The organism is Photobacterium angustum (assembly GCF_003026365.1).
GTDB classification, from domain to species: Bacteria; Pseudomonadota; Gammaproteobacteria; order Enterobacterales; family Vibrionaceae; genus Photobacterium; species Photobacterium angustum.
Map to the genome: position 1 here is coordinate 1 of NZ_PYOM01000018.1, position 108,684 is coordinate 108,684.

Below are 108,684 nucleotides of genomic sequence, written 5' to 3' on the forward strand. Positions count from 1 at the left end.
AAGTTATAATGATCACCAACTTTATCAATCATAAAAATACAATTGCACTTTTTCTCCGCAAGTATAGCTTTTATCTTTTCGGGAATAATGAAATCTTTAGGTTTTATTATTCTATGAGTAAAACCATTGTTCGTAATATCAATCGCACTATAGTCATTATTTACGTAATCCCGATAGTCATTAGGTAACTTACGAAATAGATTAAATCCAGAATATGCAAGCAGAACAATAGATAAAACGAGAAGCCCTCGCTTTATAACTAAAAATAATTTTCTCAAAGGTAATTTTTTAGCTTGATTTCCAACATTTTTTTCAATAGGTAAAACAATTGAAGTCTCATCTTCATGCTCTAGTTTCTCTTCTGAAATACTTGTTTTTTCAAGATCAAGCCGATAGCCAACACGAGGAACAGTTGCAATGATTTCATCATTAGGAAAATAAGTAGAAAGAGACTGGCGAATTTTCGCGATAGATTTTGTTAAAGAAGAATCTGTAACAACGGTATGCTCCCAAGCAAAGGTTTTTAATTCTTCTTTTGAGACAATGTCGTTTTGTCGTTCAAGTAACAGCGTCAATAAGCGTGACTCTGTATATGTCAAAAGTTGTTGTTGACAACTATCTGATAATAAACCTTTTTTAGAATCAAAATTGACATGATTTATTTGATAATTCGTTGACATGAAACCCATTATTCAAAATTTACCTAACCACAAATTTACAATTATTACGTAAGTTATAGAAAGATATCACATTACAATTCTATTAACCTTAACAGCTCAAGTATTAGCTCAAGAAAGAACCAGTTATTAAATAATATAACAAAAAAGCCCATAGCTATTCCTAACTATGGGCTAAATGAAGATGAATCGTTTAAATTTTAATTCGCTTCTGCAAGGGTAGCTTCCGCTTCTTTCATTGCAGTCGTTGGTTGACCTTCTGCACCATGCATCCAGTCAACTAACTTACCTGAGAACACGATAAGAATAAGACCTGATAGCGTTGCAGCAATTGCGATACCACCAAAGATAGATAGCGCACCGGCATCGCCAATATGTGAACCAATAATACCCGCCGCATAGTTCGCTAATGCGTTAAACGAGAACCACACACCCATTAGTAGTGAACATAATCGTAATGGTGCAAGTTTCGTTACCATCGATAAGCCAATTGGTGATAGACATAGTTCACCCAGTGTATGGAAGAAATACGCACCTACAAGCCATAGCATTGATGTTTTTACTGTTAAATCACCACCTTGTTCTAACGCTGCTCCCACCATGAATAGGAAGCCAATTGCTAGGAAGAACAATGCAGCCGCAAATTTAATTGGTGAGCTTGGCTCCTTCGAACCCATTTTTACCCATAATGAAGCGATAACAGGCGCTAAAGTAATAATGAAGAACGGGTTAAGTGATTGGAACCACTCTGTTGGTACAGTAAAGCTGCCAATAATACGATCTGTATACTGTTGGGTGTAAATGTTCATCAATCCACCAGCTTGTTCAAAGCCAGCCCAAAAGACAATAACGAACAGACCCATAACCATGATAACTTTTAAGCGATCACGTTCAACTTTTGTTAATGGCTCTTTTTTACCTGATTTGTTTTTTGCTGCATCACGTTTAGCCGCAGCTTCAATACCAATATTACCCAAGTAACGACGTGCAAATAACATTTGAAGCGTTAAACCAATACAGATACCGATACCTGCAGTTGCAAAGCCTGCTTTATAGCCCCAGATTGTTACAGCGGTACCTGCAATAATACCAGCAAGTAGCGAACCTAAATTGATACCCATATAGAAAATGGTAAATGCACCATCACGACGGTTATCACCTTCCTCATAAAGATCACCAACCATAGTTGAGATATTGGCTTTAAATAAACCATTACCGATGATCATCAAGGTCAGACCAGCATAGAAAACATGCAATGCAGAATCACCAACAACCGAGTTAGGAAGTGCAAGTACAAATTGTGCTGCAGCCATTGCCACACCACCTATCATGACGCAACGGCGTTGTCCTAAAAAGTTATCGGCAATCCAACCACCGATTAAAGGAGTAAGGTAAACAAGTCCGGTATAAGTTGCGTAAAGACTTAGCGCATCTTTTGCTGTCCAGCCAAAACCACCGTCCATTGTTTTTGAAGTTAAATAAAGGACAAGAATGGCGCGCATGCCATAAAAGCAAAATCGCTCCCATAGTTCAGTACCAAACAATAAGAACAACCCCTTAGGGTGTCCTAGTAATGTGCTAGAGTCTCTTCTCATAATTATTCCTTTTAATCAGATTTTTATTCAAAATATGAATACAGGAAATGTTATAAGGGATAATTATGCGTAACTCAAATTAAGCATAAAATCTCGTTGAGGCTTTTTTATGACAAGTAATTGATATTAAAACAAAACAAAAAAACAATAAAATATAGTGAAAAATAATGTTGCAAATACGAGGCAGTTGTAAAAACTAGCTATTACTAATTAACCAGTGTTTTACACTAAATCCTGACACACCTGACAAGTTTAATATTGTTTGTTTTATTTATTTGAACTTAAACACAAGATAAATGTTTGTTTGTCGTGATTTTACAAAACAAAACATAAAAACAAACAACTAATTAACATCAATACAAAGGTATAGTCTAGGCACTTAAACATAGAATTTTATCCCAGAGCACATTATTCACATTGTTGAATAAAATGAGGTATTAGTTCAAATAAGTCCCCCACTAACCCATAATCGGCATAAGAAAAGATACTCGCATCAGGATCGCTATTAATAGCAACAATCACTTTTGCATCTTTTATCCCGGCAATATGTTGAATTGCCCCCGAGATCCCAATGGCAATATAAAGGTCTGGAGCAATAATTTTCCCTGTTTGTCCTATTTGATAATCATTAGGTACAAATCCAGCATCCACTGCAGCGCGAGAAGCGCCAACCGCGCCATGTAATGTATCTGCTAATTGCTCAATCAATAAAAACCCATCTTTGCTTGCAACACCTCGCCCACCTGCGACCACAACACGTGCAGTAGTAAGATCTGGTCGCTCCTGGTTACTTCTTTGCATACTGACAAACTGGGTATGGGTTAATGGGTGACTTATCTTTAGCATTTTTTGCTCGGCGTGTTGCTCCGATATGCCACAAGGCTCGAAACTAGCACCACGAATCGTCGCTAACATTACAGCTTCACAAGACTTAACCTCAACCGTTGCGTTACCAGCATAAATCGGACGAACAACAGAATCTAAGCCAGTAAATTCCATCACATCGGATAATTGCTCTATACACAACATCGCAGATACTCGCGGTAATAGATCTTTACCTGATGTGCTACTGCTCATAAAAATATGACTATAGTTCGATGCAAGATCCTTAATAACCTTGGAGACGTTTTCTGCCAAACCATGCTGATAACAAACATCATCCACCAATAACACCTTATCAATATCGGTTAACTCTGCTGCCTGCTGTGCAACACACCCACATTGAAAGCCAACCACAAGAATATGAATACTTAAATCGCTGCTAAAACGCCGTAATGAAGCAGCCGCTGTAACAGCCTTAAGTGTTGCTAACGAGATATTCTGATGTTCATGCTCTGCGATAATCAAAACGTTTACTGTCTTCATTAGATCACCTTTACTTCGTGACTTAACTTATCAATAAGTGCATCGACATTGTCGACTATAACCCCTGCTGTCCGTGGTTTTGGCGCGTTATAGCGAAGTATTGTTTGAGGCGTTGTCTTTATCAGATTTTCAAGCGATGGGTACTTCAAACTATTTTTGTTAATAAAGTCTTGCAACGAAATAGTCGTTAATGGTTTAGCTTTCGCTTTCATAATATTTGGAAGTGATGCAAATCTGGGTGTATTAAGTCGTAAATCGCAGCTAATCACACATGGAACTTTAACCGCCAACGTTTCAAGACCACCATCGACTTCACGGGTCACAATAAGCTCATTTAATATCGAAGGGTTGTAATAGTTAATTTCTGAAGCATAAGTTGCTTGTGGGTAGTCTAATATTCCTGCCAGCATTTGAGGTGTTTGATTGTTATCGCCATCAATAGACTGTTTCCCCATTAACACCACATCAGTCTTGTTCTCTATCGCTAATACAGATAACAGCATGGCTATTTTAAGCGGGGTGATCTTTGTTACATTGTCACTTTCAGTTTGCTTTGTATTGATATGAATAGCGTTATCAGCACCTAGTGCTAATGCCGTCCTTAATGATTCATTGCAACTATCATCCCCAATACAAACAACAACGACCTCAGACGCTATTCCTTGTTCTTTAAATTGTACGGCTTGTTCAAGTGCTATTGCACAAAAAGGATTAATGGTTTTCTTCACATTATGATCGTCAATACCACTATTATCATCCTTAACACGGATCGCTACATAAGGATCAACCACACGCTTTATCGCCACTAATATACGGATTGTAGATTCTGCCATATCGCATACCTCTAATAAGAAGTCGTTGATTTAACGGCTAATACTGGAATGTCTTTGTTTCTTTGAGCCTAGTTGAATTTACGTTTACGTCAACTGGACTATAGTTAAATGAGGCAATAAAGGAGTCATCTATGGCAGAGGAAGAATGTGCTCAAGACAGTATCTCTTTTGATGTTTTAATCGTCGGCGCAGGACCTGCCGGGCTTGCTAGTGCTATCCAGCTTGCTCAATTAGCTAAAGAGCATCAACGCCCATTCTCTATCGCTGTAATAGAAAAAAGTGCCGAAATCGGCGGACACATTTTATCTGGCGCCTTGTTTGATCCCCACGCACTCAACGAATTATTACCAAACTGGCAAGATACTGATTGCCCAGTCCGGACCAAAGTAAAACATGATGATTTTTATTGGTTAACCAACTCACAATCAGCATTTTCGATCCCGCCTTTATTACGTCCAAAAGTGTTTGAAAATCACGACCATTACATTGTTAGCTTAAGTGAGTTATGCCGTTGGCTAACAAAACAAGCCGAACTATTGGGTGTCGAAATCTACCCAGGCTTTTGCGCTGACAAAATACAGTTTGAACACCAAAGGAGTGACAGCGTAACAAGCGATAATGCCGATTTACCCATTTATATGAGCACCGTAAAGGGGATTACAACCAAAGAAATGGGATTAGATAAACAAGGTAACAAGAAAACAAACTATCAACCCTCTATGCATATTAACGCGCGGTACACTATCTTTGCCGAAGGTAGTCGAGGGCATTTAGGAAAAGCACTAATAAAACAACTTAAGCTCGATAAGCACAAACAACCGCAACATTACGCATTAGGGATAAAAGAAATTTGGCAGGTTCCCAAGCAACAGCATCAACAAGGCAGAGTGATCCATAGTTTGGGGTGGCCACTAAGCGAATCAAGCTCAACGGGTGGCGCTTTTATGTACCACCTTGATGATAACCATATCGCAGTAGGGCTTATTACCGACTTAAACTACCGTAACCCCTACCTTAGCCCGTTTGATGAATTTCAACGGCTAAAACATCACCCTCTATTTGCGCAAGTTCTTCAAAACGGAAAACGAATTGAATACGGTGCAAGAGCCATTACCAAAGGTGGTTTAGCCTCCCTACCCAAACAGTCATTTCAAGGCGGCGTATTAATAGGCTGTGATGCTGGTACCCTGAATATGAACAAATTAAAAGGCTGCCACACCGCGATGAAATCTGGCATGTTAGCGGCAAGCGCGGTATACAGTGAATTAATTCGAGATCATACTCATACCGAGCCTTGCTATAACGCTCTTTTTGAAAGCAGTTGGTTGTATGAGGAGCTTTACCAAGCGAGAAATACGACCGCAAATATACATAAATTCGGCCAACTGACTGGCGCTATTGCAACCTATTTAGAGCAAAGCCTATTTAGTGGTTATGCAAAATGGCAGCTTAATAACAACGCGCCAGATCATGCTTGCTTACTGCCTATATCAAAAGCAAACAAGATAAGTTATCCAAAACCAGACAACCAATTAAGCTTTGATAAAACATCTTCACTCTATCTTGCTTCTATTAGTCACCCTGACGATCAACCTTGCCATCTTCTATTACAAGATGCTCAAATCCCAATAAGCCAACACCTAAAAGCGTTTGATGAACCTAGCCAACGTTACTGCCCTGCTGGCGTATATGAAGTAATCACAGAGAATAACCAAGCTAAATTTCAAATTAATGCAGGGAACTGTTTACAGTGCAAAGCCTGCGATATAAAAGATCCTTCTCAAAACATTTCTTGGACGCCACCAGAAAGCGGATCTGGGCCTAATTATAGAAAAATGTAATAAGTCTAAACTTTTTTTGAATTAAAACTCGCAAACACAACAAAACGCTTCTAACATCAAGCTGACACTAAAAAACACATAATATGTTGTTTTTTATCATATATATCTATTTACTCATCATATACCACCCAAATATATGCACAGAATGCATTTAAAAAATGAAAAGCATTCATTTTACTCATGACCCTGTAAATCATAGTATTTATCTCAAGCCAAGAAGCAGTGAAGACAGCGAAATTACGACTGTTGAATAATTAAAAATACGCTTCAAAAGCAGTGAATTAAAATCAGCCGATCGTGCTCAACACACATCAGATTTTACGTTTATGGTGAGTCAGTCTCATCATAACGCATTCGCATATATCACCTATTGAGGTAAACATTATGACAATCCCTACTACAGAAATGTTAGAAGCGTGGAAAGGTTTTAACGCGGGCAACTGGCAGCAAGAAGTTAACACTCGTGACTTCATCCAGACTAACTACACGCCTTATGAAGGGGATGAGTCTTTCCTAGCTGATGTTACAGAAACAACAACATCACTATGGAATACCGTTCTAGAAGGTATTAAAGAAGAAAGCCGCACTCACGCGCCGGTTGATTTCGATACTGATTTACCATCAACAATTACTTCTCACGATGCAGGCTACATCAACAAAGATCTAGAAAAAATTGTAGGTCTACAAACTGATAAACCACTTAAGCGTTCAATCATTGCTAACGGTGGTATTCGCATGGTGAAAAACTCATGTGAAGTATACGGTCGCAAACTTGATGAAAGTGTAGAGAAGATCTTCACTGATTACCGTAAAACACACAACAAAGCAAGTTTCGACCTATACACCAAAGAAATCCTAGCATGTCGTAAATCTGGCATCATCACAGGTCTTCCAGATGCTTACGGTCGTGGTCGTATTATTGGTGACTACCGTCGTCTAGCGCTATACGGTATTGATTTCCTTAAAGCTGACAAGCAAGAACAATACAAGTCAACTCAATCATTCCTAGAGCAAGGTCAAGATCTAGAAAAAACACTTCGCCTTCGTGAAGAGTTAGCAGATCAGGTTCAAGCACTAGAAGACATCCGTCAAATGGGCTTGAAATACGGCATCGATATGTCTGCACCTGCACGCACAGCACAAGAAGCGATTCAGTTCACTTACTTCGGCTACCTAGCAGCAGTTAAATCTCAAAACGGCGCAGCAATGTCACTAGGTCGTACATCAACATTCCTTGATGTATTTATCGAGCGTGATATTCAAAACGGCTTGATCAACGAGCAAGAAGCGCAAGAGATGATCGACCACTTCATCATGAAGTTACGTATGGTTCGTTTCTTACGTACACCTGAGTACGATTCACTGTTCTCTGGCGACCCAATCTGGGCAACAGAAGCAATGGCTGGTATGGGTGTAGACGGTCGTACTTTAGTAACAAAGAGCACATTCCGTTACCTACATACACTGCACACAATGGGTCCTGCACCAGAGCCAAACATGACTATTCTTTGGTCTGAGCAACTCCCTATTGCCTTTAAAAAGTACGCAGCGAAAGTATCGATTGAAACATCATCTGTTCAATACGAAAACGACGACCTAATGCGTCCTGACTTCAACAACGATGATTACGCAATCGCATGTTGTGTAAGTCCACAGGTTGTTGGTAAGCACATGCAGTTCTTTGGTGCGCGCGCTAACCTTGCAAAAGGTCTGCTATACACCATTAACGGTGGTATTGATGAAAAATCTAAAGCACAAGTTGGCCCACAAGTAGCCAAAATCGAAGACGAAGTATTAGACTTTGATTCACTAATGCCACGCTTTGATTCAATGTTAGATTGGTTAGCAACACAATACGTGACAGCATTGAACATCATCCACTACTCTCACGACCGTTACAGCTACGAAGCATCTCTAATGGCATTAATGGATCGCGATGTACGCCGTACTATGGCATGTGGTATTGCTGGTCTTTCTGTTGTTGCTGATTCACTATCTGCAATTAAATTTGCGAAAGTAACACCAGTTCGTGACGAAGATGGCGTAGCAATCGATTTTAACATCGAAGGTGACTACCCTAAATTCGGTAACAACGATCCACGTGTTGATGATATCGCTTGCGACCTTGTTGAGCGCTTCATGAAGAAAATTCAGAAGATGCACATGTACCGTGAAGCAATTCCAACACAATCAATCTTAACCATCACATCAAACGTTGTGTACGGTAAGAAGACAGGTAACACACCTTGTGGTCGTCGTGCTGGTATGCCATTTGGCCCAGGTGCAAACCCAATGCACGGTCGTGATGAAAACGGTGCGGTTGCATCACTAACATCTGTATCTAAACTCCCATTTGCTTACGCGAAAGACGGTATCTCATACACCTTCTCTATCGTGCCAAATGCATTAGGTAAAGATGAAGAAACACAGAAACAAAACCTTGCAGCGCTAATGGATGGTTACTTCCACCACGAAGCAGCAGGCGCAACAGATGGTATCGAAGGTGGTCAACACCTAAACGTGAACGTATTAAACCGTGACATGTTACTTGATGCTGTTGAACACCCAGAGAAATACCCACAGCTAACAATTCGTGTTTCTGGTTACGCAGTGCGTTTCAACTCACTGACTCGTGAGCAGCAACAAGACGTGATTAGCCGTACTTTTACTAATAAGATTTAATAATTTGCTACTACGTTGGTAATATCCGACTACCTACCTAGGTATTACCATTTTGCCGCCATAGTTTAACCCAGCTATGGCGGCTTTTTTATTCATTATTAAAGAGCATTTTGATGAGCAAAGATAACTTGATAATACCCATATAATTTATGGCTATTTATTTTCGGCATTTTATCGCTTACTCCCTCTCCATAAATAACAGAATAAGGACAATAATCATCAAGATAAGGACATTTAACGCTGGTAGTAGTTAGCTCTAACAGAATAATCGTATTAAATTTTTTATTGTTATAAACACTAGATATAAAGCCTTGCAGCCCTAATGGATGGTTACTTCCACCATAAGGCAGCAGGCGCAACAGATGGCATCGAAGGTGATCAACACCTAAACGTGAATGTATTAAACCGTGACATGTTACTTGATGCTGTTGAGAACCCAGAGAAATACCCACAGCTAACAATTCGTGTTTCTGGTTACGCAGTGCGTTTCAACTCACTGACTCGTGAACAGCAACAAGACGTGATTAGCCGTACCTTTACTGATAAGATTTAATAATTTGCTACTACATTGGTAATATCCGACTACCTACCTAGGTATTACCATTTTGTCGCCATAGTTTAACCCAGCTATGGCGGCTTTTTTTTATTCATTATTTACAGAAGATTTATAATCGCAAAACCTACTCTTTCAGCTACTAAATTAACAAAGGTTTTATGCTTACTATGTAAATAAATGCATTACAAATGAGGTTGTGAACTCACTCGATAAACTGTATTTATTGCTCTAATTTAAGTCTCCAGTTTCGTATAAAGAGCTATCGATGACTAAAAAGATCAAGAAATAACATGTTAAATGCAATCATTCAGCTCATTACTTCTGTTCCTAAATTAATACTTATCGCACTTTCTTTCGCGATTCTTTCAGGCTGTGCGTCGAAGGAACTTCTACTAGCTCAACCATCTTTGGTTGAACAGCAAACTTCAAAATTATTACCACAACGCCCAAATAAAACAGACTTATATTTTGTAGGTTTTGCGGCAGACTCTAGTCAGAACGTATTTAGTAAAGAAGTTAAATATGCACAACAGTTATTTGATAACAAATTTGATACCAAAGGACGCTCTGTTACATTGATTAATCACTCATCAACTATCAATGAAGCTCCGATGGCTACACTATCGAATCTTGATAATGTATTAAAAAATATTGGTAACACTATCGACAAAAATGAAGATATTGTTTTTCTTTTTCTGACTGGACATGGTTCTTTTGAAAAAGGCTTACACTCTAAACTTTGGCCGCATCACAAAGAGTTAATAAAACCCAAAGATCTTAAAAAATCCCTCGTTGAGTCAAAAATAAAGTGGAAAGTTGTCGTGGTTTCATCGTGTTTCTCAGGACAATTCGCTAATGAAATTGCAGATTTACATACTTTAGTTATTACAGCGAGTAATCCAAACCAACCATCATTTGGTTGTACAAACACCTCTGAATTTACTTATTTTGGTGAAGCTTTCTTTAAAGAACAGCTTGCACAAAATGCTTCATTTATAATGGCCTTCATCGCGGCAAAAGCCAGAATCACAGTTAAAGAAAATAAAATGGGATTCGAGAATTCACAACCAATGATGATTACGTCAAAACCTATTATCGATAAGTTAAAAGAAATATCTCAATAATATTATTATTTCAGACTATGTCGTTCTATGAAGTAACAAACGACAAAGCGGAGCCTTAGCTCCGCTTTTTATTAATACATCCGTTATGAATTATATTTTCATTTTCTCAACAACGGCTCAATTACGATTCAAGTTTTAACTTAAATCGACATTTTTCGTACCAAAGAACCATGTTGCTACAAAACCTACAATATAAGCGATCAGCAAACCAATGGTGAATATCGCCATGCCAGCAAAGATACCAGAACTTGAGGTCATTAAAGGTAAAGCAACAATACCAGATGGACCAAATACTGTGTTTAAACCAATTGGTAATCCCAGATACGATACTAACCCAATAAAGAAACCACCAGCAGAGCCCCCCACACATGCAGTAACAAAAGGTTTAACACGCGGTAATGTCACACCATAGATAAGCGGCTCGCCGATACCTAATAATCCCGGAATGATCGCCCCTTTTACCTGCACGCGTAACAAAGATTCTTTTTTCGCTTTAGCATATAAAGCCAACGCTGCCCCCACTTGCCCCGCCCCTGCCATGGCTAAAATTGGGAAAAGTGAGTTAAAGCCTTGAGCGTCCATCAGTGCAAAGTAAACCGGAACAAAGCCTTGGTGGATACCAAACATCACTGAGATTAAGAATAAACCCGCTAAGATCGCACTGCCGAATGGATTACCATTTAAGTTGATAAATAACCATGACATACCTTTAAACAGCTCACCACCAATTGGCATGATAATTACAAAGGTAACAGCACCCATGATCAATAAGGTGATCATAGAAGTTAAAATCATATCTAAGTTATCTGGTATAAATTGGCGGACTTTTTTCTCAACCCAAGCACCAATAATCGCTGCAATCAGTACCCCAATAATATTGCCTCGTGGATCGATACCATTGCCGAAAAAGTCGTTCATTCCAGAGAAAATGCCAGACGTTGCATCTGGGTTATAACCGAGTACAAACAGTGATGCTAAAATCGCACCGTTTACCCCTGAACCACCAAACGCTTGCTGCGCATTGTAACCAATAAGGATACTTAGGAAGCTAAATAAACCTTTACTGAAAACTTTCATATACGCAATTAAATCAAGTAAATGAGCATTAGGCGAAGCCTGCCCTATAACAAAAAGTTGTTCCAGCAAGGTCGCTATACCTAGTAGTAAACCTGCGGCAATGAAACCGGGAATTAAAGGCGTAAATATAGTTGCAAACTTGCTCAAAAAGCGTTGTGCTGCACTTGTTTGTTTTTTCTTTAATTGCTGTTTATGTGCAGAAGCCACATCTTTTAGGTCTGAATGTGTTTTTGGAGAAGTTTTCTCCTCATCTTGCTCGTTCTCAAGCATACTATTCATCATTTCAGCTGCGGTCTGTGCCTTGCCCGGCCCTAACACAATCTGAAATTGATCGTCACTTTCAACTAACCCCATCACCCCTGCAATGCGCTTAATTGAATCTCGATCCGCTAAACTGTCATCTTTTAAAGTAAGACGCAATCGCGTCATGCAATTACCGCATTTTATAACGTTTCCGTTGCCGCCTATTGCAGTGAGTATCTCTTGCATCATTGAAGCAGTTATTTTGGCCATCTTATGATCCTCGATATAACCGATTATTTTATTATTCTTGCTCTAAAAGTGCATGACGAATAAAGCCATGATGCTTACCGAGTTTTGCAGTCGCTAACTCAGCATCAATATCAAGTAAAATCATAAGGATTGCGGTTTTACAATGGTTATTACACTGGGCAAGTGCCTCCGCTGCTTGTGATTCACTGCACCCTGTCGCTTCAACTACAATATTATGTTGACGTTGAATGAGCTTGGCATTGGTCGCTTCAACATCGACCATCAAATTACCAAATACTTTCCCAGTTCGGATCATTGCCCCTGTGGTTAACATATTTAGTACTAATTTCTGTGCAGTACCGGCCTTCATTCTTGAAGAACCGGTTACCACTTCAGGGCCAACAACGGGTGTTAATGAAATATCTGCGATCTGCGTCATTGGACTATTCGCATTGCAACTTAATGTAGCAACGGTTGCACCGATACTTTTTGCGTAATTCATTGCACCTAAGACATACGGCGTACGTCCGCTTGCAGCAATACCAACAAGCACATCTTTTTCATTAAAACCAATCTGTTGTAAGTCACTAGCTCCTAATTCAACATTATCTTCTGCATTTTCAACAGCCTTTAAAATCGCTGTATGGCCACCAGCAATTAAACCAACCACCAAGTCCGGATTAGAACCGTATGTAGGAGGACATTCACTGGCATCCAAAATACCTAATCGCCCTGATGTACCAGCACCGGTATAAATCAAACGTCCGCCAGATTGGAAAGCATTAGCGATAAGATCAACAACCTTGGCAATTTCAGGAATAATTGCTTCTACTGCAAGTGCCACTTTCTTGTCTTCTTGATTGATAACTTTCAACATCTCAACCGTTGATAGCATATCGATGTTTTCACTATCTTTATTTCGGCTTTCTGTCACTAAGGTTGTTAGATCAATTTTCATTATCTGCTCTCTTCACTCGGAGGTTTTGTTGAGAGGCATCATAACGAATAAAAAATTCATTTAAGTGATAGTTATCACAACTAAAATTATTCATTTTGTGCCAAAATTAGAGAATAAATACGAGTCACAACTCATTTGAAAATTTTAAACAGCATGAAAATAACTCATTTATTCAGACAGTTAACTCCACTCAGCTTTAATGAATAATGTTTAAGTCTCGTTGAATAATTAATTCAAGAAAAATAGGAAAATATGAGTATTTTAGAGCGAATGCAAAACCAAAGAAGTAGCTTATCGAGTAATGGAGTGAAGATATTAGACTTTATTCTTGAAGACCCAGCTTCGTTAAGTGCCTATGTCAGCCAAGATATAGCGGTAAAGGTAGGAGTTTCACAATCTGGTGTGATCAAATTTGCTCAACGACTTGGCTTTAAAGGGTTTACAGCTTTAAAACTTGCTATTATTGAAGATCTTGCTCAACAAAATGCCATACTTGAGCCCAAAAGACCTATTCATAACAAGATCCATAGCGATGATTCTTCAATAACGATTGCACAAAAGTTAATACAAGAGAAAACACACGCTATGATTGCGACAACCAACGCTATCAATTTTTCAGAATTTGAAACTATCGTAAAACGGCTAAATCAAGCACATCGCATTCAAATTGTAGGCATTGGGGGTTCAGCATTAACCGCCAAAGATCTCACCTTTAAGCTGTTAAAATTAGGTATTACTGCACTCACTGAACAAGATACACATGTGCAAATCGCAACAGCGAATACATTAACGAAAGACGACATACTCATCGCTATTTCATTTTCAGGAAAACGGCGCGAGATAATAATGGCAGCACAATCAGCTTATGACAAAGGCGCGACAGTCATTGCGTTAACAAATATAAAAAAGAGCCCTTTACGGCAATTAGCCCACTATACGATTGACACTATTGCCGATGAAAAACAATTTCGAAGCTCTTCAATTTCTTCGCGAACCGCACAGAACGTTATCACTGATCTACTTTTTATGGCCTTATTACAGCTTAAAAGCGATGATGCTAAATTACTTTTAAGTGATATATCATCAGTCATTGATAGAATTTAACTTAATAATTATCAATACAATATTCTGCAAATATATTTTTATGTCAGGCCGTGCCATCAACAGTGAATTTATAACGTTGAAAGGTAAACACAAACCTCACGCTCTTTTCCTTGCATGTGGCTTATCTGATTACCTTTATAGGTGACGCCAAGTTTGTTGATAACCGATCTTGAACGCGCGTTATCGGCTAAATGGGTTACTTGTAATTGTGTTAAACCACGATGCTCTTTCATGTACGAAATTAATAAGCTTGAAGCTTCAGTCGCATAACCATTTCCCCAAAAAGGAACACCCAGCCAATACCCTAGCAAACCTACGCCATTTTCTATTTTCGGAAAACTTACCGTACCAATGACTTCCATTGTTTGTTTTAAAACGATGGCATAAACAATACCTGTACCGCTTAAGAACATGTTGCTATGCCGCTGAATCCAATTGTGTGCATCAGATACACTGTATGGATAAGGTATATTTGCTGTCATGTCAGAAATTCTTTGATCACTTAGCAAGTTAGCTACTTGTTCAGCATCTGTTAGCGTAAATGGTCTCAAAATTAAGCGTTGGCTTTCTATCGTTTGCTGCATCACATTAGGCTCCCTATTCATAATGATGAAATATATGACTTTAGTTTAAATAATATTCAGCTTTCCCTTGACCTCAACTTAACTTGAGGATTCAAACTCGCTTTAACAAATGAATCTAATGAGGCATTCCCTCATGCTCCCCAGCAAGAACAAGTTTAGAGGTACAATATGAATAGAGAAATGCTATCAGCTTATTTGGCAAAAATAGGTTTTAAAGGAAACACCCCCCCTGATTTAACGACTCTTTTTGCTCTGCATCAAAGCCAACATAGAAGTATCCCTTTTGAAAATCTTGATATCGTCAATGGTTATACGATCGAACTTGAAGAAGATAAAATCTTTAATAAGCTCGTTTATTCTAATCGAGGCGGATATTGCTTTGAATTAAATAGCTTAATGAATCGCGTACTTAAGACGCTTCAATTTAATGTAGAGAAAAAGTTGGGTAGAGTCCACTTATCTGAAAATCCATCCGGTCGCGGGCATTTAGTCAATCTTGTTACTTTCAATACTCAACAATGGCTCGTTGATACTGGTTTTGGTTCAAATACCCCAAGAGCGCCACTACCAATTACGTTTGACCAAGAACTAAAAGTAGAGGAACAAACCTTTCGTTTTATCGAAGATGCGTTCTTTGGAATTATGTTGCAATGTAAAGATAAAGAGCAATGGATAAACCAATATAGCTTAGACATGAGTTATGTCTGTGATGGCGACATTGAGTATGCCAATCACTATGCATCTACTCATAATAACTCACGATTTACAACTCATCTTGTTGCCGTGGCAAGAACAGAGCATGGTAATAATATTCTTTTAAATAACCGTTTGAAGTTAGCTCACGCCGATACCGTAACAGAAACTTTTATCAATGATGTCTCGTCTTTTCATCAAATATTAAAACAGCACTTTGGTATCGATAATCCAGTGCAATTAGAAAAATTCGAACAATACTTAGTCAATGATAATTAAAGAAAGATTAAAAGCGTAACAAGCAACACATTAACGCTTCGATTAAATAAAATATTGCTATAAATGTTAGATATAAAAAGCCCAGCAATACTTGCTGGGCTTAGGGGTGAATTATTATTTAGAAACGAAGTTATGAGCAATAGCGGATAAACATATCTTGTTGCAAACTAATAGCTGTACATCGCTTTTCTAAGACGAATAGCTTTTGGCGTTACCTCAATCAGTTCATCACTATTAATCCACGTTAGCGCTTGCTCTAAACTGAAATTCATAATGGCTTTCATGGCATAATTTTTATCTGCCACTGTTCTCCACATCCGAACTAGGTTCTTACCTTGGCGGCAGTTCACCCATAAATCGGTGTCATTAGATGCAGCCCCAATAATTTGCCCTTGATAAACCTGATCACCATGGTTAATCATCAATCTTCCTCGCTCTTGCAACGAAGATAAAGAGTAAATTAAAGCTTTACCAATGCCGTTTGAGACCAATACACCTTCACGTCTGCAACCGATATCTCCCACGATTTTTTTACCGTAGCCAACATCTTCCTTATGAATACTTGCTGAACCTTCAGTCAAACTTAATAAAGTATGTCTAATACCTAACAATCCACGTTTAGGGCCTAAGAATAATAATCGCTGATGACTATTATCCAATGGCTGACTATGTTCGAATTGTGCTTTACGGTAAGCCATTTCTTCAATAACCTTGCCCATAAATTCATTGGCGCAATCAACGTAACATTTCTCGTAAGGCTCTTGCGTCTTACCAGCATCAGATTTCATCAAGATCGTCGGGCGAGATACAGAAAACTCATACCCTTCTCGACGCATACTCTCAATTAATACCCCAAGGTGTAATTCGCCGCGACCTGAAACTTCATAAACTCCTGCCTCTTCTGCCTCAGTAACATGCAGAGAAACATTGTGTGAAGCTTCAAGATATAAGCGTTCTGCTAATTCACGAGATTGTAATACCTTACCTTCTTGACCTGAAAAAGGAGAATCATTCACGCAAAATTTCACAGAAACAGTCGGCGTATCAATTTCTAGTGCTTCAAGCTCAACATTATTGCCACGTGAAGTAACAATATCCGAAATCGCAATATCAGATATCCCTGTTAAGGCAATAATATCGCCTGCCACACCATAATCAACGGCGACACGACTTAGTCCTTGTTGATGATAGACTTCTTTGATCTGACAGAAACGTGCATCTTCACCAGGCGCATTAACTGCTACTTTTTGGCCTCGATGAAAGGCTCCTGAGATAACACGCCCTATCCCAATCAAACCAAGATATTCTGAGTAATCAAGTTGATGAATTTGAATAACTGGTTCTTGTTCAACGGTTAACGTTGGTGAAGCGACGTTTTCAACTAACATATCTAACAATGGCGCCATGCCACTATCAGTATCAGCCTCACCAAAGGCGTCATAGGCAAATGCTTCTTTCGCTGAACATGATACAGCTGGAAAGTCTAACTGCTCGCAATCAGCACCTAACGTTACAAACAAATCATAAAGTTGATCAATTGCCTTTTCTGGCTGTGCCTCTGGACGATCGACTTTATTCACTGCAACCAATAGTTTCAAACCTTTATTTATAGCTTTTTGGGCAACGAATCGCGTTTGTGGCATCGGTCCTTCAACTGCGTCAACAATAACAAGTACCGCATTTGCCATATCTATAACACGTTCAACTTCGCCACCGAAATCAGCATGTCCAGGCGTATCGATAATATTTATTCTTACCCCTTTCCAGTCGATTGCCGTGACTTTAGATAAAATAGTGATGCCTCTTTCTTGTTCTTGAGCATTACAGTCCATCACTAATCGTTGTGTGCTTTCTCTACGTGTTAATGCATCAGCTTGTCTTAATAGTTGATCTACAAGTGACGTTTTGCCGTGATCAACATGAGCAACAATCGCAATATTACGAATGTCTTTAGTATTTAACATTTTGTTATCCCCATATCGATGTGATGGCAACATCTTACATGGGTTCAATAAGAACCTAATAACGACATTTAGACTATAAGTATCAATTTAAGGACATTTGTTGAATTTATCATTTTGGAAGGTCAATGGGTTATATATTTTATTTTTAAGCAACAGAGGCTTTACAACGACAACAAAATTAATTTCCTCCTCGACATTTCAACAAAGCTTCACTCACCTTTGGTTTAAGTTTTGATTTTCAACGCTATTCATCATTCCAACTACACATCTTAAAACTGTTGACACCTACAATTTCAAAGGTGTATTTTAAATACATCTTTATTGATCTAGATTAAGGTAATATTAAAATGAATAAGAAAACGGTATTTATTACAGGTTCAAATTCAGGTATGGGCTTATCTGCAGCAAAACTTTTTGCTACCAAAGGATTTAAAGTTTACGGAGGAGTTCGTAATGCTGAAACTGGAGAGGCATTAAAAAATGACTTTAATGCTGATGACCTAGCTATTACGCCGATTATCTGTGATGTTACAAATACTAATAGCGTGAATTCGGCGATTGAATTTGTTGTTAAAGATAGCGGTAAAATTGACATTCTTGTGAATAATGCGGGTTATGGTCTCGTTTCTAGTGTTGAAGAAGGGACGGATGAAGAGCTCCTACTCCAATACAATGTAAACGTATTTGGTGTATTCAGAACTTGTCGCGCAGTAATTCCATTCATGCGCGAAGCAGAAAGCGGTATGATCATTAACGTTGGCTCATTCTTAGGTAAGATGGGACTTCCACTGTTAACTCATTACAACTCAAGCAAGTATGCGGTTGAAGGCATTACTGATTCGTTACGCTATGAACTAAGTCCATTTGGTATTAAGGTTCATACTATCGCGCCAGGCCTATTCAAAACTGGGTTTGTAAAAAATGGGCTTAAAGCGAACACTAAAACAACAAGTGAAGATACGCCTTATGCCGCTCAAGCGAACACCCTTCTCCCTCAAGTTGTAGATATGATAAACAATGGACCTTCACCTGATTTAGTTGCCGATGCCATACTGTCAGTGGTCGAAGGTAAAATTACAGATGCACGAGTTCCTGTTGGAGAAGATTCTGTGTACTTTAGTGATACATTGAATAAGCAAACCCAAGAACAATTTGAAACCACAGTTAAAAACGCACTTTCACTATGACGAATTCAACACAGTAGCCTATTTATTTCCAAGTCGTTCTACTTCTTTATTCAGATCGGCTTGGATTGATTTTATTAAAGAATCAATGAATTAAATTGAAATAACAATTGAATTACGAGAACTGAAAAATAAACAGTGAATACTTATAAAGTCCGAATTATCAATCATCAACTATAAAAAAGCGGAGCCTAAGCTCCGCTTTGTCATTGCGTTAATTTTCGTTTAAGCAGGATTTACTTCTGCATTTACTGGCTCTTCAATAGCACCTTCGGTTTTAGCAACAATGGTATTTACTGCCGTATCTCCAACTACATTAGATGACGTACAAAACATATCGTTAATACGGTCAACAGCTGCAACAATAGCTAAACCTTCTGCAGGTAGTCCTAATTGGTTAAGCAATACACCTACCATCACGATACCACCACCCGGTACACCACCAGCGCCCACAGACAGTAGCAAGATAGTTAAACCTAATGTCACAATGTCTGAAGAGTTAATAGGTTGGCCAAATGCATTCGCCACAAAAATGGTTGCTAGTGCAATATAAATAGAGACACCTGACATGTTCATGGTTGCACCTAGAGGTACACCAAAACCTGCAACAGATTTAGAAACGTTTAACTTTTCCGTTAAGGTTCGCATGGTAACTGGGATGGTTGCGTTTGAACTTGCTGTTGATAGCGAGAATAAAACCTGCTCACGTGTTGCACGCAAAAATGTCTTAGGTGATGTGCCCGTCGCAAAGCTTACTGCCATTGGATAGAAAATGAAGATCCAGAACACCAACATGCTAACAACTAACGCTACGTAACCTGCAACAGATAACAGCGTATGTGAATCCAGTGTTGCCCCTAATTGGATCATTAGCGCGAATACACCGTATGGCGCAAGACTCATCACTAAGCCAACCAGCTTCATCATGATTTCGTTAGCCACTTTAAAGGTACGAATAGCTGGACCACCACGCGAATCTAATGCTTGAATAGCAAGCCCCGTCAAAATTGCCATAAAGATAATTTGTAACATATCGCCATTAGCAAAGGCTTGAACTGGATTGCTTGGTACGATATTCACAACTAAATCAAAGAGATTAGGCGTTTCTGTTGATGTAAGTTTAACGGATTCAGACACGCTTCCTGCTAAATTCGCGCCTTTACCCGGTTGGAAAATCATACCTACAGCTAACGCTGCACTGATCGCAATAATGGTATTAATAATGTAAAGCGCAAAAGTTTTACCACCAAGACGACCAAACGCTTTTACGTCTTTTAGCTCCACGATACCGCAGACAATAGATACAAAAACTAAAGGTACAACAAGCAATTTGATTAGGGATACAAACATCCCCCCAGCACCTTCTGCTGCCCCTAATAAGTAAGTATCAAAGAATGCGATATCATTAAAAATATATTGGATTGCTGTGCCGATTATTAGACCTGCAAAAAGACCGACAAAGATCTTTGTTGAGAGCGATTTATCCATTGCTCATCTCCGATTGTTATGTTGTGTTTTTATAATTTAATAGTGACTAATAACACTATTTTGCTATCTAGCCAGTGCATAATACACAACAACATAACAATTCAAAGTATTTGTTTACAAAAGTGCAACATCGATCATTTAGAGTAAATAACCAAAATCACATTCATTTTTCGCATAACACATTGAGATATAATGTATAAAACACCTGTTTTACCTCCAAGGAAGCATAATATCTTGCGAACAACAAAAATTATCGCTGGCTATTTTTTATACATATTTTAATGCATATGTTATGTGAAATATCTTGGTGGGAATTAATTTCGTATTATGTAGCCATTAAAAAAGGCCACCTAAGTGACCTTTGAATTATTTTTAGTTACCTAATAACTCAACGTTTACGCAGTAAAGCTGTACCAAATAGCAGAAAAAGAGCTATAAAATTAAGACTGCCACCACCGCCACTATTATTATTATCGTTATTGTCATCATCATATGGAATTAAGTCTTCAGTTTTTTTATCATATGGAATTAAGTCGTCAAATTTATTAACAACTTTAATTTTTAATGAATTACCAGCATTACCCAATTCAATGGCCCCACTTTTTCCATCATTAATACTAAAGCTTAATTGACAAACATCAAATGGTTTTATTAATCGATTACAGTCCGATTTAGAGTCTAAGGTAATATTATTACTTGAAGACAAATCGTCGCTATCAAATAAATTAACATCATTTACCGTTAAATTCTGAACCGTAATATTATATTCTTTTCCAATATCATTTACTTCAACAACAGTTGGAGCATTCCAACCATTAATCTGTTGAGTTATCAGTTCAATCGCATCTTTACTGAATGTTTGATAAATAGCGCGTTTATTCGTTTCGCTCTCCGTTTCTCTATCGGAGAAAATTGCTGTATGAGTAACACCATACGTGACATCATTGCCACCTTTATTCACAATTAACGGGCCACCAGAGTCACCATGGTTAGCATTGCTATAACCTTCATCTTTGTTTACATAATTATACTTTACACTATCAGAGCATACGTATTGATCTTTTTGGTCAAAACTAAAACTATAGCTATTTGGCACAGGAAATTGATTATATGTTAAACCCTTACATCCAGCATCCATAAGCACATATGTTTGTAATAAATGCTCAGAATTCCTGGTTGATTCTCCACAGTCACCATTAATGCATAACGTATTACCGAATCCAATAACCTTAGATGGAATCGATTTTACCTCTTGCTGTGGCTCACCAAGATAAATGGCTTTTGTTAGTTGAATATCATTTTTTAAATACTTACTTAAATCAAGAATAATTAAATCATGGAAATCAGTCCAGTCTGACGTTTCCCAATCACTATTGATTCCAGAAATTCTAACAACATCTTTAAAAACTGTTGGTACGTCATATTTCTGCTTTTCCATACCAATAACAATATCAGCTTCAATTAATTTTTCTTTAACAGGATTATTCCAAAGTGTAGGTCTTTGATGACCTGGCTCTTTCGCTTCCCACCAAGTAAAATCATCACCATGATCGGTGAAACAATGCTTTGCAGATATAAAATAATGCCCCGCAATAACAACGCCACCACAACTTATATCCCTAGCTGGTTCATTTGCATCCCAAGCAGCATTAAGATATACAGCCCCAAAATATGGAAACTCATTTTCTAAAGTGTCACTACCACCATTAATTTTTAAATCTGCATTTGCTGATGCAGATAGCATTAAAGGTAAAACGGCTAGAGCAGAAGTAACTAAAGTTTTATTCATTAAAGTGTTAACCTTATTTCAGATAAACCTTGTGACAATCAATACAAGTACTAACGCATTCACTATTAACATTTTAATAAATACAGACTTAACTAATCATAACACTGTACAATTAGACGCATGTTACAGATTTATGCTGATATCCGACAACAAGATAAGGACAAAAAATTGCAATATAAGGACTTTAAACTCGCTACTTCACTTGTTATATAAAGTAATATGTGAACGGTTACACAATTCGTTCTGTATTTAAAACAATAAAAACTTATTTTCTTTTAAAAAGCCTAATCATGATAATTAGGCTTTAGAAATAGCAGCTATAATACTTTCTTTATACTTTATTGAATAACGAAGTATCATGTGGATTTTTAATTCGCCATTTATTATATAAGTGGCTACAGTAGGCAAATACAGCAATGATACTTAATGGCCCTAATATAAGTTGAATTAAGGAGCCACTGAAATTTTCATCCCAATTTTCAGGTCCAGGTACTAACGCAGCAATTGTAGCAGCAATAAATATAAGCACCATAGGTAATACAGATAATATCGGCAAAACTTTACCTTTACCTAAAAAGTAAAAGTCGCGCTTAAAGTCTTTATTCTCAGAGTTTAATCGAAGTTTTATATAGCCAACCATCAAGAACATAACTGGTATAGTTGCAGCACCACCATCTAAGTTTTTCACAGCGATAAGAAGCGAGTTCATTCCTGAGCTAAATTGCCCAAACATAAACACAACGATAATAACACTAACTAAAATACCTTGCATACGTAGTGCGTTTACAGGTGTTCCCTCTTTGTTTACTTCAGACAGCTTACTTCCAAATATCCCTTTGGGTGCATCAACAAAAAGCATCTTAACAGGGGCAGAAGTCCATAACATTAATGAACCACATAAGGTCGTTAATAATAAAAACAGTGCTATGACATTTGTCCACCATGAAGGAAAATCAAGTTGTTGGAATACAACATAAATTGTAGACATCAGTCCCAACTTAGAAGCTTGGTCTGCAGGAAGAATCATGTTTAGTAACAGCGCAGAGAAGATCATAATACCAGAGAAAATCATAACGTTGAGTGTTAAACCGATTCTGAAAGAACGTTCACCACCTTTAATGTTACGCTTATACGCAGCAAGGGCTTCTAAGCCACCGATTGATTGTAGTGCCCATGACATCGAAGCAATTTTTGACCAAGAAAGATCAATACCTGTCATATATTCAGGAATAACAGGCATACCATTGAAAGAGATATTGCCATGAGATAATTTTAGTATTGCAGCAACAACAAAGATGACCGTTAAACCAAAGCCTGCATAACCAGCAAATGATAATAAGCGTGATAGCCATTTCGGCCCTTTCATTGAAACCCAAGTTGCTAACCAGAACAATAAAATAGAAGTAAAGCTTATAATTGGTTTAAACCATAATTGATTTGTTAAATGGGTTACAAACTCGACATTACTACTAAATGTATAAAGTGTATAAGTTATGATATTTGGCAGTAAATCGACAAAATAAAAGATATTTACATAAAAATAGAAAAATCCTGCAATAAAGCCATATTTACGCCCGAATATTAGATTAAGCCAAGTTTGATAACCACTCTCAGAATCTTTGAGTTTTTCAAGAGAGGAAAATTCAATAATCATAAAAGTATACGGGATCGCATATAATAAAGATGCAAAAGCATACAGTAGCCATGAATTATGCCCCCAGTCGGTATATTGACTCACAACACCTTTAAGAACAAATCCACCACCAGCGATAGAAAAGAAGAGAAAAGTGATAAGTGACATTTTATAACGCGTATCAGCTTGTTCAGACACAATTAATGTGTCGGCTTGTTCAGACATTATTATTGCCTTCTTGTTATTGGTTTATATATTGCCGATGCAAAGTACACCGGCAACGTTGGTTAAAGTTATTTATTTTTATTGGTATTTATCGGTCGAACAATAAATGAGTAATTGAGCTTTTGAATCGGTAGTTGGTACTTTAGTGGCGGTAAAGACCCCCATGAGTTCTGCCCTCCAGTCCCCATTTGTGCCAAATCAATATTCAGCGTCGTAATATTACTAGGTTGAACATCTACCCCATGCTTTTGAGATATTGGCGTTAAGCCTGAAGCACTTTTACTCGATGTATCAGCAATAAAGTCCAGCTCAGTTGATTTAAATGGCCATGCGCTGGTATTTAACAAAGTATCATGAGCCTCGACTTCAATACCTTGCCCATCTATATTCGTTAATTTCATCCAACGAACATCCGTTTTATTACCGGATTCTTGTGGTCGAGGATAAGCGTGAAATTGATCCCATGTGGTTCCCCCATATATTCCGATTTTCGCACCTTTTCGGTCAGAATATGTTTCACCAGGTCCTCTCCCATACCATTGCATAAAATTAAACATTTGAGGCATTTCAATTTGAGCACCAAAACGGAGCATGATGGGTAATGTCAGATCTGTTGGTTCAAAATTAATATCAACCTTAAACTCACCAGATGAAGTAATATGATAGGTTATTGAGATATAACTGTGAACTGCTGGCAGTTCGTATTTCGCTTGAACAATAATGCTGTGCTCATCAACGAAATAAGATTCTATCGAACTAAGTATTTTTGAACGTCCAGCGTCTTTCCATACAGCACTACTTTCATGAAGGTTAGCTCCTAAATCATTATCAGTAACACCACGCCAAAAGTTTGGAGTAAAGCCAGAAATAAATAATTTTGTACCTCTATAACTATAATTTGTTATATCACCAGTTTTACAATCAAATACTAATGAGAAGTCACTTCCGAGTATTTGAATATCTTGTGCTGTTTTATCAAGTGTTAATTTTTGCTCATTCGTAATAGTACGTAATGTATTAATAAGTGAGGATGATAGATTAAATTGTTCCCAGCCGAGTTCATGACCAGCTTCAAGAAGACCTGTAGCATCTTTTAGACGTGCACTAATTGTTATAATATGTTCAGCATCATCACAATAATGTATAGTTTTTAGTGGTACATTAACATTCTGATGTGAATTCGCTTTTATTGCGATTGAATCTAGCGAACCACAATCTATTGATACACCATTGCTCAATACTTCATAAAAAAGCTGAATATGATCAAGATCGATAAAGTCATATCTATTTTCAACTCTAAACGATCCCTCTGTTAGATCATCAGCGATAAAACGTATAGGAGAGTAAACCTTCTTGACTTCTTCCATGTGTGGATGAGGTTCTCTATTTGGCGAGACAAGGCCATCATTCATGAAGTTACCATCAGTCGGCATTGTTGGGTGGTAATCCTTACCATACCCCCAAAACTTTTGTCCGCGATCATTTGTTAACTCTAAAGCATGATCCATCCATTCCCAGATAAAACCACCTTGTAAGTTAGTGTTTTTGTCTATGATTTCCCAATAATCTCCAAGAATTCCAAGAGAGTTACCCATTGCATGAGCATACTCAATCATAATCATTGGTCTTGTGTCCCCTTTATGGGCAAATTCTTCAAGACGTTCAAGAGTTGGATACATCGGGCAAACAATATCAGTATAGGAAGCTTCACCTGCTGGCTCATATTGTATAGGTCGGCTACAGTCTTTTTCTTTTATCCATTGATACAAGGTTTCAAATACGCAGCCAGTGCCAGCTTCATTTCCCATCGACCAAATAATAATAGAGGGATGATTTTTATCGCGTTCGACCATTGCTTTAACACGATCTAAATGTGCTGGGATCCAGGACTCTGTATCACCGATTTGAGTTTCAAGTTTTAAAGCAAGTGGATGAGATTCAATATTAGCTTCATCGATTACATAAAGCCCATATTCATCACATAGTTGATACCATCGAGAATGACATGGAAAGTGGCTGGTGCGTACGGCATTAATATTATGCTGCTTCATTAATTTAATATCTTGGATCATGTATTCTTCAGTGGGCACATGACCTAATGTAGGGTGTAATTCATGACGATTTACACCTTTTATTTTTATTGCGACTCCATTGACAAGTAACATACCATCGACAATCTCAACGCGGCGAAAACCCACTTTATGACTGCAAGTTTCTAAAACTTCCCCATCTGAATTCGATAATGTCAGTAACAATGTATATAAATTTGGTGTTTCAGAAGTCCACAGACGCGGATTATCCAGTGTACCTTGAAAATTTATAGAGCTACGGTCATCAACATATAACGCTGTATTTGCTACAAAAACTGAACTAAAGCCCGTTGAATCATCAAGTAATTCTGTTGAGATTAAATATTTTTCTTCTTTACCGGAGTTAGTTATTGTCAAATCAACATCAAATGATGCACTTTGCCAATCATCACTTAATTCGTTACTAAATTGGGCATCATATATTCTGGCTTTTGCTGTTGAATAAATAAATACATCACGTTCAAAGCCTGACATATCAAGCATATCTTGCTTTTCTAAATAACTTGCATTAGACCAGCGATAGACTTCAACAGCTATAATATTTTTACCGCTTAAAACATGCTTAGTAATATTGAACTCAGCAGGATTTTTTGCATTTTGTGTATAACCTACACGCTCACCATTGACCCAAATGAATGCTGCCGTTCTCACACCACCAATATGTAAAAATATCTCACGGTTATCCCACGCTTCATTTAAAACAAACTCTCTGCGATAGGAACCAACAGGGTTATAATCACGTGGTACTTCAGGCCAAGAAGTATCGAAAGGGAAACGTTCATCTACATAAATAGCATTATCCCATCCTTGAGCTTCCCAGTTACCTGGTACCTTGATTGTAGCCCAATGATTACAATCAAAATCAATGCGATAGAAATCTTTAGGCCGTGATGACGGATTATATGAACAATTAAAATGCCATAATCCATTTAATGATAAAAAATTTTCAGCCTTTTCCGGCTTATTAATAATTGCTTCTGTACGACTCACAAATGGAAATAAATAAGGACGCGGCAACTCTTTATTTATTCCATTTATCGTATGATTTTCAAGAACCGCAGGTACATGGTCCTTTTCGCTATAAAGGTTATTTATGTAACTATCCTTTGCTGTTTCAAAATTCATCAAACATCCCCAGAAAAAGTAAATAACTAATTTACTAAAATTTTACTTCGGTCTGAGTGGAAATTAGCAGTGTTTACCTGTTTTTTATGTGACTTAAGTAGAATATATAGCTAGAAGCTAATTATCGCCACGCTAAGGTTTGAAATTAGAAACAAGAAAAAAGTAAAATTAAGTAAAACATTTACTCCTGTATGTACTGTAAATACAGGAGTGTCAGCTTTTATTTAAAAAAATTAACACTCAGTAATTTCATTTTCTGTATCTATGTTTTTAAAAATATGAAGTGAGAAAATTACTTAATAACTATTAACCTGCCTTGTGTAGCCATAACTTAGTTTTGTGATATTGTTCACTAGTAATTAATCTATTAACAAAACAAATACGATGAAAAGTAAAAACAAAAATACGCTTGGCGCTATTTTGATAATATTTGCGACATTATCATTAACGTTAAAAGACAGCGCGGATAAGTATCTGGTACAACATGATTACCACCCTATTCAAATGGTTTTCTTTCGCTTTGCTATTCCATTTCTATTTATGCTGATTTTGATGCCTAAACAAACAAAAACAGCAATTTTAGCTACTAATAGTAAATTACTGTTACGTTCATTTTTATTTTTAATGTGTGCTGTTACATCAGTGATTGCTTTAAATTACATACCACTTGAGATATACATTATCATTGTTCAGATGGGCAGCATTGCTTATATGTTAGGTGGAGCAATATTTTTTAATGAAAAACTTACAGCCATTAAAATTATTGCAACCATACTTGGGTTTATCGGTGTTGTCATAGTAATAAATCCAACAGACATTAATGGCTTACATTGGATGTATTTATTACCCCTACTAATTGCAGTGACTAATTCAGGTTATAATTTAATAACTAAAACCATTGATTCAAAAATTTCACTAGTGTCAATTTTAATAAACTCATTTTTTATATTAGGACTCGTATCAACATTGGCACTAATTATAGACCCAGATATCTGGAAGACACCGTCCTTAGCAGCATTACCTTATTTTCTCACCATCCCTATAGTAACTATCATTTCACAGTTATGTTTAATCAAAGCCATGAACGTGGCCGAAGCCTCTCATGTCGCTCCATTTTTCTACTTTCAAATCTTATTTTCATGCATTTTTGGTTACTGGTTGTTTAATGAAATCCCAACGGTTTATACCATAATCGGTGGGATATTTATTGTTATCGCGGGCTTGCTTATTACCTATTCAAGCTACAGACCTTTTTCAAGTAAACATAAAGCATCATTTACAAAAAAATAAACACTTGCACTTAATTGGTTCAATCACTCACCATTTAAGTGCATAAACTTCATTGTTCATCTATAAACCACACTAACCTGCTGATTTATAATAAGAGAAAAGTTGGTATGAGAATTGTTACAATTCCAACGTATCATAAAATAAAGGTGTGATTATGTATATTGAACATAAACATTTTAAACTTCCTAACAATGCATCTGAGGTTGATGTTTTCATAAGTCCAACAGGCGATATCGAAGTTATGATAGAAGGGAATCAACAAGTACTGAAAGGTGATTTTCATAATCTTTCATTCAAGAAAATGAATGCAGGAATTGACTTGATATACAAGACACGTTCAAAGAAAAGCTCTTGGGATATTATCCTGACACCACAGGATGCAGAAATGGTAACTAAAATGATGAATGAAGCCGATGAAAATTATGAAATTATTATGCGAGATTTATAGTAATGTCAGGGGTTAGAAGCCTAACCCCTTTGATAAATAAAACTAATAATTATAAACATAAAAACAACCTAATTTATCATCAATATTATTTGAACAACATTAAACCTATGTGTTAATTAAAAATATTATGTAGTTACTTTCAAAATCAATATATAGTTAACAATACAATTAAGAATATTAAAACAAATATCAACACTTCGTCCGCCCATAAAAAATCATTATTAACTTTTTTTAGCCTGACAATATTGTGAAAATTTAAATATTAAACATTGTGATATTGTCATTACATGTATTTTATTGATGTTAATTGTGATTATATATAAATGATATTTTATGTATTACATCACGCCATGTTATGTGTCGAGGTCGAATTGTCGATAAATGCCATATCACTAAGAAATTAAATAGGTATATTTCCGACCTAAATTTACTCACTGTTATCTATCCACCTTTCAAGTCTCGCCTTTATGATAGCAGCTTCTTTTGCTTTTTCTTTCGCAAGGTCGGTTCGTTCTCGATAGGCTTTACCTGCAAAAAAGCCTGCAACTAAGAAACATAAAATCAACAAGATTAATAAGCTAATTTTCGCTTTATTTATATTTAACATGCTATATTTCTTCTTTTCAATCTAACTTGTTGCTACAAAATATAAGTGTAACTTTATAATAATAGTTAGAAATCCCCAAGATAACCGCTCTAATTACTCATCTACCTATTGCTGTAATAGCTATTTTCTTTGCATAAAAATTTGATCTACGTTGTAATATTTGTATGATATATGCCTAATTATTATTAAAAGACATAATCCAATGACTACTACACTAACTTCCCCATTAAAACGTATCCGTCGTATGCGTCGCAGTGCAAATATGCGTGATCTTGTTCGTGAACACGAATTCAAATTAGCCGATCTGATCCACCCTATCTTTATTGAAGAAACATTAACTGAAGAAGTACCGATCAGTACTATGCCGGGGATCTCACGTATTCCTGAAACTATGTTGGCAGATGAAGTGAAGGTACTTTATAAGTTGGGTGTGCGATATGTTATGCCTTTTGGTATTTCACACACGAAAGATGAGATTGGTAGCGACACATGGAATGATGATGGCTTACTGGCACGTATGGTGAGAACCATTAAAGTAGCATGCCCAGATATGATGGTGATCCCTGATATTTGTTTCTGTGAATACACAACGCATGGTCACTGTGGTGTTTACCATGACGAACATGTTTTAAACGATGAAACATTAGAACTATTAGTTAAACAAAGTGTAACGGCAGCACGTGCTGGTGCAGATATGCTTGCGCCATCAGCCATGATGGATGGACAAGTTAAAGCTATTCGTGAAGGGTTAGATGCCGCAGGTTTTGAACATGTAGCCATTCTTGCTCACGCGGTTAAGTTCGCCTCATCATTTTATGGCCCATTCCGTACAGCGGTTGATTGTGACTTAACAGGTGATCGCAAAGAATACCAAATGGATTGTGCTAATGGTCGTCAAGCGTTACAAGAAGCATTACTTGACGAGGAAGAAGGTGCAGATATTTTAATGGTGAAACCTGGAACACCTTACCTTGATGTTGTTGCGAATCTTCGTTACGAAACTCACCTTCCTCTTGCTGTTTACCAAGTCGGTGGAGAGTACGCTGGGATCAAATTTGCCGCGTTAGCAGGTGCTCTTGATGAAAAACGTGTGGTATACGAAACATTAACCGGCTTTAAACGCGCTGGCGCTGATTTAATTGTCAGCTACTATACCAAGCAAGTGGCTGAGTGGATGGCGCAAGAAAACGCGTAAAAGAACCACCTCTTAATTCCGTCTTAAACCTCGTGCTATCTGCCAATAGGTTTAAGACGATATTCAAATAACTATTTAATAGCGTAAAGGTAATTATAAGGCGACACCGAGTGAAGTTAATGCACTTTCACATTGTATGACATCTTTAAATTGTATTGCTGATAACCCTACTAATTTCGCCCCTTGCACGTTATGAATCATGTCATCAATAAATACCGATTCAGCAGCATTGAGATCATATTTAGACAGTAGTGCATGGTAAATCTCTGGCTCGGGTTTTAATAATCCCACCTTAGCTGAAACTATTTCGCCATCAAAATGTTGCCAAAAATCATAAGTCAATTGTAGATGGGTGACGATTTCATTCACATTATCCGTCAGGGCATAGACTTTATAACCTGCCATTTTAGCTCGTTTCAGTAAGTTTACTGAATCAAATAGTAAGATTTGGCTTTGCTTAATGTAATAGAAAAGGCGATCTGTTTCTAATTCACTTAACCCGTGCAGTTCTTGATATTGTAACTTTGTTTCTTGCTCAGTGAGTAAACCTCTATTTAAATCCATCCATGTTTTACTGCCAAATAAATGTTGAGCCAAGGGCTCTGGCGTTACATTGTCACCAAACGTCAGACGTACTATTTCTACAGGCGACCAACGAACAAACACATTACCTACATCAAATATAATATTCTTAATGTTGCTGATTTCCATCACCTTCCTCTTAGATATGCGCGTAATTGAGTTTATCTCTATTCTTTAATTGTTTTTTTTATCAATAGGTTTATAACACTACGCCATTAAATTAGAACTCAAACTGAACACTGCGTTCAAAAAAACACACAAGAAGTAGACAAAAAAAGGAGTAACTGATTGGACAGTTACTCCTTTTATCTTAAAAATTAACTCAAAGTTTTAGCTCATCGTAGCCTTAATACTATTGGCTATCGATTCCGCTTTAGGACCTAAAATTACCTGTGCGCTTTTCTTACCAATACGTACCACACCTTTTGAGCCAAGGGCTTTAAGTGCTTCCTCATCAAATAAACTACAGTCATTCACACCTAAACGAAGTCGTGTAATACAAGCATCAACAGAGATAATATTACTTTCGCCACCCAACGCTTCAATATAAGCCACAGGATTAAGCCCTACTTCTTGTGATACTTTACTTTCTTCATCATCAACCGCAGGAGTAGGCAGCTTAAATATCTTGATAGCAAAGTAGAAAATCACAAAATAAAGTACAAAATAAACACCAATTAATGGCACCAGTAACCATGGCTTAGTTGCAAGTCCCCAGTTAAGAACAAAATCAATCAATCCAGCTGAGAATCCAAAACCATGTAAGATACCCAGTGAGTTACAAATTACCATCGATACACCAGACAACAGTGCATGAATTCCGTATAAAACTGGCGCGATAAATAGGAAGCTAAATTCAATCGGCTCTGTAATACCGGTTAAAAATGCTGTAAAAGCAAGTGATAACAGCATACCACCGACTAACTTACGTTTGTTTTTTGGAGATGCTAGCGTTAAGGCTAGAGCCGCTCCCGGTAAACCGCCCATCATTACTGGATATGCCCACGCCATATAAACACCAGCTGTTGGGTCGCCAGCAAAGAAACGATTTAAATCACCACGGGTTGTGATATCAGCAATCTTAGTAATAATCGAACCATCAATATTTGGCACCATTTGCCCTATTGATAAATGTGAAACAATACTTGGGTTTAAACAAATCTGATGCAGTGATGAACCGAGTTCATACGACACTTTTGTACATTCGCCAAGACTGAACCAGAACACAGAATGTAGGAAGTAATGTAGACCTAGAGGTATTAATGCACGATTTAATACACCATAGATAAACTCACCAATATAACCACTATGAGCAATCCACCCGCTGAAATTATCAATGCCTTGCTGCACATATACCCATACCTCACCGCATACGACAGCCATAATTAAACAGCATAATCCAGCAACAATCGGGGTTAATCGCTTCCCTGAAAAAAACGCCAAGAAATCAGGCATTTTAGCTTGATAGGAGTAATTATAAGCATGCCCTGAAATAATACCGGCAATAATGCCAGCAAAGAATCCTAGTTTTACGTCAGGATTAATAGCCGTTGTCGCTTGTGTCAAAATAAAATAACCCACAACCCCAGCTAATGCTGCTGCACCTGAGCCGTCTTTTGATAAACCTACCGAAATACCTAAAGCGAATATTAAGGGAAGATTATCAAAAATACTGCTACCAGCTTTGGCAATAAAAGAGATATCTAACAAATCGGGTTGTCCAAAGCGCAGCAATAACGCTGCTATCGGTAATGTCGCGATAGGTAGCATCAATGCTTTACCTAATCGCTGAAAATAAGCGAAATTAACCATATATGTATGCCTTTTATAGAGGATAGATAAGGCAGGTGAAATATAAGGGGGAATTTATATTTCACCTTAAAGTATACGGACAACATTCATTGTTTATCCCTACCCTTGCCTTTAGCCATACAATAATCTTTTCACCAATAAAGCTTTGATACTTTTTTATCAGATAGTAATACTTTTTTATCACAACCGTATTTTTAGCGATAATTTCGATACTATATTACTACTAAATAATACTTTTCTATCAGGTCTTATTTTTTTAGATAAATAATCTTAGGAGTTCGGAGTTTGAAAGCGACATTAGAAAAGGTACCACAACGTATAGGCTGTTCATGGCGATTTAAAAAAATCATAGAGCCAGTAAAAGAATTTAGTTGGCATTATCATCAAAAAGAATTTGAGTTACTGATACACCGTAACTTTCGCTCTCGCTGTCATATTGGTCATTACCAAGGTGATTTCGAACAAGCTTCAATGATCTTAATTGCACCTAATGTGCCGCATGGCATCGAGTCAATTAGTACACCTGATAATAAGGATTATGAAACTATTGTCGTGTGGTTTAAGCAAGACTGGATCGCGAATATGATGTTCAGTTGTCAAGAGTTAAGGAAGGTCGACTCGCTGCTAAAGCGCGCAGAGAAAGGCTTACTTTTTAGCCCAGAGACTACACAAAAGGTGATCACTATCGTCGAGACTATCGATGAAAAACATTTTGATCCAATTAACTTGTTAGCTAACTTAATTCATATTTTTGAAGTGCTTTGCCAAGATAAATCCAGTCAAACGTTACTCTCTCATAATGTCGAAAGCAAAAATCACGACCATTGTAATAAAGAGAAAATTGAACGCCTGTGTGCATTTATCGACCAACATTACGCTGAACCTTTAACGTTAGAAGATGTGGCTAATTTTATCTGTACTAGTGAAAGCACTATTCATCGCTTATTTGAACAACATTTTAATGAAACGTTTATCCAATATCTAAAGAAACTTCGCTTAAACCATGCATCTGAATTATTGGTATCAAGCAGTGAACCGATTTCTCATGTCGCAGAGCAAGTCGGTTATCGAAATCAGGCAAATTTTAACCGCCAGTTTAAACAATATAAAAATATGACTCCACGTGAATATCGGCGTACTTATAAACTTGATGCTAAGGTCTAAAAGGTTTGTTTTAAATTTCTGGTTAGAGATGATTAGGCATTAATAAATAAACAAACTTTTTATTGTTGGAAAGACAATGATTCAATCGCATCATCTATTGCTCTAAACTGAATTTTGGTCAAACACATTTCTGCTTTTGAAAATTCATGTGCTTGAATCAAAGCTGTAACGGCCTCTAATGATAGAAGCTCACCTTTCATTTGAAAGCAAAACGCAATAGTTTTGGAAAGAGTAAACGTAAACTGTTGACCATTGCTATCGACGATAACATCTGCATCACTCCAAATAAGTGATTGGCACTCATCCATTAAGTCACTTTCTGAGCTTAGGTAGATGAGTTCATCATCCCCTTCTAATTTTAAGAAACACGGCCAACTAATCATAATTATTACCTCTTAAGCAAGTCTATGTTTGTCGCTATTTATAAAAAGAGAACCACAATACAAACACGGTTTACTGTCCGATAAATGGCTAAAGTCAGCGTTATACCATGTCACAAAACATGAATCGTGCTGCTTTTAAATCTGCGTTTCTAGCAGAATTAAAAATACTTTCATGATATTGGTCACGATTTAGAATATATAAGGTATAATATTCAGAACTCAATACCCTACTCGCTGAAAACACTGCGATTTGGTGTATTGCGAGCGTAAATACGAAGGTAATGAAAACACATGAATTTAAACCAAGAGCTTCAAAATCTTAATAACCGTATGGACAAGTGCCAGCGTAAACTTGCTGCTGCTATTCAACGAGATGACAAAGTTATCATCAAACAGTTTAAAGATGAGCTTACCAAGCTAAATAAAAAAGCTCAAAACGTTAAACACCGTAAATCATCTGAAGTGAGTAGCAAAAGTAAAGATGTTAAGTCTCTTGCTTTTAACCGTGTACTAACTAAAGCTGAACAAGCAGATATGGGTAAACTGAAGAAAACAGTTAAAGGCCTAGTTGTTGTTCACCCTATGACGGCTTTAGGCCGTAGCATGGGGTTAAAAGAAGTTACAGGTTACGCACCTAAAGCATTTTAATAGACTTTAAGTGTCAAAGAAAAAGGCGAACATTCATTGTTTGCCTTTTTGCTTTCTAAACGATAAGTTATTAAGTAAAAATCAACTTAGCTAATTATCTTAAACCAATGCTATACGAAAGAAGCATTAAGACGCCTTTGCTGTTAATTCTGCTGATAAATGCTGATCAAAACCATAGCTGACTAAACGCTCAAACGCATCCCATACTTCATTTGGTATTGGTTGTGGTGTAGAGAATCCAAACTCTGGGTAAAAACGGATACGCTGTAAATCACCAACCATCACGTTAATCAAATCACCAAAACTGATTGTATCATTTGCATAATCATCAAAACGAATTGCTGGAGATGTCACGATAGCTTGCATGTTAGGCCATTGTTGTTCAAACGTCGCCAGTGTACGTCGCTCCATAAAAGGCTTTTGGACGAGAATAAAACTTCTCGGTGTCAGCCCTTTTTGCTGCAATAAACGACGGGTAAAAACCACATTCTCACCTGTATTGGTTGACTCAGGCTCAATTAAAATCGCCTCTTTTGGCACGCCCATATCTAGCGCTATTTTTGCGAAATGTTCGGCTTCTGAAGTGTTAAATAAGCCTTCAGTTAGTTCGCCGACTCCACCAGAGAAAATGATATAAGATGCGACTCCCTTCTTATAAAGCTCTACCGCTCGCTCAGCGACACGTTCATCGTTACTTCCTAGCACAAAGATACAATCACTCTTTACTATCTCGTGATTCAACTGGTGATAATCCCAGATTATGGTTGCTAGTTCATAAATTCGTTTAGGCATAAATCGTCCTTATTAGCAGCAAGATGAATGAATAATGTCTGATAATTAACGCTGTTGATACAACCCTACATTGTTTTTCAATAAGGGATAAGTGGCATAATGCGTCTTAGTTATGATTGCATAATGACAAAGATAAGAAACTCACTTAATACTGATAAAACTGTTTCAATATTGATAATAACAATAAGTCAAAGTATGTATGTTTACTCACAAAAACGCTAAGCTGCTACCGCCTTATTATATAAAACACCGGCTAATAAAAACTGAATCAAATCATAAAATAAGCAAAAAAAAGGTGACATAGACTCGTCTACGTCACCTAGTATGTTTGGTCTTAACATTATAACTTACGGTATGACACGCTTAACTCACTGCTAATCCACTTCGGGGTTATGTCGTAAATTATTCGTATACAACCAACGTTAAGCGAAACATTTATTAATTAAAATTAGCGCTTCCACCATTCAGGAATGATTGTTACGTTCGCATTCGCCGCACTCAACCAAGCCTGTTCACCTTCGATTGTTAGCTGTAATTGCATGGTACGTTCTACCACACTTTCTAGCTGTTTTAACTCTTCATCGCAAATATAGACCACAGAAACATTATCTAATGCATTGATTTTACTTTTATTTGCTTGCCACCAAATAGAAGCTGCATTATCACCATAAGCAAAGATAATCACCTTCTCTGATTTATGTGACGCCTTACGAATACGTTTCTCATCAGGCAAGCCAAGCTCAACCCATAATTCAATATCGTCAATTAAACTTTTCGTCCATAAATCAGGCTCTTCTGTACTACTTACACCTTTCGTAAACTGTAAGTTTGGATCCGCATTTAAGCCCCAAGCAACGACGCGTAACATGAAACGTTGTAAAGTTTCTGATGGATGACAGGCAATAGTATGTTGCTGATCTAAATAGACATGTCGATCCATGTCTGCCACGTTCATTTGTACTTTGTAAATAGTGGCATTAGTAGCCATATGGTAAACCTTATTATTGTGCTGTTGCATGTTATACGCCCTCCGTTGAGGTTATGTCTTACATAATTAGTGCCATTTCTGGCGCGTATAACTGTAAATTTTTTGCCTTTTGGCTAACTGTTTTAAAAACAATTAGTTACCAATATGCTTTACAACGGATGAGAATTGTATGTTACTGCGGCTTAATTTTTCGGAAATAACAGATAAAGATCAGTGTTCATTTTAATTAACCGTTCTTTGCGTGCTTTGGTCAGTGTTTTTTTAATTTTATATTCAAACACCATAGCATCACGCTTATTAACTACTTTTTGCGACCAAGCCAATGTGAGTGGTCCTTTTCCCTTAAGGTACTTTGCACCTTTGTTACTGTATTGATGCTCTGCAAACCGACGTTCTATATCGGTCGTTACGCCGCAATATAACGTATTAGAGGAAGTTCTGATTAAATAGACATACCAAGGTGTTACGTCTTTTGTCGTTTCTTTACTCATCCAATACTCATCTCATTAAAACAAAAACAGGCTCAGCAATGCTGAACCTGTTCGCGTGGGTATTCAATCATGGATGGTTTAACAGCGCAATAAAACAATGCTTAACGTATCCATTTAACCAGATCTATTCAGTTAATGAAGTAATGATTGCCTGTAACTCAGCAACTTTTTGTTTTAATTCTTCTACATCATTTTCAAGTTGGCTAATACGTTCATTATTGCCTGAACCACTTGTTACAGCTTGTACTGCACTTTCATATGCTGAAAGATCAATCTGACCACTTAGCAAATGCATGTAACGACAATCGCGTTTACCTGGCTCTCGAGGTAGTTTTACAACATATGGGCCTTTCTCATCACTTGATAGTTTAGTTAACACAGCTTCAGCTTCACGTACTTCAGTAAATTCACATAACCGATTGGTACGAGTACGAACTTCACCGGCTGTTTGAGGCCCTCGAAGTAATAACACAATCATTACTCCGAGTTCTTGTTTTGTAAATTGTAAACTACCAAACTCGGTATTACAGAAACGATGTTGAAATTTTGATACTCGACTACCAAAACTGCTGACATCGGCAACCATACGTTTTGCTTTTAATTCTTCAACAGTGTCAAGTACCGTTGCTTCGTCAAGTGACATAACAGGTTCACGGCTACTTTTTTGATTACATGCAGTGGTTAAAGCATTAAGTGTCAATGGGTATTGATCTGGCGTTGTGATTTCTTTTTCAAGCATACAACCAATTACGCGAGCTTGATTTTGCGTTAAATTCATTTCCATGCCCATCTTTCACCCTTTATAAAACTAACTCATTAAAATTAGATAATATCGATATATTAACGACTACATTGAAGCTTTATTTTTGTTCTTAACAAGAGATTATCACGTTACATGCCAACAGCAAGCTGTAAAAGTACAGTTTGTCTGCTTTTCAAACAACAATAACTTACTATATTAACTCACAATATTAGTTTTCATTTTGATCAACGGGTTGATTAAGGTAATCCGCAGCAATATATTGATTACGCCCTTTTGCTTTCGCTTGATAAAGTAACTTATCAACTTCTTGATATAAGTTCTCAATACTTTCTAAACCAGTGGGTATCCAAGAAATAGCACCTTGGCTCACGGTTAATATTTTCGCTGTATCAGAATATTCATGTTTAATTGCTAAAGAGGTAATCGCTTCTTTTAAGCGTTCACACTCTTTTACCGCTTGTTGACTATTACAATTACTTAGAAGGATAACGAACTCTTCACCACCATATCGTGCACAAATTTCCCCCGCTCGGCTGAATTTGCCTTTTAACTGATATGCCAACAGCTTTAAAGTATTATCTCCTTCAATATGACCATAATGATCATTGAAAGGTTTAAAGTGATCGACATCAAGCATAATAATCGTTAACGGCAAACCATTTCGGCCATGTAAGGATACTAACTCACTCAATTTTTGATCGAGATAACGACGATTGGCTAAGGTGGTAAGCCCATCTTCATTGACTTGCTGTGACAATAACTCATTCGCTTGCTGTAGCTGAATTGAAGTTTGTTTTAATTGTCGCCTCATGACCGATATACGTTGCATAGCTTTAATTTTAGCCGATAACACCATGCTATTAACAGGCTTGGTCAGATAATCATCGCCTCCTTTATCAATCGCTTCTGCGATGAGTTCAGGCTCTGAATGCGCACTCAGAAATATAATTGGTACCCACTCAGGAAAACACGCACGTATTTTCTGGGCAAGTTCGGTGCCTTGCATATCTGGCATACAAATATCTAAAAGCACCAAATCAGGATCAAAGCTAGCATAACTGTTAAGTGCATCCTGTCCTGATGAAAAAGCTTTAACCACATGGCCTAGATTTTTCAATCTTAGTTCAAGATACAGTCGTTCAGATAAGACATCCTCAACTAATAAAATGTGCATCGGCTCCATCTAGATACCTTAATAGTATTTTTAGTCTAAATTATTAAGCATTTTACATGCCTAATATAATATTGGCTTACAATGGATCAATAGTTAATTTAAAAACAAGCTTATTTAGCATGATGAGACCATAGTCACATCAAGATGAAACATCGATTTATTACTGTTTTTGACATGATATATTGACATTTGACGTTAGGAATATAGGATTCACCTCCTTAAACTTATGCTGTAGGAATAAAACCATGTCTGAGATGAACAAAAACGATGAGCAAATCGTTGAAGAAGTAACGTTTACGCTAGAAGACTGTTCACCAGAACTTCGTCAAGTTGTAAAATTTGAGAAAGTACCAACAGAACTTATTGATATGCTAGTTAATGTCTACAAAGTTTCTGAGCCAAGTACACGCGAAGCATGGAATTCACTACCTGCAAGTGCTCAAAATGTATTAGATAACTTTGAGCAATTTCATGCTCTAGTTGCACTAAGCCAAAGCTACTCAGGTGTTGATTTCCTAAGTGAAATGCAAGATACGAAGTTCCCTGAAGACATGAGTGCTGAAGAACAAGCAGACTACAAAGCATCTGCGCTTGATAAAGTTCTTCATAGCTGTGTGAAAGATATGTGTAAACAACTTAAGAAAGCACGTCAAAATCCACCAATGAAACGTGAATTCAATATGATCTTTCAAAAATAGTTATTAAATATATAACTGTAGAACATAAGGAGTAGCATTTGCTGCTCCTTTTTTTGTTGGAAAAATGAAGTGCGAATGTAACCAACATAACAAAAGAAATAACCATAACATCTAATTTATAAAATGATATTCAAGGGCTCAATATGTATTCTTGACTGCTTGTATTATTTTCATCTTTACTAATCCTACTCTACGGTTAAAATCCTTGCATAATTAACAAGTTGCAACAATTTAAAGCGGTTAACACAAACTTAATGCAGTAGTTTTACATAACTTTTTATAGCACTTCGTGATATTATACAAAATTGAATGATTTCAATAGCTAGAGGTTCATGGATGCCAAATACTGAGCAGATAAGATTCCAGACAAATGTGTGTTATGTAGAAAGCCAGGGTATTCTCAAAACACCAGAATCTACGCTCAAGTTAAATTTATCTGAGCAATACATTTTATCGTATCTCATAGATAATTATGGTAAACCCGTAACAAAAGATGAGCTATTAAATGTAGGTTGGCCCGATCGCATTGTAACTGAAGCTTCTTTATTTCAAGTCATTCGCGCTCTACGCGTGAAACTGAATGAAGAAAAAAAAGGTGATATTATTGAAACATTGCCACGTGTTGGTTATCAAATTCGAGAATTCACTCGAGAGACGGTTGATTTATCGGAATCTCAGCGTTTATCCCCATTAAAGAAACTCGGAAAAAAAACAGTCGTTCTTTCTGCAATTAGTTTAGCTGTGATGGTGAGTGGCATCGCTTGGATGAAATATCCTTATTCTGGCTCACCAAAAAACTATTTAATTGATAAAGATCGAGTTGGTAGCAATGATTTTACTTATATAACGTCAAATGCTGAAGATCTCGCTGATCTTCGAGGTAAAGTAAAAGAGATCATTAATCAACAAACAGATAAGTACGGTACAATTACGACTAAAAATCAACGAGTCTATCTTTATAAGACAGAGAGTTTTTATTCTGCGGCATGGTGCACTGTAGACAGCAATAAAGTTTGTAAAAAGAATAGTGATTTTAGCTATAAAATAATACCTGATGAATGGTCTACATTTGCTGATATTGTCGTTAACAATAAAAAGATCTATCACGGTACACCAATTATTCAAACTGAGAATACGCAAGAACCAACGTCTATTGCCTACACGTCGTATATTGATAAATCAGGTATACAATCAAAGGTTACGCACCTATTTCTTACTCCGACAAATAAAAACGGCATCTTTAATTATTCAATGATGTCTTTTATTCAAGAGAAAGAGAGCGGCATGTTTCACCCACTCTCTATCAGTGCTGCCAAAGCAATACTGTATGATCAAAGTTCTCAGTTTTTGAAAACGGTGAAAATTGAACCTGAAATGTTTCACTGGTCTTATCAACCAAGTGTAAATTTTGATGAAAAGAAATCACTAGCATTAAAGCATAGTAATTTAGTTGAACAAGGGTTTCAAAATAATAAGCCTTTTTTCAGTTACTTAGTGTATGAGCAACCTCATCTAGTACTAATGCTTGATAACACAACAGGGTTTGTCTGGAATAGCACCAGTGAAGAAGATCCTTATGCGATTTTTTCATACCCTTCATCGAGCTCGACAAATAAATAATTAAATGCGCAGTATTCTGCGCATTTTTTATTATGAAGGTTTTACAATTAAGGTTATTCCTTCTACATCAACAACCACAACCTTCTGCCCTTCAGCTAAATCAACATCTGTTTTAACACTCCATGTGGTATCACCAAGTTGCAATCGACCATTTCCAGCATTCATTGCTTTTTCGACTGTAATAATTTGCCCAACCATTTGAGCTCCACGTTGATTTAATTTTGAAACAGAAGCATCCGTCTTATCTTTTTTATGCTGGTATCTCCACCATAGCCATGTGGTAAATAGCGCAAATACTGCAAAACATACCCACTGTAAGGGCCATGATACAGGTAACATTATAAATAAGACGCCGACTAGAACAGCTGAAATACCAAGCCATAATAAATACCCAGCAGTGCCAAGTAATTCAAGTAGCAATAACACTAAACCTAATGCTATCCAATGCCAGAAATTCATTTGTTCTAGTAAATCGATCATGCATTTCCACCTTTATCTGTTTTGTTACTCCATAACTCGGCAATACCAGCAACAGAACCCATCAAGCCCGCGGTTTCTAATGGCATCATAATGACTTTACCATTCTCAGACTGCCCGATCGCTTTTAGTGCTTCAGTATAGCCTTGTGCGACAAAGTAATTAACTGCCTTAATATCACCGTTCGCTATTGCATCTGATACCATTTTCGTTGCTTTAGCTTCGGCCTCGGCTTCACGCTCTCTTGCCTCAGCTTGTAGAATCACTGACTGTTTTTCACCTTCAGCTTTTAAAATTTCTGATTGCTTTTGTCCTTCAGCACGAAGAATTTCAGCTTGGCGAACACCTTCAGCTTCTAAAATTTCAGCACGTTTGTTTCGTTCAGCTTTCATCTGCGCGTTCATTGCAGCGGTTAAATCTGTAGGCGGTTGTACGTCTTTTATTTCAATACGTGTGATCTTAATACCCCACGGATTAGTTGCTTGATCGACAATTGTGAGTAGACGGCTATTAATGGTATCTCGTTGCGATAACATTTCATCAAGCTCCATGGAGCCCAACACCGTACGCATATTCGTTAACGTCAGATTACGAATAGCGAGTTCAAGATCTGATACTTCATACGCCGCTTTTGCCGCATCGAACACTTGAATAAAACAAACCGCATCAATTGTTACTGAAGCATTATCACGAGAAATAACTTCTTGAGCAGGAATATCTAACACTCGCTCCATCATATTCACTTTATTACCGACTTTATCAATAAAAGGAATAATCAAGTTTAGACCTGGGCGAAGTGTTTTGGTATAGCGCCCAAAACGTTCTACTGTCCATTCAGATCCCTGAGTAACAGTTTTAACACTTGATGCAATAATGACTATCGCAACAAAAATAAATATAGCAATGGTAATTAACGAATCGTATGGCATAGCTTCTCTCCCTAATTAGCGTTGAAACATTGTACCATCGGGGTAAGTAAATATGCATCAACACACAAAAAATGAGACATGGTTAAAAGAGAAAAGTAAATCGTAATAGACTAGAAAAACTAAACGCCAAATGAATAAACATTTGGCGTTTAATTTTGTATTTATTCTGTATTGATGATTGCTACTTATTTAACATTTACGCATAGTTACATCTTCAAATTCACCATCAATCACAGTATGTGCTGATTGTTGACGGTAATCCGTGTCAACTTTTCGATCTCGTCCAGCAAAACCTTCACTAAAAGTACGCTCTTCAAATTGAACACCTTCCGATGCTAATTTGCGTTTAATAAATGGTTTTGCAATTAATGCTACGACGCCCATCAAAAGAGCCATTATCGCAGCAAATGAAATAGTAAATAATCCAATAACTACAGCAACAAAACCAGTAAGTAAATTTTTCATGGCTAAGCCTCTCTCTATAATATTTAGATAGAACAATAGCTAACTCGTTTGTTACTATTTTCTTTCTAAACTGATCTGCACTCTCACGTAGCAGTTATTTTTAGCTTACAACTAAATTAACTGACTGAAGATGAACCGAGGATGAACATATAACCTATTGTTCACAATCTACATCTTCTCTAACGAAAACTGAAACTTACAAAAGAACGTTAGTGATAATACAAACTATAAAGAGCATATTTCTATTGAAGGTGGGAGGTAGGACTTTGGAATACCTACAACAATGAGTCAGCTCCGATCTCATTGAACCCTAATCCCGCCATGTCGGCGATGTCCTAACTTAACGTCACCGCAAGTTAGGTCGGCACAACCCGTGATAAGCCAGATTATAGTCGCTGAATACTATTATTCTCTGCACTCCCCGCTTCAAGCCGTCGCTTAAAGCTATAAAACTATAGCACTTTAAATTTTATAAAAGCAATAACAAACAGCGAGTATGTATCATTTTTATACAGCTTCAACTGATACTTCACACTGTATGCGGCTAATTTTATGATCTGCCAATAAAAAATATGCATTTTGTGGCAAATCTTGTTCAAAGGTTTCACTGTAACTCATGGCGGCATACACTCCTCTAAACACTGCACCTGTCAGTCCATGCGAAACAACAATGAGATGATCTGGAATTAAGTCATCATGCAAAAAATCTTTAATTCGATATACAACTGATTCATATGATTCACTATTTGGCGCAGATAGATACCAATCACGATGACTCAATAGCTTCGGATTATTCTGGACTAAATCAGGTATAAAACATTTTTCCCAGTCACCTAAATTAAACTCTTTTAAGCGCTCATCAGTCGTTATTAAATTGCTATCTATTCCTAACTCTTTACAGACTATGTTAGCTGTTTCAATTGCTCTACCAAGTGGACTGCAATAAACAGCCCAATGCTTTTTATTACCAATTTTTCGATTGATAGATGCACCAATCATGGATGCTTGTTCTTTTCCTAATTCCGTCAAGCCTGAGTTACAATGTCCTTGTAAGCGTTGTTGAGCGTTAAACGTTGTTTGACCATGGCGTAATAGATAAATGCTTTTTGACATTGTATTCCCCTTGCGATTAGAGGAAATTACACCACTTATTACCTTACGACAAGTTGAATACCCCTTTAATACTTATAAAGTATAACCTTGAGTAATAAATACAAAGAGAGTGGCTTAGTTTACAAACACAAGAATGATTTGAAAGTCTTACTTATCTAAATGAAAGCTACCGTTTGTATAGGTCAAGAGAATTACCCTTAAGGAGATATCACAACAACAATTTATTAATCTTAAGGCCACTTATATGTTATGTATCACTCAAAGTGTAAAATTCATTGAATGTGGTAAATATCTTCGATTGTAAAGGTGAATTGAACTAAGCATAGTCCTAATAAGAGATAGTAATTTCTGTGCAGGTCGGAATCTAATAGAAGATATGTAGTGTTAAGATATGTAGATCCAGGCTTCCCAGTAGAGAACCTAAAGTTTGATAGCGAGTATAGTTACCTTTACATGGCTCCTTTTAGTAAATACTTAGACTATCGTATCAAAGCCTATAAACGTACTGATGAGCAATGGAAAAAAATTTATGAACAAGGTCGATTATCAATGTTCCCATACATTAAGAATCTTAAAACAGGCGATATTGACTACTTTAATAAAAAGTTAACAACAATACAAAAAGACGCCAATTATTTAATGAATAGTTTGATGGCTCAATAACACGTTATTTATTGAGCCACTACCAAGTAAATATATTAAATTAAATGGTATTAATCTAATTATCGGTAATTCAATTAATCATTCTATTCCCTACCATATCGTTCAGACTTTCTAACTTACTTTGTTCACATTCGAGCTAGCTTCCACGACTACCTCAGAAATGCCTCGAAATTGGTTTCACCAAAAAGTCTACAATCACAGTCGACTAGTTTTTGACCTAATAGAACTAATACTACAAACAAAAAATCTATGAACGTACTGTCTGGGTATTTGGAGATGACCCTGTGCCATCGTAAGATCGTTGATCATTTTGCCTGTTCTCCATGATGTCGTCAGATAATCAGATATCAATGCGTCCACGATCACGAAGAATTTAGTTATATTTTGCATAATTAGTTTACACCGATAGGTATGCTTTTTGATGTAATAGCGTCTGGATTCGTTGTATTTGTAAGGCATGAGTATTGAGCTAGATACGAAGATAGATGGCAAGGGTAAAGGAAGACACGCTCAAATCAAAATTGACGATTTAATGAGCGCGTCAACAAAACCATGCTTGCCTTAAAAATAAGGCCTGTATTAAGAAACTTTCTATACAAGCGGGTATTGCTGAATCTCCGTTAAGACGATGGGTTCGAGATGACACACTTAAACAAATACAGCAACAAAAGGAAAATGACGAAAGTCAGTTGCAAGGGGCACTGAGCCGAACCCAAGATGTAAAAGAGGCCTTGTTAAAGACGATTTCTATCTATGCGCGTGAATTTGGGGAAGATTGCGAGTGATGGGAGTCTGATTGAGAGGCTAATTTTTTCGAATGTCATCATAGAATTAGGCGAGCAAGTCCTCAAAAAAGCCCAAGCAGCCTCGGGTTATTGAAAAATTGCTAATATAGAACTAATGTATATAATGCTTCGCTCTTTTCTTTCAAGGTACTCAGTGACTTATTATTTTTCAGGTTAACAATGAATAAAGGTTTAGTTTTTACCGCTTTATTTTTCATGATCTGCCTTGTAGGTTGTGGCGACTCTGGTGACAATTCCACACCAGATAAAAAAACCACCCCAGATATTCCGCCGATTGTGGAGCATCAACTCGATGAGATTTATATCACTGCCAAAAAAACGACTTTTGCCCAACAACAGTTGTCTCTAAACAAAGGACTCTCATTGTCTTTTCAAGCTGAAGGACATTATTCAGATGGACATCTAGCAGATATTACCCAAAATGTTATTTGGCAGAGCTCTGAAGCTGATGTGGCTTATTTTGGTTTAGATAACACAATCACAGCTGTACGTGAAGGTGAAACTCTCGTCACTGCTCGTTGGCAAGGCATTCAAAGTGAGCCTTTACCGCTGATGATCACCTATGCCAGTATCCAACAGCTGTCGATAGAGTTGGCGATGGAGACTATGCAACTTGGCAGCACGCAGCAAGCCCATGTCATTGCTACCCTAAGTGATCAACAACATGAAAGCATTGACAAAGATATTGATTGGCAAACATCCACCCCTGAATTAATCGATATAAGCGAACAAGGTGTCATTTCAGCGCTTGATAGTGGCGTCGCAGAGATCAGTGCCTTATTTGCAGGCTTTGAGGTCACACAAAAAATAATCATACTTGCACCTAAAATCACTCAATTACAGCTAGTTGCATTTGATAGCACTATGAGTAAAGGCACCAGTCAGCAAGTTAAAGTTAATAGCATTTATGACAATCAAAGTATTCTTGATATCACGAACGATATCAACTGGCAAGTGGCTGATCCAAACATCATCAGCATTCAAAAAAACAATCAGTGGGTTGCCAAGCAATCAGGTACAACAGAGATTGTTGGTGAATTTGCTGGCTTTCAAACAGATCCTCTAACCATCAAGGTGAAAGAAGCAGCAATCACTCAACTTCATTTAAGTAGTCCACAGCAAACACTGACCATAGGTCAAAGTATCCCATTAACGCTGAAGGCACAGTTTTCAGATGGCAACATTCATTCTTTAACACAAGGGATCACTTGGTCTAGTTTAGGACATGTTATTATCAGTGAGAACGGCAAGCTCACCGCACAAAGTTCTGGTGAAACCAGCATATGGGCCACCGTCAATGGCGTAAAAAGCAACCCTGTGGTCATTAAAGTTGCGGCAGCGAAGTTATCCCATATTGAAATCATGGCAAAGACTAACCAGATGCTAGTTGGTGAAACAACCTCATTAAAAGCCATGGCTTACTATGATGATGGACAATCTCAAGATATCAGCGGTGAAACCGATTTTGTGATTTTAGATAATCACAGTCGTATGAAACATCATATTATATTAGAAGCCATTCAGCCTGGGAAAACGCGCATTAAAGCGACTTATAAAGGTAAAACAAGTGAAATCATAGACATTGATATTGCTGCGGTGCAAGCCACAAGTTTAGATATTGAAGCGCAACAAGCCTATGCCAACATCCCTAAAGGGACAAATACACGTTTTAAAGTTGTTGCAGCATTTAATGATGGCACAAACCGTTATCTGACACATAAAGTCACTTGGCATTTATCTCATCCTGAAATATTGACGATGACAGGTCAAGGCAGTTTTCAAGCTAATGCAGTAGGTCACACCGACATTTGGGCCAGCTATGGTGAAATAAACACAAAACCTTTGACCGTTAAAGTCACAGACGCTGCAGTAGATAGCTTTTACATTGATAAAGCACCAATTACTATTGCAGCTGGTCATCACAAGGCCATAAAAGCTTTTGCAAAATTCTCTGATGATAATTTGGTTGATGTGTCACAACAAGTCACATGGACTAGTCGCCAACCTGAGATTGGTGATTTTGATACAGGTAACCATTTACTCGCTAAACAAGCAGGCCAAGTGACAATTGATGCAAGGTTTCGATCGCAACATGTTGCGAGTAAAACCCTGAATATCAGCCAAGCTACGATTAATAAAGTACAGTTAGCTGTTACGCAAGCTCAATATTATGTTGGAGATCACTTTGTACCACAATTGCAGGTGAAAGATAGCCTTGGTAATGATGTTCATATCGAAAACTCGCAAGTAAAATGGTATTTTGATCATAAAATCGTACAGATGTTTGAACCGGGTCACTTACAAGCGATGAAAGCTGGCCAATTTGAACTCTTTGCAGTAGTAGCAGGACAGCAAAGCAATCGCTTGATCATCGCCATTGAAGACAATGAGTTACAAACACTAATCATTCAATCGCCAAGCACATTTATCATTAAAGGTGCCAAGATGCAACTGCAAGCCATTGGCGAGTATAGCAATGGCCAAAAAATTGATTTAACCTCTAAAGTCACATGGAGTTCTAATGATCAATCAAGAATCAGTGTCTCAGACACAGGTATGATCAAGGGACATCATGACAGTGCGCCAACCAGAATTAATGCAACATTCAATACACAACAAAGTCATATTAACATATGGTCAAAGAAATTAGCGCAATGCCCACAAGGACAACTTCAAGAAAATCAAGCGGCTTCTTGCATTCATACAAGCCACGATGATGATGGTAATCTCTTTAGCGCTTCACCGTCGTTATCTTTGATCAAAGCTCTAGGTTATACAAAAGAGCAGCCTGTGAACGTGATGACACCATGGACTTATGCTGATGTGATGACAGAGCATGGCATTGACTTCCCGGTATTTCATGTGATTGATGAAAACCACTCCCGTCCTCGCGCTAAATATTGGTGTGTCTTATTAAATCACTTTGCGATTGCAGGAAAAAACACTTGGCATGTGCCGGATGACTTGCAGTTGATTAACTTTGCCAATACACAACAGCAGTTTAGTCAATATTGGCCTTTAACTTATGAATACTTTGCTAAAACTCCACTAACAAAGCATTTAATTCACCTGCGCCAACTGACGAACAATAATAATCCTCAGGCACAAGATTTAGGCTTGATGACCTGTATCGCAGATTAGAGCGATGAAATAAGGCGGCCAAGACCGCCTTTTTCAATCAATTAATGGTATTTTTCACTCATAGCCCGCCTCCCAAAATTTCAGTATTCACTGGGATTCTTGTTTTTATTAATTGCTCTATATTCGTCATCATCCAAACTGCCGTTTGTTCGCTTCACTCTTGTTATAAAAGAGTCAAGCACTCATCACGATTAAATATGGATTTTGAGGCTTTAATTAAGAGAATCTGTCTTTCGTATTCGACTGGAGACAGCCCTCAATTTGTACCATGGTTTCTTCTTGGATTGAAGAAGCCTTCAACGAGCATGATCTTATCATCGATGTCATTCACTGTAAGGTTTAAGCCTACTCCGAGGCGCAGCCCCATCGAATAGAGAGTAAGAAAGAAAACTTGATAACGAAGTTGGTAGGTGTCGCTGATTAATTGTGCGATCTCGGATTATTCTGGACTAAATCAGGAATAAAACATTTTTCCCAGTCACCTAAATTAAACTCTTTTAAGCGCTCGTCAGTCGTTATTAAATTGCTATCTATTCCTAACTCTTCGCAAACTATTTTGGCTGTTTCAATCGCTCTTCCGAGTGGACTGCAATAAACAGCCCAATGTTTTTTTATTACCAATTTTTCGATTGATAGATGCACCAATCATGGATGCTTGTTCTTTTCCTAATTCCGTCAAGCCTGAGTTACAATGTCCTTGTAAGCGTTGTTGAGCGTTAAACGTTGTTTGACCATGACGTAATAGATAAATGCTTTTTGACATTGTATTCCCCTTGCGATGATAAGAAATTACACCACTTATTACCTGACGACAAGTTGAATACATTTTTTATACTTAAGAAGTATAAAATATAACCTAACAGATACAGCGAGAGTGGCTTGGCTTGCAGACATGAGAACGAATTAAAAGTCTAACTGAATTAAATTAAAAGTATCGTCTATGTATATCAAGACAACTCGTCCTTGAGAGGGTGTCACAAAACAAATTTTTAAATTTTAAGACTACTTAAATATATGTAGAAGAAGATAGGAAATAGAGGGAGAATAGTAAGCAAACCTTCTCCCTTGCATATGGCATAGCTTCATCTAGCGGCTCATCCAGATATCACTGAAACGCTGTGTTGATATATGAAAAAACAAATCATCTTTTTGCTTATAAACATTAACAAATGTTTTTTCTATGTCTACGAATTCTGTATTTCTAAATTGAGATACAACAAAGGTTAAATCATTATTAGTTTTAGGTGTATAAGCCCAGTAATTCAAATTATCTTCATTTCGCTTACAGTGCTTTTCCATTTCAATCTTTTTGCCATTAATGACCATAGACACAGTACCATTAAGACCTTGAATATTACATTGACTTAAAAAACGCTCAAAGCCATTGTTGTTATATTTCGCTTTGTATAGTTTAAAGAATAACTTTTTATCACCGATTTCTGGTGGCGTGATCAATGCAGATAAAACATAATGTCCGTCAATACTTGATGAGTTCCAATCCTCTGCTTTCACATTTAATGAACACATCATCATTAATAAAGATGCGATACATACCAGCTTACTCATATTATTCCTTTAACATCAATAACAGCCACAATATAAAGAAGAACGTCCTTTTGAATCAGTTTAACAGCAATGTTATGCGTCATCAAAAGAATCATTGAAGCCATTAAAGCTAAACATGAAATTTTTATACATACTTTATGTATTTTATTACCAATCTATAAGGTAATTAATATTATAAATAGACATTGAATTGTAAAAAATTGAGAGTTATATCACCTTAACCTCTATTCAATATTACTATTACATACTTAAACTTGCCCCTTATCGCAAAACAATCAATTTAAATTTCATTTAATTTATGAGAGATTAACCGCACAAAATAACAACTAAGTAATCAAATTACTTACTTAATTGTGAATTCTTTTAAGGTTTCTCAATAGCATAACTTCATGTTTAGACTAGAAATATATTGAAAAACATAATACTAAATTCTCTAAAGCAATATTTATGGTTAATACTATTAATTTTTAAAGGAAGGGGTTAGCTATTCAACAAAACCATTAAATCACTACTCGATGTTATATCTTTACAATATCCTAGTAACTGCAGCGTCAGTCAGTAAGCTGTACGTTTCGTGTTTTCATACTTTTATTTAAATAAAAATAATGTACGTATCTAATATTATAAATACGTACGTTACTTAATATAACTTAATGATAGCGTTTATATATACAGCTTATTCCAGCAATAAATAAACCAATGCCAATATAATATATTGATGACTAACCTTGAGATTCGACTAACTAAAACCCTAATTTATTTAAATCTAAATACTGCTCTACTGCATCAGCAATCATGTTAATTCCATCTTCTTTAGTTTTTTGAAAATCAAAAGTTCGGATATCTGTTAAACCAGCCCAAGCTAAGATTTCATTACAAGCTGAATGCTGTTCAAAGATCCCATGTAAATACGTACCAAAAACTTGGTTACCTACACCTAAAATACCATCCTCTCCATCGGTGAGTTTAATAGGTGCATCTTGCTCTGTTTCAACAGCCGTAACCCCCGCATGGATCTCATAGCCTGTGACAGCGACGGTATTATTCGCGGTTAATGTTAAGGAGCCAGAAACTTGCTTAAGTTGCTTATGCTGCTTAATTTCAGTCGTTATAGGTAAATAACCAAGCCCTTGTGTATTTCCACTTTCCCCTTCAATGCCATAAGGATCTGAAATTAACTCACCAAGCATTTGATAACCGCCACATATTCCCATCAATTTGCCACCGAAACGCAAATGACGTTGTATCTGTTTATCCCAATTTTGAGATCGTAGATAATCTAGATCGCTGCGTACACTTTTAGAGCCCGGTAAGATAATTAAATCCGCTGGCGGTATCGTTTGTCCTTTACCAATAAATTGAAGGTTGACCTGTGGGTGCATGCGCAACGGATCAAAGTCAGTATGATTACTAATACGTGGAAACACAGGAACAACAACCGTAATAGAATTATCTTCTGCATCTATTTGTTGAACGTCAATGGCATCTTCAGCCTCTAACATTAGTCCATGCAGATAAGGCAACACACCAATAACTGGTTTACCTGTTTTTTGCTCAAGCCAATCGAGCCCTGATTCTAATAATTTAATATCTCCTCTAAATCTATTTATAACAAAGCCTTTCACTCGCACTTGTTCAGATTCAGATAACAGGGCTAATGTGCCATATAGATGTGCAAATACCCCTCCTCTATCGATATCAGCAACAATAATCACGGGAACATCCGCTTCTTCAGCAAAGCCCATGTTGGCAACATCATTTTCACGCAGATTTATTTCAGCAGGACTACCAGCACCTTCTATGATCACCGCATCATATTCTCCCGTCAGACGCTGGAAAGATTCTAATATAGGCTTCATAACAACTTTCTTGTAGCTGTTATAGCCTATAGCATCCATATCTTCCAACGCCTTGCCCTGAACGATAACTTGGGCTCCAATATCCGTATTGGGTTTTAATAACACTGGATTCATATGAACGGTGGGCTCGATACCACAAGCGAAAGCTTGTACGGCTTGTGCTCGACCAATTTCGCCGCCATCTTTCGTTACAGCACTATTAAGCGCCATATTTTGTGATTTAAATGGCGCAACACGAACTCCCTTACGTGCAAGTACACGGCATATACCAGCAACAAGTACACTTTTTCCTGCATCTGACGTTGTACCTTGAACCATTAATGTTCGTGTTGTTTTCGTTATTTTATCCATGTTTGATTTTATTCAATCCTGTTAAAGATATTGTAATTAATCACAAAATGGCGGCCATTGTAACTGAGGCCAATCTTGTTGGTCATCATGATAGACAGTAATACGCATTCTGGCGGCATAAGGTAAATGGATGCGATGAAGGTAAGTGGTGTTACGAGGCATTTCAAGTAATAGACGTAACAGCTGTCGCATTACGCCAGAATGAGTAACTAATAGGATTTTTTGCCCTTTATGCTGTGTTAGCAAGGCTTGCCAAGCTCGCTTTATCCGAATATCAAACTGCTCTAGCGTTTCGCCATTATGCGGTGCTGTTCCGTCTTCACAGACGTGCCATGGATCGTGCCAATAATGATCAATATCATCACCAAGTTGTTCAACTAACTGCTGACGCGTTAACCCATCCCAATCTCCAAAATCCATTTCTCGCCAACTATCGCTATGCAAAGCATTAATCGTAAATTTTTGTGCTATAAAGTCGGCAAATGAAGAGCAACGTTGCAATGATGAACTAATAACACAATCAAGTTCATTTAGATTTTCGATAGCCATCTTCATTTGCTCAAAACCTTGTTCAGTTAGAACAAAGTCAGTGTGACCTCGTAAGCAATTATCACCTTCAGGTAAACCATGCCGTAAAATATCTATTTGGGTTATCTTTGCCATTAGAACCTCGTTCGATTATGTAACGCTTAGTGTCGGGCCTTTTAATACTTGTGGTATACCAGCAGTTACAAATATTACCCTTGCAGATTGTTTCGCAATCGCTTGATGCAGCCAACCACTCTCATCGACAAATTGGCGAGAAACCTCACCTAGCGGCACTATTCCTTGCCCTACTTCATTACTCACTAAAATAATATGCCCTTCTGCTTCACTAATAGCATGTAAAAAGTCTGCTTTTGCCTGTTGCCATGAATGTTTACCAATAGGTTGAAATAAACAGTTATTTAACCATAACGTTAAACAATCAATCAGTAAGCATGTCTGATTGTTACTATGTTCACGAATAATATTTGCCAAATTATAAGACTCTTCAATCAGCATCCACTGAGAAGGACGTTGCTGTTTATGACTTAGAATGCGTTCAGCCATTTCATTATCACAAGCGGTTGCTGTTGCTACATATTTAACAATCAAGCCAGATTGTTCTGCGAGTTGTTCAGCTAAACGGCTTTTACCAGAACGTGCACCACCAAGGATCAGTTCTGTACCCACCAAAGGCTTTACATGCATGGCAAACCTATTAATTATTTAAAATACAGAATGTTAACTTATTAATACTATTCTGTATTGTGACATTTCACAGTTATGAGCATGAATAGAAAATATTTGCTATCACCACATTTTAAATGGCAGCAATAGAAGCCCAAAATGTCTTAATTTTAAGATTACATAACAATAAAAATCATATTTCATTATGACTAAATTTGATTTTTATTATTAAGGACTAATAATTAGATTATGAATTAAACAACCGTTCAGGGAGGAATTATGATTTCTCAACAAGTAAGACTTATTGATGTGTTGAGACTTCCAACGGTTTTACTTTCTTTAGATTCAAAATCTCTCTACCAAATTATTACTGAAGCTCGATATCTATCCTTGCTTGGACAATTAAAAAAGACCTGTGAACGTAATGAGATTTGGCAAGATCTTCCTCTTTTCTTCCAACAACAGTTAATTTCAGGCTTTCATAGTTATGAAAAACAAAAACAATCATTAGAATTTGAACATCAGGAGTTAACCAAACAGCTTCACGGTATATTACCGTCATGGCGCTATATTAGAGGTAGCGCATTACAACTTTCTGAAGTCGAGGCATTTTCAGGGAGGGTTAAAAACAATATTGAGATATTAATTTCCAAGTCATTTGTTGATGCGGTTTTACAACAGTTGTTAAATAATGGATGGCGTTATAAACATATAACCGACTATGAGGAAACTTTCTATTGTCGATGGTCTCAGCAAACTACTCCGTTAGTTCATAAAGAAAGACGAACTGAGCTAGCTATTCATTATCATCTATTACCTAAAACGCTAATCCATAAATTAAAAGAAGCACCTTTACTTCACCATCATACATCTCCAAGTGTTGCTCACCCTGCCACGCTTTTATCTCCTGATGCAATGGTACTTCATCAGGCTATCATGCTATTTAATCAAGTTGATTTTCATCATGGCTTACGTGATATATATGACTTAAATTTACAATTTCAGCATTATGGCCAACAGCGATTATTCTGGCATAACTTAATTCAACTGCACCAACAAATAGGAAAAGATACTAGCCTTTATCTTGCACTATCGTTATGTCATGAATTATTCGATTTACTGATTCCTAGCAACATGCAGCAATTTTTAAATCAATCACAATACCAGCGCGCAATTTTCTGGCTTTATAAAGAAAGGTTTACTGAAGTTATCAATAATGCTTTTCCTAAACACCAAAACTCTAATTACCGTTTTGCTGTGAAATCATTACGCTTTCGGGGCCGTTTAAAGCGAATGCCAATTTATGTTATTGTGCCGCACATTATTAAACGAAGCGTACTTAATTTGATGCCCCATGAGGAAGATGAAGAAATTATTTACTAATATTTTTCCCTTTCATCAATAACAAACCTCTTAAACACTTTCAACTAATAAGTAGTTTAGGTGGTTCAAGAGGTTTAGAGCAAAGATCTACTTTAGAACTTTAAGTATTTCTTCATTGAACCAACGCTTTTTTCGCCAAGCCCAGTTACCTTTTCTAAATCTTTACTCGTTTTAAATTTGCCATTCTTTTTACGATAGTCAACAATCGCTTTCGCTTTTGCTTCACCAATGCCAGGAAGTGATGCAGCAAGCTCTGAGGCAGAAGCGGTATTTACATTAACGGCTTTAAGCTGTTTTTTCACTGCTGTTTTTGACTTTGTCGTGGTCGCTTTTTTACTACCTGTTACTGATTTTTTAGCGGTATCTTTTTTACTATCAAGCTTTGATGATGTTGCCTTAAGATCTTTTTTAGTATCTGTTACTTTAGATGAAGATGCCTTTTTGGCTTTATCTGCTTCTTTCTTCGCAGACTTCTTCACCTTGGTAATACAATCCATTTTTTTCTACTTATCTGCCTTATATTTGGTTTCACATTTCTTTATAAGCTTAGTGGTATCGGTTGTGGCAGCCTGAGATGTAAATGGCAAAATAAACGCAAGTGTTAACAATAATTTTTTAAACATAAGAAAAATCCTTTATAAATAATCCTGTGTAAATTAAAGACGATTGATGCAAAAAAATAAAATAAAACATCATAAAGCGTTTAAATCAGCGTTTTTTATCCACCTTTACGGCTTTAACCATCAATAAAACCCCTCACTCCCTTTTACTTTTAGATTTATCTATATGTTTTTTATAACAATTTATATATACAGTAAAGAAACATAGCATGTTGTTTAATTTCTGTTCAATGTAGTGTTGGGTTATGCGATCTTGTTATAATTATTACAATTATTCATTACTAAGTGGTTACCTTTAGCTATAAGATAACTATCTTGTGGTCAGGTGAGTTAATAAATAACACCATGCTATGATTCACGCTTCTTGCGTATAAAGGACTTTTGATGACAGACAACATGCTTTTTTACAAAACCTACCCACACCCAAGCAGTAATGAATGGGTAGTGTTTGTGCATGGTGCCGGTGGCAGTTCAGCAATTTGGTACAAACAGATTAAAGCGTATAAACAACACTTTAATTTGTTACTTCTCGACCTTCGTGGTCATGGTAAATCCAACAACATGTTCAAAGACATGATCGCTAATCCCTATACATTTAAAAGTGTGACGAAAGATATTGTTCATGTACTTAATCACTTAAAGATTCAATCAGCACACTTTGTTGGGATATCTCTGGGCACAATCATTATTCGCAACTTAGCTGAAATAGCGCCAGACAGAGTTAAAACGATGATTTTGGGTGGTGCGGTAACACGTTTAAATACCCGTTCTCAAATTTTAGTGAAACTAGGTAATATGTGTAAGCACATTATTCCTTACATGTGGTTATATCGTTTATTTGCCTATGTCGTTATGCCGCAAAAAAGTCAACGCGAGTCTCGACATTTATTCGTCCGAGAAGCCAAAAAATTGTGTCAAAAAGAATTTAAGCGGTGGTTTAAACTGGCAACAGAAGTAAACCCCATCATGAAGTATTTTAAAGAAAAAGAACTGTCGATACCGACATTGTATTTGATGGGTGCAAATGACTATATGTTTATCAAGCCAGTAAAAGAAATGGTTCAACGACATAAGTTTAGTTTTTTGACTGAATTAAAAGATTGCGGACACGTTTGCAACGTTGAACGACCGGATGATTTTAATCAGCATTCGATCGATTTTATTAAACAGCATAAAACCACTTATACGGCTTAACATTTTTATTATAAAAAGGCATAACGCTGCTTAATGATCTTTTCTAGATCTTCAATTGCACGTTATGCCATTTTTCTGTTTATTTATTAATTAGCGTGCAATATGCTTCGCTAAGAAAGCTTCAAGTTGCTTAGTTACAAATTCAGGTTGTTCTAAGTTACTAATATGGCCAGCCTCTGGGATCAATACATATTCGCTATCTTTGATCTCATCATGCATCAACTGCGCTTCTAGTGGTGGACGTGGATTATCTTCCATACCTGATAAAATCAATGTGGGTGCTTTAAGTTGCGCTATATCGTCAAACGTATCTCGACGGCCAAACACCATCTTACCCACTTGTGCAATTGCTACTGCTTTATCACCTTTTAGAGAGGCTAAATGTTGTCTAAAGCCATCAACAAGCTCTGGCGTATATTGCTCGGCTTGACGACGGAAAAATAAAGGAACAACGCTATCAATAATGGCGTCTGGAATAGCTTGCTGCTCAATAATTGTATTTAGCATTGAAAAGTATTTAGCGTGTAAGACCTCAGGCTCGTAGCCTAAAAAAGTATCCATCAATACTAATGCTGTCACACGTTGAGGTACTTTTATGGCAAGCTCTGCTCCCCACATGCCTCCCACTGATAAACCAATAAGCGAAAAGTTATCTATATTAAGGTGGTCAAGCAGTGCAATAACATCATCAGCGTAATCACGCAGCGTACGTGTTTTTTCAGGTGCAACATCAGCCTGACCATGTGCCCATAACTCAGGTACAATACAACGATAATGCTGACTCAATGCCTCTATTTGTGGTTGCCACATTTTGCTGTCCCACAAATAACTATGACCCAACACGAGTACAGGGCCTGTACCTTGATCTAAATACGTTAATTTACGATCTTCAATTACATAACTTTGCATGCATATCCTTGTCATCATTTATACGTGATTCACACGCTATCTTACTGCATCTGTTTCAAATTGATATTTTTTATCGATCAAGGCAAGCCCCTTTCGATAAAAAATCCATGCGCTGATCCCTGCTGCAATATTACCTAACATTGCTCCAGTAAATAGACCTGGAAGACCAGCAAGTTGCGATCCTATCCATAAAATCGGTAGGAAACAGATAAACAAACGCCAAGCTGAAATAAATAATGCGCGCATCGGCATTGCTAGCGCATTACAAATCGATACCATGATCATACAAACACCCAATGCGCCTAGGCTAATAGGAACACGTGTTAGGTGCATTAGAAGCACTTGCTGTACTTTTACATCAGATGATAATAATGAACTTAATGGTGACGACAGTAAGAAAATGATCATTGCTATAATAAATTGCCATGCAAGAACAAAACAAACGGCAATGTTTATCAAGGTTTTGATCCCTTGAATATCTCGTTTACCTAACCGCTTTCCTACCATCTGTGGCATCGACATAGTCAAAGCCAGTACAACGACGATAGAGAAAAATTCAATTCGCGAACCCAATGCCCAAGCTCCGACAGTAGCGGCACCAAAACCTGCGACTAATTTCGTAGCTAACATAGAAGAAACAGGAGGCAATAATTGACTCATCATAGCCGGAGCCATGATATGTCCCAGTTCTTTAATCGACTGAATGATATTTAAGCCTACCCAATGAAAGCTTAACCACTTTTTTTTCATCACTAATGGAAAAACCACCAGCATACCAATAATAAACGCAGTGATCGTTGCCCAAGCAGCACCATTGATTCCCAGTCCAAATTTAAAGATGAACAACGGATCTAAAACAATATTCAATAGGCTTGTTACCATCATCATGGTACCTGGTAACAAAGTATTACCATTGGCTCGACATAAGCTATAGGCAAAATACAACATGGATCCACACCATGCACTCATTAGCCAAACAGGCCAATAAGTATCGATGATGGGAAGTACCTTTTCTGGCGCATCAAGCAAGTGCATGATCACATCTCGAAGTAACCAAATAACACCGCAAAGTAACGCAATACCGATACCGCCAACAAGCACGACTAAACCGCCGAGTTGTTGCGCTCTTACTTCCTCATTGGCACCTAACACTCTTGAAATCAATGCAGTGGTCGCAATACCTAAACCAACTTGAAGACCAATAACAACCATTTGCATTGGTAGTGTAAAGCCTTGAGCAGCCAATGGAAGTACACCAAGCTGAGCGATAAAGGCACTATCTACAAGTTGAAAACTCATCAGCGATAACACACCGAATAACATCGGCCATGTCATTTTAAAGAGGTCTAGAGTTAAAATTCGAGTATTAGAAGATAGTTTCATAGATCACTTCTCTTACTGATATAAATAGTTATTACGTAAAAACAAAAAATCCTCGCATAAGCGAGGATAATTTTTCTAATTATACTATAAGCTAGCGGATAACAAGTTTGACCAAATCGGCAGGTCGATAATAAACCGATTTTAATACCTTACCTTTACGAATGATTTTTCCGTCAAGATCTACATCTTGAGCACACTTAGCAATAATATAATCACCCTTGGTGCTAGCCGTTAGTGCAACGCCCTGCTTTGCATAAAACGCTTCAGTATCAGCATATTCTTCAGTATTACGGCATACTTTACTCATATTGCTAGAGTGGACTTCATTCCAACAAGCCATAAAGTCAATACCTAGGCGCGCTGACATTTGCAAAAGAATATCAATTAAATAGCTAATGCCGATATTATCTTCTACTTGCTTATCACCAAGGTGAACTAAGCGACCCATTAACACATAAACAGAATCAACGATCGCATCAGCTTGCTCAACTAAAGAATCCGCTTCTGCCAGTTCTGTCATTTCTTCAACAGCAAGTGATGTATGTAATGCGTCTGCTTGAGTATCAAGTGTTTGAGGTGATTCGATATCAAGATCGAATGTGGAACGAAACTCTCTAATATCGCGGTAAAGATGATCAAAAAGAGGTTGGTCTAGCGCTGACAGTTTCATTCGTTTTCCTTGTCTCAAATTATAATGGCCTAGTAATTAAAAATACGACGTAAATAGTAACGATGAATATTTTTAATCAGACAACGAACAGAATACTAATCTAATCAGAGACTAGATACAAAACCAATTATGAAATCAGTTTTCATTTGTTGCTAAAACCATCATACCAAAGATATGCCACGTAACTCCTATTGCTTATTATTATAGAAATAATCATTGAATTTATAGGTGCAAGTGTAACAAAATGACATCATGATATTGCGATATTAATACTTGATTGTTCATTAAAATAGATGAAAATCAGTTCGTTAATTTACAACCCATGGTTATTTATTTTGGACATTCATATGATTGCAGGACACCGTGGTGCTCGCGCTGTTGCACCAGAGAATACATTGATTTCCATGAAAGCTGCCGCTAATGCAGGTGCAAAATGGATTGAGACTGATACTCAACTTTGTGAAGATTTAGTGCCTGTTATTATCCATGATAAAAGCGTGCGTCGATGTACGAACGGTTCAGGGAGTGTTCGCCATAAAACGCTACAGGAATTGAAACAACTTGATGCTGGTAGTTGGTTTTCACCAGAGTTTGCAGGAGAAACCATCCCTACGTTACATGAACTACTCGCCGCTTGTGATGAATATGGTCTTAATCTTAACCTTGAAATCAAGGTACATTACGAAGAAGAAGTGACCTTACAAGTTACAAAAACAATTGAAGTGATAAAAAATTATGGCTTTGATCCAGAACGTCTTATTTTATCCAGTTTTTCCTATAACGCGGTTAATCAATGCCTAGAACAATGGCCTGAAGTACGCCGAGGGTTAATTATTGAAGATTGGGTACCTGATATTGATCGATTAGATGAGAAATTGAAGTTATATAGTATCCACCTCGATCATCATCTTCTCAACGAAAAACTTGCAAAAGAAATTATCCATGCGGGTAAAGTACTGCAAATTTGGACAATGAATGATCCTAAAAAAGTAGCCAAATTTACTAGATGGGGCGTATCAACAATCATAACTGATGATCCAGCATTGTTAATTTCAGCCCTTAACGACTAACGCCTTTTCTGTATAAGCGCTTATTTGCAAGCGCTTATCTTTTCGCCTCCATTGAAAAGCAATAGTATAATTCAAGCCACATTTATGAATTTTTATATTCCAAAATAATGCAAATAATTCTAATAGTAATCTGTATAGAATATTTCAATATATGTAGGTAATATTAATACAATATGAATGATATATTTGTTGTGATTATATCTATTTGAAAATCACACTATATTATAAATAACCGTAACTGAATAATATTGTCGAAAAATAATCAAAATCGGGAGAAAACTCTTCATGTCAGTATATGACACTATATGTATTATGGCGGCAATTGCGGTCTTTATTTCAATTTTTAACCATAAATTCGGACGTTTTCAAACGACGATAGCAATTACAGGCTGGTCTATTGCGATCTCACTTATTTTATTAGCATTAACTCAATTTGGTTTCATTTCAATTGAAAAAGAAAATGCCTTAATAGAGCTTATTCAACATATAAAGTTTGAAGACTTCTTATTAAAAGGCGTTCTTGGATTCTTATTATTCGCTGGCGCATTAAATATAGATTTAGAACATTTAAAAGATCAAAAATTTGAAATTACCTTTCTTGCTCTTGCCGGCACCCTATTTTCTACTTTTTTCATCGGTATAGTATTATGGTTAATCTTTAGTCTTATCGGTATTGAGCTCAACTTTATTTATTGCTGTTTATTTGGTGCACTTATCTCTCCAACCGATCCAATTGCTGTATTAGCAATTGTAAAAAAATTGAAAGCGCCACAACGTATTTCTACTCAAATTGAAGGTGAATCGTTATTTAATGATGGAATCGGTTTGGTTATTTTCGTCACTATTTTTGAAGTTGCTTTCGGAAAAACAGCGCCAACGGTATCCGGTACTGCACTCCTTTTCATTCGAGAAGCCTTTGGTGGTATCGCTTTTGGTGCAGTGCTAGGTGGTATCTTCCATTACCTAATTAAAGGTTCAAGCGATAATATGATGCGCTTAATCTTAACCATGCTTGTTCCTACATTTGGATATGTCTTAGGTGAACATTTAGAGGTTTCAGCCCCTCTTGCAATGGTCGTTTCAGGGATCTTAATTGGTAATATCACGCGTAAATACATTTCAGAACAATCGGCAGACCAAATGGCACACTTATGGGAGTTAGTTGATGAAATCCTCAATGCCGTATTATTCCTTCTTATCGGTTTTGTTATGATAACCTTTAGCTTCCACAGTATTGATATCATCGCAGTAATTATTGCGGTTCCACTTGTATTATTAAGTCGTTACCTAAGTATTCGTTTATCTTATGTTGGCTTTAAACGCTACCGTCAGTACAACCCTGAATCTGTCAAAATTCTAACTTGGGGTGGCTTACGCGGTGGTTTGGCGCTTGCTATGGCTATGGCTATTCCAACACATGTTTACTTACCATCACATCCTGATGTAAGTATAAAAGAAATCATAGTCTTAATGACTTACGCCATTGTGATATTCTCAATATTAATCCAAGGTTCAACGATTACCTCAATGATTATGAAAGCAAAAGCGGTTGATAATAAACCATTGTAAGGAGAGAACATGTACTGGATCCATCACCATCACCTTATTATTGCATTTGTTGGTTTAATTGCAGCTTTCTGTGCTGGTCTTATTGGGCTTTATAAGCAGAAATAAGAACAGCAAACAGAGAAAAACCATAAAAAGAGATTAAAAATCATTGTGTTTTTTATCTCTTTTTTTTATGAGCAACGTTTAATTCGAGCAAGTATTGCATATGTTGTTATCTATGAATAATTAACTAAATATTTACCGTCAACTATTGTTAATACAACCGCTTCCTTTATGATATTTTTTAATCACCTTAAAAAAGACATACATCAATGACCACCAGCAATGAGAGTTTAATTCCATTAGGCGCACGTTTTATGCTCCTTTCTGCCCTAGGTTTTGCCCTAATGTCTTCTACCGTTAAATACGTTAGTCAAGTCGGCATTCCAGTCTTTGAAATCGTTGCTGCGCGTGCCGCCGTCTCGCTGATTATTAGTTATTTAGATATTAAACGAAAAGGCATACCTGTATGGGGTAATAACAAACCTTTATTGGTTGTTCGTGGGATTATGGGCACAATCGGACTTTCCTGTGTTTACTATGCCGTCACGACTTTACCACTCGCTGAGGCCACTATTTTACAATATACCAACCCTGTATTTACGGCCGTACTCGCTGTAATGTTCTTAAAAGAGCGTGTTCAGCTTTCAACCATGGTGTGTATTGTGTTAAGTATCATGGGGTTATTTTTCATTGTAAACCCAACAACACTAACAACAGGCGCTTCTCATCTACCGTTATACAGTGTCATGATCGCGTTAATCGGTGCTTTTGTTAGTGCTATTTCATATATTATTGTAAAAAAGCTTAGTAATACTGAAGACAGTTCAGTCATCATTTTTTATTTTCCACTTATTACTTTACCGTTATCTCTTATAATAATTGCTGATAACTTTGTTGTACCAGACTTACCCACAACAATTTGCTTAGTTTTTGTGGGTATATTTACCCAAGTAGGTCAAGTGGGATTAACTAAGGCAATGCAAACTCAAGCTGCAGGTAAAGCAACGGCTTACTCTTATGTTCAAATTGTCTTATCAATCATCCTTGGGTTTATCATCTTCAAAGAAGTCCCTTCTATTTGGACCTACATCGGTGGCGTGCTGATTATTTCTGGTGCTGTTGTGAACCTATTTGGCAGTAATATTTTAAAAAAAATCAAACGAACAACGATCTAAATCAAAATTGGGAAGTAAACATTAATAGATTTTAACGATCCCATAAGCTAATCTGTTTAATGATTTCAGTATTTACGGTCAAGGAATGACTATTTGCAACATAATCTATCAATGTAGTACGCAGGAAGCGGTATGATTGAATCTTATAAAAATAGACTTTGGTATCAAGATTTTGCCATGAAAACCAACGGTATTGCGGTTGGTTGTAAAATGACGGTGATAAAATTAGACGATGATCGTTTGTTTATTCACTCCCCTATTGAACTCGACAATGCATTGAAATCAACCATAGAGCAACTTGGCAAAATAGTCGCCGTTGTCACTCCCAATAAAAGCTACCATCACTATTTATCAGAGTGGTGGCTTGCATATCCAGACGCCTATTTCTTTGCCGCTCCAGGGTTACAGCAAAAACGCGGAGATCTAACGTTTGACGACGTATTACGTCAGTACACCCCAGCTTTATGGCAAGGACAACTATTACAAACCTTAATTAAAGGTAGTGACAACTTTGAAGAAATTGCCTTTTGTGATCCTTTATCAAAAACATTAATTTTGGGTGATTTACTTGCATGGATGATTGATAAGAAACACCCACTAAGTATTGGTTATGGGCTTCTAAACGGTTGTTATATTCATCCAGCCATGCCTTTCTATTTACGACTCAGTTTTACCGACCGCGTAAGGTTACGCCAATCAATTCAAGAAATCTTAACATGGCCTTTTGACCGTATCATTTTTGCAAAAGGCAAAGTGATTGAAACAAACGGCAAACAATTATTCTCAACCGCTTTCCACTGGTTATTTCACGCTTAGCAAAATAATGCTTATTTATTCATCTGTCTCACGGTGATTGTGAGCAAGATCAATAAATATATTCAACCTAAAGCGCATAGTATTCTGATTATTATCGCCATGCTTATCACTTTTTCAGATAAGTTTGATTCGGAACCATACTATGAATCCAATAAGAATTTATATTCGCGACATTTTAGGCCTTGGTGTTGTCGGTATGTTTATCTTAGCAATGCTTGGGATTATTTTTGCGGCTGTAGGAGTCATTCACTACATGACAGGGGCAACAGATTTAGTTGCTAAAGATCTTCATCTTGCTATGACCCATATTGTCTTTTTCGTTCCAGCATTATTACTCGGCTATGCTATCAACCGACCAAAATGGATAGTGGAAACAACGCAGTTTCGCTTAGAAAAAGCCAAGAAAGAGTCTGTATAAATATTTAACAAAAAAGAGCCTGACATCTAATTGTCAACATACATTGATATTGTTCCTTTTTATCTTTGTTTGTGAGGCTCTTTTGCTAAACGCTAAATCTCCCTCTATTTCAACGTTATTACCAGAACTAATACAACTTGAAACGTTAATTGAAAGGTTAAGCCAACACAAACCCCCTGTTCCATTTCAATGTGACATATTAGCTCATATACCTTGTAATGATCATTTACCCCAGCACCATCAAAATAGCTTACCACTCTATGCAATTCATCTTGGTACGCCTGATCCAAAAGCACCATTAATGTTATTTGTAGGCGGTGTTCATGGTTTGGAACGAATTGGTACCCAAGTACTGCTGTCATATCTGCATACAATTATCGAACGCATGACATGGGATACCTCGCTCCATCATCTTTTACAGCGGATTCAAATCGTTTTTATTCCTTTAGTAAACCCTGTAGGGATGGCGAAAAATTACCGCTCAAATGGTAACCATATTGATTTAATGCGAAATGCACCTCTAAACAGTGAAGAAAAAACAGCTTTTTTGATTGGTGGGCATCGCTTAACTCCTCGCATTCCTTGGTTTAGAGGACACAACAGTCAACAAATGGAATTAGAAGCAGACGCATTAACCCGTTACGTTACTGACTTAACAACATCTCGACCTGTAACACTGTCATTAGATTGCCACTCCGGCTTTGGTTTAAAAGATAGAATTTGGTTTCCTTATGCGCATAGTGCAAAACAAGCCTTTCCTTATATTGGTGATGTTTTTCACCTTCGTCATACATTTATGAGAACTTACCCTAATCAAAATTATATTTTTGAACCTCAAGCTTTGCACTATCTCTGTCATGGGGATTTATGGGATCACATCACCCTACAATGTTTAAGACAACAACAGGCTATACTGCCGCTAACATTAGAAATGGGATCTTGGCGTTGGATAAAGAAGAATCCACTTCAAATTAGGCAAGCATTGGGGATTTTCAACCCAATAAAACCTCAACGCATACAACGCGTATTACAAAAACACATTGTGCTAATGGATTTCATGATCAATGCGACTGCAAACTACCCATCATGGTTCAATCACGCTGATAACCCTTATTACAAACAACAAGCATTATCTCGCTGGTATAAAAAACAACAATAAACCACTTGTGGCTTTAAATATGACAAAAAAACACACTATTATATTATTGCGAGGATTATTCCGAGACCAATTTCATTGGGGAGACTTCCGGCAAACTCTGAAATCGAACTTTCCTTACTCAAATATTGTTTGTCTTGATATTGCGGGAAATGGCACTCGTAATAACGAAAAAACACCATCGAACCTTGAAGGCATTGCTCAAGATCTCCACCAACATTTCCATGCTTTACAGCCAGATCATCAAGCCGATATTATTGCAATATCTATGGGAGGAATGATTGCTTTAAAATGGATGACATTATTTCCAAATGATATTCGTAAAGCGATATTAATTAATACCAGTACTCAAAGTCTTTCTCCTTTTCATCAACGTCTGCGTTGGCAGCGCTATATCGATATTTTCCAAATATTATGCTTACCAAACTTAAAACAAGAAGAAAAAATCATTCATTTAACATCAAATAAGCAAAGGGATAGCGTTGAACTCATCGCTTTATCGCACCAATGGGCACACTGGAAAGAAAAACATCCCATTTCATGCTCCAACATGTTTAACCAACTCAATGCTAGTCGTGAGTTTATATTACCGAAAAAGCTATCTCAGCCAATTTGCTTACTTGCAAGCGAGCAAGATAAGCTCGTAAATTATCAATGCAGTATCGCTTTAGCTCAATATTGGGATTTACCTATTAATATTCATCCCACGGCAGGTCATGATATACCGCTTGATGACCCACGGTGGGTTTGTGAGCACGCTAAACGTTTCTTATAACCTCACGTATTCTTTCATTATCAGCTTAATTACTTTGAAAATTGCTCACGTAGTAATTCAATCATTGCTCGTGTTTTTACCGGAATAAAACGTCGGGATGGATACACTAACGTCATAACAATATCTATTTCAAAGGTTTCTGGAAGTACTGGGATTAAATCGCCACTGGCAACTTTATCTTCAAATAAGACGACTGGCAGTATAGCGATTCCTCTACCTGATTCAGTTAAGCGATTAATTAAACCAAAATCTTCTGAAACTAAACGAACATTCATTCTTTCTGGTAATAACGTTGAGTTATATCGGCTCGTTAAAATCGGGTGTTGATAAAGCGTTTCCATCGTCGTTGGTAAACTGTATGACTCAAGATATTTAGGAGAACAATACAAACGGTTCGCTGAACTTAGTAACGTTTGTTGAACATAGTTTTCGTTAATCACATCAACAATGTTTGGCAACAGCTGTAAATCGATATTCTCTCTTTTTAAATCGATGCTTTCATACCGATGAATAATATCTAATGTTACATCTGGAAATTGTTCTGTATATCGATCCAATATTTCAAGAAAAACAGAGGATGAAATAAAGGCTGCAGGAATCGCCATTTTAAGCACACCACTGAATGCTTGTTGCTGGCTTTTCACTAAATTCACCGCTTGGTCAACTTCACTTAATGGCTGGTTGATATATTGATAAAACAATCGTCCATTTTCAGTTAATTCAATTTGTCGTGTTGTTCTTATCAATAACTGACAACCAAGATCTTTTTCAAGTTGTTGTATTCTTCTGCTAATTTTAGAACGTTGTAATGAATGTGCTTTTGCAGCAACACTGATCCCACCATGTCTGACCGTTAACATAAATAAATAAATATCATCTAACGATGCTTTCATAACACATACAACCATTGTCCTAAAAATAGAACGCAAGTGTAATACTTATTAGTCTATTTAATCAAATACACACTCTTTATAATAATGTGATAAAGATCACTATAAAAAGAGACACTCATGGCAAATGCTGACACAACATTCCGTCGCTGGATGAAAGGATTAATCATCCTATTTTTACTCTTCATGGGGTATATCATTGTTGCAGATAGACATATTCCACTTACAACAGAAAGCCGTGTTCGTGGTTATGTCGTTCAAATTGCTCCAGAAGTCTCTGGCAATATCACCTCAGTTTCGATCACTAACAATCAGAAACTAAAAAAAGGTGAGGTGTTATTAACTATAGATCCATCTAAGTATGAGCTTGCCGTTGATCGCGCAAAATTGGTATTACAACAATCTTATGAGCAAGAAAAATCTTTGTTAGCACAAGTTGAGGCAGCAAAAGCGAATGTAGCCACCAGCCAAGCCAATTATGACAACGTAAGAAATGAATATGGTCGTATAAATAAACTGGCGCAGAAGAAATTAGTCTCTGCATCTATGCGTGATTCAGCATTCGCGAAAGATCGTAGTGCATTATCGACATTACATTCAGCACAACAGCAGCTGTTAGCCGTTGAAGCTAAATTAGGAAATACAGTCGGTGAAACGACACCAGTCATGTCCGCAAAAAATGCATTAAAACAAGCCGAACTTGATTTAGCACATACTAAAATTATTGCACCTAGTAACGGCGTCATTACTAATCTACAAGTTGATGTAGGTACAATGGCTACAGCAAACAAACCTATGCTTACATTTATTCCAACAAGTTCTATGTGGGTTTCAGCTGATTATCGTGAAAAGTCTACAGCATTAATTAATAAAGACTCTGTTGCCTATGTCACCTACGATGCATTACCCGGTCAAGTTTTCAATTTCCATATCGCTAATCGAGACTTTGGTGTCGCCGCAGCGCAAGAAACACCAAACGGTCAATTAAGTGCCGTTGAGGTTAATAACCGCTGGGTACGTGACGCACAGCGTGTGCGGGTTAATTTAACTAGTGACACACCTTTACCACATCAATTGTTTATTGGCTCACGTGCTACTGTTGTTATTTATTCAGATAACAGCTTGTTATGGCAAATCTTAGCTAGCATTCAAATTCGTCTCGCTAGTTGGTTACACTACATCTACTAACCGCTGAGCGATCAATATTATGATTGATCGCCCTTTCTTATCGCTTAAAAAAGGAGCTAATAATGAAAACAATGCGGATCTGGTTTGGATGTGTTTTAGGGCTCGCTATTAGTATGATTTTTGGTTGGTCTTATGGCTTTTTCGCTGCTTTACTGCCAATAATGGTATTAATGAAGGCAGAACGCTGGAATTTATCATTGCTTGTGCAACTGATTTTAGGAATTATCTGGGTTACAGTACAAGTGACTTTTATTTCAGGTTTCTTGCAACCCTACCCTGTTTTAATGACTATCGCTGTTGGTATTATGCTACTGGCAAAATGCAAAGCGATGATAAACCCTAAAACCTATTTATTTGGGTTCTCTGGTTTGTTAGTTGGTTCAATCGCGCTTAACTTTGCTAGTTATACCGGATTTGATCTTGAAGAATTCAATATCACCTTGTGGATGAGTGGATTAATAACTGCACCTATTTGCGCCCTTGCGTATTTTCTTTTCCCTGAACCTGAAACAGAACAAACAGCACCTAGTATAAATAATGACACACAGCGTGTTGATCATATCGGGATGCTCCGCCAAACCGCACTGGGCTGGTTAGTGGCAATGGTTGCTTTTCTTTTGTTCCAATTCGGTGATTTAAATGATTCATTATCAGCACAAGCATCTATTTTCATTGTGCTCGCACCAATGACATTAATTGGTTCAATGGCTGTCGCTAAAATACGTATTACAGGGACATTTTTGGGATGTTTAGCGGGTATGATTATCCAGTTAGGGCTTTATTCATGGGTTAATAACGGCATATTATTTCTGATGGCTTATGCGATAGCTGCAGGCTTTTTCTGTCACTGGATTGCACAAGGTACTATAAAATCAAGTATTGCTTTTTCTGCTATGTCGGCGTTAACCGTACCGCTTACAACATCATTAATACCAGAACAAAAAGATGCCTTTTTTTCTATTTTATATCGCTTCAGCTCAATTTTCGTCGCGGTGGTTGCGACTTCAATCGTAATTTGGATCACTCACCATTTTTTAATTAGGGTCATCAAAGCCCCTAATGAACAATTTTAAGCTATTTTACATATAATAAAGGCTAAATTAATTAGCCTTTATTTAATCACTATAATATTAATAAATATAAATTATTATATTATTTACAGTAAACACGAGCTTCGCGAGGAGTGTAAATACCAAAAGTAATCGTACTTAAAAAGCCGTTAAAAAATGTTTGTTGTACTTCTACTTTTTCAATATTTTCCGCGCCACCACATATTTTGGCCGCATCGATTGTTTTCTTTTGACCAATACCTGAAACAAAAAACGGTTGTGATTTTTCGATTGTAGGTTGATTTAAAGTAGGTTGTTCACCCATTGTAAATGTTTGTTTTGCACAGCCCGTTACCATTACTGCAGAAAAGATAACCGCTAAAGTTATTTTTTTCATTACTATTTGCACTCCTTTATATAAACGAAGTGAATATAATTGTAAAACAACATACTGTAAACGAATATTAAATAAACGCAGTGTGAATGAGCAATTATCAAACAACGTTCAATTATTTCAAGTAGAATTATAAATAATACAAAATCAATATCATTAAGCTAAATCATCTTTAGTTACACTCACACCTTTAATTTGCGCATAGACCTTATCACCAATATTTAACGCTAATTCATCCGCCGCCCAAGCGGTAATATTGGCCCATAAGTGAGTTTCACCAACCCGCAATTTCACTTCGACACGCTCATCTTCAGCATAATGAATTTTGTCAATTCTTGCGGCTAAGATATTACGGATACTGGTTTTAGTGGGTTGTTCGCGAGCAATAGATACATCATTTGAAAAAATACGTACCCTTACCCATTCACCACGTTGCTGATGTAAACGGCTGACCCATAAGAATGAATCATGGCTTAACATTACCTGCGTTAATGCATATTTAGGATGATTATAATTAATACGAGCACTTAATAATGAACTTTGCTCTTTAACAGGCAACCAAGGACGCATTTCAGGTGAACTCCATACTGAATTCACATGCCCTGAAATTAACACCTTACCTTGGTTAAGCATCACCATAGAATCGGCAAGGCGTAAGATTTCATCAAGGCTATGGGTTACATAAATAATTGGTGTATTCACACTCTTGGCTAAACGCTCAAGGTAAGGCATTAGCTCTTGTTTACGCGGCATATCTAGCGATGCTAATGGCTCATCCATCAGCAACATATCAGGTCTAGTTAATAACGCACGTCCAATCGCGACCCGCTGCTTTTCGCCACCAGATAATGATGACGGATAACGGTTTAGTAACGCTTCAATACCAAGCAAGCGGACAATATCATCAAAATGCTGGGGATCAGGACTCTTGACGCCGTAATTTAAATTGCCTCTAACACTGTAATGTGGGAATAAACGCGCATCTTGAAATACATAACCAATTTTTCGCTTATCTGGCGAAAGAAATATTCGCTCTTCACTACTGAAAAGGATCCTATCGCCAAGCTTAATAATCCCATTATCTGGCTTTGTTAAACCCGATAGAACATTCACTAACGAAGTTTTACCAGCTCCTGAACGGCCAAAGATCGCTGTGATCCCTTTCATGGGTACATCGAGATCAACGTCTAGCGATAAATCACCAAGCTGTTGTTTAAATTTGATTTTTAAGCGTTTATTAGTTGTCATTACATCACTTCCAAACGTTTTCTAGCAAGGCGTGTTAACCATTCAGAAGCAAATAATGAAGACAAGGCAATCACTATCGCAACCACACATAAACGGGCCGCTTCACTCTCCGCTCCCGGGGTTTCAATAAAGGAATACATTGCCAATGGAATAGTTTGAGTTTGACCAGGAATATTAGAAACAAAGGTAATCGTTGCACCAAACTCACCAAGAGCACGAGCAAAGGCTAAAATTGTGCCTGTTAAAATACCAGGGATCGTTAATGGTAACGTAATGGTGACAAATACACGTAGTGGTGATGCGCCTAATGTACGAGCGGCTTGTTCGAGCTTTTTATCGACCCCTTCTAAAGCAAGGCGAATAGAGCGTACCATTAATGGAAAAGATACCACAGCCACCGCTAAAGCTGCCCCTCGCCAACTAAAGCTAAAACTAAAGCCAAACCACTCATAAAGCCATTTACCTATAGCGCCTTGTCTTCCCATTGAAATTAACAATAAATAACCAATCACAACAGGAGGTAAAACAAGGGGTAAATGAATGAAACCATCTAATAATGATTTACCCCAAAAATTTCGACGAGCCAATAACCAAGCACAAGCAATACCCAAAGGAAGGCTAAATAGCACAGCAACACTTGAGATTTTAAGGCTTAATAATAACGCTTGTAATTCATAATCAGTGAGCAAAGCGAACAATCCTGTGTTTCAATCTTAACCCATGCTCTTTTCTGCATGAGATTCGTAATAATAGCGATAGCATAAGTAATCATTGCATCATAGTCAGTAACGATGTGTATAAAACTTCATAGTTGCTCTATAAATAGACAAAAAAAGCACTGAGCGAAGTGCTCAGTGCCTAGTTTTATCTATAACGTCGTTTAACCATAATATGATTAATTTATTGACTAACTTATTGTCTTAATTAACAGAACCAAAACCATATTGTTTAAAAATAGCTTTAGCTTCGTCATGCTGTAAGTATTCATAAAACGCTTTTGCCGCAGGCGTCGCATTACCTTTGACTAATGCCATTGGATACGTAATTGGCTTATGTGAACCTGCAGGGAAAGTCGCAACGATTTTTACCTTTTTAGAAATCTCAGCATCGGTTCTATATACAATTCCAAGTTTTGCTTCGCCGCGTTCAACTAACACTAATGCCGAGCGTACGTTATTCGCCATTGCCAATAAGGGCTCTGCTTGCTGCCATAATTTTAGATATTCTAACGATTGCTTAGCGTAACGTCCTGCTGGAACATTTGCCGGATTACCCAGCGCTAAACGTGTACCGTCTAAGGCTTTAGATAAATCCCAGCTTGCTGTCAGCTTGATATTATTTTGTGGATAATCAGTAGGAGCAACCATCACTAAACTGTTTTTTAGAACATCGACACGGCTATTATCAATTACCGCGCCCTGCTGCTCTACATAATCCATCCACTTTTCGTTAGCCGATAAATAAATATTTGCTGGCGCACCAAGCGCAACTTGCCGCGCTAACGCTGAAGATGAAGCGAATGAAAGCGTGGTTTTAACCCCAGTCTCCTTTTGATATTTAGCAGCAATGTCATTTAACGCATTGGTTAATGACGAAGCCGCAAATACCGTGATGTTACTATCAGCAGCAAAAGAAGAAAAAGAAGAAAAAGAGAGTGTTGAGAGTAACGCTGCTGTTGCGAAAGCTAATTTACGTGTCATGACGATGCTCCTAATATTTCGATATATAGTAAACTACATATCGGTTAATACAAGTATTATCTGTGTTATGGATCTTTAGTTTTAAACTGCAATATATCCGTCTTCAACATCACTTTTTATTGTCACATAAAAAGTAATTAATCCTCTACTTAACCAATAGCAAACGATTACACCTTATAAACTATCGCTTTTAGGAATATTGCCTGCAACTTATAGCGATGATGATCACAAATAAAAGCAATAAATGAAATTGTTATTTTCAATAAAAAATTACCCAGTATTATCTGCGAAAAATACCTTCCTTCGGTGATACTCGATGTTAAAGAAAACGTTACTTGCTGCATCATTAGCAACTTTATCTCTTTCAAGCGCTTCTGCTTTTGCTATCGAAAATGTTGATCTATTAATCAAAAATGGTCAAATACTAACCATGGATAGTGAAAAAACGATTTTTGATAAGGGTTTAATTGCAATTAAAGATAATAAGATTGTTGCTGTTACTGATGGCTCAGACATTAATGAGTATAAATCAGTAAAAACAATTGATGCTGATGGCGATATTGTTATGCCTGGCCTTATTAATACCCACACTCACGCATCGATGACTGTTTTCCGTTCATTAGCTGATGATGTGCCAGATCGTCTTCACCGTTACATATTCCCATTAGAGAAAAAGCTAGTATCACGTGAAATGGTACGTATCGGTGCTCAGTTGGGTAACGTTGAAATGGTTAAAGGTGGCGTAACAACTTACGCTGACATGTATTACTTTGAAGACGAAGTTGCTAAAACCGTAGATCAAATTGGTATGCGTGCGATTTTAGGTGAAACCATTATTCAATTCCCTGTAGCAAGTGCTAAAACACCGGAAGATGGCATTAAATATGCGGAAAAACTGATTAACGAATATAAAGATCACCCGCGTATCACGATGGCATTTGCGCCACATGGCCCGTACACCAACTCAACAGAAACTCTGCAAACTATTGCCAAACTTTCGATGAAATACGATGTTCCAGTGATGATGCACTTGGCTGAATCTGATCGTGAACGCGAGGTTATTGCAAAACGTTCTGGTGGTCTGTCCCCTGTAAAATACATGGAGTCTATTGGCGCACTAAACGAGAACTTAGTCGCAGCTCACGTTATTGATGCGAACGAAGAAGATATCGCTATCTTGAAAAAGTACGATGTGGGTATTGCACATAATATGAGTGCTAACATTAAATCAGCAAAAGGTGTTTCACCAGCATTGCAAATGTTTAATGACGGTTTACGTATCGGCTTAGGCACCGATGGTCCAATGTCGGGCAATACACTAAGTACTATTGATGAATTTAACCAAGTTGCAAAAGTGCATAAATTAGTCAATAAAGATCGCGCAGCCATGCCACCTAAAAATGTAATTGAAATGGCAACGATCGGTGCTGCTCGTGCACTCCATTTGGAAGATAAAGTTGGCTCTTTAGAAGTCGGTAAGTTGGCTGATGTGATTGTTATTGATACAAAAGCGCCAAATATGGTACCTGTCTATAATCCATATTCAGCACTGGTTTACTCTGCTTACGCAACGAACGTAAAGCATACGATTGTTGATGGTAAAGTGATTATGGAAAACAGGAACGTACTGACGGTTAATGAAGATAACATTCGCAAAGAAGCGCTGCAGTTTGCAGATAAAGTGCGCCAAACCGTTATTGAAAGCGGCGAAATCGTACAGTAACTAATCTGTTATTAGTTAGATACAGGGCAGCGAACACGTTTCACTGCCCTATTTTTATTCTTTAATATATTCAAGGTAATAGTTGTAAAGCTGTTCAACATCACCGCTACACATAACTTGCATCGCTTGTTTCAGTTGTTGCTCTGACCATTCCCACCATTGCATTTCCGTTAGCTTCTCAATTTGTTCTGGCTTAAAGCGCTGTTTAACCACATGATTATTCGCTACAACCACGCTATAAGGCTCAACATTTTTGGTTATCACAGCCCTTGATCCGATCACAGCGCCATTACCAATTTTTACTCCAGGCATGATCATCGCTTCAGAGCCAATCCATACATCATTACCAATCACGGTATCGCCTGCTCGCTTAAAGCCACTTGGCACATCTTCACCAAAATCATTACCAAAGGGAAATGTTGAAATCCAATCAATACGATGTCCTTGATTACCCGCCATCATGAAAGTCGCACCAGAAGCAATAGAGCAAAATTTACCAATGATCAGCTTATCTACTTCGCCAAACATACCGCTTTGCCAAACCTTTTTGGTTGGCTTATCTCCAAGTAAATAGCGTACTGCTTGATCTTCAAAAGATTTATCGTGGTAATAACCAGAATAGTAACTGTAGTCACCGACTTCTATATTGGGGTTAGTAATGGTGTCTTTTAATTTTTGGCTTTCAAGCCATGTTTCAAACTGCATATTAAACGTCCTATTGATTTATTGCAGTCAGTCTAATTGTTCTTTATTCTTACCAGAAGTAACAATTAAGAGATTAATAATTACCATATGGAAATAAAGTGGCTAAGTTACGTACCCATTTATTTGGCGTTATGTGAAGAAAAAAGCATTGCAAAAGCAGCGCTAAGATTGAATTGCTCAAGCGCACATATCAGTCGACAGTTGCGCCAACTCGAATCACTACTCGATACTCAGCTTATACAGCGAACAACTCGCCAATTTAACCTTACCTATGATGGGCTTGAATTTTATAAGCAAGTAAAAGTACTATTTGCACATGCTGAAGCCATAAACGAAGGATTAGATGTCACTAATTCTGTTTATGGCAAACTTCGTATCGCGGCGTCTGCTTCTTTTGGCTCGATGCTATTAAGTGAACATCTTGCCGATTTCAATTTAAGTCATCCAAACATTGAATTAGAAGTCGCTTTTACTGAAACCCCATTAGATCTAATAGAACAAGGTTTTGATGTCGCCATTTATTTCACCGAGACGCCACCTGAAGGCTATGTAGGTCATTATATCCGCCACCTTCAGTGCCAACCCTTCGCTCATGAAAGCTACTTAGCAGATCATCCATTGATTACTCATCCATTGGATTTGCTCGATCACAACCACATTATTTATCGAAATAGCGAATTCACGCTTGATAAATGGTGTTTTATTAATCAAACGACACAAGAAAAGACAAATATTATCCTTAAACCTACCATGAGTTTTAGCCTAGTCACCGTCATGACCGAAGCAATGATCAAAGGCTGTGGTATTGCTATGCTTGATGAGATGGCATTAAGTCACTTAGATAGTGATAAACGAACACATATTATTAATATCTTACCTGATTGGTTTACACCTAATCGTTTGCCTTTATATATCCTTTATCCTAAACGTAAACATCTTGCCCAACGTACAAGTCTATTTGTTAATTTTATTCGTCAAAAATTTGATAAAACAAATTAAAATTAAAGATAGATTGAAAGAAATAAAAAGAATAATACTGCATTAAAAATACAAATATTGGCCTGACAACGCTTAATTACCCATATTCTTTTCGTAAAAAGCATGAGATATAATTAAAAGGATTTGTATAATGATTATAAAAAGTGAATACAATAGCTGCTCAATGCTATTGCTTCGCAATACATATGAGTGATAAATAACTTTTACCCTACTTATTTATCTTTTCAAAAATATATTCAATTTTCTCACATAATCATTAACTGCAAATAACCAAGCAAATCTGCTGCCCAGTAAATAAATAACAATAGAGGCAATTAATGGTTACTATTAATATTGATGGCAATAGCTTTCAAGTCGACAAGAATCAAAACGTATTAGAAGCAGCTAAACAATGCGGTATTGAGATCCCATCACTCTGCGACATAGACACATTCACTGATGAATGCGCACTTTGTGATGTTGAAATCGCAGGTAAAGGGATTGTGAAAGCGTGCAAAGTTAAACCTACTGATGGAATGGTAGTCACTACCTCATCGCAATTACTGTCAAATATTCGAAAGTGCAATTTAGAGCGAATTTTACAACGCGCAAATACCAACTGCAGCGTACCGCCTTGTCAGATTGCCTGTCCTGCAAACGTCGATATCCAATCCTATTTATACTTTATCGCTAACAATGAACACTTAAAAGCCATTGAAGTGATAAAGAAAACATTGCCTATGCCGCTTTCTATTGGTCGGGTTTGCCCCGCTTTCTGTGAAGCAAAATGCCAGCGTAACTTAGTTGATGAACCACTCGCGATCCGTCAATTGAAACGTTACGCCGCTGACATTGACCTCGAAAAACTAAATAGCTATACCCCAATCAAAAAAGACAATAAGGGTATACGCATTGCTATTGTGGGTGCAGGACCTGGCGGTTTAAGTTGTGGTTATTTCCTTAGTAATGAAGGTTACAACGTCACTGTGTATGAAGCGATGCCACAAGCCGGTGGATGGCTACGTTACGGCATCCCTGAGTATCGTTTACCTAAAGATATTCTAGATAAAGAAATCGATATTATGTGTCGTAACGGCATGAGTATCGAAACCAATAAAAAGTTAGGTGAAAACTTTACCCTCTCTTCGCTCCGTGAAGAATTTGATGCTGTTTGTTTAGCGATTGGTGCATCACAAGCCAGTGAGATGAAGTATACCGGTAGTGATTTAGCAGGCTGTTATCTTGGTGTTGATTTCTTAAAAGATCAGACACTCGATAAACAATATACTATTGGTAAAAAAGTCGCGGTCATTGGCGGTGGTAACACTGCAATTGACTGCGCCCGCTCTGCATTACGTTTAGGCGCAGATACCACACTTATTTATCGCCGTACGCGTGATGAAATGCCAGCTGAAACCTATGAAATTGAAGAAGCAGAGCATGAAGGTGTTAAATTCCACTTTCTAACCAATCCTGCTGAAAATATTGCTGATGACAATGGTCATGTTTGTCAGATAAAACTTGAAAAAATGGCACTGGGAGAACCTGATGCCTCTGGTCGTTGCTCACCAAAAGCAACCGGCGAATATTTTGTTGAAGACTTTGATACCGTTATCGCTGCTGTCTCGCAAAAAACCGATACCAGCTTTATTGCTACCGAAGATATCGAACTTTCATTTAGTCGCTGGAACACCATCAATGTTGATGAAACAACGATGCACTCTGGGGTTAAAAATATCTTCGCTATTGGTGATTTTCGTCGAGGACCAGCAACCGCGATTGAAGCGATTGCTGATGGGCGAAAAGCGGCAAAAGGGATTGATGAATTCTTTGGTGGCACCATGGAAAAACTCTATACCGAGTCATTCCGATCGCGCAATGTAGAAAGAAGTCATCTTATTCAGCCTGAACATATTGAAAAGTTAAAGCGTGTTATGGCAAGTATTGCCACTGGAGATAATGCTAAGCAAACCGAGGAGATGTTAAATCACGCTCTCGCTAAAGTGTTACGCGCTAAAATGCCAGAGCTAACACTGGCACAGCGTCATTTGAGCTTCAATGAAGTTGAAACCGGGCTATCACAGCAAGCCGCAATTGATGAAGCTAAGCGTTGTTTAAGTTGTGGTTGTGATGAAGGCAACGATTGTAAACTTCGTCAATACGCAACAGATTATAAAGTTGATCGTAAATTGTTTATCAACCGTGCCGTACATTTAGCGAACTAAAAAATCACGGTCAACAATGACGTTTTATATCGTCTTTGTTGACCGATTTTCATTAAGACGCTAGCTGAAAATCACCTAGCAGCGCGTTATAAACATCTTTGTTATGTAACACCCCAACCAATTGATTATTTTCAACCATGAGTAATGGTTTATTATTCAGCCGCTTCAGCTCAATGGCATCTCGCATACTAATATCAGGGCTGACCATCACTATAGTGGTGTCATTTATATGGCTTGGAATAGCATCTGTAACTTGCCATGAAAGACAATCAAGATTACCTTCATTCACGATAGTCAACGTATCCTCATTTTGGGCGATCCAAAGCTCATCGGCATCACACACTTTATATGTATTTCCTTGTTGCTCTAACGCGGTTAATGGCGTCATTAATGAGCGTCCTTTCAATACATTTAACGGATTAGTATGTGCGACAAAATCACGCACATAATCTGTTTTCGGATTGAGCACGATTTCTTCAGGTTTTCCGTGTTGAATCAGCTCTCCTGACTCCATTATCGCGATATTGTTACCAATTTTAAGTGCTTCATCTAAATCGTGACTGACAAACAAAATCGTCTTATTTAGTTTGCTTTGTAGTGCTAATAATTCATCTTGTAACTGTGCACGTATTAACGGATCAAGCGCTGAAAAAGGTTCATCCATTAGTAAAATATCGGTATCCATAACAAATGCACGTGCAAGGCCCACCCGTTGCTGCATCCCGCCCGATAACTCTGATGGATACTTATCCTCCCATTCAGCCAGCCCCACCATTTCTAACTGCTCTCTAGCGCGCTGATGACGTTCTTTTTTAGGGATATTTTGCATTTCAAGCCCAAAAGCAACGTTATCTAATACAGTTAGCCATGGCATTAAAGCAAATTTTTGAAATACCATCGAGACACGATGAGTACGAAGGTGCTGTAGCTGAGCTTTTGAACAGTTTGCTAAACCTACGGTTTGTTCACCATCTTTAATTAACAATTCGCCACGACTTATATCGTTCAATCCATTAACCGCGCGTAATAAACTTGATTTACCCGAACCAGACAACCCCATTAGTACGCAAATCTCGCCTTCTTTGATTTGCAGGCTAACGTTATTAACTCCAACAACTTGGTTTGTTTCATCAATAATTTGTTGACGGCTTTTACCTTGATCTAATAACGCTAAGGCTTGTTGCTGTTTATCGCCAAACACCACATCCAGATTGTTAATCGTTATTGCATTCATGATCACAGCTCCTTCTGTGCTGGGGTTTTACATAATCGGTCTAAGATGATCGCGACCAATACAATCGCAAGCCCCGCTTCAAAACCTTGTGAAATGTTAACGGTATTTAATGCACGTACAACAGGTTTTCCTAATCCATCCGCACCGACTAACGCGGCGATAACGACCATAGACAAAGACAACATAATGCATTGGGTGATACCCGCCATAATACTTGGCATCGCCGCGGGTAACTCGACTTTTAACAATAGCTTCATCCGACTTGCACCAAACGCTTTGCCTGCTTCAATTAAATCTTCAGGCACTTTCGTGATACCTAAATACGTGAGTCGTATTGGCGCTGCAATGGCAAAAATAATGGTAGAGATAAGTCCGGGCACAATACCTAGCCCAAACAAAACCAGCGTTGGAATTAAATAGACAAACGTCGGCACCGTTTGCATTAAATCTAAAATAGGTCGCATCAAGGTATACAACCACGGACGATGCGCAGACATGATCCCGATTGGGACACCAATAAGCACTGAAATACTTGTAGCAGCAAAGACCAACACAAAGGTTTCTAGCATTTCCTGCCAGTAGCCTAAATTTAAAATAACTAATAATGCTGCAACAACGAAAACCACTAATGAAATTTTACGGTGTAAGTACCATGCTAACGCCGCGGTGATTAAAATAGGCAGTGCTGGCGGCATCCACTTAAATACATCAACTAAAAATAGAATTACGGTTTCTAAGAAAAATGAAATGGCGTCAAATAACCCTGCAGCATTGATAGTTAACCAATCAACACCTGCTTCCATCCATTGACCCAAAGGGATTTTATTATCCGTAATGAAATTCACACTTTTGCCTTTTATTTGATAAGACGATGCTTACCACCTTATTTTTATGAAGTTTTACAATAGCTAATAACAAAGAAGTACCTGCGCTAATAAACGAAAAATGATTATTAACGCAGTATTTTAAGAAAGGATTAAGATTGCTTTAAGTAATCCAACACCGCTGTAGTGGCCACTTTACCTTCGCGAGTTTTGACGTCTTTCAGCCATGCTTCCACTTGCTGTGGGTTTTCACTCAACCATTGACGCGCTGCTTTTTCAGGTTGAATCTTTTGATTAAGGATCGCTTCCATTAAGCTATTTTCCATTTCTAAGCTAAATGAAAGATTTTTCAGAAGCTGTCCAACGTTTGGACACTCGGTTAAATAATTACTGCGAACATTGGTGTAGACATTGGCACCGCCATAGTTAGGTCCAAAAAAGTCATCACCACCAGCAAGGTATTCCATTTCAACGTTGCTATTCATTGGGTGTGGTGCCCAGCCTAAATAAACAATCCACTGATCACGGCGTACAGAGCGAGAAACTTGCGAAACCATCCCTGCTTCACTTGATTCCACTAAACTAAAGTCTTTTAAACCAAACGCATTCGTGTCGATCATTGATTGAATTAAACGGTTACCATCATTACCGGGTTCAATACCGTAAATACGGCCTTTAAATTTATCCGCATGTTTTGCCAAATCGGCAAAGCTCTTAACACCTGCGTCATAAACATACTTAGGTACAGCTAATGTATATTTTGCACCTTCTAAATTCGCTTTTACTGTTTCAACCGTTTTGGCTTCACGATATTTCGCAATATCGCCTTCCATGGTCGGCATCCAATTCCCTAAAAAGACATCAATATCACCATTCGCCATTGATGAGTACGTCACGGGTACTGACAGTAAATCAGTTTTCGTACTGTAACCCATTCCTTTTAAAAGCTCAGAAGTTACCGCTGTGGTTGCTGTAATATCCGTCCAGCCAACATCAGCAAAACGTACCGTATCACATTGGTTAGCATAGCTATTAAAAGCAACTGAGCTTAACGCTAAGGCAAGAAGTGTTTTTTTAGTAACAGACATAATTATTCCTTTGTCTTTTTATTTATCATTATTAAGTACGTATATCCCACGTACTTATTGTGAATTGTTTCGTTGGGTCGTTTCCCAATCAGGGGCAATCCATACAGGTACATTGCCTGCAGGAAGCGGGGTTCTCTGTAAAATAAAATCAGCGGCTCTCTCAGCAACCATGATTGTTGGCGCATTAAGGTTACCGTTCGGAATAGTCGGGAATATAGAAGAATCAACAACACGCAAGTTTTCAATACCGCGAACGCGACACTGTGAATCTAAAACCGCCATCACATCGTTATCATCGCCCATTTTACAGGTACAAGATGGATGATAAGCGCTCTCGACATTTTCTTTTACCCACTTATCAATAGCCTGATCAGACGTGATATCCGCTCCCGGTTGAATCTCATCGCCACGATATTGATCAAGTGCTGATTGCGCCATAATTTCACGGGTTAAACGAATACAGTCGCGCCAATCCTGCTTATCTTGTTCAGTAGAGATATAATTAAATTCAATTTTAGGTTTCGCGTGTGGATCATTAGAAACAACTTCTACCGACCCTCTGCTTTGTGGCTTATTAGGCCCTACATGCACTTGGAAACCATGACCATCAAATGCAGCACGACCATCGTAGCGCATCGCTGCAGGTAAGAAGTGATATTGAATATTTGGCCACTTTAACCCTTTACGCGAACGAATAAAGGCACAAGATTCAAAATGATTAGTCGCACCTAAACCTGTACGAGTTAGTAGCCATTGCGCGCCAATTTTACCTTTGCTAACTAAATCTAATTTACTGTTTAAGGTAATGGCTTCATTACAGTGGTATTGGAAGTAAACTTCTAAGTGGTCTTGTAAATTAGCCCCCACCCCTGGAAGATCGTGCACAAGGTTAATCTTCGCGTTTTCCAATACTGCAGCAGGCCCAATGCCAGACAATTGTAATAACTGGACTGAACCAATGGATCCAGCACTAGATATCACTTCTTTTGTTGCAAATACTTGAGATAGCTTACCTGACTGTTCAAATTCAACACCTACCGCTTTTTTACCTTCTAAAAGGACTTTTCGAGCCACAATGCCTTTTTTCAACGTCAGGTTTGAGCGTTTTAATGCACGACGTAAATAAGCGTTAGATGTCGATGCACGCACACCTTTATCAACTGTCATATGCATGGCACCAAACCCTTCTTGTTGGTAACCATTGTAATCATCAGTTTCGGGATAACCGGCTTCTTTACCTGCATCAATAAAGGCTTGGTAAAGTGGATTGAGTGCCATGTCATTACCATTACACGTCCCAACAGGACCTTTGCTACCTCGGTAGGCGTTACCACCTTTTATCCATGTTTCAGCACGACGAAAATACGGTAAACATGCTTGGTAATTCCAGCCTGTTGCCCCTTCTTGTTCCCATTCGTCATAATCACATGCGTGCCCACGTACATACACCATGCCGTTGATAGATGAACTACCGCCTAAGACTTTGCCTCGTGGACAATGTAATTTACGCCCGTCTAATCCTTGTTCTGCTTGAGTTTCAAACTGCCATGCATATTTGTCACTGTTCATTGGGTATGACAACGCCGTTGGCATTTGAATAAAAATACTGCGATCACTACCGCCTGCTTCTAGCAATAACACATCATATTCACCGCTTTCACTTAAACGGTCAGCTAATACACACCCTGCCGAACCCGCGCCAACAATAATGTAGTCATAGTGTTGGGGTTTATTTTGCTGCTTATTTTGAACCATCAAAATCGACTCCATCCGTTAAGCATAAGGGCTTTGGTAATCGCCCAATTCAATAAGTACACTTTTGGTTTGGGTATAATGTTTTAAGGTTTCTATTCCGTTTTCGCGTCCAATCCCTGATTGCTTATAACCGCCAACAGGCATTTGCGCAGGAGAATCCCCCCATGTATTAACCCAACAGATCCCTGCTTGTAATTGATGGATAACGCGGTGAGCTTTCGCTAAGTTTTGGGTAAACACACCTGCAGCTAAACCATAGTGAGTATTATTAGCGCGAGCGATAACATCATTTTCATCACTAAACTTAATTACCGACATTACAGGCCCAAAAATTTCATTTTGAACATGAGACATAGATTCATCACAATCAATAAAAACGGTAGGTTGAACGAAATTACCGTGTGCTAAACCATTATCAGTACATTGGTATCCGCCGGTCAGCAAGGTGGCACCACTTTGTTTAGCGGCATCAATGGCTGATAACACTTTTGATAAATGTGATGTTGAAATCAATGCGCCAATTTGAGTCTCCATATTCATCGGGTCACCAACGATTAATAACTCAGTTCGACGCTTAAGTTGCTCTATAAACGTGTCGTAAATAGTCTCATGAACATAAACACGTGTGCCATGTGTACATACTTCACCTTGGGTATAGAAGTTAGCCACCATTGCCGCTGAAACAGCATGATCGACATTAGCATCATCAAAAATGATCATTGGCGATTTACCGCCTAATTCCATCGTTACCGACTTTAAGGTTTGAGCACTATCAGCCATTACCGCTTTACCTGTACCAGTTTCACCTGTAAATGAAACTTTAGCGATCTCAGGGTGTGCCGTTAGCATCTGCCCCACTCGGTAATCACCTTGTACAACGTTAAAAACGCCATCAGGTAGACCTGCTTCAGTAAAAATCTCAGCAAGCTTTAGAACTGTTAACGGTGTTTCTTCCGATGGTTTGAAAATCATGGCGTTACCCGCAGCAAGTGCAGGCGCTGATTTCCACATCGCAATTTGAATAGGATAATTCCACGCACCAATACCAGCACAAATGCCCAATGGTTCTCGACGCGTATAAAAGAACTGATTTTCACTTAAAGGTTGCTGTTCACCTTGAAGCCCTGGTGCTAAACCTGCAAAGTATTCAATAACATCGGCACCCGTTTCTATATCAACCGCTATCGCTTCTTGTAACGGTTTACCGGTATCTGTGACTTCTAATACTGCTAATTCGTCATTGCGCTCTCGCAGTAGCGCCACAGCACGTAATAAAATACGGCTACGCTCAGTTGCCGTCATAGCCGACCATATAGCAAACCCTTTTTTAGCTGCGCTAATCGCTAATTCAAGATCCGCTTGAGAGGCTTGCCCAATAGTCGCTATCGATTGACCATTAGCTGGGTTAATCGTTGTAAATTGAATATCAGACGATGCAGCAACATAGTTACCATCTATATATAGTGATTTCATATCCATTTGAAACTCTAAGAAATTATAATTTTGAATAAAAAGCCAATTGCTTTTCTAAATAATCATTAATGATCATGCGAGCATTATTCGCATCAATGCCTTTAGGATTTAGTGTCCCGCGCAGCCAAATACCATCAATTAATGAAGCTATACCATAGGCAACTAATTCAGCTTGAGAAGATGGTAGTAGCCCTTTAAGTTCAATCTTTAAATGCGATAGCAAACGTTTTTCATTAACTTGCTGTAGACGACCCAACTGTGCGTCATGCATAGCGTAAGACCAAAATGCTAACCATGTTTTCGCTACTTTATTTTCTGCTTGGTAACCATCAAAATTGCTCATGATAATGGCATTAATTCGAGCTTGATGATCATTGCGGGGTATCTGGCTTAATGACGTTGTAACGCTCATTGATAAACGACGTAAAATTTCACGCATAGTCTCTTCTAATAAACCATGCTTACCACCAAAATAGTGATTGATAATCCCCGTTGATACTCCTGCTTCTTTACTGATCAACGAGATACTTGCTGCATGTAAGCCAACTCGTTCAATCACTGCCATCGTGGCATTTACAAGCTGTGGTTTACGAATATCAGGCATTCCAACCTTTGGCATAATGCTCCCATTTATTTTTTATTGAACGATCAATTAAGTATAAATGTGACATATCTTTAACATTAAATCAAAACAAAACCAAAATCACAGTTTAAAAAACCATCAAAACAAAGAAAATCGTTAGATTATCAACACAATGGCAAATGTTACAAAATATTAACAACGAGAGTATAAATTAAGATGTGATACATACAAGTAGAATAACCAAAACATATTACGAACAATTATTAAACGTTAAGAAATGATATGTAACGAGAGAAATGAAATATTAGTAAGGTGAGCTCTATAGCATAAACCCAATTTGTTTTTTTAATTTAGTTATTTTGGTTTATAGTATTCAAGCTAATAACTAGAAGTTTATAGATAATGAGTATAAAAAATAGAATTAATAATGTTTACCGTTACTTTGAGCCTAATTTAATCATTATTGGCTATCTTGGTAGCATTGGTTTTCCACTATACTTCTTTGTTTGGCATTATCTTTTTCCTCAACCTTATGAGAACTTTTTACTCAGGCTATTTTGTGGCACTTTATTTATTCCCTTCATTTTAAAAGATCATCTTCCTTATTGGTTTTTACGTTATAAGGCGATTCATTTCATTGCCACAATCACCATTGGCTTACCTTTCTTTTTCAGCTATATGCTGATTATGAATGATTGGTCTATTCCTTGGATCATGTCTTTCATGGCTGCACTGTTTCTATCAATATTATTGATTTACGATGCTTACATTATCAGCGCTATCTCCATTATTGGTATAACGTTGGGGGCATTATTTTCTTATGGCTTCCATCCGATAAACAGTGATAATTTTCATTGGGGCTATATTGCAGTTATTAGTTTTTCATATGTGACAGGTATTGCTTCACATTATAGAAATCACATTCATTACGAAGATCAATTACTTTTTGCTCGCAGCTTTAGTGCTGGTATTGCCCATGAAATGAGAAACCCTTTCAGCTCACTTTACTCATCCATGGAACTCATGCTCGATATTCTTCGCCAAAAAAGTGATAACAAAGAAAGTAATGTTAATGGGCTAGAATCTATAATTAGAAATAATATGACCGTTATAAATAATAGTAATGAAACAATTAACTTACTATTAAGCTCTATTAATGAGCACGCTATTTCTAAAAGTACATTTCAAGAATATTCTATTGTCAATATTATTAAAAGTTCAGTAGAAAGTTTTGGTTATCAATCATCAAAAGATAGAAATTTAGTTTCAGTTAATTTTAATAAAGATACAAATTATTTTGGTAGTGATATTTTGTTTCGTTATGTGATTTTCAATATTATGAAAAATGCTTTTTATTATAAAGAAAAAAACAATTTCAATATTAATATCAATGTCGACATTAATACAAACAATAATGTTATAAAAATAAGAGACACAGGTATTGGTATTCCAAAGAATAATCTTGATGCTATTTTTGATGATTTCTTTACACATGGTAAAAAAAATAGCTCAGGTTTAGGTTTGCCTTTTTGTAAAAAAGTAATTACAGCATTTGGTGGCGTGATCAGCTGTCAATCTAAGTTAGGTGAATGGACTGAATTTACTATCATTTTACCTAAATCCGATTCAAAATCAGTTAATAAGCTAAAATATGAGTTAATGTCTAAAAAACGCCTATTATACATAGGTGACAACAACAGTGATGTTTTTGAACTTCAGAAAAACTCATTTTCTCATGGCTATAATTTTAACACCGTTAGCCCATTTAAATTAATTGACATACCTTTTGATCAAGTAGATATGATTATAATTAATCTTGATAGTTACAGTGAACATGATTATTACTTCTCTAAGTTACAAGATAAACTCGCATTATTAACAACAAAAGTCTTATATCTACACCGTACACCTAAAGCATTAAATTTAATATTAAATGAAAAAATTAACTATAAACTAGTCAATGCTAATAACATTGAGAATGATTTCACTGATCATATCTGTCGATTCTTTTTTATTCATTTTAATAATCAAAAAAACACACCACGATCAACAACAGATACAAAAAGTATTCTACTTGTAGACGATAATATGTCATTACGTATGTATACAGGAATACTCCTCCAACGTAGTGGATTTCATGTTATTCATGCCGAGAATGGTGTTAATGCTCTAAAAAATCTTGAGTTAAGCCAGGTAGATCTTATTATGATGGATTTAGAAATGCCTTTAATGGGAGGCTTAGAAACAACAAAACAAATTCGTTCTAATAAAAGGTATGAATCACATAAAAATACCCCCATTATTTGCTTCTCAGCCTCACTTGATGAAAAGCAACAGCAAGATCTAAGCAAAGTGGGCATGAATGGCTTTATTTTCAAACCTGCAACTAAAGAGCAAATCTTTTCCAGTATTGAACGCTTTATTAACTAAAATATACTTACCCACTGTCGTTTACGTAAACGTAAAGCAATAATGGGTAAGAATTTACTCTATTACTTTAACGATAGTTCCTCTCGCATCTCTCGACACACAGTAAGTAATGTCGATATTTGTTCGTCACTCACATCACTATTTAAAGAAAAACGGATCACATTTTTATTTTTAGGGGTCGCTGGTGAACAGAACACAGAACCAAATACATCTCGAGATTCTAAATAATCACGGATCACTTCTGTATCTTCATCATTACCACTTTCAAGTGCAATAATTTGTGACTGGCTCTTAATCTTATAGCCAAGATTAACTAAACCACTACGTAATTTCTCAGACTGAATAAACAGCTGGCTACGCTTATCATCCGCATCTTTAATGACATCCAATGTCGCTTTTAAAATTTCTAGCTCATGATTTAACAGTGCTGAACTAAAAATGGCAGGATACGCAGTAAATGGGAACGATTTCGCTACATCTTTACTGCATAAAATCGCTCCTGCTCGATAAGCGAAGGCTTTTGCTAAACTCGCCGTTAAGAAATCGACTTGATCGGTTAAGCCTAATTCAGCGACTAATCCTGCACCATTTTTACCGTGTGTGCCCAGCGAGTGAGATTCATCTACCAACAAGGCACAACCATAACGATTCGCTATTTCAACTAAATCATGCAATGGTGCAACGGTTCCGATTGTGCTGTATACCGAGTCAACCATGATTAATCCAGGGCCTTCACGTTTAATTTGCTTTTCAAGGTGGCGCATATTGTTATGCAGAAATGTTTGAATATTTCCCTCTGCACGTTTTGCTCCATCCCATAACGACATATGAGCAAAGAAATCGATATAGATCGGTGTACCTTGAGGGATCAGGGTTTGAATTAATCCGACATTTGCCGCCCAGCCCGACTGGGACAACACACATTTTTCAAAACCTGTTAATGCAGCTAATTGTTCTTCAAATGTATCGCCACTTTCAGCTTGATGCTGGAAGACCGCAGACATCACGACTTCATGTTTATGATCTGTGATGGCTTTTAAGTGCTTCTGACGAATATGTTGATGCCCTGTAATGGCGAGATAATCATTACTTTGTAACGTTATTGAAGTATCAGAGGGAGTTTTACCTAATACTAAGTGCTTTTTATTTTTTCGAGAGTAAATATCTGCCTCTAGATGCGCATCAATTTTTTTTTATGAAGTTTGGAAGTGATTTTACGTTAATGTTTTCCATTTTTATTACTCTTACTTTTGTTAATAGGAGTAACAATATTAACAATAAAACTTTCCTCGTTCTAAATAATAATATCGCCAATCATTTTTTTCATAAACAATTAACATTTACTTCATTAAATTATTTATTTAAATTTACAATCGCTCATATTTTAATAAAGGTATTTTATCTGTAAAATATCGTTCCATTATTTTAAAATTAGTTAATAAAATGACATACAACGCAGCTATTTTCGACATGGATGGTTTATTACTTGATACAGAGCGTGTCTGTATGGATATATTTAAACAAACCTGTCTGGACTTTAACCTTCCCTACCTTGAACAGACCTACTTAAATATCATTGGACGCAATGAGTCTGGTGTCGAAGGTCTGTTACGACTCAGTTATGGCGAAACCATGGACTACCCTATATTTCGCAAGCAATGGAAGCAGGCTTACTTAAGCATTGTTGAAAATGAAGCTATTCCTGTAAAAGATGGTGTTATTGCACTACTCAATTGGTTACAAACACAGAATATTCCTATGGTTGTGGCAACCTCAACCAACCGGCAATTAGCATTAAAAAAATTAGCTATGGCTGGATTAAGTAGCTATTTTTCAGCGGTGACAGCTGGTGATGAAGTGATAAATGGTAAACCGGATCCTGAGATTTACTTACTCGCAGCAAAGCGTTTAAACGTGAACCCTAGCATGTGTATTGCTTTTGAAGATTCAAATAATGGTGTTAAAGCTGCAGTTTCAGCTGGTATGCAAACTTTTCAGATAATTGATTTAGTGCAGCCCAGTGATGAAGTTAAAGCATTAGGCCATGGGATATATACATCAATGAATGAAGTACTTGCAAAACTTAAGCAGTAACTCATCATTGATATATAAATGGGCAAACACAATACATCTGTGATTGCCCTGTTACTATATTTATCAATACCTATGACTCAATGCCCACTTTTTCACGACAATGTGGCTTTGAAAAGTCTAATTCAGGTCCTTTGGGAATGATACGCGTAGGGTTAATGTTTTCATGGCTGCCATAATAATGGGCTTTGATATAATCAATATCAACCGTTTCAGCAATACCGGGAACTTGGTATAAATCGCGCAAATACCCCCAAATATTTGGGTAATCGGCTAAGCGTTTAAGATTGCATTTAAAATGCCCAACATATACCGAATCAAATCGGACTAGTGTGGTAAACAAACGCCAATCTGCTTCTGTGATTTTATCGCCAAGTAAGTATCGATTTTCCGTTAACCGCGCTTCAATCGTATCTAACGCGTTAAACAGTGTCACAACGGCTTCACCATAAGCTTCTTGAGTAGTCGCAAAACCAGCGCGATATACTCCATTATTTATATTCACATAGACAAAATCATTTAAAGCATCAATTTCTGTTTGTAGTACCTCTGGGTAAAAATCAAGGCTATTTGCGCCAACGTTATCAAAAGCGCTATTAAACATACGAATAATTTCTGCTGATTCATTGGTTACTATGGTTTGATTTTGTTTATCCCATAGCACAGGTACTGTAACTCGCCCTGTATAATGAGGATCTGCATGGGTATAAATTTGATGCATAAACTCTGCATTAATGATGGGATCGGCAACAACACCGTCACCCGATGCGAAATTCCATCCGTCCTCTCCCATGAAAGCATTAACTACAGACATTGAAATCATGGGCTCTAACCCTTTTAATTTACGATAAATGATAGCTCGATGCGCCCAAGGGCAAGCAAGGGAAACGTATAAGTGATAACGATGAGGTTCAGCTTTAAAACCCGCTTCTCCAGAAGGCCCCGCTTGACCATCTTTCGTTACCCAATGGCGAAAGCTTGAAGCTTTTCGTTCAAACTTGCCTCCCGTCGATTTAGTGTCGTACCAATCAGTATGCCATTTCCCATCCACTAATAATCCCATACTTCCCTCTCATCAATGTTCATTCTTATTAATCAACCTAATACATAAACACCTATTTTCAAACTTTAACGATTCACTTAGCGTGATTGATCAATCTGATTGGCGTACTGCTCTATTTCTTTACAAAACATTGAGGTATATAACAATAATAAATAGTAAAAATAATTACTTACGTCTTTATCGCATCTTGAAGTTACATCGCTGGGTATTGTTGTGATAATTTGCTCACATCGCGCATTTAAAGATACATACAAAGGCAGATTATGTTTAAAAAATTAAAAGCCTCATTAGGTATTGGCTCTGCAAAAGTAGACACTATTTTGCATAATCCTTCACTTTATCAAGGAGAGATATTACAAGGAAATGTGCATATTAAAGGTGGAGATGTAGAACAAGTCATTGATGCTATTTCATTAAAGCTTTGTACTGAAATGAAAGTAGAACTTGAAAATGGACACAGCTATCAAACCTTTGTGTTAGGAACGATAAAAGTTAATCAACCTTTTACGATTCATGCCAGTGAGGAGAAGTCACTGCCTTTTGAATTTAAACTGCATGATGAAACACCTATCACCCAACTTAACACTCAAAATAACCAATCGAAAGTATGGTTAGAAACAACGTTAGATATTGATTTCGCCATTGATCCTTCTGATCGTGATTTTATCGAGGTAAAACCTCTCCCAGCTATCGCTAGTGTCATTGCGAGCATTGAGAATGCAGGCTTTAATTTAATGAAAGCTGATGTGGAAAAAGGTTTTCTACAAGGCGGACACTTTGCTTCACAATCGGGCTGTTATCAAGAAATCGAATTTCGTAATAGCGGATTTTTTAGCAGCAAAGAAATTGAATTATCTTTTATTTTAGATGGCGCTGTCATTCACTGTCTTGCTGAAATAGATCGTTCTTTGTCTACCCGAGGCGATCAATACACCTCATTCAGTATTAATAGAAATGCATCAGCCTCAGAGATTAGTTATCAATTAGATACACTATTAAGAATGTAGATTAATTATGATGTAGGAAAGTACAAGCAGCCTTGTTATCAAAGGGGATGTTTAAGAAGTTGAGGCTATCTTTGACGTAAACGACTCATCAAATATTTAATTTATCGTTAGCTCCCCTTAAATACTGTTTATCGCTAAAAGTTATTAAATTTAGTGAATTACGCGACTTTTTTAGCAAGTTTAACTACCCGCTGATTCCATTTCGCTTTTTTATCTTCACTCGCATTAATTATTGGGCCAATATAGGTCTTAGATACTTTTTCAAAGCCACTAAAACCTAAAATAGTTCGCTTCATTTGCTTGTAAATAGGATCGCCATAAATCCAACGATAGTAAAATGGTGGTGAGTCCATCGTAACTATCAGCTCGGCTGTTCTCCCTTTTAATAATTGCTGTGCTGTTAAGCTTTTAGCTTCAAATTTAAAAGCAAAATTGGGAAGAAATGTTCGATCAATTAACCCTTTTAATTTTGCAGGCATCCCCCCCCACCACAGAGGAAAAATAAATACCACATGATCTGCCCATAGAAGTGATGATTGGAAATACTGTAGATCAGGCTCTAGCGGTTGTACTGCTTCATAGCCACTTACTAAATTGATATCAAAATCCATCTTACTTAAATTTAACAGCCTAACATCATTTTTCTCGCTAGCTGTGATATAGCTCTGTGCTAGTTCATGACAATAACTCTTAGCCTTTGGATTTCCATTAATAACTAATACTTTCTTACACATAGATGCCTCTCCCTTTTTGAGCTCAGCTTACACCTTGCCCTATAGGGAAGAGTCAATTAGTTTCTAAACACTTTTTAATATTGTCTTGGTATCTTTTGATCATCGATAGCTGCTGGTGCAATAGGTTAATTTGTTCTTCAATTACTTTACTTTTCTGATCAAGAAATGTGCTTACAACATCCCAACTTAGCACTGTTTTATCTCCTAGCAGCCTCTTAAATTCCGCAAGACTGACCCCGATAGATTGTGCATCTTTAATCAAAATAACGGTTCTAACATGGTTATCATCATAAATACGATAACTCCCCTTTCGTACTACTGTTCCCAACAAGCCTAACGACTCATATAAGCGTATGGCTTTGGCCGACGCTCCTGTTAATTTAGACACTTCACCGATATACATCAGTTATCTCCTTGTTAATTGTCTTCCTTGTTTATCTATACGCTATTTAACGGGCCTTTCTCAAACTGTATTAAGTTATCGGTTATGTCATTCCATGGTGCTTTAGATGCAGTGAAAATATGAAAACTCGGCTTATGCGTTGGAATATCATCTAAAATTCCTAAACGAATATTATGCTTGCTTGTTTTTAGTTTCTTTGAAAACAAACTTGAACCACAGATTCGACAAAAAGCGAGTTCCGTTTCTTCACTTTTTTGAAATATCGACACAGCATCTTCACCTGCTTTAAAGCGAAATTTATCTGAGCTTAATCCTCCCACCGATGAGTAATCTGACCCCGTAAATTTACGACATTCAGAACAATGACAATTCCCCATATACTCAAAATCATCAGGCACTTCTATCTGCACCTTGCCACATAAACAGGAACCATTTAGTTTTTTCATTTCATCTTTCCCTCTAAATCCAACGACATAACCCTAGTATTTAAATAAGCTGATTACAATAATGAATCTCATGATCCTAAAAAATAAAAAAGCCGACGTATTTCGTCGGCTTAATATTTACTTTATTGTTAAAAAGCTACTTTATAGAGCGTGCTAACTGAGTCGTTAACTCATCCACACCTTTAGACAGTGCTTCCACTTGTGCTGAATAACCATCTTTTGCTAAAGGTACACGGAATGAAAATGGATGTACGGTTTTTAAATCGCCGTTACCATTAATCAATAACCATTCACCTGCCACTTCAGCAACACCGCTATAAACACCATTAAACTGATTAATACGGACCTGTAAGCGTGGTATACCCGCAGTAGACAACGTCGGTGTTAGCTGTGTTGCCCAAAACTGAGTTTGTTTTTGGCGTAAATCAAATGTAATTCGACGCGTTAACTGAGTACTCAGTGATTCACCCCAAAGATTTTGCTGTGCTTCAACAATTTCAGTTGGGCTGGTTTGATACACTAAACCAGTACCAGCAAGATGTGCTGCTACTTCAACAGGGCGCACAATTAACAATGATTTATTACTAATGTTATGTGCTGTATTGGCACTGGTTGGCATCGGTAAAATATATGTTTTTAGTGCAGGCTCTGTTGAGCTACATCCTGTTCCAGCAAGCGCTATCGCTGTAATTAATAACCACTTTTTCATTATTTACGGCCTCCAACTGGAATAGGATCTTTCGCTTTCTCATCACCAAACACTAATGAATTTGGCTTCTCATTTAATTGACGAAGTACTGGTTGTAGTTCCGTCATCACTTGCTCAAATTGTACTAGTGCACCTTGTAAATTTTGGTACGCTGCTGCATTTGGGCTAAAGCCATTTAAGGTGTCTTGGATCTCTTTCAAACTCGCTTTGATATCTGACGGTAATGTCTGAGTATCTTTTTGCTTAAGAATACGATCAAGATCTTGTGTAACACGCGCTGCTGAATTCATTGTTTTCTCAGATGCCTTTAAAGTCGCAGTCATTGAATTCAATGTATCTTCTACAGGAAGCTTATTAAATTTATTGAGTAAATTAGTTAACTGCTTCTGCACTTCAGCAAGCCCACCCGATTTAGTTGGGAAGACTTCGTAATCATCATATTTAAGCGGTTTTTCAGGTTTCTCACCTTTATATACATCGGTGCCAATATATAGCGCACCTGTTAATAAATTACCTGTTTTCAATGTTGCACGAAGTCCGTTCTTAAACTCTTTTTCTAGGTATGCACGTAAACTCTCCAACGTACCTTCATCTGAGTGGTTATATACTCGACCTAAATCGATACGAACTAAAACAGGTATTTCTTCACTTGTAAAACCTTCTTCACTGGTGGGTAAGCGCAGCGGTACTTTTTGGACAGTACCAATTTGAATACCACGATATTCAATCGGTGCCCCCGCTTTCAAACCACGAATCGATTCTTTAAATAGCATGACAAACTTTAAGCTCTTATCGTACATTTTTTCGTGGTAATCTTGCGCACTATCGAATAAACGGTAATGTTTTAGTTGTTTATTCTGCACTACACCTTGCTCATCAGATGGTGTTTTAAATGTTACACCACCGGTAATTAACGATTCCAATGATCCAATTTTGACGTTAAAACCTTCAGCCCCCATTTGTACATTCATACCAGATTGCATAATGAAGTTACTGGTAGTGCGTACTAATCGATTATAAGGTTCAAAAATAAACAGTTGGTAATTGGCTTGCTTATTATTGATATCAAAGCTTGTTTTCTCAACACGCCCAACAGTAAAGCCGTCATATAATACAGGATCACCTACCGCAAGCTTACCTGCTTCATGGCTTGTCAGTACAACACGTAACCCTTTCGCATCAGCAGGAGCAACAGGTGGTACTTCTAACGCTTTAAAATTATACTTATCATCTTTACCATGCCCTGGTTGCATTTCAATGTATGCGCCAGAAAGCAGCGTATCTAAACCAGACACTCCCTCTTTGCCAATTCGAGGCTTAACAACCCAGAACTTAGTATCGTTTTTCAACATACGCTCTGTATCGTTATCCATCTGCGCAGTCACTGTTATATAGCTATAGTCTTTACTTAGCTGAACTTTGGTAACAACACCGACTTTTACATTTAAAGATTTAATCGCGGTTTTACCCACTTCAATCCCTGAAGCATTAGGAAGGCGGATCGTTATTTCAGGCCCTTTACTATTAAGATATTGAACAAACATCCAAATACCAATAGCCAGAGCCACAACTGGAATGATCCAGATTGCAGATATTTGCTTCAGATTTTGTACTTTAGCCTCATTTGGCTGGTTATCACTCATTTTCTGTTTCTCGTTAATACTGGCTAGTGACTACTGATTAGATTCAGTAGTGTTTAACTCTGAACCATGATTAATTTTACTTTTTTCACCCCAAAACACCCGAGGATCGAAGTTCATTGCCGATAACATGGTAAATACCACTACTGTTGCAAAGCAGATTGCAGCAGGTCCTGGTGAAATAGCCATCAAGTTTTTCAACTGCACAAGTGCAACTAATATCGCGACAACAAAAATATCAACCATAGACCATCGACCGATAAATTCTGTCATACGATAGATTTTCAAACGTTTTACAGACTCTCGTGTTGAGTCATTCGGCTTTTTACCTGCACAGTAATAAAGCCATGCTAACGCAAACATTTTTGCCATAGGAATAAAGATACTGGCAATAAAGATCACTAAAGCGATTGGCCAAGACCCCATTTTCCATAACATCACCACACCACCCATAATAGTGGAACCTTCGGTTTGTCCTAGGCTTACGGTATACATCATAGGATACAAATTTGCCGGAATATAAAAAATAATCGAAGCGATTAAGTAAGCCCATGAATACTGTAATGAATGTGAAGGATTGAAGCCGTGAAGCTTGCTTTCACAGCGAAGACATTTGGCATGATGGCTATCAGGCAGAGGGTTTATTTGATTACAAACATGGCATCCCACATGATTATTCGATAAATGTGTATCGCCATCATGAACCCCATCTAGGTGTTTCATTGCAAAGAACTGATCCCACAACCATGTTCGATCAACTAATGAAACACATTTAACAACCAAAACGCTGTAAATACAGAATGCCCAGAATGAGTATCCCATCCCAATATGCGCTAACGCTGAAATTTTAACCAAACTTACTAGTACGCCAATGAGAAAAACATCCACCATTAGCCAAGGTTGAATTTTAAATAAGATACGACACAACAGCTTTATGGTTTTAGGATTACCACTTACATACCCAATACGTTTAACATGCGCTGCACGGTAATAGAGGTACATAACCAACATGATGTAGACCGCAGGAAAAACCAATACGGTTAACATCAACAGTAATGCAAGAAAGCTATTCTCAAAATGTTGTAATGTTTCTGCTGCATTAAGCAACATGATTTGTTGCCCCATTCCATTCACGCTAAATGAGAGGAAAGGGAAAGAAAGGCTGAGTATCAACATAATCAAACATGCAAGACCGTACGCTAAAGGGCGATGAAATGGCATGATGATTCTTTTCGCTAAAGTGTGTCCACAGCGAGGACAGTCCGCCTTTTGTCCATCTTTGATATCTGGGATATCGACTACCAATCCGCATTCTTCGCAAGCGATCATCAGTTCTGATGGCGTTTGTTGCTCTGACGTTCGTGTTGTCATCATTAATTTCTTTTTATCGCTATTCTTACTGAAATCGTAACGTGCTGTTGAATACATTTAATAAAGTTAAAACAGCGAGAAACAGTAAGGGTCGTGTTGCTTAGACAAAACCTAAACATACTAAATATAGACAGGCGCGTATTGTCTGTCTTCATTGCATTTAGAGCAAGAAACTTTAAGTTAGGAAAGAAAAAAAAGCCTTATTTTTAATGCAAATACCGATTTAAAACATCGTATTATAACAAGGAAATAAGTGTTAAACGTAGTTTTTTTGTGGATTTAACTCAAAAACAGTTTTTCAGTATTCTTTGCACAGATAACATCATTTAAATGAATACCTTTAATGTCATGGGTCCACCATGTGACTGTTACTTTTCCCCACTCTAAAACAAGGGTTGGATGATGAAATTCTTCTTCTGCTAATTGCGATACTTTATTGCTAAATTCCCACGCTTGTTTGTAATTGCTGAATTTGAATGTACGAGTTATACGATTTACACCATTAGGATTAATAATTTGCCATTCTGGTAATGCCTCCATGTATTCTGCTAAAACGTCATCACTTAATTTTGGTGAACCTGAATGGCATGCTTCACATTTCAATTTATCTAAACTCGTCATTAATCGTTTCCTTTTAGCTATAGATGGCAGCACGCAATCCTTTTCGCTGTGCTTCTGCTACTAATCCGAAAATATCTTGATTAGTAACTTGATAAAGTTGCTCCATACTTTGCAATACAAAATATTTAGGCTGCAATATGTCAATTCTATACGGCGTTCTCATCACCTCTATAGGATCAAAAGCAACACGTTGCGGTATCGTACTGACTGTCGCGTAATGTGTTTCTTGAGGCGATGATAAAATACCGCCACCATAAACTTGGTATTTACCATTTTGATTTAGCAAACCAAATTCAACCGTAAACCAGTATAGCCTAGCTAAATAAACTCTTTCCTCATGCGTCGCTTTTACACCGAGTTTTCCATAAAAATGCGTAAATTGTGCAAAATATGGATTGGTTAACATTGCGCAATGTCCAAATACTTCATGAAAAAAATCAGGCTCTTGCAAATAATCTATATCAGCCTTTGTACGAATAAAGGTGGCAACCGGAAATTGTTTGCGTGCGAGTAAAGAAAAGAAATGATCAAAACTTATTAAGGCTGGTACAGCAACACATTGCCAACCTGTAGTATCAAGTAATACTCGGTTTATTTCTTTTAATTGAGGGATATGATCGCGAGGTAAATCTAATTCAGCTAAACCCGCTAAATACTCATCACATGCCTTACCTTGCACACAATGAAGTTGGCGAGTTATCAGGTGATGCCAAATGGCATTTTCTTCTTCATTCCAAGTAATAACCCCATTACGATCTACAGGCTTTGAGACATAGCTATGCCCTCTCGGATTACTACTCTGATTCTTTTGCATAATAGCCTCCGTTTTTAGACTAACCACCAACCGACACTATTATTTTTATTATTAACTCTATAAATATTAGAAGTGATCCTCCTTATCAGCCATTTTTATAACTAAAAAACAGGCTTTAATGCCTAATTAGACTAACACTTTACCTGATTATTGATGCAAAAAATGTAAACAATAATGAACATCTTTAATTCTGCATCTTATCAATAATATTGCGATTTCTGCACTTTCAACCACAGTTAAGTGATAGCAATAGTAAATAATGAGGCAAGGAATGCATAAATGGTTTCAGTTTCCAATTATTGAAGGGCTATCAAGCAAACAAGCACATTGTGACTTACCCGACGGCAGTTTCGAACGTGAATGCGGTCGCGATGGTTTTTTTGGCCCTGCAACGCATATGTACCATAAACACCCACCAACAAGTTGGGTGTCGTGGTGCGGCGAACATAAACCAAGAGCATTTGATGCCTTAGCTTTGCCCCAAGTTGGAGATACGCCATGGGATGCGCCGTTATTACTATCAAATGGCGATATTAAACTGCGTATATGGCAAACCAATAAAAGTATGGATCATCTGGTGCGAAATGGTGACGGAGACGAATTATTGTTTGTTCATCAAGGTAGCGGAGATTTATATTGCGATTATGGTCATTTGCCTTTTAATGAAGGTGACTACCTTGTCCTTCCTCGTTCTACAACATGGCGAATTGAAATTGCCAATACGGTTGCTTTGTTAATGATTGAAGCAACCAATAACAGTTTTAAAAGTGTTGATCATGGCATTGTCGGTCAACATGCAGTCTTTGATCCCGCAATACTTGAATATCCGAAAATCAATGCTGCATTTAAAGCACAACAAACAGAAGATAATTGGCAGGTATTCTTAAAAGCGCGTAACCAAATAAATACTATTTCTTATCCGTTTAATCCCTTAGATAGCATCGGCTGGAAAGGAAATCTAACGGTACTAAAACTTAATTGGCGTGACATTCGGCCACTAATGAGCCATCGATATCACCTTCCACCTTCAGCACACTCTACCTTTGTCAGTGATAATTTTATTGTGTGTACTTTTGTACCTCGTCCCGTTGAAAGCGATCCTAACGCTTTAAAAGTGCCTTTCTTTCACAGTAATAATGATTATGATGAAGTGATTTTTTATCACCATGGCGATTTTTTCAGTCGAGACAATATTAAACCTGGCATGATCACGTTTCATCCTAATGGTTTTCCACATGGTCCTCACCCCAACGCTTTAACATTGAGCCAACAAGCGCCTAAAACATTTATCGATGAAGTAGCAGTAATGATAGATACTCGAAACCCACTCGATATTGCCCCCAATATTAGTGAGGTTGAATTACATAATTATGTGGCGTCATGGCAACGCCATGAAGATCCTGAAAAACAATAAAAGTAAGGATAACAACAATGAAACTGGCTTCATTACAACAAAGTAGAGATGGGAAGCTCATTGTCGTTTCTCGCGATCTGAAATGGGCGGTATCAGCTCAAAATATTGCCCCTACCATGCAATATGCACTGGACCATTGGACAGATGTTGAACCTATTCTTAATGATCTTTATCACGCACTTAATAGAAAAGTGCTAGAGAATCGTTTTGTTTTTCAGCCAACGCACTGTGCATCTCCTCTCCCTCGCGCTTTTCAATGGGCAGACGGTAGTGCTTACGTTAATCATGTTGAGTTGGTGCGCAAAGCAAGAGGCGCAGAAATGCCAAAAAGTTTTTGGCAAGATCCTTTAATATATCAAGGTATGTCAGATAAATTTCTAAATCCTACACAGCCCATCGCAGTTGAAGATCTTAATTGGGGAGTTGATTTTGAAGCTGAAATAGCTGTTATTACAGATGATGTCCCTATGGCGACAAGCGTAAAAAATGCAGAGAAACACATTAAACTATTAATGCTTGTTAACGATGTCTCGCTAAGAAATTTAATCCCAACAGAACTGGCTAAAGGCTTTGGCTTTTTTCAATCAAAACCTTCATCGGCTTTTTCTCCTGTCGCAGTAACACCTGATGAATTAGGCGAATCATGGAAAGAGAACAAGATTAATAATCGACTTTATGTTCACTTAAATCAGCAACTATTTGGTAATCCAAACGCAGGTGTTGATATGACATTTAACTTTGCCCAATTAATTCACCATGCAGCCAAAAGTCGCCAATTAACAGCTGGCACAATCATAGGTTCAGGAACAGTTTCTAACGTAGATAGATTATCTGGCTCTTGTTGTATTGCTGAAAAACGAATGCTGGAAATTATAGAACACGGCGAGCCTCAAACTCCCTTCATGCAATACGGTGATAGCGTAAAAATAGAAATGTTTGATGCTGATAAACATTCTATTTTTGGGGCTATTGAACAAGCCGTTATTCCCTTTATTAAACATTAACCTCAAGTACATTCATTACTCATAGAGAGCTGAATTATGGCATTTACCCTATATGATTATTTTCGCTCATCGGCCTCATATCGAGTAAGAATTGCCTTAAACATTAAGCAGCTTGATTATACCTGTGTACCGATCTCGCTGCTTGATAATCAGCAAAACAGTCGCCAATACAAAAACATTAATGCGACGGGTTTATTGCCTACACTTGAGCATAACCAATGCTATATATCTCAATCTCTCGCTATTATCGAATATCTTGAGCAATGTTATCCAACACCAAGTTTACTGCCTTGTAACACCATAGAAAGTGCACAATGCCGAGCCTTTGCATTATCCATCGCTTGTGATATCCACCCGTTAAATAACTTACGTGTACTCAACTATTTAGAACGCAAATTAACACTTACCACAGAGCAAAAAAAACAATGGTATCACCACTGGATAGAACAAGGTTTTACAGCATTAGAACATCAGCTTGCCAGTAACAATAACCCTGAAAAGTTCTGTTTTGGACTTGCCCCAACCTTAGCCGATATATTTTTGATCCCTCAAGTGTACAACGCCCGACGTTTTAATCTCGATTTATCCAAATTTCCAATCATTAACACCATAGAAAAACACTGTAACCAGCTTGAGCCTTTCATCAAAGCAGCGCCTCATCTTTAATTATTCAGCAAAAATAGAGCATTAGAAGAAAGACGGAGAACGTACCAATGACTTATGATCATAAGCAATGTCTCTGGAAGCCAAGTCGAAAACGCATTCAAAACAGTTTGCTGTATCAATTTATGGTGCAGATCAGCGAACAACACAAACGTCTATTTCATGATTATACGAAATTACACCGTTGGTCGATAAAACATAGCGACCAATTCTGGCAACAGCTATGGCAATTTTGCAATGTAATTGGCAACCAAGGTGAAAACATTGTCTATTGTCCAACACACAGCCCTATTCCCAATAAAGATCAACGTTGGTTTCCTGATGCCACACTCAATTTCGCCGAAAATTTGCTCGCTTACAGCACAAAGCTAAGCCAACAAGATGCGATTGTTTTTTATAACGAACACAGTTTTACAGACAAGGATAAGCAACACGCCCAACAGCGACTATCTTGGCAACAACTCCACCAGCAAGTAGCGATGGTTGCACAGTATTTACAACAACAAGGGGTACAAAAAGGTGATGTGGTTGCCGCGTACATGCCTAATATTCCACAAACAGTTATTGCTATGCTAGCGACTACCTCATTAGGTGCAGTATGGACATCCACCTCACCTGATTTCGGTGCTGAAAGTGTCGTTGAACGCTTTAGTCAGACCGAACCTAAAGTTATTTTTACTACCGATGGTTATATTTATAACAACAAAACAATAACCAGTTTAACCACATTATCAGAGGCTTTATCTTCTCTTCCTAGTGTCAAAAAATTAATTGTTTATCCTTATATAAACCAAAAGCCTATCGATAAACTACTGTTACAAAGTTCTTCCTTACCTTCTCATATCACCGTGAGTGCATGGCAAGAAATGGAAGATATTGTTCGTCGTCTTGATTTAGCGTTTACTCCTACTTCCTTTGATCATCCGTTGTATATTTTGTATTCATCAGGAACAACGGGGAAACCCAAGTGTATTATTCACTCTGTCGGTGGAACACTTTTAAATCACCTGAAAGAGCACCAATTACACTGCAATATTAAACCTACCGATCCCATTTTTTATTTTACAACTTGTGGTTGGATGATGTGGAACTGGTTAGTAAGTGGCTTGGCATCAGGCGCAACACTCGTATTATATGATGGCTCCCCTTTATACCCAGATCCTTATCAATTGTGGAAAATGGCTGACAAAGAGAACCTACGTTTATTCGGCACTTCCGCCAAATATTTAGAGACCATAGAAAAAATGCAAATCATACCGTTCAAGCACGTGACATTGTCACAACTTGGTGTCATTTGCTCTACAGGCTCAGTACTCGCGCCTGAGCAATTCGATTATGTTTATAAACAAATCAAACAAGATGTTCAGCTGTCATCAATTGCAGGCGGTACAGATATTTGCGGTTGCTTTGCCATTGGCAATCCAATAGGCGCTGTGTGGCGTGGGGAGTGCCAAGTAAAAGCCTTAGCGATGGACGTTAATGTATTTAATCAGGCAGGAGAAGCTATTTTTGATACATGCGGTGAACTTGTCTGTTGCAACAGTTTTCCTAATCAACCCATAGCATTTGGCCAAGATCCAAAGGGAGAAAAATATTTTCAGGCTTATTGGAATACCTACCCCAATACTTGGCACCATGGCGATTATGTCAGTGTGTCTCATCATGGTGGACTCACCTTCTATGGGCGCTCTGATTCAATATTAAATCCCGGTGGTATTCGTATTGGCACCGCTGAAATTTATCGTCAAGTCAATCCATTTCATGAAGTTGTCGATTCTGTTGTTGTTGGACAGCAGTTCCAAAACGATGTTCGTATCGTTCTCTTTGTTCAATTACAACCAGATGTAACGCTCGATAATATCTTAATCAATCGTATCAACACGCAACTGCGCAATCAGTGCTCTCCCCATCATGTCCCCGCAAAAATTATACAAGTTTCAGCAATTCCCAGAACTAAATCAGGGAAAATAGCAGAAAAAGCAGTGAGAGATGCCATCCACCAACGAAATGTTGTAAACACAAGTGCTATCGCAAACCCAGAGAGTTTAGAGCAGTATAAAAATAGATCAGACTTAGAGTAATAATACGCACAAGAAATAGATAAGTTTATTTTCTACTCTTCTAACACAGCATTGATTGCTTCTTTAATTTCATCACTAGAAAAGCCTTTGCTTGATAGATAACCATAAGCTTTGCTCTTTTCTTTAAAATCGGTGAGATCGTAGCGTTTCTTGGCAAGGGCTAATTGGCAGTTGTAGTAAAAATCTATTTCACCTGATTCACTAAGCTCATCAAGTACGGTATCGAGTTCTGATATATCTACATGCTTCATTTTTAATTCTTGAGCGATTAACGAGCGTCCTTTTAGCTTTTTAGCAAGCTTGATCACTTCTGCTTCAAGGTTAGCATTTTTACCTTTAATCTGCGCTTTGGTCAGTAAAGTATCAGACGCGCTATGCTCTGAAATACCGCGAGAAATATCATCCATACTAAAACCACGTTTTAATAAGTCATTGACGACTTTTTCAGCCGATGTGGTTGAGAAGTCTTTAAAACGAGCCAAGCGAGTATTGATCATCGATTGCTCACAGACGCCCATGCGTTGCATAGTTTCTGTGATTACTTGTTCAATAGTGAGCTCATCAATACCTTTAATTTTTAACTTTTGTTGTATGTACTTACGTCCATATTGGCTATTAAAGGCTAATTCGCAGAAATGTAATGAAAATGCATGGTCGCTTTTGAGATAACCATAGCTTTTCATTTGTTCAAGTACAGTTTCGACCCACTCTTTATTCTCTGTTTTTGCTTCAAGTTTTTTGCGTAATTCAAATTCTGAGTGATCACGTAGGTTTAAGTGGTAAATCGCACTATTAATGACGTTTTGAATAGTAGAAGCAGGATAAGGTTTTTTCATACGATATCGGGAATGGCTAGAAGTTGTCGTAATAATAACAGTTATACACGCTTAAATGAAAAAAGAGGCACTCATTGAGTGCCTCTCTGATTTTGTTTAGCTTGCTATTTCATACATCGATAAGTATTTAATAACTTTGCGTTTTGCTTAGTGGTGAAGATCAAAACGGTCAGCGTTCATTACTTTAACCCAAGCATTTACGAAGTCATTAACGAACTTCTCTTCTGAGTCAGAACATGCGTAAACTTCTGCAAGTGCACGTAGTTGTGAGTTAGAACCAAATACTAGATCAACACGTGATGCCATCCACTTCTGCTCGCCAGTCTTACGATCTGTACCAACGAACACATCTTGGTCTACAGAGGTTGGTTTCCACTGTGTTGCCATGTCTAGTAGGTTAACGAAGAAGTCATTAGTTAATGCTTCTTTACGTTCAGTGAACACGCCGTATTCGCTGTTATCGTAGTTTGCACCAAGTACACGCATACCAGCCACAAGCACTGACATTTCAGGTGCTGTTAGTGTTAGTAGTTGTGCGCGGTCAAGTAGTAACTCTTCAGCAGCGACTGTGAATTTCGCTTTTTCGAAGTTACGGAAACCATCAGCGATTGGCTCAAGAACAGCAAATGATTCTACATCTGTCTCTTCTTGTGATGCATCCATACGACCAGCAGTAAATGGTACAGTGATATCACGGCCTGCATTTTTAGCAGCCATTTCCACACCTACACCACCAGCAAGTACGATTAAGTCAGCTAGAGATACTGTTTTCTCGAAGTTTGCTTGAATGCCTTCAAGTACGTTTAGTACTTTCGCTAGTTGCTCAGGTTGGTTAACTTCCCAATCTTTCTGAGGTGCTAGACGAATACGTGCACCGTTTGCACCACCACGCTTGTCTGAACCACGGAATGTAGAAGCAGATGCCCAAGCTGTTGATACTAATTCGCTGATTGATAGACCAGATGCAGCGATTTCTTGTTTAAGTTTTGCAATGTCAGCATCGTTTACTAACTCGTGATCAACCGCAGGGATTGGATCTTGCCATGTGAACACTTTAGCTGGCACTTCAGGACCTAGGTAACGAGATACAGGCCCCATATCACGGTGAGTTAGTTTGAACCATGCACGTGCAAATGCATCAGCGAACTCTTCTGGGTGCTCGTAGAAGCGACGAGAAATTTTCTCATATGCTGGATCAAAACGCAGAGACAAGTCAGTTGTTAACATAGTACCGCGGTGCATGCCATCACCAAATGCATCTGGGTACTCTAGCTTACCATCCTTAGCAATCCACTGATAAGCACCTGCAGGGCTCTTTTCTAATTCCCACTCATGGCTAAATAAGCTGTGGAAGAAACCATTGCCCCATTCCGTTGGTGTTGTTGTCCATGTTACTTCAAGACCACTTGAAATCGTATCAGCTGCATTACCACTACCGTAACTTGATGACCAACCTAAGCCTTGCTCTTCAACTGAAGCACCTTCAGGTTCAACACCTACGTGTGCTGCATCTGCTGCACCGTGTGTTTTACCGAATGTGTGACCACCAGCAATAAGTGCTACAGTTTCTTCATCGTTCATTGCCATACGAGCAAATGTTTCACGAATGTCGTGTGCCGCTAGTAGTGGATCAGGATTACCGTCTGGACCTTCTGGGTTAACGTAGATAAGACCCATTTGTACTGCTGCTAGTGGATTTTCAAGATCACGTTGCTCGCTATCTTTTTCGTAACGTGTGTCATCAGCAAGCCATGTTTTTTCTTTACCCCAGTAAACGTCTAGCTCTGGTGCCCAAATGTCTTCACGGCCGCCAGCAAAGCCAAATGTTTTGAAGCCCATTGATTCTAGTGCAACGTTACCAGTTAGAATAATAAGATCAGCCCAAGAGATCTTGTTGCCGTATTTTTGTTTAATAGGCCAAATTAGACGACGTGCTTTATCAAGGTTTACGTTATCAGGCCAGCTGTTTAATGGTGCAAAACGTTGGTTACCTGTGCTCGCGCCGCCACGACCATCAGCAGTACGATAAGTACCTGCACTGTGCCATGCCATACGAATGAAGAAAGGACCGTAGTGACCGAAGTCTGCTGGCCACCAATCTTGAGAATCGGTCATTAGCTCACGTAAGTCTTGCTTTACAGCTTCAAGATCTAACTTTTTAAATTCCGCAGCATAATTGAAATCTTCACCCATTGGGTTTGATTTACGATCGTGCTGGTGAAGAATGTCCAGTTTAAGTTGGTTAGGCCACCAATCACTTGGAGAAGTACCATTACCAGGGTTAATTGACGGATTAACCGAGTGCGTGTTGTGGAAAGGACATTTAGACATTGGGTGTTCCCTCATTATTTTAATTAGTATTATTATCATTAAATCTTCAGAACCATCCAATATAGCTCTTAGGTATTAAATAACAATTAAATAGGCTCGTTAAATTTGAAATTTTATATTTGATTTAATTCAAAAAAAATTTACTTTAAGGTTACAATCTCATTTTATGACATAAAATTAAATCAATTGAGTAC

At 37.6% G+C, this 108,684-nt stretch carries 94 protein-coding genes and 3 pseudogenes; 37 read left to right on the forward strand and 60 right to left on the reverse strand.

What is annotated here, in order from left to right:
- The 4 genes from CTN01_RS17125 to CTN01_RS17140 all read right to left on the reverse strand — a co-directional run.
- A partial coding sequence (locus CTN01_RS17125; RefSeq protein ID WP_211317083.1) for a winged helix-turn-helix domain-containing protein occupies positions 1–680 on the reverse strand: 680 nt, incomplete at its 3' end.
- A 197-nt stretch (positions 681–877) separates the two neighbouring features.
- Entirely contained in the window at positions 878–2,272 is a 1,395-nt protein-coding gene (locus CTN01_RS17130; RefSeq protein ID WP_039871731.1) for a peptide MFS transporter, read from the reverse strand.
- A 408-nt stretch (positions 2,273–2,680) separates the two neighbouring features.
- Positions 2,681–3,637, reverse strand: coding sequence for an electron transfer flavoprotein subunit alpha/FixB family protein (locus tag CTN01_RS17135; protein ID WP_045147295.1), 957 nt, complete (start codon positions 3,635–3,637; stop codon positions 2,681–2,683).
- Positions 3,637–4,470 carry an electron transfer flavoprotein subunit beta/FixA family protein gene (locus CTN01_RS17140; RefSeq protein WP_080896137.1) on the reverse strand — a complete coding sequence of 278 codons (834 nt, stop codon included), beginning with the start codon at positions 4,468–4,470 and terminating at the stop codon, positions 3,637–3,639. Before CTN01_RS17140 ends, CTN01_RS17135 begins: the two co-directional genes overlap by 1 nt.
- 131 nt (positions 4,471–4,601) lie before the next feature.
- On the opposite strand from CTN01_RS17140, the gene CTN01_RS17145 reads away from it, so the two are divergent.
- The 4 genes and pseudogenes from CTN01_RS17145 (at position 4,602) to CTN01_RS17160 (ending at position 10,673) form a co-directional block, all read left to right on the forward strand.
- Positions 4,602–6,311 carry an electron transfer flavoprotein-ubiquinone oxidoreductase gene (locus tag CTN01_RS17145; RefSeq protein ID WP_045147297.1) on the forward strand — a complete coding sequence of 570 codons (1,710 nt, stop codon included), beginning with the start codon at positions 4,602–4,604 and terminating at the stop codon, positions 6,309–6,311.
- Positions 6,312–6,695: 384 nt separating this feature from the next.
- Positions 6,696–8,993 carry a formate C-acetyltransferase gene (gene pflB / locus CTN01_RS17150; protein WP_045147300.1) on the forward strand — a complete coding sequence of 766 codons (2,298 nt, stop codon included), beginning with the start codon at positions 6,696–6,698 and terminating at the stop codon, positions 8,991–8,993.
- A gap of 307 nt (positions 8,994–9,300) precedes the next feature.
- Positions 9,301–9,546: pseudogene (locus CTN01_RS17155) on the forward strand (autonomous glycyl radical cofactor GrcA); the annotation flags it as partial.
- Positions 9,547–9,839: 293 nt separating this feature from the next.
- Positions 9,840–10,673 (forward strand): C13 family peptidase, encoded by an 834-nt coding sequence (locus CTN01_RS17160; RefSeq protein WP_045147301.1) that lies wholly within the window; start codon positions 9,840–9,842, stop codon positions 10,671–10,673.
- 135 nt (positions 10,674–10,808) lie between these two features.
- Here CTN01_RS17160 and murP read toward each other — a convergent pair whose 3' ends face one another.
- Positions 10,809–12,263, reverse strand: a complete 1,455-nt coding sequence (gene murP, locus CTN01_RS17165; RefSeq protein WP_045147304.1) for a PTS N-acetylmuramic acid transporter subunit IIBC — start codon at positions 12,261–12,263, stop codon at positions 10,809–10,811.
- A 31-nt stretch (positions 12,264–12,294) separates the two neighbouring features.
- Entirely contained in the window at positions 12,295–13,200 is a 906-nt protein-coding gene (gene murQ / locus CTN01_RS17170; RefSeq protein ID WP_045147306.1) for an N-acetylmuramic acid 6-phosphate etherase, read from the reverse strand.
- Between the two features lie 252 nt (positions 13,201–13,452).
- On the opposite strand from murQ, the gene CTN01_RS17175 reads away from it, so the two are divergent.
- Complete coding sequence (locus CTN01_RS17175; RefSeq protein ID WP_045147308.1) at positions 13,453–14,304, forward strand: SIS domain-containing protein; 852 nt, start codon at positions 13,453–13,455, stop codon at positions 14,302–14,304.
- Between the two features lie 68 nt (positions 14,305–14,372).
- On the opposite strand, the gene CTN01_RS17180 is transcribed toward CTN01_RS17175, so the two are convergent.
- On the reverse strand, positions 14,373–14,888 hold the full coding sequence (locus CTN01_RS17180) for a GNAT family N-acetyltransferase (RefSeq protein WP_045147310.1): 516 nt from the start codon (positions 14,886–14,888) through the stop codon (positions 14,373–14,375).
- 168 nt (positions 14,889–15,056) lie between these two features.
- Between CTN01_RS17180 and CTN01_RS17185 the strand changes: the two genes are divergently transcribed.
- The gene (locus tag CTN01_RS17185) at positions 15,057–15,860 is read left to right on the forward strand and encodes an arylamine N-acetyltransferase family protein (RefSeq protein ID WP_045147312.1); all 804 of its coding nucleotides are present in this window, start codon (positions 15,057–15,059) and stop codon (positions 15,858–15,860) included.
- Positions 15,861–16,027: 167 nt separating this feature from the next.
- On the opposite strand, the gene CTN01_RS17190 is transcribed toward CTN01_RS17185, so the two are convergent.
- Positions 16,028–17,824 carry a GTP-binding protein gene (locus tag CTN01_RS17190; RefSeq protein WP_045147314.1) on the reverse strand — a complete coding sequence of 599 codons (1,797 nt, stop codon included), beginning with the start codon at positions 17,822–17,824 and terminating at the stop codon, positions 16,028–16,030.
- 347 nt (positions 17,825–18,171) lie between these two features.
- Between CTN01_RS17190 and CTN01_RS17195 the strand changes: the two genes are divergently transcribed.
- On the forward strand, positions 18,172–19,011 hold the full coding sequence (locus CTN01_RS17195; protein ID WP_052666522.1) for an SDR family oxidoreductase: 840 nt from the start codon (positions 18,172–18,174) through the stop codon (positions 19,009–19,011).
- 222 nt (positions 19,012–19,233) lie between these two features.
- Here the strand turns inward: CTN01_RS17195 and CTN01_RS17200 are convergent, their stop codons facing one another.
- The 4 genes from CTN01_RS17200 to CTN01_RS17215 form a co-directional block, all read right to left on the reverse strand.
- On the reverse strand, positions 19,234–20,496 hold the full coding sequence (locus CTN01_RS17200) for a dicarboxylate/amino acid:cation symporter (RefSeq protein WP_045147316.1): 1,263 nt from the start codon (positions 20,494–20,496) through the stop codon (positions 19,234–19,236).
- Between the two features lie 388 nt (positions 20,497–20,884).
- The gene (locus CTN01_RS17205; protein WP_045147318.1) at positions 20,885–22,285 is read right to left on the reverse strand and encodes a trypsin-like serine protease; all 1,401 of its coding nucleotides are present in this window, start codon (positions 22,283–22,285) and stop codon (positions 20,885–20,887) included.
- Positions 22,286–22,616: 331 nt separating this feature from the next.
- Complete coding sequence (locus CTN01_RS17210) at positions 22,617–24,143, reverse strand: APC family permease (RefSeq protein WP_045147320.1); 1,527 nt, start codon at positions 24,141–24,143, stop codon at positions 22,617–22,619.
- A 68-nt stretch (positions 24,144–24,211) separates the two neighbouring features.
- Entirely contained in the window at positions 24,212–27,358 is a 3,147-nt protein-coding gene (locus CTN01_RS17215) for a glycoside hydrolase family 2 TIM barrel-domain containing protein (RefSeq protein ID WP_045147322.1), read from the reverse strand.
- 384 nt (positions 27,359–27,742) lie between these two features.
- On the opposite strand from CTN01_RS17215, the gene CTN01_RS17220 reads away from it, so the two are divergent.
- Positions 27,743–28,648 (forward strand): DMT family transporter, encoded by a 906-nt coding sequence (locus CTN01_RS17220; protein ID WP_045147324.1) that lies wholly within the window; start codon positions 27,743–27,745, stop codon positions 28,646–28,648.
- A gap of 154 nt (positions 28,649–28,802) precedes the next feature.
- On the forward strand, positions 28,803–29,096 hold the full coding sequence (locus tag CTN01_RS17225) for a hypothetical protein (protein ID WP_006643782.1): 294 nt from the start codon (positions 28,803–28,805) through the stop codon (positions 29,094–29,096).
- 427 nt (positions 29,097–29,523) lie between these two features.
- Here the strand turns inward: CTN01_RS17225 and CTN01_RS17230 are convergent, their stop codons facing one another.
- Positions 29,524–29,703 (reverse strand): hypothetical protein, encoded by a 180-nt coding sequence (locus CTN01_RS17230; RefSeq protein WP_045147326.1) that lies wholly within the window; start codon positions 29,701–29,703, stop codon positions 29,524–29,526.
- Positions 29,704–29,905: 202 nt separating this feature from the next.
- On the opposite strand from CTN01_RS17230, the gene hemB reads away from it, so the two are divergent.
- Entirely contained in the window at positions 29,906–30,898 is a 993-nt protein-coding gene (gene hemB / locus CTN01_RS17235; RefSeq protein ID WP_045147327.1) for a porphobilinogen synthase, read from the forward strand.
- 93 nt (positions 30,899–30,991) lie between these two features.
- Here hemB and CTN01_RS17240 read toward each other — a convergent pair whose 3' ends face one another.
- Together CTN01_RS17240 and CTN01_RS17245 are read right to left on the reverse strand one after the other, a co-directional pair.
- Positions 30,992–31,609 (reverse strand): HAD family hydrolase, encoded by a 618-nt coding sequence (locus tag CTN01_RS17240; RefSeq protein WP_045147330.1) that lies wholly within the window; start codon positions 31,607–31,609, stop codon positions 30,992–30,994.
- Between the two features lie 201 nt (positions 31,610–31,810).
- Positions 31,811–33,250: a PTS transporter subunit EIIC gene (locus tag CTN01_RS17245; protein ID WP_373455565.1), complete on the reverse strand. Its 1,440-nt coding sequence runs from the start codon at positions 33,248–33,250 to the stop codon at positions 31,811–31,813.
- A gap of 327 nt (positions 33,251–33,577) precedes the next feature.
- Here CTN01_RS17245 and CTN01_RS17250 point away from each other — a divergent pair, with 327 nt between their 5' ends.
- Positions 33,578–34,456, forward strand: a complete 879-nt coding sequence (locus tag CTN01_RS17250) for an AraC family transcriptional regulator (RefSeq protein ID WP_045147334.1) — start codon at positions 33,578–33,580, stop codon at positions 34,454–34,456.
- A gap of 59 nt (positions 34,457–34,515) precedes the next feature.
- On the opposite strand, the gene CTN01_RS17255 is transcribed toward CTN01_RS17250, so the two are convergent.
- On the reverse strand, positions 34,516–34,839 hold the full coding sequence (locus CTN01_RS17255) for a DUF4144 family protein (protein ID WP_045147336.1): 324 nt from the start codon (positions 34,837–34,839) through the stop codon (positions 34,516–34,518).
- Positions 34,840–35,130: 291 nt separating this feature from the next.
- On the opposite strand from CTN01_RS17255, the gene CTN01_RS17260 reads away from it, so the two are divergent.
- Positions 35,131–35,487, forward strand: a complete 357-nt coding sequence (locus tag CTN01_RS17260) for a YibL family ribosome-associated protein (protein ID WP_005364949.1) — start codon at positions 35,131–35,133, stop codon at positions 35,485–35,487.
- Positions 35,488–35,613: 126 nt separating this feature from the next.
- On the opposite strand, the gene CTN01_RS17265 is transcribed toward CTN01_RS17260, so the two are convergent.
- From CTN01_RS17265 to CTN01_RS17285, 5 genes are all read right to left on the reverse strand, one after another.
- Positions 35,614–36,279, reverse strand: a complete 666-nt coding sequence (locus tag CTN01_RS17265; RefSeq protein ID WP_045147338.1) for a YdcF family protein — start codon at positions 36,277–36,279, stop codon at positions 35,614–35,616.
- 448 nt (positions 36,280–36,727) lie between these two features.
- The gene (locus tag CTN01_RS17270; protein WP_045127524.1) at positions 36,728–37,267 is read right to left on the reverse strand and encodes a YaeQ family protein; all 540 of its coding nucleotides are present in this window, start codon (positions 37,265–37,267) and stop codon (positions 36,728–36,730) included.
- Positions 37,268–37,449: 182 nt separating this feature from the next.
- Positions 37,450–37,758, reverse strand: a complete 309-nt coding sequence (locus CTN01_RS17275; RefSeq protein ID WP_045147339.1) for a GIY-YIG nuclease family protein — start codon at positions 37,756–37,758, stop codon at positions 37,450–37,452.
- Positions 37,759–37,882: 124 nt separating this feature from the next.
- Entirely contained in the window at positions 37,883–38,542 is a 660-nt protein-coding gene (locus CTN01_RS17280; RefSeq protein ID WP_045147598.1) for a YceH family protein, read from the reverse strand.
- A gap of 187 nt (positions 38,543–38,729) precedes the next feature.
- Entirely contained in the window at positions 38,730–39,704 is a 975-nt protein-coding gene (locus CTN01_RS17285; protein ID WP_045147341.1) for a GGDEF domain-containing response regulator, read from the reverse strand.
- 236 nt (positions 39,705–39,940) lie between these two features.
- Here CTN01_RS17285 and CTN01_RS17290 point away from each other — a divergent pair, with 236 nt between their 5' ends.
- Both CTN01_RS17290 and CTN01_RS17295 read left to right on the forward strand, forming a co-directional pair.
- Positions 39,941–40,393, forward strand: coding sequence for a DUF3069 domain-containing protein (locus CTN01_RS17290; RefSeq protein ID WP_045147342.1), 453 nt, complete (start codon positions 39,941–39,943; stop codon positions 40,391–40,393).
- A gap of 336 nt (positions 40,394–40,729) precedes the next feature.
- Complete coding sequence (locus tag CTN01_RS17295) at positions 40,730–42,013, forward strand: winged helix-turn-helix domain-containing protein (RefSeq protein ID WP_045147343.1); 1,284 nt, start codon at positions 40,730–40,732, stop codon at positions 42,011–42,013.
- 30 nt (positions 42,014–42,043) lie between these two features.
- On the opposite strand, the gene CTN01_RS17300 is transcribed toward CTN01_RS17295, so the two are convergent.
- From CTN01_RS17300 to CTN01_RS17315, 4 genes are all read right to left on the reverse strand, one after another.
- On the reverse strand, positions 42,044–42,493 hold the full coding sequence (locus CTN01_RS17300; RefSeq protein ID WP_080896140.1) for an NfeD family protein: 450 nt from the start codon (positions 42,491–42,493) through the stop codon (positions 42,044–42,046).
- A complete protein-coding gene (locus CTN01_RS17305; protein ID WP_005364939.1) occupies positions 42,490–43,419 on the reverse strand; it encodes an SPFH domain-containing protein in 930 nt (309 codons plus the stop codon). Before CTN01_RS17305 ends, CTN01_RS17300 begins: the two co-directional genes overlap by 4 nt.
- Before the next feature lie 189 nt (positions 43,420–43,608).
- Positions 43,609–43,884: a hypothetical protein gene (locus CTN01_RS17310; protein WP_005364938.1), complete on the reverse strand. Its 276-nt coding sequence runs from the start codon at positions 43,882–43,884 to the stop codon at positions 43,609–43,611.
- A 507-nt stretch (positions 43,885–44,391) separates the two neighbouring features.
- Positions 44,392–44,997, reverse strand: coding sequence for a histidine phosphatase family protein (locus CTN01_RS17315; protein WP_045147345.1), 606 nt, complete (start codon positions 44,995–44,997; stop codon positions 44,392–44,394).
- Positions 44,998–45,378: 381 nt separating this feature from the next.
- On the opposite strand from CTN01_RS17315, the gene CTN01_RS17320 reads away from it, so the two are divergent.
- A complete protein-coding gene (locus CTN01_RS17320; protein ID WP_045186049.1) occupies positions 45,379–45,660 on the forward strand; it encodes a hypothetical protein in 282 nt (93 codons plus the stop codon).
- Between the two features lie 965 nt (positions 45,661–46,625).
- Positions 46,626–49,607 carry an Ig-like domain-containing protein gene (locus CTN01_RS17325; RefSeq protein ID WP_045147347.1) on the forward strand — a complete coding sequence of 994 codons (2,982 nt, stop codon included), beginning with the start codon at positions 46,626–46,628 and terminating at the stop codon, positions 49,605–49,607.
- A gap of 298 nt (positions 49,608–49,905) precedes the next feature.
- Here the strand turns inward: CTN01_RS17325 and CTN01_RS23200 are convergent.
- The 7 genes and pseudogenes from CTN01_RS23200 to cobU all read right to left on the reverse strand — a co-directional run.
- Positions 49,906–50,043, reverse strand: a pseudogene (locus CTN01_RS23200) (integrase); the annotation flags it as partial.
- Positions 50,028–50,249 carry a histidine phosphatase family protein gene (locus CTN01_RS23120; RefSeq protein ID WP_252856901.1) on the reverse strand — a complete coding sequence of 74 codons (222 nt, stop codon included), beginning with the start codon at positions 50,247–50,249 and terminating at the stop codon, positions 50,028–50,030. The gene CTN01_RS23120 and the pseudogene CTN01_RS23200, both read right to left, overlap by 16 nt.
- Complete coding sequence (locus tag CTN01_RS23125) at positions 50,173–50,370, reverse strand: histidine phosphatase family protein (RefSeq protein WP_252856900.1); 198 nt, start codon at positions 50,368–50,370, stop codon at positions 50,173–50,175. The genes CTN01_RS23120 and CTN01_RS23125 overlap by 77 nt, the downstream gene beginning before the upstream one ends.
- Before the next feature lie 323 nt (positions 50,371–50,693).
- Positions 50,694–51,173, reverse strand: coding sequence for a hypothetical protein (locus CTN01_RS17340; RefSeq protein ID WP_045147349.1), 480 nt, complete (start codon positions 51,171–51,173; stop codon positions 50,694–50,696).
- A 743-nt stretch (positions 51,174–51,916) separates the two neighbouring features.
- Positions 51,917–53,383: a cobyric acid synthase gene (locus tag CTN01_RS17345; protein ID WP_045147350.1), complete on the reverse strand. Its 1,467-nt coding sequence runs from the start codon at positions 53,381–53,383 to the stop codon at positions 51,917–51,919.
- 36 nt (positions 53,384–53,419) lie between these two features.
- On the reverse strand, positions 53,420–54,046 hold the full coding sequence (locus CTN01_RS17350) for a histidine phosphatase family protein (RefSeq protein ID WP_045147352.1): 627 nt from the start codon (positions 54,044–54,046) through the stop codon (positions 53,420–53,422).
- Between the two features lie 15 nt (positions 54,047–54,061).
- Positions 54,062–54,616: a bifunctional adenosylcobinamide kinase/adenosylcobinamide-phosphate guanylyltransferase gene (cobU, locus tag CTN01_RS17355; RefSeq protein WP_045147353.1), complete on the reverse strand. Its 555-nt coding sequence runs from the start codon at positions 54,614–54,616 to the stop codon at positions 54,062–54,064.
- 258 nt (positions 54,617–54,874) lie between these two features.
- On the opposite strand from cobU, the gene CTN01_RS17360 reads away from it, so the two are divergent.
- Entirely contained in the window at positions 54,875–55,978 is a 1,104-nt protein-coding gene (locus CTN01_RS17360; RefSeq protein WP_107188295.1) for a nucleotidyltransferase family protein, read from the forward strand.
- 92 nt (positions 55,979–56,070) lie between these two features.
- Here the strand turns inward: CTN01_RS17360 and CTN01_RS17365 are convergent, their stop codons facing one another.
- Positions 56,071–56,475, reverse strand: coding sequence for a ComEA family DNA-binding protein (locus CTN01_RS17365; RefSeq protein ID WP_244155945.1), 405 nt, complete (start codon positions 56,473–56,475; stop codon positions 56,071–56,073).
- Between the two features lie 507 nt (positions 56,476–56,982).
- Between CTN01_RS17365 and CTN01_RS17370 the strand changes: the two genes are divergently transcribed.
- Positions 56,983–57,792, forward strand: coding sequence for an alpha/beta fold hydrolase (locus CTN01_RS17370; protein ID WP_045147354.1), 810 nt, complete (start codon positions 56,983–56,985; stop codon positions 57,790–57,792).
- A gap of 90 nt (positions 57,793–57,882) precedes the next feature.
- Here CTN01_RS17370 and CTN01_RS17375 read toward each other — a convergent pair whose 3' ends face one another.
- From CTN01_RS17375 to CTN01_RS17385, 3 genes are all read right to left on the reverse strand, one after another.
- Positions 57,883–58,701, reverse strand: a complete 819-nt coding sequence (locus tag CTN01_RS17375; RefSeq protein WP_045147356.1) for an alpha/beta fold hydrolase — start codon at positions 58,699–58,701, stop codon at positions 57,883–57,885.
- Positions 58,702–58,737: 36 nt separating this feature from the next.
- Positions 58,738–60,084 carry an MATE family efflux transporter gene (locus CTN01_RS17380; protein WP_045147357.1) on the reverse strand — a complete coding sequence of 449 codons (1,347 nt, stop codon included), beginning with the start codon at positions 60,082–60,084 and terminating at the stop codon, positions 58,738–58,740.
- Positions 60,085–60,175: 91 nt separating this feature from the next.
- On the reverse strand, positions 60,176–60,754 hold the full coding sequence (locus CTN01_RS17385; RefSeq protein WP_045082198.1) for a nucleoside triphosphate pyrophosphohydrolase family protein: 579 nt from the start codon (positions 60,752–60,754) through the stop codon (positions 60,176–60,178).
- 347 nt (positions 60,755–61,101) lie between these two features.
- Between CTN01_RS17385 and CTN01_RS17390 the strand changes: the two genes are divergently transcribed.
- From CTN01_RS17390 to CTN01_RS17420, 7 genes are all read left to right on the forward strand, one after another.
- Complete coding sequence (locus CTN01_RS17390; RefSeq protein WP_045147359.1) at positions 61,102–61,824, forward strand: glycerophosphodiester phosphodiesterase family protein; 723 nt, start codon at positions 61,102–61,104, stop codon at positions 61,822–61,824.
- A gap of 285 nt (positions 61,825–62,109) precedes the next feature.
- Positions 62,110–63,393, forward strand: a complete 1,284-nt coding sequence (locus CTN01_RS17395) for a cation:proton antiporter (protein WP_045127536.1) — start codon at positions 62,110–62,112, stop codon at positions 63,391–63,393.
- Positions 63,394–63,704: 311 nt separating this feature from the next.
- On the forward strand, positions 63,705–64,610 hold the full coding sequence (locus CTN01_RS17400; protein WP_045132125.1) for a DMT family transporter: 906 nt from the start codon (positions 63,705–63,707) through the stop codon (positions 64,608–64,610).
- Between the two features lie 132 nt (positions 64,611–64,742).
- Positions 64,743–65,426: a DUF4336 domain-containing protein gene (locus CTN01_RS17405; protein WP_045082199.1), complete on the forward strand. Its 684-nt coding sequence runs from the start codon at positions 64,743–64,745 to the stop codon at positions 65,424–65,426.
- A gap of 142 nt (positions 65,427–65,568) precedes the next feature.
- Positions 65,569–65,844 (forward strand): hypothetical protein, encoded by a 276-nt coding sequence (locus CTN01_RS17410; protein WP_045082200.1) that lies wholly within the window; start codon positions 65,569–65,571, stop codon positions 65,842–65,844.
- 82 nt (positions 65,845–65,926) lie between these two features.
- The gene (locus CTN01_RS17415) at positions 65,927–67,003 is read left to right on the forward strand and encodes a M14 family zinc carboxypeptidase (protein ID WP_045082549.1); all 1,077 of its coding nucleotides are present in this window, start codon (positions 65,927–65,929) and stop codon (positions 67,001–67,003) included.
- 19 nt (positions 67,004–67,022) lie between these two features.
- Entirely contained in the window at positions 67,023–67,775 is a 753-nt protein-coding gene (locus CTN01_RS17420) for an alpha/beta fold hydrolase (protein ID WP_045082201.1), read from the forward strand.
- A gap of 29 nt (positions 67,776–67,804) precedes the next feature.
- On the opposite strand, the gene CTN01_RS17425 is transcribed toward CTN01_RS17420, so the two are convergent.
- Positions 67,805–68,668, reverse strand: coding sequence for a LysR family transcriptional regulator (locus CTN01_RS17425; protein ID WP_045082202.1), 864 nt, complete (start codon positions 68,666–68,668; stop codon positions 67,805–67,807).
- 117 nt (positions 68,669–68,785) lie between these two features.
- On the opposite strand from CTN01_RS17425, the gene CTN01_RS17430 reads away from it, so the two are divergent.
- The gene (locus CTN01_RS17430; RefSeq protein WP_045147362.1) at positions 68,786–69,853 is read left to right on the forward strand and encodes an HlyD family secretion protein; all 1,068 of its coding nucleotides are present in this window, start codon (positions 68,786–68,788) and stop codon (positions 69,851–69,853) included.
- Between the two features lie 62 nt (positions 69,854–69,915).
- Positions 69,916–70,926: a DUF2955 domain-containing protein gene (locus tag CTN01_RS17435; protein WP_045082204.1), complete on the forward strand. Its 1,011-nt coding sequence runs from the start codon at positions 69,916–69,918 to the stop codon at positions 70,924–70,926.
- A gap of 79 nt (positions 70,927–71,005) precedes the next feature.
- Here the strand turns inward: CTN01_RS17435 and CTN01_RS17440 are convergent, their stop codons facing one another.
- The 4 genes from CTN01_RS17440 to modA all read right to left on the reverse strand — a co-directional run bounded on the left by CTN01_RS17440 (position 71,006) and on the right by modA (position 74,244).
- Positions 71,006–71,299 carry a Bor family protein gene (locus tag CTN01_RS17440; RefSeq protein WP_045082205.1) on the reverse strand — a complete coding sequence of 98 codons (294 nt, stop codon included), beginning with the start codon at positions 71,297–71,299 and terminating at the stop codon, positions 71,006–71,008.
- Positions 71,300–71,452: 153 nt separating this feature from the next.
- Complete coding sequence (gene modC, locus CTN01_RS17445; protein WP_045082206.1) at positions 71,453–72,544, reverse strand: molybdenum ABC transporter ATP-binding protein ModC; 1,092 nt, start codon at positions 72,542–72,544, stop codon at positions 71,453–71,455.
- The gene (gene modB / locus CTN01_RS17450; protein ID WP_005364905.1) at positions 72,544–73,233 is read right to left on the reverse strand and encodes a molybdate ABC transporter permease subunit; all 690 of its coding nucleotides are present in this window, start codon (positions 73,231–73,233) and stop codon (positions 72,544–72,546) included. The genes modC and modB overlap by 1 nt, the downstream gene beginning before the upstream one ends.
- Before the next feature lie 231 nt (positions 73,234–73,464).
- Complete coding sequence (modA, locus tag CTN01_RS17455; protein WP_045147365.1) at positions 73,465–74,244, reverse strand: molybdate ABC transporter substrate-binding protein; 780 nt, start codon at positions 74,242–74,244, stop codon at positions 73,465–73,467.
- 316 nt (positions 74,245–74,560) lie between these two features.
- On the opposite strand from modA, the gene CTN01_RS17460 reads away from it, so the two are divergent.
- A complete protein-coding gene (locus CTN01_RS17460; protein WP_045082208.1) occupies positions 74,561–75,967 on the forward strand; it encodes an amidohydrolase in 1,407 nt (468 codons plus the stop codon).
- 54 nt (positions 75,968–76,021) lie between these two features.
- Here CTN01_RS17460 and CTN01_RS17465 read toward each other — a convergent pair whose 3' ends face one another.
- Positions 76,022–76,672 (reverse strand): CatB-related O-acetyltransferase, encoded by a 651-nt coding sequence (locus CTN01_RS17465; RefSeq protein ID WP_045132919.1) that lies wholly within the window; start codon positions 76,670–76,672, stop codon positions 76,022–76,024.
- Between the two features lie 87 nt (positions 76,673–76,759).
- Here CTN01_RS17465 and CTN01_RS17470 point away from each other — a divergent pair, with 87 nt between their 5' ends.
- Both CTN01_RS17470 and CTN01_RS17475 read left to right on the forward strand, forming a co-directional pair.
- Positions 76,760–77,671 carry a LysR family transcriptional regulator gene (locus CTN01_RS17470; RefSeq protein ID WP_045082209.1) on the forward strand — a complete coding sequence of 304 codons (912 nt, stop codon included), beginning with the start codon at positions 76,760–76,762 and terminating at the stop codon, positions 77,669–77,671.
- 317 nt (positions 77,672–77,988) lie between these two features.
- Entirely contained in the window at positions 77,989–79,875 is a 1,887-nt protein-coding gene (locus CTN01_RS17475) for an FAD-dependent oxidoreductase (RefSeq protein WP_045082210.1), read from the forward strand.
- A 52-nt stretch (positions 79,876–79,927) separates the two neighbouring features.
- Here the strand turns inward: CTN01_RS17475 and choV are convergent, their stop codons facing one another.
- The 6 genes from choV to betI form a co-directional block, all read right to left on the reverse strand.
- Entirely contained in the window at positions 79,928–81,109 is a 1,182-nt protein-coding gene (gene choV, locus CTN01_RS17480; protein ID WP_045082211.1) for a choline ABC transporter ATP-binding protein, read from the reverse strand.
- Positions 81,110–81,111: 2 nt separating this feature from the next.
- Positions 81,112–81,954, reverse strand: coding sequence for a choline ABC transporter permease subunit (gene choW / locus CTN01_RS17485; protein ID WP_006645056.1), 843 nt, complete (start codon positions 81,952–81,954; stop codon positions 81,112–81,114).
- 131 nt (positions 81,955–82,085) lie between these two features.
- On the reverse strand, positions 82,086–83,021 hold the full coding sequence (locus CTN01_RS17490) for a choline ABC transporter substrate-binding protein (protein WP_045132113.1): 936 nt from the start codon (positions 83,019–83,021) through the stop codon (positions 82,086–82,088).
- A gap of 54 nt (positions 83,022–83,075) precedes the next feature.
- Positions 83,076–84,776 carry a choline dehydrogenase gene (gene betA / locus CTN01_RS17495; protein ID WP_045147368.1) on the reverse strand — a complete coding sequence of 567 codons (1,701 nt, stop codon included), beginning with the start codon at positions 84,774–84,776 and terminating at the stop codon, positions 83,076–83,078.
- Positions 84,777–84,794: 18 nt separating this feature from the next.
- Positions 84,795–86,255 (reverse strand): betaine-aldehyde dehydrogenase, encoded by a 1,461-nt coding sequence (betB, locus tag CTN01_RS17500; RefSeq protein WP_107188292.1) that lies wholly within the window; start codon positions 86,253–86,255, stop codon positions 84,795–84,797.
- Positions 86,256–86,271: 16 nt separating this feature from the next.
- On the reverse strand, positions 86,272–86,868 hold the full coding sequence (betI, locus tag CTN01_RS17505; RefSeq protein WP_045130061.1) for a transcriptional regulator BetI: 597 nt from the start codon (positions 86,866–86,868) through the stop codon (positions 86,272–86,274).
- A gap of 366 nt (positions 86,869–87,234) precedes the next feature.
- Between betI and CTN01_RS17510 the strand changes: the two genes are divergently transcribed.
- Entirely contained in the window at positions 87,235–89,262 is a 2,028-nt protein-coding gene (locus tag CTN01_RS17510; RefSeq protein WP_045147371.1) for a hybrid sensor histidine kinase/response regulator, read from the forward strand.
- 62 nt (positions 89,263–89,324) lie between these two features.
- On the opposite strand, the pseudogene cqsA reads toward CTN01_RS17510, so the two are convergent.
- Positions 89,325–90,495 (reverse strand): annotated as a pseudogene (gene cqsA, locus CTN01_RS17515) (alpha-hydroxyketone-type quorum-sensing autoinducer synthase).
- Positions 90,496–90,705: 210 nt separating this feature from the next.
- Here cqsA and CTN01_RS17525 point away from each other — a divergent pair.
- Positions 90,706–91,356 carry an HAD family hydrolase gene (locus CTN01_RS17525; protein ID WP_045147373.1) on the forward strand — a complete coding sequence of 217 codons (651 nt, stop codon included), beginning with the start codon at positions 90,706–90,708 and terminating at the stop codon, positions 91,354–91,356.
- Between the two features lie 70 nt (positions 91,357–91,426).
- On the opposite strand, the gene CTN01_RS17530 is transcribed toward CTN01_RS17525, so the two are convergent.
- Positions 91,427–92,416: a glutathione S-transferase family protein gene (locus CTN01_RS17530; RefSeq protein WP_107188290.1), complete on the reverse strand. Its 990-nt coding sequence runs from the start codon at positions 92,414–92,416 to the stop codon at positions 91,427–91,429.
- A gap of 263 nt (positions 92,417–92,679) precedes the next feature.
- On the opposite strand from CTN01_RS17530, the gene CTN01_RS17535 reads away from it, so the two are divergent.
- Positions 92,680–93,423 (forward strand): sporulation protein, encoded by a 744-nt coding sequence (locus CTN01_RS17535; protein ID WP_045132107.1) that lies wholly within the window; start codon positions 92,680–92,682, stop codon positions 93,421–93,423.
- Between the two features lie 158 nt (positions 93,424–93,581).
- Here CTN01_RS17535 and CTN01_RS17540 read toward each other — a convergent pair whose 3' ends face one another.
- The 8 genes from CTN01_RS17540 to phhA form a co-directional block, all read right to left on the reverse strand.
- Positions 93,582–94,157, reverse strand: coding sequence for an NAD(P)H-dependent oxidoreductase (locus CTN01_RS17540; protein WP_045147376.1), 576 nt, complete (start codon positions 94,155–94,157; stop codon positions 93,582–93,584).
- Between the two features lie 52 nt (positions 94,158–94,209).
- Positions 94,210–94,560: a MerR family transcriptional regulator gene (locus CTN01_RS17545; RefSeq protein WP_045147377.1), complete on the reverse strand. Its 351-nt coding sequence runs from the start codon at positions 94,558–94,560 to the stop codon at positions 94,210–94,212.
- A gap of 35 nt (positions 94,561–94,595) precedes the next feature.
- Complete coding sequence (locus tag CTN01_RS17550; protein ID WP_045147379.1) at positions 94,596–95,006, reverse strand: GFA family protein; 411 nt, start codon at positions 95,004–95,006, stop codon at positions 94,596–94,598.
- Positions 95,007–95,142: 136 nt separating this feature from the next.
- Positions 95,143–95,715, reverse strand: a complete 573-nt coding sequence (locus tag CTN01_RS17555; RefSeq protein ID WP_045147380.1) for a PqiC family protein — start codon at positions 95,713–95,715, stop codon at positions 95,143–95,145.
- A complete protein-coding gene (gene pqiB / locus CTN01_RS17560) occupies positions 95,715–97,358 on the reverse strand; it encodes an intermembrane transport protein PqiB (RefSeq protein WP_045147381.1) in 1,644 nt (547 codons plus the stop codon). Before pqiB ends, CTN01_RS17555 begins: the two co-directional genes overlap by 1 nt.
- A 30-nt stretch (positions 97,359–97,388) precedes the next feature.
- Entirely contained in the window at positions 97,389–98,726 is a 1,338-nt protein-coding gene (locus CTN01_RS17565) for a paraquat-inducible protein A (RefSeq protein WP_045082224.1), read from the reverse strand.
- Between the two features lie 279 nt (positions 98,727–99,005).
- Positions 99,006–99,347: a 4a-hydroxytetrahydrobiopterin dehydratase gene (locus tag CTN01_RS17570; RefSeq protein ID WP_045082225.1), complete on the reverse strand. Its 342-nt coding sequence runs from the start codon at positions 99,345–99,347 to the stop codon at positions 99,006–99,008.
- A gap of 13 nt (positions 99,348–99,360) precedes the next feature.
- Positions 99,361–100,161 (reverse strand): phenylalanine 4-monooxygenase, encoded by an 801-nt coding sequence (phhA, locus tag CTN01_RS17575; RefSeq protein ID WP_045127555.1) that lies wholly within the window; start codon positions 100,159–100,161, stop codon positions 99,361–99,363.
- Positions 100,162–100,432: 271 nt separating this feature from the next.
- Here phhA and CTN01_RS17580 point away from each other — a divergent pair, with 271 nt between their 5' ends.
- Genes CTN01_RS17580 through CTN01_RS17595 form a run of 4 tightly spaced genes read left to right on the forward strand, consistent with a single transcriptional unit; the run spans position 100,433 to position 105,323 of the window.
- Positions 100,433–101,575 (forward strand): homogentisate 1,2-dioxygenase, encoded by a 1,143-nt coding sequence (locus tag CTN01_RS17580; protein WP_045147383.1) that lies wholly within the window; start codon positions 100,433–100,435, stop codon positions 101,573–101,575.
- A gap of 17 nt (positions 101,576–101,592) precedes the next feature.
- A complete protein-coding gene (locus CTN01_RS17585) occupies positions 101,593–102,579 on the forward strand; it encodes a fumarylacetoacetate hydrolase family protein (protein WP_045147385.1) in 987 nt (328 codons plus the stop codon).
- Positions 102,580–102,615: 36 nt separating this feature from the next.
- Positions 102,616–103,245: a maleylacetoacetate isomerase gene (maiA, locus tag CTN01_RS17590; protein ID WP_045147386.1), complete on the forward strand. Its 630-nt coding sequence runs from the start codon at positions 102,616–102,618 to the stop codon at positions 103,243–103,245.
- 47 nt (positions 103,246–103,292) lie between these two features.
- Entirely contained in the window at positions 103,293–105,323 is a 2,031-nt protein-coding gene (locus CTN01_RS17595; protein ID WP_045147388.1) for an acetoacetate--CoA ligase, read from the forward strand.
- Positions 105,324–105,355: 32 nt separating this feature from the next.
- Here the strand turns inward: CTN01_RS17595 and CTN01_RS17600 are convergent, their stop codons facing one another.
- Both CTN01_RS17600 and katG read right to left on the reverse strand, forming a co-directional pair.
- Positions 105,356–106,159: a RecX family transcriptional regulator gene (locus tag CTN01_RS17600; protein WP_045147389.1), complete on the reverse strand. Its 804-nt coding sequence runs from the start codon at positions 106,157–106,159 to the stop codon at positions 105,356–105,358.
- A 147-nt stretch (positions 106,160–106,306) separates the two neighbouring features.
- Complete coding sequence (gene katG / locus CTN01_RS17605; protein ID WP_045147392.1) at positions 106,307–108,490, reverse strand: catalase/peroxidase HPI; 2,184 nt, start codon at positions 108,488–108,490, stop codon at positions 106,307–106,309.
- Positions 108,491–108,684: the final 194 nt, after the last annotated feature.

Excerpts from the sequence above, each read along its gene's own strand:
- CTN01_RS17275 (WP_045147339.1), bottom strand. The coding sequence starts at position 37,758 with ATGAGTAAAGAAACGACAAAAGACGTAACACCTTGGTATGTCTATTTA.
- CTN01_RS17490 (WP_045132113.1), bottom strand. The coding sequence starts at position 83,021 with ATGTCTGTTACTAAAAAAACACTTCTTGCCTTAGCGTTAAGCTCAGTT.
- CTN01_RS17550 (WP_045147379.1), bottom strand. The coding sequence starts at position 95,006 with ATGAAAAAACTAAATGGTTCCTGTTTATGTGGCAAGGTGCAGATAGAA.
- CTN01_RS17430 (WP_045147362.1), top strand. The coding sequence starts at position 68,786 with ATGGCAAATGCTGACACAACATTCCGTCGCTGGATGAAAGGATTAATC.
- CTN01_RS17470 (WP_045082209.1), top strand. The coding sequence starts at position 76,760 with ATGGAAATAAAGTGGCTAAGTTACGTACCCATTTATTTGGCGTTATGT.
- CTN01_RS17185 (WP_045147312.1), top strand. The coding sequence starts at position 15,057 with ATGAATAGAGAAATGCTATCAGCTTATTTGGCAAAAATAGGTTTTAAA.
- CTN01_RS17270 (WP_045127524.1), bottom strand. The coding sequence starts at position 37,267 with ATGGCTACTAATGCCACTATTTACAAAGTACAAATGAACGTGGCAGAC.
- CTN01_RS17225 (WP_006643782.1), top strand. The coding sequence starts at position 28,803 with ATGTATATTGAACATAAACATTTTAAACTTCCTAACAATGCATCTGAG.
- CTN01_RS17310 (WP_005364938.1), bottom strand. The coding sequence starts at position 43,884 with ATGAAAAATTTACTTACTGGTTTTGTTGCTGTAGTTATTGGATTATTT.
- CTN01_RS17540 (WP_045147376.1), bottom strand. The coding sequence starts at position 94,157 with ATGTGTAAGAAAGTATTAGTTATTAATGGAAATCCAAAGGCTAAGAGT.
- CTN01_RS17435 (WP_045082204.1), top strand. The coding sequence starts at position 69,916 with ATGAAAACAATGCGGATCTGGTTTGGATGTGTTTTAGGGCTCGCTATT.
- CTN01_RS17130 (WP_039871731.1), bottom strand. The coding sequence starts at position 2,272 with ATGAGAAGAGACTCTAGCACATTACTAGGACACCCTAAGGGGTTGTTC.
- CTN01_RS17585 (WP_045147385.1), top strand. The coding sequence starts at position 101,593 with ATGAAACTGGCTTCATTACAACAAAGTAGAGATGGGAAGCTCATTGTC.
- CTN01_RS17440 (WP_045082205.1), bottom strand. The coding sequence starts at position 71,299 with ATGAAAAAAATAACTTTAGCGGTTATCTTTTCTGCAGTAATGGTAACG.
- CTN01_RS17260 (WP_005364949.1), top strand. The coding sequence starts at position 35,131 with ATGAATTTAAACCAAGAGCTTCAAAATCTTAATAACCGTATGGACAAG.
- CTN01_RS23125 (WP_252856900.1), bottom strand. The coding sequence starts at position 50,370 with ATGTCAAAAAGCATTTATCTATTACGTCATGGTCAAACAACGTTTAAC.
- CTN01_RS17220 (WP_045147324.1), top strand. The coding sequence starts at position 27,743 with ATGAAAAGTAAAAACAAAAATACGCTTGGCGCTATTTTGATAATATTT.
- CTN01_RS17210 (WP_045147320.1), bottom strand. The coding sequence starts at position 24,143 with ATGTCTGAACAAGCCGACACATTAATTGTGTCTGAACAAGCTGATACG.
- CTN01_RS17290 (WP_045147342.1), top strand. The coding sequence starts at position 39,941 with ATGTCTGAGATGAACAAAAACGATGAGCAAATCGTTGAAGAAGTAACG.
- CTN01_RS17510 (WP_045147371.1), top strand. The coding sequence starts at position 87,235 with ATGAGTATAAAAAATAGAATTAATAATGTTTACCGTTACTTTGAGCCT.
- CTN01_RS17555 (WP_045147380.1), bottom strand. The coding sequence starts at position 95,715 with ATGAAAAAGTGGTTATTAATTACAGCGATAGCGCTTGCTGGAACAGGA.
- modC (WP_045082206.1), bottom strand. The coding sequence starts at position 72,544 with ATGACAACTAATAAACGCTTAAAAATCAAATTTAAACAACAGCTTGGT.
- CTN01_RS17340 (WP_045147349.1), bottom strand. The coding sequence starts at position 51,173 with ATGAGTAAGCTGGTATGTATCGCATCTTTATTAATGATGATGTGTTCA.
- CTN01_RS17365 (WP_244155945.1), bottom strand. The coding sequence starts at position 56,475 with ATGGATTGTATTACCAAGGTGAAGAAGTCTGCGAAGAAAGAAGCAGAT.
- CTN01_RS17305 (WP_005364939.1), bottom strand. The coding sequence starts at position 43,419 with ATGCCATACGATTCGTTAATTACCATTGCTATATTTATTTTTGTTGCG.
- CTN01_RS17565 (WP_045082224.1), bottom strand. The coding sequence starts at position 98,726 with ATGACAACACGAACGTCAGAGCAACAAACGCCATCAGAACTGATGATC.
- CTN01_RS17345 (WP_045147350.1), bottom strand. The coding sequence starts at position 53,383 with ATGGATAAAATAACGAAAACAACACGAACATTAATGGTTCAAGGTACA.
- CTN01_RS17400 (WP_045132125.1), top strand. The coding sequence starts at position 63,705 with ATGACCACCAGCAATGAGAGTTTAATTCCATTAGGCGCACGTTTTATG.
- CTN01_RS17545 (WP_045147377.1), bottom strand. The coding sequence starts at position 94,560 with ATGTATATCGGTGAAGTGTCTAAATTAACAGGAGCGTCGGCCAAAGCC.
- CTN01_RS17315 (WP_045147345.1), bottom strand. The coding sequence starts at position 44,997 with ATGTCAAAAAGCATTTATCTATTACGCCATGGTCAAACAACGTTTAAC.
- CTN01_RS17265 (WP_045147338.1), bottom strand. The coding sequence starts at position 36,279 with ATGCCTAAACGAATTTATGAACTAGCAACCATAATCTGGGATTATCAC.
- CTN01_RS17420 (WP_045082201.1), top strand. The coding sequence starts at position 67,023 with ATGACAAAAAAACACACTATTATATTATTGCGAGGATTATTCCGAGAC.
- betB (WP_107188292.1), bottom strand. The coding sequence starts at position 86,255 with ATGGATATGAAATCACTATATATAGATGGTAACTATGTTGCTGCATCG.
- CTN01_RS17205 (WP_045147318.1), bottom strand. The coding sequence starts at position 22,285 with ATGAATAAAACTTTAGTTACTTCTGCTCTAGCCGTTTTACCTTTAATG.
- CTN01_RS17280 (WP_045147598.1), bottom strand. The coding sequence starts at position 38,542 with ATGGAAATGAATTTAACGCAAAATCAAGCTCGCGTAATTGGTTGTATG.
- CTN01_RS17395 (WP_045127536.1), top strand. The coding sequence starts at position 62,110 with ATGTCAGTATATGACACTATATGTATTATGGCGGCAATTGCGGTCTTT.
- hemB (WP_045147327.1), top strand. The coding sequence starts at position 29,906 with ATGACTACTACACTAACTTCCCCATTAAAACGTATCCGTCGTATGCGT.
- CTN01_RS17525 (WP_045147373.1), top strand. The coding sequence starts at position 90,706 with ATGACATACAACGCAGCTATTTTCGACATGGATGGTTTATTACTTGAT.
- CTN01_RS17295 (WP_045147343.1), top strand. The coding sequence starts at position 40,730 with ATGCCAAATACTGAGCAGATAAGATTCCAGACAAATGTGTGTTATGTA.
- CTN01_RS17350 (WP_045147352.1), bottom strand. The coding sequence starts at position 54,046 with ATGGCAAAGATAACCCAAATAGATATTTTACGGCATGGTTTACCTGAA.
- CTN01_RS17190 (WP_045147314.1), bottom strand. The coding sequence starts at position 17,824 with ATGTTAAATACTAAAGACATTCGTAATATTGCGATTGTTGCTCATGTT.
- CTN01_RS17215 (WP_045147322.1), bottom strand. The coding sequence starts at position 27,358 with ATGAATTTTGAAACAGCAAAGGATAGTTACATAAATAACCTTTATAGC.
- murP (WP_045147304.1), bottom strand. The coding sequence starts at position 12,263 with ATGGCCAAAATAACTGCTTCAATGATGCAAGAGATACTCACTGCAATA.
- CTN01_RS17380 (WP_045147357.1), bottom strand. The coding sequence starts at position 60,084 with ATGAAACTATCTTCTAATACTCGAATTTTAACTCTAGACCTCTTTAAA.
- CTN01_RS17535 (WP_045132107.1), top strand. The coding sequence starts at position 92,680 with ATGTTTAAAAAATTAAAAGCCTCATTAGGTATTGGCTCTGCAAAAGTA.
- CTN01_RS17230 (WP_045147326.1), bottom strand. The coding sequence starts at position 29,703 with ATGTTAAATATAAATAAAGCGAAAATTAGCTTATTAATCTTGTTGATT.
- CTN01_RS17595 (WP_045147388.1), top strand. The coding sequence starts at position 103,293 with ATGACTTATGATCATAAGCAATGTCTCTGGAAGCCAAGTCGAAAACGC.
- CTN01_RS17175 (WP_045147308.1), top strand. The coding sequence starts at position 13,453 with ATGAGTATTTTAGAGCGAATGCAAAACCAAAGAAGTAGCTTATCGAGT.
- betA (WP_045147368.1), bottom strand. The coding sequence starts at position 84,776 with ATGGTTCAAAATAAGCAGCAAAATAAACCCCAACACTATGACTACATT.
- CTN01_RS17375 (WP_045147356.1), bottom strand. The coding sequence starts at position 58,701 with ATGCAAAGTTATGTAATTGAAGATCGTAAATTAACGTATTTAGATCAA.
- cobU (WP_045147353.1), bottom strand. The coding sequence starts at position 54,616 with ATGCATGTAAAGCCTTTGGTGGGTACAGAACTGATCCTTGGTGGTGCA.
- CTN01_RS17360 (WP_107188295.1), top strand. The coding sequence starts at position 54,875 with ATGATTTCTCAACAAGTAAGACTTATTGATGTGTTGAGACTTCCAACG.
- maiA (WP_045147386.1), top strand. The coding sequence starts at position 102,616 with ATGGCATTTACCCTATATGATTATTTTCGCTCATCGGCCTCATATCGA.
- murQ (WP_045147306.1), bottom strand. The coding sequence starts at position 13,200 with ATGAAAATTGATCTAACAACCTTAGTGACAGAAAGCCGAAATAAAGAT.
- CTN01_RS17570 (WP_045082225.1), bottom strand. The coding sequence starts at position 99,347 with ATGACGAGTTTAGATAAATTGAAATGTGAAGCATGCCATTCAGGTTCA.
- CTN01_RS17325 (WP_045147347.1), top strand. The coding sequence starts at position 46,626 with ATGAATAAAGGTTTAGTTTTTACCGCTTTATTTTTCATGATCTGCCTT.
- modA (WP_045147365.1), bottom strand. The coding sequence starts at position 74,244 with ATGACACGTAAATTAGCTTTCGCAACAGCAGCGTTACTCTCAACACTC.
- CTN01_RS17405 (WP_045082199.1), top strand. The coding sequence starts at position 64,743 with ATGATTGAATCTTATAAAAATAGACTTTGGTATCAAGATTTTGCCATG.
- CTN01_RS17425 (WP_045082202.1), bottom strand. The coding sequence starts at position 68,668 with ATGAAAGCATCGTTAGATGATATTTATTTATTTATGTTAACGGTCAGA.
- pqiB (WP_045147381.1), bottom strand. The coding sequence starts at position 97,358 with ATGAGTGATAACCAGCCAAATGAGGCTAAAGTACAAAATCTGAAGCAA.
- pflB (WP_045147300.1), top strand. The coding sequence starts at position 6,696 with ATGACAATCCCTACTACAGAAATGTTAGAAGCGTGGAAAGGTTTTAAC.
- CTN01_RS17245 (WP_373455565.1), bottom strand. The coding sequence starts at position 33,250 with ATGCTACCTATCGCGACATTACCGATAGCAGCGTTATTGCTGCGCTTT.
- CTN01_RS17600 (WP_045147389.1), bottom strand. The coding sequence starts at position 106,159 with ATGAAAAAACCTTATCCTGCTTCTACTATTCAAAACGTCATTAATAGT.
- CTN01_RS17180 (WP_045147310.1), bottom strand. The coding sequence starts at position 14,888 with ATGCAGCAAACGATAGAAAGCCAACGCTTAATTTTGAGACCATTTACG.
- CTN01_RS17255 (WP_045147336.1), bottom strand. The coding sequence starts at position 34,839 with ATGATTAGTTGGCCGTGTTTCTTAAAATTAGAAGGGGATGATGAACTC.
- choV (WP_045082211.1), bottom strand. The coding sequence starts at position 81,109 with ATGAATGCAATAACGATTAACAATCTGGATGTGGTGTTTGGCGATAAA.
- CTN01_RS17135 (WP_045147295.1), bottom strand. The coding sequence starts at position 3,637 with ATGAAGACAGTAAACGTTTTGATTATCGCAGAGCATGAACATCAGAAT.
- CTN01_RS17300 (WP_080896140.1), bottom strand. The coding sequence starts at position 42,493 with ATGATCGATTTACTAGAACAAATGAATTTCTGGCATTGGATAGCATTA.
- CTN01_RS17385 (WP_045082198.1), bottom strand. The coding sequence starts at position 60,754 with ATGAAACTGTCAGCGCTAGACCAACCTCTTTTTGATCATCTTTACCGC.
- phhA (WP_045127555.1), bottom strand. The coding sequence starts at position 100,161 with ATGCAAAAGAATCAGAGTAGTAATCCGAGAGGGCATAGCTATGTCTCA.
- CTN01_RS17145 (WP_045147297.1), top strand. The coding sequence starts at position 4,602 with ATGGCAGAGGAAGAATGTGCTCAAGACAGTATCTCTTTTGATGTTTTA.
- betI (WP_045130061.1), bottom strand. The coding sequence starts at position 86,868 with ATGCCAAAGGTTGGAATGCCTGATATTCGTAAACCACAGCTTGTAAAT.
- CTN01_RS17240 (WP_045147330.1), bottom strand. The coding sequence starts at position 31,609 with ATGGAAATCAGCAACATTAAGAATATTATATTTGATGTAGGTAATGTG.
- CTN01_RS17475 (WP_045082210.1), top strand. The coding sequence starts at position 77,989 with ATGGTTACTATTAATATTGATGGCAATAGCTTTCAAGTCGACAAGAAT.
- CTN01_RS17390 (WP_045147359.1), top strand. The coding sequence starts at position 61,102 with ATGATTGCAGGACACCGTGGTGCTCGCGCTGTTGCACCAGAGAATACA.
- CTN01_RS17410 (WP_045082200.1), top strand. The coding sequence starts at position 65,569 with ATGAATCCAATAAGAATTTATATTCGCGACATTTTAGGCCTTGGTGTT.
- CTN01_RS17460 (WP_045082208.1), top strand. The coding sequence starts at position 74,561 with ATGTTAAAGAAAACGTTACTTGCTGCATCATTAGCAACTTTATCTCTT.
- CTN01_RS17160 (WP_045147301.1), top strand. The coding sequence starts at position 9,840 with ATGTTAAATGCAATCATTCAGCTCATTACTTCTGTTCCTAAATTAATA.
- CTN01_RS17530 (WP_107188290.1), bottom strand. The coding sequence starts at position 92,416 with ATGGGATTATTAGTGGATGGGAAATGGCATACTGATTGGTACGACACT.
- CTN01_RS17195 (WP_052666522.1), top strand. The coding sequence starts at position 18,172 with ATGAATAAGAAAACGGTATTTATTACAGGTTCAAATTCAGGTATGGGC.
- CTN01_RS17370 (WP_045147354.1), top strand. The coding sequence starts at position 56,983 with ATGACAGACAACATGCTTTTTTACAAAACCTACCCACACCCAAGCAGT.
- katG (WP_045147392.1), bottom strand. The coding sequence starts at position 108,490 with ATGTCTAAATGTCCTTTCCACAACACGCACTCGGTTAATCCGTCAATT.
- CTN01_RS17465 (WP_045132919.1), bottom strand. The coding sequence starts at position 76,672 with ATGCAGTTTGAAACATGGCTTGAAAGCCAAAAATTAAAAGACACCATT.
- CTN01_RS17140 (WP_080896137.1), bottom strand. The coding sequence starts at position 4,470 with ATGGCAGAATCTACAATCCGTATATTAGTGGCGATAAAGCGTGTGGTT.
- CTN01_RS17285 (WP_045147341.1), bottom strand. The coding sequence starts at position 39,704 with ATGGAGCCGATGCACATTTTATTAGTTGAGGATGTCTTATCTGAACGA.
- CTN01_RS17580 (WP_045147383.1), top strand. The coding sequence starts at position 100,433 with ATGCATAAATGGTTTCAGTTTCCAATTATTGAAGGGCTATCAAGCAAA.
- CTN01_RS17200 (WP_045147316.1), bottom strand. The coding sequence starts at position 20,496 with ATGGATAAATCGCTCTCAACAAAGATCTTTGTCGGTCTTTTTGCAGGT.